Origin of the sequence: Mesorhizobium sp. BR115XR7A (assembly GCF_020165315.1) — a bacterium.
Lineage (GTDB): Bacteria > Pseudomonadota > Alphaproteobacteria > Rhizobiales > Rhizobiaceae > Mesorhizobium > Mesorhizobium australicum.
This window is the reverse complement of record NZ_JAIUHW010000007.1, coordinates 57,672-171,883: the sequence shown is the minus strand read 5'-3', so window position 1 is coordinate 171,883 and position 114,212 is coordinate 57,672. Positions and strand designations below refer to the sequence as shown.

103 protein-coding genes, 1 tRNA gene, 1 pseudogene and 1 riboswitch (2 of these 106 cut by a window edge) are annotated in these 114,212 nt (G+C 63.1%); of the genes and pseudogenes, 63 read left to right on the top strand and 42 right to left on the bottom strand.

All coding sequences use genetic code 11. From position 1 onward, the window contains the following. The 11 genes and pseudogenes from rimI to trmB form a co-directional block, all read left to right on the top strand. On the top strand, positions 1-339 hold the 3' portion of the coding sequence (gene rimI / locus LB557_RS16885) for a ribosomal protein S18-alanine N-acetyltransferase (RefSeq protein ID WP_015314021.1). It extends 156 nt beyond the left edge of the window; the window shows 339 of its 495 coding nt (coding positions 157-495); the start codon falls outside the window, past its left edge; it ends in the stop codon at positions 337-339. A 121-nt stretch (positions 340-460) separates the two neighbouring features. Beyond that, positions 461-1,261, top strand: coding sequence for a lysophospholipid acyltransferase family protein (locus tag LB557_RS16880; protein ID WP_015314020.1), 801 nt, complete (start codon positions 461-463; stop codon positions 1,259-1,261). A 62-nt stretch (positions 1,262-1,323) separates the two neighbouring features. Further along, entirely contained in the window at positions 1,324-2,745 is a 1,422-nt protein-coding gene (miaB, locus tag LB557_RS16875; RefSeq protein ID WP_224641411.1) for a tRNA (N6-isopentenyl adenosine(37)-C2)-methylthiotransferase MiaB, read from the top strand. An 83-nt stretch (positions 2,746-2,828) separates the two neighbouring features. After that, positions 2,829-3,821 carry a PhoH family protein gene (locus LB557_RS16870; protein WP_031241013.1) on the top strand — a complete coding sequence of 331 codons (993 nt, stop codon included), beginning with the start codon at positions 2,829-2,831 and terminating at the stop codon, positions 3,819-3,821. Between the two features lie 18 nt (positions 3,822-3,839). Continuing rightward, positions 3,840-4,346: an rRNA maturation RNase YbeY gene (ybeY, locus tag LB557_RS16865; RefSeq protein WP_224641412.1), complete on the top strand. Its 507-nt coding sequence runs from the start codon at positions 3,840-3,842 to the stop codon at positions 4,344-4,346. Between the two features lie 28 nt (positions 4,347-4,374). After that, positions 4,375-5,469 carry a hemolysin family protein gene (locus LB557_RS16860; protein WP_140722958.1) on the top strand — a complete coding sequence of 365 codons (1,095 nt, stop codon included), beginning with the start codon at positions 4,375-4,377 and terminating at the stop codon, positions 5,467-5,469. Positions 5,470-5,483: 14 nt separating this feature from the next. Continuing rightward, positions 5,484-5,953 (top strand): annotated as a pseudogene (locus LB557_RS16855) (VOC family protein). Between the two features lie 86 nt (positions 5,954-6,039). Next, positions 6,040-7,632 carry an apolipoprotein N-acyltransferase gene (gene lnt / locus LB557_RS16850; RefSeq protein ID WP_224641415.1) on the top strand — a complete coding sequence of 531 codons (1,593 nt, stop codon included), beginning with the start codon at positions 6,040-6,042 and terminating at the stop codon, positions 7,630-7,632. Positions 7,633-7,770: 138 nt separating this feature from the next. Further along, positions 7,771-8,190, top strand: a complete 420-nt coding sequence (locus tag LB557_RS16845; protein WP_127279029.1) for a helix-turn-helix domain-containing protein — start codon at positions 7,771-7,773, stop codon at positions 8,188-8,190. 168 nt (positions 8,191-8,358) lie between these two features. Then, positions 8,359-9,624 carry a methionine adenosyltransferase gene (gene metK, locus LB557_RS16840; protein WP_140660644.1) on the top strand — a complete coding sequence of 422 codons (1,266 nt, stop codon included), beginning with the start codon at positions 8,359-8,361 and terminating at the stop codon, positions 9,622-9,624. A gap of 27 nt (positions 9,625-9,651) precedes the next feature. Next, a complete protein-coding gene (gene trmB / locus LB557_RS16835; protein WP_224641418.1) occupies positions 9,652-10,353 on the top strand; it encodes a tRNA (guanine(46)-N(7))-methyltransferase TrmB in 702 nt (233 codons plus the stop codon). A gap of 52 nt (positions 10,354-10,405) precedes the next feature. Here the strand turns inward: trmB and LB557_RS16830 are convergent, their stop codons facing one another. Next, entirely contained in the window at positions 10,406-10,570 is a 165-nt protein-coding gene (locus LB557_RS16830) for a hypothetical protein (RefSeq protein ID WP_015314010.1), read from the bottom strand. 285 nt (positions 10,571-10,855) lie between these two features. Between LB557_RS16830 and rimP the strand changes: the two genes are divergently transcribed. The 10 genes from rimP to LB557_RS16780 all read left to right on the top strand — a co-directional run bounded on the left by rimP (position 10,856) and on the right by LB557_RS16780 (position 23,045). Further along, positions 10,856-11,503 carry a ribosome maturation factor RimP gene (gene rimP, locus LB557_RS16825; RefSeq protein WP_140614778.1) on the top strand — a complete coding sequence of 216 codons (648 nt, stop codon included), beginning with the start codon at positions 10,856-10,858 and terminating at the stop codon, positions 11,501-11,503. Positions 11,504-11,552: 49 nt separating this feature from the next. Continuing rightward, positions 11,553-13,148, top strand: a complete 1,596-nt coding sequence (nusA, locus tag LB557_RS16820; RefSeq protein WP_015314008.1) for a transcription termination factor NusA — start codon at positions 11,553-11,555, stop codon at positions 13,146-13,148. A 38-nt stretch (positions 13,149-13,186) separates the two neighbouring features. Beyond that, positions 13,187-13,837 carry an RNA-binding protein gene (locus LB557_RS16815; RefSeq protein ID WP_140614777.1) on the top strand — a complete coding sequence of 217 codons (651 nt, stop codon included), beginning with the start codon at positions 13,187-13,189 and terminating at the stop codon, positions 13,835-13,837. Then, entirely contained in the window at positions 13,834-16,410 is a 2,577-nt protein-coding gene (infB, locus tag LB557_RS16810; protein ID WP_015314006.1) for a translation initiation factor IF-2, read from the top strand. The genes LB557_RS16815 and infB overlap by 4 nt, the downstream gene beginning before the upstream one ends. 139 nt (positions 16,411-16,549) lie before the next feature. Further along, the gene (gene rbfA, locus LB557_RS16805; protein WP_015314005.1) at positions 16,550-16,960 is read left to right on the top strand and encodes a 30S ribosome-binding factor RbfA; all 411 of its coding nucleotides are present in this window, start codon (positions 16,550-16,552) and stop codon (positions 16,958-16,960) included. Continuing rightward, positions 16,960-17,940, top strand: coding sequence for a tRNA pseudouridine(55) synthase TruB (truB, locus tag LB557_RS16800; RefSeq protein WP_015314004.1), 981 nt, complete (start codon positions 16,960-16,962; stop codon positions 17,938-17,940). The genes rbfA and truB overlap by 1 nt, the downstream gene beginning before the upstream one ends. A 52-nt stretch (positions 17,941-17,992) precedes the next feature. Next, positions 17,993-19,087, top strand: a complete 1,095-nt coding sequence (gene corA, locus LB557_RS16795; RefSeq protein WP_140787140.1) for a magnesium/cobalt transporter CorA — start codon at positions 17,993-17,995, stop codon at positions 19,085-19,087. Positions 19,088-19,268: 181 nt separating this feature from the next. Then, on the top strand, positions 19,269-19,538 hold the full coding sequence (gene rpsO / locus LB557_RS16790; RefSeq protein ID WP_015314002.1) for a 30S ribosomal protein S15: 270 nt from the start codon (positions 19,269-19,271) through the stop codon (positions 19,536-19,538). 279 nt (positions 19,539-19,817) lie between these two features. Continuing rightward, positions 19,818-21,965 carry a polyribonucleotide nucleotidyltransferase gene (pnp, locus tag LB557_RS16785; RefSeq protein ID WP_015314001.1) on the top strand — a complete coding sequence of 716 codons (2,148 nt, stop codon included), beginning with the start codon at positions 19,818-19,820 and terminating at the stop codon, positions 21,963-21,965. 69 nt (positions 21,966-22,034) lie between these two features. Further along, a complete protein-coding gene (locus tag LB557_RS16780) occupies positions 22,035-23,045 on the top strand; it encodes a class I SAM-dependent methyltransferase (protein ID WP_224641420.1) in 1,011 nt (336 codons plus the stop codon). Between the two features lie 116 nt (positions 23,046-23,161). Here LB557_RS16780 and LB557_RS16775 read toward each other — a convergent pair whose 3' ends face one another. From LB557_RS16775 to fabA, 4 genes are all read right to left on the bottom strand, one after another. Continuing rightward, positions 23,162-24,706 (bottom strand): putative bifunctional diguanylate cyclase/phosphodiesterase, encoded by a 1,545-nt coding sequence (locus LB557_RS16775; protein WP_224641422.1) that lies wholly within the window; start codon positions 24,704-24,706, stop codon positions 23,162-23,164. Positions 24,707-24,835: 129 nt separating this feature from the next. Then, the gene (gene fabI, locus LB557_RS16770; RefSeq protein ID WP_224641425.1) at positions 24,836-25,648 is read right to left on the bottom strand and encodes an enoyl-ACP reductase FabI; all 813 of its coding nucleotides are present in this window, start codon (positions 25,646-25,648) and stop codon (positions 24,836-24,838) included. Between the two features lie 31 nt (positions 25,649-25,679). Beyond that, a complete protein-coding gene (fabB, locus tag LB557_RS16765) occupies positions 25,680-26,900 on the bottom strand; it encodes a beta-ketoacyl-ACP synthase I (RefSeq protein ID WP_015313997.1) in 1,221 nt (406 codons plus the stop codon). Positions 26,901-26,949: 49 nt separating this feature from the next. Further along, a complete protein-coding gene (gene fabA, locus LB557_RS16760; RefSeq protein ID WP_015313996.1) occupies positions 26,950-27,468 on the bottom strand; it encodes a 3-hydroxyacyl-[acyl-carrier-protein] dehydratase FabA in 519 nt (172 codons plus the stop codon). Positions 27,469-27,710: 242 nt separating this feature from the next. Between fabA and irrA the strand changes: the two genes are divergently transcribed. Both irrA and LB557_RS16750 read left to right on the top strand, forming a co-directional pair. Then, positions 27,711-28,142: an iron response transcriptional regulator IrrA gene (gene irrA / locus LB557_RS16755; protein ID WP_015313995.1), complete on the top strand. Its 432-nt coding sequence runs from the start codon at positions 27,711-27,713 to the stop codon at positions 28,140-28,142. A 64-nt stretch (positions 28,143-28,206) separates the two neighbouring features. Beyond that, on the top strand, positions 28,207-28,587 hold the full coding sequence (locus LB557_RS16750; RefSeq protein WP_224641427.1) for a DUF4260 domain-containing protein: 381 nt from the start codon (positions 28,207-28,209) through the stop codon (positions 28,585-28,587). On the opposite strand, the gene LB557_RS16745 is transcribed toward LB557_RS16750, so the two are convergent. Continuing rightward, positions 28,577-29,137 (bottom strand): SH3 domain-containing protein, encoded by a 561-nt coding sequence (locus tag LB557_RS16745; protein ID WP_015313993.1) that lies wholly within the window; start codon positions 29,135-29,137, stop codon positions 28,577-28,579. The genes LB557_RS16750 and LB557_RS16745 overlap by 11 nt on opposite strands. A 148-nt stretch (positions 29,138-29,285) precedes the next feature. Here LB557_RS16745 and LB557_RS16740 point away from each other — a divergent pair, with 148 nt between their 5' ends. Next, positions 29,286-30,287 (top strand): 2-hydroxyacid dehydrogenase, encoded by a 1,002-nt coding sequence (locus LB557_RS16740; protein WP_140660652.1) that lies wholly within the window; start codon positions 29,286-29,288, stop codon positions 30,285-30,287. A gap of 35 nt (positions 30,288-30,322) precedes the next feature. On the opposite strand, the gene LB557_RS16735 is transcribed toward LB557_RS16740, so the two are convergent. From LB557_RS16735 to LB557_RS16695, 9 genes are all read right to left on the bottom strand, one after another. Beyond that, positions 30,323-30,808: a GNAT family N-acetyltransferase gene (locus LB557_RS16735; RefSeq protein ID WP_224641429.1), complete on the bottom strand. Its 486-nt coding sequence runs from the start codon at positions 30,806-30,808 to the stop codon at positions 30,323-30,325. 2 nt (positions 30,809-30,810) lie between these two features. Beyond that, the gene (locus tag LB557_RS16730) at positions 30,811-31,563 is read right to left on the bottom strand and encodes a molybdopterin-synthase adenylyltransferase MoeB (RefSeq protein ID WP_015313990.1); all 753 of its coding nucleotides are present in this window, start codon (positions 31,561-31,563) and stop codon (positions 30,811-30,813) included. 31 nt (positions 31,564-31,594) lie between these two features. After that, positions 31,595-32,734 (bottom strand): DNA replication/repair protein RecF, encoded by a 1,140-nt coding sequence (recF, locus tag LB557_RS16725; RefSeq protein ID WP_015313989.1) that lies wholly within the window; start codon positions 32,732-32,734, stop codon positions 31,595-31,597. Between the two features lie 65 nt (positions 32,735-32,799). Next, the gene (dnaN, locus tag LB557_RS16720) at positions 32,800-33,918 is read right to left on the bottom strand and encodes a DNA polymerase III subunit beta (protein WP_015313988.1); all 1,119 of its coding nucleotides are present in this window, start codon (positions 33,916-33,918) and stop codon (positions 32,800-32,802) included. Between the two features lie 201 nt (positions 33,919-34,119). After that, positions 34,120-35,664 (bottom strand): chromosomal replication initiator protein DnaA, encoded by a 1,545-nt coding sequence (gene dnaA / locus LB557_RS16715; RefSeq protein WP_015313987.1) that lies wholly within the window; start codon positions 35,662-35,664, stop codon positions 34,120-34,122. A gap of 854 nt (positions 35,665-36,518) precedes the next feature. After that, positions 36,519-36,785 (bottom strand): 30S ribosomal protein S20, encoded by a 267-nt coding sequence (rpsT, locus tag LB557_RS16710; protein ID WP_015319343.1) that lies wholly within the window; start codon positions 36,783-36,785, stop codon positions 36,519-36,521. Positions 36,786-36,964: 179 nt separating this feature from the next. Continuing rightward, positions 36,965-37,738 carry an enoyl-CoA hydratase gene (locus LB557_RS16705; protein WP_015319342.1) on the bottom strand — a complete coding sequence of 258 codons (774 nt, stop codon included), beginning with the start codon at positions 37,736-37,738 and terminating at the stop codon, positions 36,965-36,967. 33 nt (positions 37,739-37,771) lie between these two features. Continuing rightward, on the bottom strand, positions 37,772-38,662 hold the full coding sequence (mutM, locus tag LB557_RS16700) for a bifunctional DNA-formamidopyrimidine glycosylase/DNA-(apurinic or apyrimidinic site) lyase (RefSeq protein WP_224641431.1): 891 nt from the start codon (positions 38,660-38,662) through the stop codon (positions 37,772-37,774). Beyond that, positions 38,655-39,896, bottom strand: a complete 1,242-nt coding sequence (locus LB557_RS16695) for a phosphopentomutase (protein ID WP_140660656.1) — start codon at positions 39,894-39,896, stop codon at positions 38,655-38,657. Before LB557_RS16695 ends, mutM begins: the two co-directional genes overlap by 8 nt. Positions 39,897-40,031: 135 nt before the next feature. Here LB557_RS16695 and LB557_RS16690 point away from each other — a divergent pair, with 135 nt between their 5' ends. Further along, positions 40,032-40,952 carry a phosphate/phosphite/phosphonate ABC transporter substrate-binding protein gene (locus tag LB557_RS16690; protein WP_140660657.1) on the top strand — a complete coding sequence of 307 codons (921 nt, stop codon included), beginning with the start codon at positions 40,032-40,034 and terminating at the stop codon, positions 40,950-40,952. Between the two features lie 5 nt (positions 40,953-40,957). Here the strand turns inward: LB557_RS16690 and LB557_RS16685 are convergent, their stop codons facing one another. The 3 genes from LB557_RS16685 to LB557_RS16675 all read right to left on the bottom strand — a co-directional run bounded on the left by LB557_RS16685 (position 40,958) and on the right by LB557_RS16675 (position 42,779). After that, positions 40,958-41,599: a TadE/TadG family type IV pilus assembly protein gene (locus LB557_RS16685; protein WP_015319338.1), complete on the bottom strand. Its 642-nt coding sequence runs from the start codon at positions 41,597-41,599 to the stop codon at positions 40,958-40,960. A gap of 40 nt (positions 41,600-41,639) precedes the next feature. Then, positions 41,640-42,221, bottom strand: coding sequence for a TadE/TadG family type IV pilus assembly protein (locus LB557_RS16680; RefSeq protein WP_015319337.1), 582 nt, complete (start codon positions 42,219-42,221; stop codon positions 41,640-41,642). Positions 42,222-42,359: 138 nt separating this feature from the next. After that, positions 42,360-42,779: a pilus assembly protein N-terminal domain-containing protein gene (locus tag LB557_RS16675; RefSeq protein ID WP_140660658.1), complete on the bottom strand. Its 420-nt coding sequence runs from the start codon at positions 42,777-42,779 to the stop codon at positions 42,360-42,362. 358 nt (positions 42,780-43,137) lie between these two features. Between LB557_RS16675 and LB557_RS16670 the strand changes: the two genes are divergently transcribed. The 9 genes from LB557_RS16670 (at position 43,138) to LB557_RS16630 (ending at position 52,224) form a co-directional block, all read left to right on the top strand. Next, on the top strand, positions 43,138-43,314 hold the full coding sequence (locus LB557_RS16670; RefSeq protein WP_140614764.1) for a Flp family type IVb pilin: 177 nt from the start codon (positions 43,138-43,140) through the stop codon (positions 43,312-43,314). A gap of 188 nt (positions 43,315-43,502) precedes the next feature. Next, positions 43,503-44,021: a prepilin peptidase gene (locus tag LB557_RS16665; RefSeq protein WP_015319334.1), complete on the top strand. Its 519-nt coding sequence runs from the start codon at positions 43,503-43,505 to the stop codon at positions 44,019-44,021. A gap of 211 nt (positions 44,022-44,232) precedes the next feature. Beyond that, positions 44,233-45,042 (top strand): Flp pilus assembly protein CpaB, encoded by an 810-nt coding sequence (gene cpaB, locus LB557_RS16660; protein WP_140614762.1) that lies wholly within the window; start codon positions 44,233-44,235, stop codon positions 45,040-45,042. After that, a complete protein-coding gene (locus LB557_RS16655) occupies positions 45,039-46,565 on the top strand; it encodes a type II and III secretion system protein family protein (protein ID WP_140660659.1) in 1,527 nt (508 codons plus the stop codon). The genes cpaB and LB557_RS16655 overlap by 4 nt, the downstream gene beginning before the upstream one ends. Positions 46,566-46,579: 14 nt before the next feature. Beyond that, on the top strand, positions 46,580-47,308 hold the full coding sequence (locus LB557_RS16650) for a CpaD family pilus assembly protein (protein WP_224641436.1): 729 nt from the start codon (positions 46,580-46,582) through the stop codon (positions 47,306-47,308). Positions 47,309-47,336: 28 nt separating this feature from the next. Further along, positions 47,337-48,620 carry a CpaE family protein gene (locus LB557_RS16645; RefSeq protein ID WP_224641438.1) on the top strand — a complete coding sequence of 428 codons (1,284 nt, stop codon included), beginning with the start codon at positions 47,337-47,339 and terminating at the stop codon, positions 48,618-48,620. Between the two features lie 23 nt (positions 48,621-48,643). Then, positions 48,644-50,155, top strand: coding sequence for a CpaF family protein (locus LB557_RS16640; protein ID WP_015319329.1), 1,512 nt, complete (start codon positions 48,644-48,646; stop codon positions 50,153-50,155). 29 nt (positions 50,156-50,184) lie between these two features. Then, positions 50,185-51,198, top strand: coding sequence for a type II secretion system F family protein (locus LB557_RS16635; protein WP_015319328.1), 1,014 nt, complete (start codon positions 50,185-50,187; stop codon positions 51,196-51,198). Between the two features lie 9 nt (positions 51,199-51,207). Next, entirely contained in the window at positions 51,208-52,224 is a 1,017-nt protein-coding gene (locus LB557_RS16630; RefSeq protein WP_015319327.1) for a type II secretion system F family protein, read from the top strand. 88 nt (positions 52,225-52,312) lie between these two features. Here the strand turns inward: LB557_RS16630 and LB557_RS16625 are convergent, their stop codons facing one another. Beyond that, positions 52,313-53,143: a tetratricopeptide repeat protein gene (locus LB557_RS16625; RefSeq protein WP_224713082.1), complete on the bottom strand. Its 831-nt coding sequence runs from the start codon at positions 53,141-53,143 to the stop codon at positions 52,313-52,315. A gap of 126 nt (positions 53,144-53,269) precedes the next feature. Here LB557_RS16625 and LB557_RS16620 point away from each other — a divergent pair, with 126 nt between their 5' ends. The 5 genes from LB557_RS16620 (at position 53,270) to pdeM (ending at position 59,262) form a co-directional block, all read left to right on the top strand. Further along, complete coding sequence (locus LB557_RS16620) at positions 53,270-54,634, top strand: leucyl aminopeptidase family protein (protein WP_224643227.1); 1,365 nt, start codon at positions 53,270-53,272, stop codon at positions 54,632-54,634. A gap of 69 nt (positions 54,635-54,703) precedes the next feature. Continuing rightward, entirely contained in the window at positions 54,704-55,054 is a 351-nt protein-coding gene (locus LB557_RS16615; protein WP_015319324.1) for a MarR family winged helix-turn-helix transcriptional regulator, read from the top strand. A 30-nt stretch (positions 55,055-55,084) separates the two neighbouring features. Continuing rightward, the gene (locus tag LB557_RS16610) at positions 55,085-55,945 is read left to right on the top strand and encodes an NlpC/P60 family protein (RefSeq protein WP_224643228.1); all 861 of its coding nucleotides are present in this window, start codon (positions 55,085-55,087) and stop codon (positions 55,943-55,945) included. A 68-nt stretch (positions 55,946-56,013) separates the two neighbouring features. Next, a complete protein-coding gene (locus tag LB557_RS16605) occupies positions 56,014-58,542 on the top strand; it encodes a ligase-associated DNA damage response DEXH box helicase (protein WP_224643229.1) in 2,529 nt (842 codons plus the stop codon). 3 nt (positions 58,543-58,545) lie between these two features. Then, positions 58,546-59,262: a ligase-associated DNA damage response endonuclease PdeM gene (gene pdeM / locus LB557_RS16600; protein ID WP_015319321.1), complete on the top strand. Its 717-nt coding sequence runs from the start codon at positions 58,546-58,548 to the stop codon at positions 59,260-59,262. Positions 59,263-59,265: 3 nt separating this feature from the next. On the opposite strand, the gene LB557_RS16595 is transcribed toward pdeM, so the two are convergent. From LB557_RS16595 to LB557_RS16585, 3 genes are read right to left on the bottom strand one after another with little or no spacing between them, the layout of a single operon-like run. Then, on the bottom strand, positions 59,266-60,201 hold the full coding sequence (locus tag LB557_RS16595) for a dimethyl sulfoxide reductase anchor subunit family protein (protein ID WP_015319320.1): 936 nt from the start codon (positions 60,199-60,201) through the stop codon (positions 59,266-59,268). A gap of 6 nt (positions 60,202-60,207) precedes the next feature. Beyond that, complete coding sequence (locus LB557_RS16590) at positions 60,208-60,942, bottom strand: 4Fe-4S dicluster domain-containing protein (protein ID WP_224643230.1); 735 nt, start codon at positions 60,940-60,942, stop codon at positions 60,208-60,210. Further along, positions 60,939-63,869, bottom strand: a complete 2,931-nt coding sequence (locus LB557_RS16585) for a molybdopterin oxidoreductase family protein (RefSeq protein WP_224643231.1) — start codon at positions 63,867-63,869, stop codon at positions 60,939-60,941. Before LB557_RS16585 ends, LB557_RS16590 begins: the two co-directional genes overlap by 4 nt. Before the next feature lie 278 nt (positions 63,870-64,147). On the opposite strand from LB557_RS16585, the gene LB557_RS16580 reads away from it, so the two are divergent. Continuing rightward, complete coding sequence (locus tag LB557_RS16580) at positions 64,148-65,050, top strand: LysR family transcriptional regulator (RefSeq protein ID WP_224643232.1); 903 nt, start codon at positions 64,148-64,150, stop codon at positions 65,048-65,050. Positions 65,051-65,052: 2 nt separating this feature from the next. Here the strand turns inward: LB557_RS16580 and LB557_RS16575 are convergent, their stop codons facing one another. The 4 genes from LB557_RS16575 to LB557_RS16560 all read right to left on the bottom strand — a co-directional run bounded on the left by LB557_RS16575 (position 65,053) and on the right by LB557_RS16560 (position 72,449). Continuing rightward, the gene (locus LB557_RS16575; RefSeq protein WP_140660670.1) at positions 65,053-66,309 is read right to left on the bottom strand and encodes an Hsp70 family protein; all 1,257 of its coding nucleotides are present in this window, start codon (positions 66,307-66,309) and stop codon (positions 65,053-65,055) included. Between the two features lie 171 nt (positions 66,310-66,480). After that, entirely contained in the window at positions 66,481-67,269 is a 789-nt protein-coding gene (locus LB557_RS16570; RefSeq protein WP_140614750.1) for a TIGR02186 family protein, read from the bottom strand. Continuing rightward, positions 67,269-68,192, bottom strand: a complete 924-nt coding sequence (locus LB557_RS16565; protein ID WP_015319313.1) for a sulfite exporter TauE/SafE family protein — start codon at positions 68,190-68,192, stop codon at positions 67,269-67,271. Before LB557_RS16565 ends, LB557_RS16570 begins: the two co-directional genes overlap by 1 nt. 192 nt (positions 68,193-68,384) lie before the next feature. Beyond that, positions 68,385-72,449, bottom strand: coding sequence for a peptidoglycan-binding protein (locus LB557_RS16560; protein ID WP_224643233.1), 4,065 nt, complete (start codon positions 72,447-72,449; stop codon positions 68,385-68,387). Positions 72,450-72,901: 452 nt separating this feature from the next. Between LB557_RS16560 and LB557_RS16555 the strand changes: the two genes are divergently transcribed. From LB557_RS16555 to LB557_RS16515, 9 genes are all read left to right on the top strand, one after another. Further along, positions 72,902-73,363: a MerR family transcriptional regulator gene (locus tag LB557_RS16555; protein ID WP_015319311.1), complete on the top strand. Its 462-nt coding sequence runs from the start codon at positions 72,902-72,904 to the stop codon at positions 73,361-73,363. Positions 73,364-73,628: 265 nt separating this feature from the next. Beyond that, positions 73,629-75,419 (top strand): acyl-CoA dehydrogenase, encoded by a 1,791-nt coding sequence (locus tag LB557_RS16550; protein WP_224643234.1) that lies wholly within the window; start codon positions 73,629-73,631, stop codon positions 75,417-75,419. Between the two features lie 46 nt (positions 75,420-75,465). Continuing rightward, a complete protein-coding gene (locus LB557_RS16545) occupies positions 75,466-76,638 on the top strand; it encodes an acyl-CoA dehydrogenase family protein (protein ID WP_140614747.1) in 1,173 nt (390 codons plus the stop codon). Positions 76,639-76,672: 34 nt separating this feature from the next. Beyond that, positions 76,673-77,881, top strand: a complete 1,209-nt coding sequence (locus LB557_RS16540; RefSeq protein WP_224643235.1) for an acetyl-CoA C-acetyltransferase — start codon at positions 76,673-76,675, stop codon at positions 77,879-77,881. Positions 77,882-77,894: 13 nt separating this feature from the next. After that, positions 77,895-80,114 carry a 3-hydroxyacyl-CoA dehydrogenase NAD-binding domain-containing protein gene (locus LB557_RS16535; protein WP_224643236.1) on the top strand — a complete coding sequence of 740 codons (2,220 nt, stop codon included), beginning with the start codon at positions 77,895-77,897 and terminating at the stop codon, positions 80,112-80,114. A 28-nt stretch (positions 80,115-80,142) separates the two neighbouring features. Continuing rightward, positions 80,143-80,328, top strand: coding sequence for a hypothetical protein (locus LB557_RS16530; RefSeq protein WP_224643237.1), 186 nt, complete (start codon positions 80,143-80,145; stop codon positions 80,326-80,328). 143 nt (positions 80,329-80,471) lie between these two features. Continuing rightward, on the top strand, positions 80,472-80,777 hold the full coding sequence (locus tag LB557_RS16525) for a hypothetical protein (protein ID WP_015319306.1): 306 nt from the start codon (positions 80,472-80,474) through the stop codon (positions 80,775-80,777). A 138-nt stretch (positions 80,778-80,915) separates the two neighbouring features. Continuing rightward, positions 80,916-81,551: a helix-turn-helix transcriptional regulator gene (locus tag LB557_RS16520; protein ID WP_015319305.1), complete on the top strand. Its 636-nt coding sequence runs from the start codon at positions 80,916-80,918 to the stop codon at positions 81,549-81,551. Positions 81,552-81,560: 9 nt separating this feature from the next. Then, entirely contained in the window at positions 81,561-82,415 is an 855-nt protein-coding gene (locus LB557_RS16515; RefSeq protein ID WP_348641967.1) for a thermonuclease family protein, read from the top strand. Here the strand turns inward: LB557_RS16515 and LB557_RS16510 are convergent. After that, positions 82,381-84,027: a lysine--tRNA ligase gene (locus tag LB557_RS16510; protein WP_015319303.1), complete on the bottom strand. Its 1,647-nt coding sequence runs from the start codon at positions 84,025-84,027 to the stop codon at positions 82,381-82,383. The genes LB557_RS16515 and LB557_RS16510 overlap by 35 nt on opposite strands. Before the next feature lie 156 nt (positions 84,028-84,183). On the opposite strand from LB557_RS16510, the gene LB557_RS16505 reads away from it, so the two are divergent. Then, entirely contained in the window at positions 84,184-84,597 is a 414-nt protein-coding gene (locus tag LB557_RS16505) for a tellurite resistance TerB family protein (RefSeq protein ID WP_015319302.1), read from the top strand. Between the two features lie 39 nt (positions 84,598-84,636). Here LB557_RS16505 and LB557_RS16500 read toward each other — a convergent pair whose 3' ends face one another. Further along, a complete protein-coding gene (locus LB557_RS16500; RefSeq protein ID WP_224643238.1) occupies positions 84,637-85,488 on the bottom strand; it encodes a transporter substrate-binding domain-containing protein in 852 nt (283 codons plus the stop codon). 257 nt (positions 85,489-85,745) lie between these two features. Between LB557_RS16500 and LB557_RS16495 the strand changes: the two genes are divergently transcribed. The 3 genes from LB557_RS16495 (at position 85,746) to LB557_RS16485 (ending at position 87,960) form a co-directional block, all read left to right on the top strand. After that, complete coding sequence (locus LB557_RS16495) at positions 85,746-86,477, top strand: helix-turn-helix transcriptional regulator (protein ID WP_041163567.1); 732 nt, start codon at positions 85,746-85,748, stop codon at positions 86,475-86,477. 98 nt (positions 86,478-86,575) lie between these two features. Then, positions 86,576-87,214: an acyl-homoserine-lactone synthase gene (locus LB557_RS16490; RefSeq protein WP_015319299.1), complete on the top strand. Its 639-nt coding sequence runs from the start codon at positions 86,576-86,578 to the stop codon at positions 87,212-87,214. Beyond that, positions 87,211-87,960: an enoyl-CoA hydratase-related protein gene (locus LB557_RS16485; RefSeq protein WP_140787177.1), complete on the top strand. Its 750-nt coding sequence runs from the start codon at positions 87,211-87,213 to the stop codon at positions 87,958-87,960. Before LB557_RS16490 ends, LB557_RS16485 begins: the two co-directional genes overlap by 4 nt. A gap of 73 nt (positions 87,961-88,033) precedes the next feature. On the opposite strand, the gene ppk2 is transcribed toward LB557_RS16485, so the two are convergent. Next, positions 88,034-88,942 (bottom strand): polyphosphate kinase 2, encoded by a 909-nt coding sequence (gene ppk2, locus LB557_RS16480; protein WP_140878245.1) that lies wholly within the window; start codon positions 88,940-88,942, stop codon positions 88,034-88,036. Between the two features lie 156 nt (positions 88,943-89,098). Here ppk2 and LB557_RS16475 point away from each other — a divergent pair, with 156 nt between their 5' ends. From LB557_RS16475 to LB557_RS16465, 3 genes are all read left to right on the top strand, one after another. Then, positions 89,099-90,364, top strand: a complete 1,266-nt coding sequence (locus LB557_RS16475) for an ATP-binding protein (RefSeq protein WP_224643239.1) — start codon at positions 89,099-89,101, stop codon at positions 90,362-90,364. A gap of 114 nt (positions 90,365-90,478) precedes the next feature. Then, positions 90,479-91,204, top strand: coding sequence for a phosphate signaling complex protein PhoU (phoU, locus tag LB557_RS16470; protein ID WP_015319295.1), 726 nt, complete (start codon positions 90,479-90,481; stop codon positions 91,202-91,204). Between the two features lie 97 nt (positions 91,205-91,301). Next, positions 91,302-92,309 (top strand): magnesium and cobalt transport protein CorA, encoded by a 1,008-nt coding sequence (locus LB557_RS16465; RefSeq protein ID WP_224643240.1) that lies wholly within the window; start codon positions 91,302-91,304, stop codon positions 92,307-92,309. 71 nt (positions 92,310-92,380) lie between these two features. On the opposite strand, the gene LB557_RS16460 is transcribed toward LB557_RS16465, so the two are convergent. After that, complete coding sequence (locus tag LB557_RS16460) at positions 92,381-92,899, bottom strand: GcrA family cell cycle regulator (RefSeq protein WP_140614743.1); 519 nt, start codon at positions 92,897-92,899, stop codon at positions 92,381-92,383. A gap of 356 nt (positions 92,900-93,255) precedes the next feature. Between LB557_RS16460 and LB557_RS16455 the strand changes: the two genes are divergently transcribed. The 3 genes from LB557_RS16455 (at position 93,256) to LB557_RS16445 (ending at position 96,545) form a co-directional block, all read left to right on the top strand. Then, positions 93,256-94,455, top strand: coding sequence for an aspartate aminotransferase family protein (locus LB557_RS16455; protein WP_224643241.1), 1,200 nt, complete (start codon positions 93,256-93,258; stop codon positions 94,453-94,455). Between the two features lie 16 nt (positions 94,456-94,471). Then, on the top strand, positions 94,472-95,383 hold the full coding sequence (gene argF, locus LB557_RS16450) for an ornithine carbamoyltransferase (protein WP_140660683.1): 912 nt from the start codon (positions 94,472-94,474) through the stop codon (positions 95,381-95,383). Positions 95,384-95,513: 130 nt separating this feature from the next. Next, on the top strand, positions 95,514-96,545 hold the full coding sequence (locus LB557_RS16445) for an Hsp33 family molecular chaperone (protein ID WP_140660684.1): 1,032 nt from the start codon (positions 95,514-95,516) through the stop codon (positions 96,543-96,545). Positions 96,546-96,619: 74 nt separating this feature from the next. Here LB557_RS16445 and apaG read toward each other — a convergent pair whose 3' ends face one another. Then, the gene (gene apaG / locus LB557_RS16440; protein WP_023772981.1) at positions 96,620-97,012 is read right to left on the bottom strand and encodes a Co2+/Mg2+ efflux protein ApaG; all 393 of its coding nucleotides are present in this window, start codon (positions 97,010-97,012) and stop codon (positions 96,620-96,622) included. 219 nt (positions 97,013-97,231) lie between these two features. Between apaG and LB557_RS16435 the strand changes: the two genes are divergently transcribed. Next, positions 97,232-98,383 carry a ceramide glucosyltransferase gene (locus LB557_RS16435; protein ID WP_224643242.1) on the top strand — a complete coding sequence of 384 codons (1,152 nt, stop codon included), beginning with the start codon at positions 97,232-97,234 and terminating at the stop codon, positions 98,381-98,383. 30 nt (positions 98,384-98,413) lie between these two features. Here the strand turns inward: LB557_RS16435 and LB557_RS16430 are convergent, their stop codons facing one another. Next, complete coding sequence (locus LB557_RS16430; RefSeq protein ID WP_140878236.1) at positions 98,414-99,604, bottom strand: O-succinylhomoserine sulfhydrylase; 1,191 nt, start codon at positions 99,602-99,604, stop codon at positions 98,414-98,416. A gap of 56 nt (positions 99,605-99,660) precedes the next feature. Next, positions 99,661-99,738, bottom strand: a riboswitch (SAM riboswitch). Between the two features lie 159 nt (positions 99,739-99,897). Between LB557_RS16430 and LB557_RS16425 the strand changes: the two genes are divergently transcribed. Then, positions 99,898-100,992, top strand: coding sequence for a 2'-deoxycytidine 5'-triphosphate deaminase (locus LB557_RS16425; RefSeq protein WP_140713983.1), 1,095 nt, complete (start codon positions 99,898-99,900; stop codon positions 100,990-100,992). 147 nt (positions 100,993-101,139) lie between these two features. Here LB557_RS16425 and araD1 read toward each other — a convergent pair whose 3' ends face one another. From araD1 to chvE, 4 genes are all read right to left on the bottom strand, one after another. Beyond that, a complete protein-coding gene (araD1, locus tag LB557_RS16420; protein ID WP_015319285.1) occupies positions 101,140-102,132 on the bottom strand; it encodes an AraD1 family protein in 993 nt (330 codons plus the stop codon). Between the two features lie 203 nt (positions 102,133-102,335). Beyond that, on the bottom strand, positions 102,336-103,628 hold the full coding sequence (mmsB, locus tag LB557_RS16415; protein WP_015319284.1) for a multiple monosaccharide ABC transporter permease: 1,293 nt from the start codon (positions 103,626-103,628) through the stop codon (positions 102,336-102,338). After that, positions 103,625-105,157 (bottom strand): multiple monosaccharide ABC transporter ATP-binding protein, encoded by a 1,533-nt coding sequence (mmsA, locus tag LB557_RS16410; RefSeq protein ID WP_140660687.1) that lies wholly within the window; start codon positions 105,155-105,157, stop codon positions 103,625-103,627. The genes mmsB and mmsA overlap by 4 nt, the downstream gene beginning before the upstream one ends. 162 nt (positions 105,158-105,319) lie before the next feature. Continuing rightward, a complete protein-coding gene (gene chvE, locus LB557_RS16405; RefSeq protein ID WP_015319282.1) occupies positions 105,320-106,390 on the bottom strand; it encodes a multiple monosaccharide ABC transporter substrate-binding protein in 1,071 nt (356 codons plus the stop codon). A gap of 291 nt (positions 106,391-106,681) precedes the next feature. On the opposite strand from chvE, the gene LB557_RS16400 reads away from it, so the two are divergent. Beyond that, complete coding sequence (locus LB557_RS16400; RefSeq protein WP_140722844.1) at positions 106,682-107,671, top strand: LysR family transcriptional regulator; 990 nt, start codon at positions 106,682-106,684, stop codon at positions 107,669-107,671. A gap of 85 nt (positions 107,672-107,756) precedes the next feature. On the opposite strand, the gene LB557_RS16395 is transcribed toward LB557_RS16400, so the two are convergent. Next, positions 107,757-108,023, bottom strand: a complete 267-nt coding sequence (locus LB557_RS16395; protein ID WP_181171003.1) for a hypothetical protein — start codon at positions 108,021-108,023, stop codon at positions 107,757-107,759. A gap of 363 nt (positions 108,024-108,386) precedes the next feature. On the opposite strand from LB557_RS16395, the gene LB557_RS16390 reads away from it, so the two are divergent. Next, positions 108,387-109,148, top strand: a complete 762-nt coding sequence (locus LB557_RS16390; RefSeq protein WP_015319279.1) for a Stf0 family sulfotransferase — start codon at positions 108,387-108,389, stop codon at positions 109,146-109,148. Between the two features lie 66 nt (positions 109,149-109,214). Here the strand turns inward: LB557_RS16390 and LB557_RS16385 are convergent. The 5 genes from LB557_RS16385 to LB557_RS16365 all read right to left on the bottom strand — a co-directional run. Continuing rightward, positions 109,215-109,288, bottom strand: a tRNA-Gly gene (locus tag LB557_RS16385). A 52-nt stretch (positions 109,289-109,340) separates the two neighbouring features. Then, positions 109,341-111,272 (bottom strand): acyltransferase family protein, encoded by a 1,932-nt coding sequence (locus tag LB557_RS16380; protein ID WP_015319258.1) that lies wholly within the window; start codon positions 111,270-111,272, stop codon positions 109,341-109,343. A gap of 206 nt (positions 111,273-111,478) precedes the next feature. Next, complete coding sequence (locus LB557_RS16375; protein WP_224642755.1) at positions 111,479-112,969, bottom strand: hypothetical protein; 1,491 nt, start codon at positions 112,967-112,969, stop codon at positions 111,479-111,481. Next, on the bottom strand, positions 112,966-113,424 hold the full coding sequence (locus LB557_RS16370) for a GtrA family protein (protein WP_224642756.1): 459 nt from the start codon (positions 113,422-113,424) through the stop codon (positions 112,966-112,968). Before LB557_RS16370 ends, LB557_RS16375 begins: the two co-directional genes overlap by 4 nt. 31 nt (positions 113,425-113,455) lie before the next feature. After that, positions 113,456-114,212, bottom strand: the 3' portion of a protein-coding gene (locus LB557_RS16365) for a glycosyltransferase family 2 protein (protein ID WP_210241762.1). The gene runs 272 nt beyond the window's last position; 757 of the gene's 1,029 nt are visible here — the last part of the coding sequence; its start codon lies off the right edge, out of view; its stop codon occupies positions 113,456-113,458.

Genomic DNA, 114,212 nt, shown 5'->3' with positions numbered 1-114,212 from the left:
TTCGGTTATGCCGCGCGCGAAACCGGGCAGGGCGCCAAGCCGCCTGTCGGCTTCGTCCTCGCCCGGCTGGCCGCGGGCGAGGGTGAAATCCTGACCGTCGCGGTGGCACGGTCGCATCGTCGCCAGGGCCTGGGCTGGCAGTTGATGGACGCAGTGCTGCGCGAATTGCATTCGCAGCGCGCCGAAGCCTTGTTCCTCGAGGTCGATGAGACCAATGCCGCGGCGATCGCTCTCTATCGTCGGTTGGGTTTTCGGGAAGTCGGCAAGCGTCCGGATTACTACAAGTCGCCCGATCGGGGGCCGACTGGGGCGCTTGTCATGCGCCGCGATCTTCGCTAGCCAGGGACCGCATGATCCCGAAAATCGAATCCGATTTCGGAGAGGATCATGCGCCAGAATTAAGGTGTTACAGCGTCCTTTGCGCGTCCAAGAGGACGCGCGGCGCTGTAATGGTAGGGCGATGATCAAGAAAATCAGGATTTTCCTGGCGCTGGGCCTCGTCGTCGCTGGGTCGCTGGTTTTCGTGCCGCTGCAGATCCTGTCGATGAAGACCGGTTGGTGGCCGGAAACCTTCATCCTCAAAATCTGGCACCGGCTGATCATCCGGGCGCTCGGCATGCGTATCCATGTCAGGGGGGCACTGTCCGACAAACGCCCCTTGCTGGTTGCCTCGAACCACATCTCCTGGACCGACATCATGGTGCTGGGCTCCTTTGCCGATGTGAAATTCATCGCCCGAGCCGACATGGAAGGCTGGCCGCTGATCGGCATGCTGTCAAAACTGCAGCGCACTGTTTTCATCGAGCGCGAACGCAAGCGTTCGTCTGGCGATCAGGCCAGCGAGATCGCCAGACGCATGGCCAAGGGCGATGCCATGGTGCTGTTCGCCGAGGGCTCGACCGGTGACGGCAATGTCGTCCTGCCCTTCAAAAGCACCCTGTTCGGCGCCGCCTCGATGGCCATTTCCGAAGGCGCGGCCGAGCAGGTCTTCATCCAGCCCGTTGCGATCGCCTATACGCGCCTGCACGGCGTACCGCTCGGCCGCCGCCACCGCCCGATCGCAGCCTGGATCGGCGATGAGGACCTGATGCCGCATCTCAAGGTGCTGATGGCCGAGGGCGCGCTCGACGTCGAGGTGCATTTCGGCGAACCGATCGCCTTTGCCAAGGGTTCCAACCGCAAGGAAACGGCCAAGCTGATGGAAGGCCGGGTGCGCGAGATGATGCAGGCGGCCCTCACCGATCCGCTCCCGAGCCGCTGAACCCAGCGGCCCAAGGCAGAATCGTCTGTTTTTTGTCACGGAAAGGCGTTAGAAGCCGCCGGATGGACTTGAACACGATTGAGAGCGACGACATCGGCACTGTGGCCGGACAGCCGGCGGCGAACGCCACGGCAGCCAAGAAGGTCTTCGTCAAGACCTATGGCTGCCAGATGAACGTCTATGATTCACAGCGCATGACCGACGCACTGGTCGCTGACGGCTATACGGCGACCGATGCCATCGGCGAGGCCGATCTGGTGCTGCTCAACACCTGCCATATCAGGGAAAAAGCCGCCGAAAAGGTCTATTCCGAACTTGGCCGCATCCGCGACATGAAGGCCGAGCGGGCCAGCGCTGGCCGCGAGATGCTGATCGGTGTTGCCGGCTGCGTGGCGCAAGCCGAGGGCGCCGAGATCATCCGGCGTTCGCCGGCCGTCGACCTGGTCATCGGTCCGCAGACCTATCACCGTCTGCCCGACGTGCTGGCGCGTGTTCGCGGCGGCGAAAAGATCGTCGAAACCGAGTACGCCATCGAGGACAAGTTCGAGCATCTGCCGCAGCCCAAGCGTGCCGAGGTGATCAAGCGCGGCGTCACCGCCTTCCTCACCGTCCAGGAAGGCTGCGACAAGTTCTGCACCTTCTGCGTCGTGCCCTATACGAGAGGCTCGGAAGTGTCGCGGCCGGTGGCGCAGATCGTCGCCGAGGCCGAGCGCTTGGCCGAGGCCGGGGTGCGCGAGGTGACGCTGCTCGGCCAGAACGTCAACGCGTGGCATGGCCAGGGCGAGACCAAAGGGGGCAAGACCGCGGAATGGGGTCTTGGCCGTCTGCTGTTCCGGCTGGCCGAAATCCCCGGCCTGGCGCGGCTGCGCTACACCACCAGCCATCCGCGCGACATGGACGACGAATTGATCGCCGCACACCGCGACTTGGCCGCCCTGATGCCTTATCTGCACCTGCCGGTGCAATCCGGGTCGGATCGCATTCTGAAGGCGATGAACCGCAGGCATACGGCCAAGGACTATCTGGCGCTGCTCGACCGCATCCGCGCCGCCCGCCCCGATATCGCGCTGTCGGGCGATTTCATCGTTGGTTTCCCCGGTGAGACGGAGGCCGATTTCGAGGCGACCATGGATCTGGTGCGCCAGGTGAACTATGCCTCGGCCTTCTCGTTCAAATATTCGCCGCGTCCCGGTACGCCCGGCGCCGAGATGTCCGACCACGTGCCGGAAGCGGTCAAGGACGACCGCTTGCAGCGCCTGCAGGCACTGCTGTTGAAACAACAGCAGGATTTCGGCTTGAGTTTGATCGGCAGCACCATAGATACGCTGATCGAGAAGCCCGGTCGTCAGGCCGGCCAGAAGGTCGGCCGCTCGCCTTGGCTGCAGCCAGTTATTGTTGATGAAAACGCCGGCGAAATCGGTGACATTATCAAGGTGCGAATCACGAAGACGGGCTACAACAGCCTGTTCGCCGAATTGGCCTGATGGTCTCGGCAGATGAGGAGAGACGGTTGAGCGCAGCGGAGCTGAAGAATCTGCCCCCGGTACCGGCATCCGGGGCTTCTGACATGGCGCACATCGTTTTGACTTTCGACAACAACAAGCTTGCCAGCGCCCTTTACGGCCAGTTCGACGAAAACCTGGCCCGGCTTGAGCAGAAGCTCGGCGTCGACATACGCTCGCGCGGCAACCAGCTGACCATCAAGGGATCCGCTTCGGCCGCCGAACAGGCGCGCCGCGCCTTGGACAATCTCTACGGCATCCTGCAGAAGGGCGTCGATATCAGCCAGTCCGATGTCGACGGGGCCGTGCGCATGGCTATCGCCGCCGACGACCAGCTCACGCTGCCGACATTGGAGCGCAAGGGCAAGGTCTCCGCCGCCCAGATCGCCACCCGCAAGAAGACCATCTATGCCCGCTCCCTGAACCAGGACGCCTATATGCGCGCGCTGGAGCGGTCGGAACTGGTGTTCGGCATCGGTCCGGCCGGCACCGGCAAGACCTATCTGGCGGTGGCGCATGCGGCGATGCTTCTCGAACGCGGCATGGTCGAGCGCATCATTTTATCGCGACCGGCTGTCGAGGCCGGCGAACGGCTGGGCTTCCTGCCGGGCGACATGAAGGAGAAGGTCGATCCCTATCTGCGGCCGCTCTATGACGCGCTCTACGACATGATGCCGGCCGACAAGGTCGAGCGCGCCATTGCCGCCGAAGTAATCGAAATCGCGCCGCTCGCCTTCATGCGCGGCCGCACGCTGGCGCACGCCGCCGTCATTCTCGACGAGGCTCAGAACACCACGCCGATGCAGATGAAGATGTTTCTCACCCGTCTCGGCGAGAACTCGCGCATGATCGTCACTGGCGATCCGACACAGATCGACCTTCCTCCGAGCACCAAGTCGGGCCTGGTCGAAGCCTTGCGTGTCCTCGACGGTGTGGCAGGCGCGGTAACCGTGCGCTTCAACGATGTCGACGTCGTCCGCCATCCGCTGGTGGCGGAAATCGTCAGGGCCTATGACCGCGACGCCAAGCTGGCTCGTGGCCTCGGTGCCGAGAATTGATCTTGACGACGCGGCCTCATGGCTGAGGACAACACATCCGGCGGCGGGAGCCTTCCGGTTCCCGTCGAGATCGATATATCGGTTGAAGCGGGCGACTGGCCCGATGAAGCAAGCCTGACGCGGCTGGTCGATCGCGCGGTTGACGCAGCCTTTGCCGAGACCGGTGCGACGGGTCATTCCGAACTCAGCATTGTTTTTTCCGACGACGCCCATGTCCGTACCTTGAATGCCGGCTGGCGCGGCAAGGACAAGCCTACCAATGTCTTGTCTTTCCCGGCTTTTCCGCCGGCAAAAGGCGGCCCGCTGCCGCCGATGCTCGGCGACATCGTGCTTGCCGCCGAGACGGTGGCGCGCGAGGCGGCACTAGAAGACAAGCCGCTGGAGAACCATATCTGCCATCTCGTCATCCATGGCCTGCTGCATCTCATGGGCCATGATCACGAGGCCGACGCGGAGGCCGAGGAGATGGAAGCCATCGAGCGCGCCGCGCTGGCAAGGCTTGCCATTCCCGATCCCTACGCGTAACTAAAAAAGACCAATTGACCGGACGACGATGAACGACAAACCAGAGACTGCCGCCCGCCCCGATGTCGGCAGTGCGATCAAGGCTTCCGATACGTCGGAAGAGGGATCAGGTCCGAGTACCGTCACCCCTGGTGTTGCCAACACCGGCAGCGCGGCCATCGAGCCGTCGCCTGCCGGCCCCTCCCTGTTCAACCGCGTGCTGGGCCTGTTCCGGCAACGCAACGGCACCAGCCTGCGCGAAGAGATCGCCGGCGCGCTCGCCGAGACGACGAGCGATGTCGAATCCTTCTCGCCTGGCGAGCGCGCCATGCTCAACAACATCCTGCGCCTGCGCGAGGTGCGCGTCGAGGACGTCATGGTGCCGCGCGCCGATATCGAGGCGGTCGAGATCGCCACGTCGCTCGGTGACTTGCTTGGCATGTTCGAACAATCCGGCCATTCCCGCATGCCGGTCTATTCCGAGACGCTCGACGACCCGCGCGGCATGGTCCATATCCGCGACGTGCTGGCCCATATCACCAAGCTGGCGCGCGTCAGGAAGGGCCGTGCAACCCGCAAAACGCCTGTCGCCACGGTTCTCGATCTCGCCCAGGTCGACCTCGCGCGCACCATCGGAGAGCTCAACCTGATCCGGCAGGTCCTGTTCGTGCCGCCGTCGATGCTTGCGTCCGACTTGATGGGCCGCATGCAGACTACGCGCACGCAGATGGCCCTGGTCATCGATGAATATGGCGGCACGGACGGCCTCGTCTCGCTCGAGGACATCGTCGAGATGGTGGTTGGCGACATCGAGGACGAGCACGACGACGACGAGCCGATGATCACCCAGACCGGCGACGGCGTGTTTATCGTCGACGGCAAGGCCGAGATCGACGAGGTCGCCAAGATGATCGGCGAGGATTTCGCCGCCGGTGAACATGGTGAGTATGTCGACACCATTGGCGGCATGATCTTCAACACGCTCGGCCGCGTGCCGGCGCGCGGCGAGGTGGTGCAGGCCATTCCCGGCTTCGAATTCCATGTGCTGGACGCCGATCCGCGCCGCGTCAAGCGCGTTCGCATCGTGCAGAGCCAGAAGGGCGAACGCCGCCGGCGGGCCACGGCGCGCACCGAACAGGCCTGAAAGCCTGCTGTCGCATGACGATCGAAGATCCGTTCAAGCACTCGGTCCTCGGCTCCGGTGTGTTTTACAAAGATCCACGCTCTGCCCTGGATTGGCTTGAAACAGCCTTTGGCTTCGAGCGCAGCATGGTGGTCAGCAATGCCGAGGGAAAGCTGGTCCACGCCGAAATGCGGTTCGGCGATTGCTACCTCATTGTCGATTCTGAATGGGCCGATCATGTCGCGAGCCCGCGTCGGTCCAGGGCAAGAACACGCAATCGGTCTATGTCAGGTTGAAAGACGGCCTGGATGCGCATTGCGAGCAGGCCCGCGCGGCCGGTGCTGCAATAATCCACGAGCCGGCCGACCAGTTCTACGGCGAACGCCAGTATCGGGCGCGCGATCCCGAGGGCCATGTCTGGACGTTCACGCAACCGATGGGTTCTGTTTCTCGTGAAGAGGCCGAGCGGTTGGGTGGCCTGCGCATCGAAGGCTGGCACCGGTAGAGAGCGGCCGGTAACCACGCCGGCGTTTGGAGCGCGCGGCGCGGCCTGATAAATCTTAGCTCCTGATTCGCGCGACGGAAATACGCATGGAGCGCCTTGCCGGCCGGATAATTCTGCTTTGGGGTTGGCGGCGTTCGCTTGTGGCGTTTTTCGCTGGGGCGCTGACGGTTCTGGGCCAGGCGCCTTACGATTTCTTTGCCGCCTGTTTCATTTCGTTTCCGCTGCTGGTCTGGCTGCTCGATGGCGCGACCGGCGAAGCCTCGGGCAGCCTGTTGCGGCGCCTGCGGCCGGCTTTCGCCGTCGGCTGGTGGTTCGGCTTCGGTTATTTCCTCGCCGGCCTTTGGTGGATCGGCTCGGCGCTGCTGGTCGAGGCCGACGACTTTGCCTGGGCGCTGCCGTTCGCGGTGGTCGGCATTCCCTTCGCGCTCGCATTTTTCTACGGCTTCGCAACGGTGGTCGCGCGGCTCCTGTGGAGCAGCGATATCGGCCGTATCGCTGCCCTTGCCTTCGGTTTTGCGCTGGCGGAGTGGCTGCGCGGCTTCCTGTTCACCGGTTTCCCCTGGAACGCCATCGGCTACGCGGCGATGCCGGTGCCGCTTTTGATGCAGAGCGTCTCGATGACCGGCATGATCGGCATGAACGCGCTCGCGGTTTTCCTTTTCGCGCTGCCGGCGCTGCTGGCGGCGCGTCGGCATCTTCGGCTGGGCGCCGCGCTGTTTGTCGTGCTCGCCGCCGCCCATGTCGGCTTTGGCTATGTCAGGCTCAACGCCCCCGAAAAGCCGGCGACGCGCAGTCTCGATGTCCGCATCGTCCAGCCGGCCGTGGATCTGTCGGAAAAATGGGATGCCTCGGTGCGCGACCGCATCTTCGCCACCTTGCTGGGCCTCTCCGCAAAGGCACCGGACCCAGGTCACGAAAAACCGCAATTGATTCTCTGGCCGGAAACCTCGGTACCGTTCCTTTTCACGGAGCGCCCTGACGCCTTGACGGCGCTGGGCGACATGCTGGGCGACGGCCAGATGCTGATCGCCGGCGTCGTGCGTGAGGAGGGCGGCTCGGCGGCCAGCGCCGACAGCCGCTACTACAACTCCGTGGTGGCGATCAACGACAAGGGCGAGATCGCCGACGCCGTGGACAAGGTCCATCTGGTGCCGTTCGGCGAGTACCTGCCTTTCGCCGACCTGCTCGCTCGTTTCGGCATCGAACAGCTCGTCGCCGGGCCGCTGACGTTCACGGCCGGCAACGAGCGTCATGCCATCACGCTTCCGGGCGGCATTCGTGCCCTGCCATTTATCTGTTATGAGGTGATCTTTCCCGATCTGGTGGCAGTTGACGCTACGTCAGCGCAGCTTATTGTGAACGTTACCAACGATGCATGGTTCGGCGACACGCCGGGACCGTATCAGCATTTCAGACAGGCCCAGATTCGCGCGGTGGAGAATGGATTGCCCTTGTTGCGTGCTGCCAACAACGGCATCTCGGCCGTGGTCGACGCCCGTGGCCGCGTCATCGACGCCCTTGCGATCGACGCGCGCGGAGCCATCGATGTGAAGGTGCCTGTTTCCGCACAGACGGTCATTTCGTCCAGCCAGCGGCGCATTAACGGAATGCTGATCATGTTGCTGTTTGCGCTTGTAGGGGGGCTGTTGAACGTAAGGCAAAAGCTACGGGTGAATTGACAGCTGGCACATTAGAAACTCATACTGTACCGCCTGAAAATTTCTCGAAGCTGGTGGATCGTTCTGTTGGGGCAGTCGCCTCCGGCTTTCTTTGGGCAGGAAAAAATCACAAAGCCGAAAAAATTCGGCGAGGAAAAAATGACAGAAGAAAACAAGAAGAAACCCAATCCCATCGATATTCACGTGGGAAGCCGGGTCCGGCTTCGCCGCAATATGCTCGGAATGAGCCAGGAAAAGCTGGGCGAGAATCTCGGCATCACGTTCCAACAAATCCAGAAATATGAAAAGGGCACCAATCGCGTCGGTGCCAGCCGCCTGCAGGCGATTGCCTCCATACTCGGCGTCCCCGTCGCCTTCTTTTTCGAGGATGCGCCAGGCCAGGAATTGACTGCCAACCGCGGCTTTGCCGAGGATAGTTCGATGGCTTTCGCTGTTGAGTTCTGCGGCAGTCCCGAAGGACTTCAGCTCAACCGGGCCTTTGTCAAGATCGCCGACGTCAAGGTGCGCCGCAGGATCATTGACCTGGTGAAATCGCTCGCCGAGGACGATCTCGACTGATCCGCAATGCGCTTTGCACCGGCGGCATGCGCCGCCGGTGGCACAAGATATCGCCTCCGACATTCAGGCCAGAGCCGCGGCAGCGCTTGACGAGCAGCGCTTTGCCCCGCTAACACGTGGCGCGCCAAAATCGGCAGCCTGCCGATCGTTTTTCAAGAGGGGACACCCGTGACGCGGCAGAACTACTTCTTTACCTCGGAATCCGTAGCCGAGGGCCATCCCGACAAAGTCTGTGACCGCATCTCCGACGAAATCGTCGATCTGGTCTATCGTGAAGCCAAGAAGACCGGCATGGACCCATGGAAAGTCCGTGTCGCCTGCGAGACGCTCGCGACCACCAACCGGGTCGTCATCGCCGGTGAAGTGCGCGTTCCCGAGACGTTGTTGAAGAAGGACAAGGCCGGCAACATCCTCAAGGATGCCGCGGGCCACCCCGTCGTCAACCCGGCGAAGTTCAAATCCGTCGCCCGCAAGGCGATCCGTGAGATCGGCTACGAGCAGGCCGGCTTTCACTGGAAGACGGCCAAGATCGAGGTCCTGCTGCATGGCCAGTCGCCTGATATCGGCCAGGGCGTCGACAATGCCGCCGACCGTCAGGGCGAGGAAGGTGCCGGCGACCAGGGCATCATGTTCGGCTATGCCTGCCGCGAGACGCCGGACCTGATGCCGGCGCCGATCTACTACAGCCACAAGATTCTCGAACTGCTGGCAGCGGCCCGCCACGAAAACAACGGTGAGGCCGGCAAGCTCGGGCCGGACGCGAAAAGCCAGGTCACCGTGCGCTATGTCGACGGCAAGGCCGCCGAGGCGACGCAGATCGTGCTGTCGACCCAGCATCTGGATTCAAGCTGGGATTCCAAGAAGGTCCGCAAGGTCGTGGAACCTTATATCCGCGAGGCATTGGGCGACCTCAAGATCGCTGACGATTGCATGTGGTACATCAACCCGACCGGCAAGTTCGTCATCGGCGGTCCGGATGGCGATGCAGGCCTGACCGGCCGCAAGATCATCGTCGACACCTATGGCGGCGCAGCCCCCCATGGCGGCGGCGCCTTTTCCGGCAAAGATACCACCAAGGTCGACCGGTCGGCTGCCTATGCGGCGCGCTACCTAGCCAAGAATGTCGTGGCGGCGAAGCTCGCCGAGCGCTGCACCATCCAGCTTTCCTACGCCATCGGTGTCGCCCAGCCGCTATCGGTCTATGTCGACCTGCACGGCACCGGCAAGGTCGACGAGGCAAAGCTCGAGGACGCGCTGCGCAGCGTGATGGACCTGTCGCCGTCAGGCATCCGCCGTCATCTCGACCTCAACAAGCCGATCTACGCCAAGACGTCGTCTTACGGCCATTTCGGCCGCAAGGCTGGCCGTGACGGGTCTTTCTCCTGGGAAAGGACCGATCTGGCCAAGGCGCTCAAGGATGCTGTCGCGGCCTGAGGGCGGCGGCAGGACTGGCGCCAGTCGATGAGTGACGCGGACAGGCCAAGCCGCACGACCGAAGCCTTCTTCGGTCGCCGGCGCGGCAAGCCCGTGCGCCCGCTGCAGGCCGCGGCGCTGGAAAGCGGGCTTGGCAAATACCGGCTCGATCTGACGGCCGAGGCACCGCCAGACCTGCGCGTCCTGTTTGCAGCAGAGGTTTCGGCGGTTCGGCTCGAGATCGGCTTTGGCGGCGGTGAACATCTCCTGCATCGCGCCATCGAGGCGCCCGCGACAGGCTTCATAGGCGTCGAGCCCTTCGTCAACGGCATGGCCAAGATGATGATGGCCGTGCGGGCAGCGCCGCTGGCCAATCTCAGGGTCTACGACGACGACGCCACCCAGTTGCTTGACTGGTTGCCGCCGGCCTCGCTCGACGGCATCGATCTTCTCTATCCCGATCCCTGGCCAAAGAAAAAACACTGGAAGCGGCGTTTCGTCAGTCCGGTCAATCTCGATCGTTTCGCACGCGTCCTGAAACCCGGCTCGAAATTCCGCTTTGCGTCCGACATCGACACTTATGTGAACTGGACCTTGCTGCATTGCCGGGCGCATGGCGCTTTCGCATGGCAGGCTGCGGAAGCGGCGGACTGGCATCGCTCCTATGAGGGCTGGCCCGGCACGCGCTATGAGGCAAAGGCCATTCGCGAGGGGCGCCGGCCGGCCTATCTGACTTTCGTCAGGACCTAGGTCCGCCCAACCGGCAACCTGCCGGGAGGACGGGGTCGAATGCCTGTTGGAGTCAGAAACGACCGATCCTGTTGAATACGGCCGGATCCATGCCGAGATTGCGCAGGTCGTCGGCTCTGGGCTTGCGCCCGGCTTCCACGGCGCGAGACGCGGCAACGGCGCTGCCGAATGTGGTGAACAGATCGCCCAAGGCGGAGAATATCCTGCGGTTGCTCATGGTCTTGTCCTTTCGCGCGCCAGCGCGCCAATTCAATTCGTTTGATGGCTAATAAATAAGAGCGCGCCGCCGGCTCTCACAGGCGGATTGCCGCATGGCGGCCATGCGCCTGGAACAACCCTGAACCCACAGGCTTTCGTCCGGCCGGGACTGCGGACTTGAAACACGAACCGTGTTCGTTTATATCAGCCTCAAATTCTTGGTCGGTATGACGAAGAGTGGGTCCACCCGGTCCCGCTCTTTTTTATTACCTGCCGATAGGTTCGAGACCAACGATAGGCAACGATGACTGGAACGGCAAACGAAGGTGACGATCGCATCATCCGCGAAAGCGGCATCGATGCGCGCATTGCGCTGATCGTCCAGCCGGTGCTGCGCGGCATCGGCTTTCGCCTCGTGCGCGTGCATCTGTCCGGCCAGAACGGGCTGACGCTGCAGATCATGGCCGAGCGTGAGGACGGCACCATGACCGTCGAGGATTGCGAAGAGGTCAGCCGCGCGGTGTCGCCGGCGCTCGACGTCGACGATCCGATCGAAAAGGCCTATCACCTCGAAGTCTCTTCGCCCGGCATCGATCGGCCTCTGGTGCGTAAATCGGATTTCGTGACCTGGACCGGTCATCTGGTGAAGATGGAAACATCGGTCGTCGTCGCCGACCGCAAGCGCTTCAAGGGCAAGATCGCCGAAGCCGGTGAGAACGACGTGCTGATCGAGCGCGACAAGGCGGCCTATGGCGAGGAGCCGACAGTGCGCGTGCCCTACGATGCCATTGCCGATGTCAGGCTGATCCTGACCGACGACCTCATTCGCGAAGCGTTGTCCAAGGACAACAGGGAGCGCAAGGAAGCCAAGAGACGCCGCGGTGAACCGGACGACGATGTGTCCGAGGGTACGGAACCGGACGCCACGGAAGAACACGAACAGGAAATTTGATTGAGCTGCCGGGCGCAAAGGTCCGGCGAACAGGCTCGGGAGAAAGAACATGGTTGTAAGCGCCAACAGACTTGAACTGCTGCAGATTGCCGACGCGGTCGCGCGTGAGAAGTCGATCGACAAGTCGATCGTCATCGCCGCCATGGCCGATGCGATCCAGAAGGCGGCACGTTCGCGTTATGGCCAGGAGACCAACATTCGCGCCGACATCAACCCGAACACCGGCGAGATGAAGCTGCAGCGGCTGATGGAAGTGGTCGAGAAGGTCGACGATTACGCCACCCAGATCGCCATTTCCTCGGCGCGTGAGCGCAATCCCGACGCCCAGCTTGGCGATTTCATCGCCGAACTGCTGCCGCCGATGGACTTCGGCCGCATCGCCGCCCAGTCTGCCAAGCAGGTCATCGTGCAGAAGGTGCGCGAGGCCGAGCGTGACCGTCAATACGACGAATACAAGGACCGTATCGGCGAGATCGTCAACGGCACCGTCAAGCGCGTCGAGTATGGCAACGTCATCGTCGATCTCGGCCGTGGCGAGGCGATCATCCGCCGCGACGAGCTGATCCCGCGCGAAAACTACAAATATGGCGATCGCGTGCGTGCCTATGTCTACGACGTGCGGCGCGAGCAGCGCGGCCCGCAGATATTCCTGTCGCGCACCCATCCGCAGTTCATGGCCAAACTCTTCACCATGGAAGTGCCGGAGATCTATGACGGCATCATCGAGATCAAGTCGGTCGCCCGCGACCCGGGCTCGCGCGCCAAGATCGCCGTCATTTCGCGTGACAGCTCGATCGATCCGGTCGGCGCCTGCGTCGGTATGCGCGGCAGCCGCGTCCAGGCCGTCGTCGGCGAATTGCAGGGCGAGAAGATCGACATAATTCCGTGGTCGCCTTCGGCGGCCTCCTTCATCGTCAATGCGCTGCAGCCGGCGGAAGTCGCCAAGGTCGTGCTCGACGAGGATGCGGAGCGTATCGAAGTGGTGGTTCCCGACGATCAGCTGTCGCTGGCCATCGGCCGCCGCGGCCAGAACGTGCGCCTTGCCTCGCAGCTCACCGGCTGGGACATCGACATCCTGACCGAGGCCGAGGAATCCGAGCGCCGCCAGAAGGAATTCGTCGAGCGCTCGGCGCTGTTCATGGAAGCCCTCGATGTCGACGAGATGGTCGGCCAGGTGCTGGCCTCGGAAGGCTTCACCAGCGTCGAGGAAGTCGCCTATGTTGATGCCGGCGAGATCGCCTCGATCGACGGCTTCGATGAGGATACAGCCTCGGAAATCCAGACCCGCGCCCGCGAATATCTGGAGAAGATCGAGGCCGAGCACGACGAGAAGCGCAAGGCGCTGGGCGTTTCGGATGATCTGCGCGAACTCCCCGGCGTCACCACCGCCATGATGGTGACGCTCGGCGAGGATGGCGTGAAGACGATCGAGGATTTCGCCGGCTATGCCGCCGACGACCTCACCGGCTGGAAGGAACGCAAGGACGGCGAGACCAAGGTCTATCCCGGCGTGCTGGCCAATCACGGCGTTTCGCGCGCCGATGCCGAGCAGATGGTTCTGGCCGCTCGCCTCAAGGCCGGCTGGATCACCGAAGACGAGCTTGCGGCCGAAGAAGAAACGGCCGACGAAGCCGTTGGTGCGTGAGGTGAAACCGCATCGCACACAACCCGCCCTTGGACGAGATGAACGATCGCACCTGCATCGTCACCCGCAAACAGGCCGAACCGGATGAACTGATCCGGTTCGTCGTCGGCCCGGATTCGGCCGTCGTTCCCGATCTCAAGAGAAATCTGCCCGGCCGTGGTTGCTGGGTGAGTGCGGACCGCCTACATATCGAGAAGGCGGCGGCCAAGAACCTTTTTGCCCGCGCCTTCAAGGCACAGGTGGTCGTGCCGCCCGATCTCGGCGGCATGGTTGACGGGCTGCTTTCCAGATACGCTCTCGGTATGCTGGGTCTTGCCCGCAAGGCAGGCTCGATTTCGCTAGGCGCTACCAAGGTCGAGAGCGCGGTGCGCGGCGGACTGGCGCTTTTCGTGCTCCACGCGACCGAAGCGTCCGAGGATGGCGTGCGCAAGATCAGCCAGGCGCGGCGGGCGACCGTCCATATCGGCGGCCCCTCCATCCTTGCCTACAAACTTTTCTCCGAGGCCGAGTTGAGCTTGGCATTGGGGGGTACAAATGTGATACATGCTGCCGTCCTCGCGGGAGACGCGGGTAAGGCGGTCCAGAAGCGCATGGTTGCGCTCGACCGATATCGGGGCGGTACCCCGGACGATCTTGCAATGCTTGCGGCCGTTGCTGACGAAGATGATGCCGCAGAGGATATGGAATGAGCGATACGAAATCGGGCGACGACAAGACGTTGAGTGTTACACCGAAGAAGACCTTGACGCTGAAGCGCCCCGGCATGGAACAGGGCACCGTGCGCCAGAACTTCTCGCACGGCCGTACCAAGTCGGTCGTGGTCGAGACCAAGAAGCGCAAGTTCTCGCTGCCCGGCGACAAGCCGGAGCCGGCCGCGGCTCCGCCTGCGCCCGTCTTCACGCCGAAGCCGGCGGTCGTGGCGGCGCCTGTCGTCCAGGAAGCGCCCAAGGCGCCACCCCCGCCGCCGGCTCCGGTCGAGCGCAGCGGCATGGTGCTGAACGAATTGTCGCGCAGCGAGATGGAAGCGCGCCGCAGGGCGCTCGAGGGCTCGAAGGTCCGCGAGGTCGAAGACCGTCAGCGGGCCGCCGAGGACGCCAAGCGCCGCGCCGAGGACGAAGAGCGCCGCAAGCGCGAACGTGAGGATTCGGCGCGCCGCCAGGCCGAGGAAGAGGCACGGTTGCAGACCGAGGCCGAATCGCGCCGCCGCGCCGAGGAAGAGGCGCGCCGCCGCGCACCGCAAGCCGCCGAGTTGGCGACCGCCGACGAGGAGGAAGAGGTCAAGCCGAAGCGGGCGACCGCCGGCGCACCGGTGCGCCGCCTGGTCACGCCCGAAGTGGCGCGCCCGGCAAAGCCCACCAAGAGCGAGGAAGACCGCCGCCGTGGCAAGCTGACACTGAACTCCGCGCTGTCCGACGAGGATGCCCGGGCTCGTTCGCTGTCGTCGATGCGTCGCCGCCAGGAAAAATTCAAGCGCGCGATGCACAACGAGCCGCGCGAGAAGGTCATGCGCGAAGTGATCCTGCCCGAGACCATCACCATCCAGGAACTGGCGCAGCGCATGTCGGAGCGTGCTGTCGACCTGGTCAAGTATTTCATGAAGCAGGGCCAGATCCTGAAGCCAGGCGACGTCATCGACGCCGACACGGCCGAACTGGTCGCCACCGAATTCGGTCATACGGTCCGCCGCGTTGCCGAGTCCGACATCGAGGAAGGCCTGTTCAACATCGCCGACAATGCCGAGGACCTGGTGTCGCGTCCGCCGGTCGTGACCATCATGGGCCACGTCGACCACGGCAAGACCTCGCTGCTCGATGCGATCCGCAATGCCAATGTCGTTTCCGGCGAGGCCGGCGGCATCACCCAGCATATCGGCGCCTATCAGGTCGAGAAGAACGGTCAGAAGATCACCTTCATCGACACGCCCGGCCACGCCGCTTTCACGGCGATGCGCGCCCGTGGCGCCCAGGCGACCGACATCGCCATCCTGGTGGTCGCGGCCGACGACAGCGTCATGCCGCAGACGATCGAATCGATCAGCCACGCCAAGGCGGCCGGCGTTCCGATCATCGTGGCGATCAACAAGATCGACAAGCATGACGCCGATCCGCAGAAGGTGCGTTCCGAACTGTTGCGCCATGAGGTCTTCGTCGAATCCATGGGCGGTGAAGTGCTGGACGTCGAAGTGTCGGCGACCAAGGGCACCAATCTCGACAAGCTGCTCGAGGCGATCCTGCTGCAGGCCGAAATCCTCGACCTCAAGGCCAACCCCGACCGTACCGCCGAGGGCGTCGTCATCGAGGCGCAGCTCGATAAGGGCCGTGGTCCCGTCGCCACCGTTCTGGTGCAGACCGGCACCTTGATGCCGGGCGACATCCTCGTCGCCGGCAATGAGTGGGGCCGCGTGCGCGCTCTGGTCAACGATCGCGGCGAGCAGATCAAGGAAGCACCGCCGGCGATGCCGGTCGAGGTGCTCGGCCTTCAGGGAACGCCGCAGGCCGGCGACCGCTTCGCCGTGGTCAACAACGAGGCCCGTGCCCGCGAGATCACCGAATATCGCCAGCGTCTGGCGCGCGAGAAGGCGGTGGCCAGGCATGCCGGCCAGCGCGGCTCGCTCGAACAGATGATGTCGCAGTTGCAGACGAGCGGGCTGAAGGAATTCCCGCTGGTCATCAAGGGCGACGTGCAGGGTTCGATCGAGGCGATCAATGCCGCGCTCGACAAGCTTGGGACCGACGAGGTTCGTGCGCGCATCGTTCATTCCGGCGCCGGCGCCATCACCGAAAGCGACGTCTCGCTGGCGGAAACGTCTGGCGCGGCGATCATCGGCTTCAACGTTCGCGCCAATGTGCAGGCACGTGCCGCGGCCGCGGCCGCGGGCATCGAGATCCGCTATTATTCGATCATCTACAACCTCGTGGATGACGTGAAGGCGGCTCTGTCGGGCCTGCTCTCGCCGGAGCGTCGCGAGACCTTCATCGGCAATGCCGAGATCCTCGAGATCTTCGACATCACCAAGGTCGGCAAGATCGCCGGCTGCCGTGTCACCGAAGGCAAGGTCGAGCGTGGTGCGGGCGTACGCCTGATCCGCGATAACGTCGTCATCCACGAAGGCACGCTGAAGACCCTGAAGCGCTTCAAGGACGAAGTTTCGGAAGTCCCGGGCGGCCAGGAATGCGGCATGGCCTTCCAGAACTACGAGGACATGCGCGTCGGCGACGTCATCGAGTGCTTCCGCGTCGAGATGGTGACCCGCACACTCTGAGGTCGAGTGACTTGTCGATATCGGGCGGTGGTCGAAAGACCGCCGCCCCAAGCCTGTTGACCGTAAGCCTGTTGAGAATAATCATTTGAGACATGCGGCACTGTCCCATCCCGCGCCTCACGCTTCAGGATCGAGAAAAATGCCCCGTTCCACCACATCAAGCCCATCCCAGCGCATGTTGCGCGTCGGTGAACAGGTGCGCCATGCGCTCTCGGAAACCCTGCAGCGCGGGGACATCATCGACCCGTTGATTGAAAATACCGTCGTTTCGGTGTCGGAAGTGCGGATGTCGCCGGATCTCAAGATCGCCACAGCCTTCGTTTCTCCGCTCGGCGCAAAGGATACCGACGCCGTGATCGAAGCGCTGAACAAGCATGCCAAGTTCGTGCGCGGCCGCGTCTCCGGCGCGCTCCGGCAGATGAAGTACATGCCGGAGTTCCGTTTCCGGCTGGATACGTCCTTCGACAATTTCGCCAGGATCAACGACCTGCTGAAGTCACCCGAAGTGGCACGCGACCTGGATAGCGACGACAACAAGGAAGAAGAATAATGGGGCGTCGCGGCAAGAAGAAGGGCCGGCCGGTCTCCGGCTGGGTGGTGCTGGACAAGCCGGTCGGTATGGGCTCGACCGAGGCCGTCTCCAAGATCAAATGGCTGTTCCAGGCCGAAAAGGCCGGCCATGCCGGCACGCTCGACCCTCTTGCCTCCGGCATGCTGCCGATCGCGCTCGGCGAGGCCACCAAGACCGTGCCCTACGTGCAGGACGGCGCCAAGATTTACCGTTTCACCGTTGCCTGGGGACAGGAGCGGTCGACCGATGACCTCGAAGGTCCGGTGACGAAAGAGGCCGATCAGCGTCCATCGGAAGCCGATATCCGGGTGTTGCTGCCGAAATACACCGGCGTCATCATGCAGACGCCACCGCAATTTTCCGCGATCAAGATTGCGGGTGAACGCGCCTACGACCTCGCCCGCGAAGGCGAGACGGTCGACATACCGCCGCGCGAGATCGAGATCGGCCGGCTCGACATTGTCGAGCACAAGCCGGACCAGACGATTTTCGAGGTCGAATGCGGCAAGGGCACTTATGTGCGTTCGCTGGCCCGCGACATGGGCCGCGACCTCGGCTGCTTCGGCCATATCAGCGAACTGCGCCGGGTCGAGGTCGAGCCGTTTACGCCAGAGGACTTCGTCACCATCGCCGAACTCGAGGCCGCGCGCTTCGGCGCGCAAGGTGACGATAAACCGGATCCGGAGGCAGATGCCGCGGACGCAGTGGAGATGCCTATCGATTTCGGCGCCATCGACGGGCTTCTCGTCGACACCTCGGCGGCGCTCGACTGCCTGCCGCAGATCGCGATCAGCGACGATGCCGCGACCAAGATCCGCCTCGGCAATCCGGTCATCATTCGTGGCCGTGACGCGCCGGTGGAGGCGGAAGAAGCCTGTGCGACGGCGCGCGGCAAGCTCGTCGCCATCGGCGCTATCGAGCAAGGCATGTTCAAGCCCAAGCGGGTCTTTGCCGGGTGACCGGTCTGATCGCGATGGCGGTATAGGACAAGCAGGTTCGACGGGTGGGGGCATGGCAAAGGCCGAGGTGGTGAAAAAACGGGCGCCGGTGAAGACGAGGCGGCCTCCGGTTGGCGCCTCGCCCGGCACGCTGATCGCCGATCCGGCGGCGCGGCGCTCCGAACTGCGGCTGACCTTGATCTCGCCGCAGAAGTTCAAGACCATCGAGAACGCCAGCATCGACGATGTCGAGGCCAGTTGCCGGAAATGGCCCGTCATCTGGCTCGACTGCACCGGCCTTGCCAACATCCAATTGATCGAGGAGATCGGCCGCATCTTCAGCCTGCATCCGCTGGCGCTGGAGGACGTCGTCAACACCGGCCAGCGGCCGAAAGTCGACTTCTTCGAGGATCACGCCTTCGTCGTCATGCGCATGATCGACGATGTCACGTCGCATCGCTACGAGCAGATCGCTCTCTTCCTCGGCGAGAACTTCGTCGTCACCTTCCAGGAGCGCGAAGGCGATCCGTTCGATCCGGTGCGCAAGCGGATCGAGAGTTCGGCCCCCAACCGGTTGCGCACGCGCGGCGCCGACTATCTCGCCTATGCGCTGATCGACGCCATCGTCGACAGCTATTTTCCGCCGATCGAGGCTGCCGGCGACCTGGTCGACAGCATTGAGGACCAGATGCTGCATTCGACGCACAAGCACCAGATGCGGCAGCTGCACGAATTGCGGCGCGATGCCAATGTTTTGAAAGGCGTGCTGTGGCCCATGCGCGATGCGCTGGCAACGCTGATCCGCAACGACGTGGCCTATGTCACAGCCGAGACCAAGGTCTTCCTCAACGATACGCTCGACCATTCGCTCAGGCTGATCGAGCTGGTCGAGACCCAGCGCGACATGCTGACCGGCCTGATCGAAATGCATCTGTCGCTGAGCCAGGCCCGCACCAACGATGTCATCTCCTATCTCACCATCGTTTCGGTCATCTTCATGCCGCTCACCTTCCTGGTCGGCATCTGGGGCATGAACTTCGACCCCGCCAGCTCGCCATGGAATATGCCGGAGCTGAAGGCGTACTACGGCTATCCCTTGTCTCTGCTGTTCATGGCTGCCGTCGCTGTCGGGCTGATTGCATTCTTCAAATGGAAGAAATGGCTTTGACCGGGTTTAAACCTGTCATTTGAGCCTCAAAAGCCGGCTTGTGAATTGGGCTGGTGTTTTTCTGGGAATTGCACTATATGCGCCGCAGCATAGCGCCTTGACGCTTTGCATGCACGGCCCCTGCTGGACGACATCCCGGCTGCGGGCGACCCGTTTCCTCAAACAGATAAGGAAAAACACGATGTCGATTACTGCCGAGCGCAAACAGGAATTGATGGGTGAATTCGCAACCGCCAAGGGCGATACCGGGTCTCCGGAAGTCCAGGTGGCCATCCTTTCCGAGCGCATCAAGAACCTGACCGACCATTTCAAGGACCACAAGAAGGATAACCATTCCCGCCGTGGTCTGCTCGCTCTCGTGTCCCAGCGCCGCAGCCTGCTTGATTATCTCAAGCGCAAGGACGACTCGCGCTATCAGACACTGATCGAGAAGCTCGGTCTGCGCCGTTGACGAATTGACCGGCGGGCTTTCTTCGGAGAGCCCGCCGGTCGCGCATTCTGCCAGTCGCATAGGCTGGCCAGACCCGGTTTCGAGCGTGCAAAGGGCCGTTCGAAACCGCCCATGGACGGTCATGGGGCAGGATTGCAGGACGCTCGCGCGCGCTTGTCGCGCCTAAATCACCCGAGCTTCCCGTTGTCTTGCCCGTGGCTGCCCGAGAAAGGAAGCCAGGCAAAGGGCATCCGCGCACCGTGAAACGGCGCGGCCCTTTCCGCTTATTAAGGACAAGACATGTTCAATCACCACAAAGTGGAAATCGAATGGGGCGGTCGTCCGCTCATCCTGGAGACCGGCAAGATCGCGCGCCAGGCCGACGGCGCGGTGCTCGCCACCTACGGCGAGACCAAGGTTCTCGCCACCGTCGTTTCGATGAAGGAGCCCAAGCCCGGTCTCGACTTCTTTCCGCTGACCGTCAATTACCAGGAAAAGACCTATGCCGCCGGCAAAATCCCGGGCGGCTATTTCAAGCGCGAAGGCCGTCCGAGCGAGAAGGAAACGCTGGTTTCCCGTCTCATCGACCGCCCGATCCGCCCGCTCTTCGCCGCCGGCTACAAGAACGACACGCAGATCGTCGTCACCGTCGTCCAGCACGATCTCGAAAATGACCCGGACATCCTGTCGATCGTCGCCACCTCGGCGGCCCTGACCCTGTCGGGCGTTCCCTTCATGGGCCCGATCGGCGGCGCGCGCGTCGGCTACATCAATGGCGAATATGTGCTGAACCCGCATGTCGACGAGATGCAGGAGTCCAAGCTCGACCTCATCGTCGCCGGCACCACTGATGCCGTGCTGATGGTCGAGTCGGAAGCCAAGGAACTCGGCGAAGAGCTGATGCTCGGCGCTGTCATGTTCGGCCACAAGGGTTTCCAGCCGGTCATCGACGCCATCATCAAGCTGGCGGAAGTTGCCGCCAAGGAGCCGCGCGACTTCACCGCGCCGGATTATTCGGCGCTTGAGGCCGAGATGCTGAAGATCGTCGGCGACGAGCTCAGCAATGCCTACAAGAACGTCGACAAGCAGAAGCGCTACGCCGCCGTCGACGCCGTCAAGGCGAAGGTCAAGGCCGCGTTTGCCCCGGCTGAAGGCGAGGACGCAAAGTACACCTCCGAACAGATCGGCTCGGTATTCAAGGAATTGCAGGCGAAGGTCGTTCGCTGGAACATCCTCGACACTGGCGCGCGCATCGATGGCCGCGATTTGAGCACGGTTCGCAAGATCGTCTCCGAAGTCGGCGTCCTGCCGCGCACCCATGGTTCGGCGCTGTTCACCCGCGGCGAGACCCAGGCGCTGGTGGTTGCCACGCTCGGCACCGGCGAGGATGAGCAGTACGTCGATTCCTTGACCGGCATGTACAAGGAGAAGTTCCTCCTTCACTACAACTTCCCTCCCTACTCCGTCGGTGAGACGGGCCGCATGGGTTCGCCGGGCCGCCGCGAAATCGGCCATGGCAAGCTCGCCTGGCGCGCCATCCGTCCGATGCTGCCCTCCGCCGACCAGTTCCCCTACACGCTGCGCGTCGTCTCGGAGATCACCGAGTCCAACGGCTCGTCCTCGATGGCTACCGTCTGCGGCACCTCGCTGGCGCTGATGGATGCCGGCGTGCCGCTGGCCAAGCCGGTGGCCGGTATCGCCATGGGCCTGATCAAGGAAGGCGAGCGCTTCGCCGTGCTCTCCGACATCTTGGGCGACGAGGATCACCTCGGCGACATGGACTTCAAGGTTGCCGGCACCGAAGGCGGCATCACCTCGCTGCAGATGGACATCAAGATCGACGGCATCACCGAGGAGATCATGAAGATCGCCCTTGGCCAGGCCAAGGACGGTCGCCTGCATATCCTCGGCGAGATGTCCCATGCCCTGACCGGCGCCCGCCCTGAACTCGGCGAGTTCGCGCCGCGCATCGAGGTCATGCACATCCCGACCGATAAGATCCGCGACGTCATCGGTTCGGGCGGCAAGGTCATCCGCGAGATCGTCGAGAAGACCGGCGCCAAGATCAACATCGAGGACGACGGCACGGTCAAGATCGCTTCGTCGAACGCCAAGGAGATCGAGGCGGCGAAGAAGTGGATCCACACCATCGTCGCCGAGCCGGAAGTCGGCGAGATCTACGAAGGCACGGTCGTCAAGACCGCCGACTTCGGCGCCTTCGTCAACTTCTTCGGTCCGCGTGACGGCCTCGTCCACATCTCGCAGCTTGCCAACGACCGGGTCGCCAAGACCTCGGACGTCGTCAAGGAAGGCGACAAGGTCTGGGTCAAGCTGATGGGCTTCGACGAGCGCGGCAAGGTCCGCCTGTCGATGAAGGTCGTCGACCAGGCCACCGGCAAGGAAATCGCCCGCGACAAGAAGACCGAAGGCGAAGAAAACGCCGCCTGAGGCCTCTGACGGAAAAATCGAAGCGGGCGCGGCTTATGTCGCGCCCGTTTTTGTTTATGGAGCACGGCCATGTCCGCTGAAGCGTTGAAGACGCTTTTTCATCCATTCGAGGCCGAGGCTCTTTCCCCGCCGGGCAGGGACGAGCGCATTCTCTTCCTTGGCGCCGAACCCGGCCTGCGCTTGCCACAGGGCTTCGAGGCTACGCTGCATCTCGTACAGGGCTTTCGCCCGTATTTCCGCGCTTTGCAGGCGGCTGGCTTCACGGTCACGCCGCGATCGGCCGGTGAGGATTTTGATGCCGTGCTTGTGCTCGCCGGCCGCCATCGCGGCGAAAACGAACTGCGCATCGCCGAGGCTCTCGAGCGGGTGGCGGAGGGCGGATTGATCGTCATTGCCGGTGGCAAGGAGGATGGCATCGCAAGCCTGCGTAAGCGCGTCGGCGATCTTGTTCTCCTTGATAGCCACATGCCAAAATATCACGGCATTGCCTTCTGGCTGCGTCGTCCGGTTGATGTGCAAGCCGCCGCCGCGCTTCGCGCCGCCAATCCCGCCTTGCTTGTTGAGGACCGGTTCCGCACCGCACCCGGCATGTTCTCCTTCGACCGCGTCGATGCCGGTTCGAAACTGCTGGTCGACAATCTGCCCGGTGATTTGCGTGGCACCGCGGCCGATTTCTGCGCCGGCTGGGGCTATGTGGCGGCCGAGATGGCTGCCCGCTGTCCGGGCTTGTCGGCCCTCGATCTTTACGAAGCCGATTTCGATGCGCTGGAGGCCGCCAGGGGCAACCTTGCCAACACCGTGGCGCAGGGCTTCTTCTGGACGGATCTGCTGGCCGAGCCTGTCGAGCGCCGCTACGACGTCATCGCAATGAACCCACCCTTCCACCGCAGCCGTGCGGCCGAGCCCGAGATCGGCGTCGGCATGATCCGCGCCGCGGCCAAGGCCTTGAAGCCCGGTGGGCGCCTGTTCGTGGTCGCCAACCGCCAGCTTCCCTACGAGCCGGTGCTGTCGGCCGCCTTTGCCAGCCACGCCGAGCTTGCCCGCGACGGCATGTTCAAGGTGTTTGTCGCACGGCGCTGACGCGATGCATTTAATGCGTGTCGCCCGGAAGTGTCATCGGTTCGGGGACAACGCCATCCATAAATCGGAAGCTTACAGCAGGTCGGGCGAATCCTATTGCCGCGACATGTTGTAGGTCAGTGTAGATTGGCGACGCGCCGGACTTCGTCGGTGGCGTGCCTGTCACCAGCGCTGAATTTGAGCGGCGCCGGCCGGCCGAACAGATAGCCCTGCACCACTTCGCAACCAGCTGCCCGCAGTAGTGTCGCCTGGTTCTCGGTCTCGACGCCCTCGGCAATGATGCTGACGCCAAGCGCCCGGGAAAGCCCGACAATGGTCGACACGACCGCGCCGGAGCTCGCATCGGTATCGATGCGGCTGACGAAGGAGCGGTCGATCTTCAGCTTGCCGAATGAGAAGTCGATCAGATAGCTGAGGTTGGAATAGCCGGTGCCGAAATCATCGACAGCGACCGAGATCCCCATCTCGGCGAGTTCTTTCAGGATGGCGGCCGCGCGGTCGCGGTCCTGCATCATCGCCGTCTCGGTGACTTCCAGTTCCAGCCGTGACGGCTTGATGCCGGTGCTCCGCATCGTGTCGCGCACAAGCCCGACGAAATCCTTGGTCATGAACTGGACCGGCGAGATGTTGACGGCGACGAAACAGTCGTCCGGCAGATGGCGGGCATCGCTGCAGGCCTTGCGCAGCACCCATTCGCCGATCGGATTGATCATGCCGGTCTCTTCGGCGATCTGGATAAACTCCATCGGAGGGATCATGCCGCGTTCGGGATGCTGCCACCGGATCAACGCCTCGTAGCCGACGATGCGGCCGGTCGGAAGGTCGAGCTGCGGCTGATAATGCAGGTCGAAATCGCCGCGCTCGAACGCATTGTGCAGTTCGGACTCGACCCATTGGCGATGGTCGGCCACCCGCCCCATATCGCTGTTGAAGACCGACCAGTTGCCAACCCCGCTGGCACGCGCATTCTGCAGCGCCAGGTTGGAACGGCGCAGGATGAGGACCGGATCGATCCCATCCTTGGGCATCGCCACGATGCCCACCGACAGGCTCACCGATTGCTGGTGGGTGCTGAGTTCATACGGCTCCATCATCTCGTCGATGAGCCTCTCGACCATGCTTTCCAGGGTCCCCTGGATCTGGTGATCGGGAAGCAGCACCGCGAACTCGCCGGCCCCGATCCGCCCGATCAGTACGCGCGCCGGCACGCAGTCGCGCAGCCGCTTGGTGAAGGCGCGGATCAGTTCGTCACCGTGAGTGTAGCCGATTGCATCGTTGATCTGCTTGAACCGGTCGATGTCGATGTCGATCAGGAACATCGGTTCCCCGGTGCGGCTTGTCGCGCATGCCGCCTCGGCGATCTTGCCGACCATCGCCGGGCGGGCCAGCAGTCCGGTCAGCTTGTCGAAATGGGTTTCGTTGAAGACGAAATCCGCTGATTCATCGACACCAGCAAAGAAGGACATTGCCGCCACCGATGCGGCCAGCGCACAAAGCGCGGCCATGATCGACACCATCATATCAGCCGAAATGCCGGCAAATCCGTCGCCGAGACCGTGCTTCAGCCCCCAGATTCCGATGACGAAACTGCCTATGCCCGAACTTGCTATCGTGAGCAGTCGGAACACGGGTGTTCGCTTCGGGTTGATGGCGGCAGGCATGAAAAGGTCCCCAGATGGGAAGCTTTATAGCGGAAACCTTCTTAAAATGAGTTTCCGCGAATGAATCCAATTTTACTGGAGAGGATTATTTTCTTTACTGGCAAAAGACCCGCGTGACCGGGGCCGCCGTCAGTCGCGGCCGCCATCCGTCTGCTTCAACTCGTCGAGGGTCGGCATCGACACGATATGGTAGCCGGAATCGACATAGTGGATTTCGCCTGTGACGCCGGAAGCAAGGTCGGACAGGAGATACAGCGCGGAGCCGCCGACCTCGTCGATCGTCACCGTCCGGCGCAGCGGCGAGTTTCGTTGCTGGTAGGAGAACATGTGGCGGGCATCCGAAATGCCGGCGCCGGCCAGTGTACGCACCGGACCGGCCGAGATGCCGTTGACCCGGATGCCGCGCGGACCGTAGTCGTTGGCGAGGTAGCGCACGCTGGCCTCCAGGCCGGCCTTGGCGACGCCCATGACATTATAGTTCGGCATGACGCGGACCGAGCCGGCATAGGTCAGCGTGATCATCGAGCCGCCGGCGGTCATCAGGGGCGCGGCATTGCGCGCCACCTCGGTGAAGGAATAGCAGGAGATCACCATGGTGCGGACGAAATTGTCCCGGCTGGTATCGGCATAGAGGCCTTTCAACTCGTTCTTGTCGGAAAAGCCGATGGCATGGACGACGAAGTCCAGTCCGCCCCACGCCTTGCCAAGCGTCTCGAACGTGGCGGCGACCGAAGCGCTGTCCTCGACGTCGCAGGGAACGACCAGCGAAGCGCCGAGCTTGTCGGCGAGCGGCTTGACCCGGCGGCCAAAAGCCTCGCCCTGGTAGGTGAAGGCCAGTTCCGCCCGCTGTTCGGACAATTTCCTGGCAATGCCCCAGGCGATCGAATGATCGTTGGCAACACCCATGACAAGCCCGCGCTTGCCCTTCATCAGTCCGTCCATGGCCGCCAATCCTTATATGAAAAACTTGGCCTTATGCGGAGTAGCGCTGGAAAACGAGCGTCGCGTTGGTGCCGCCGAAACCGAAGGAGTTCGACAGAACGGTGTCGATCCCTGCGTTGTCGATGCGCTTGCGTACGATCGGCATGCCCTCGAATTCCGGATCGAGCGTCTCGATATGGGCGCTTTCGCCGATGAAGCCGCCTTGCATCATCAGGATCGAATAGATGGATTCCTGCACGCCCGCCGCGCCCAGAGAATGGCCGGTCAGCGACTTCGTCGACGTGATGAACGGCATCTTCTCGCCGAACACTTCACGGATTGCGCCCATTTCCTTGGAATCGCCGACCGGCGTCGAGGTGCCGTGCGTGTTGATGTAGTCGACCGGCGTGGAAACCGTCGCCAGCGCCTGGCGCATGCAGCGGACCGCGCCTTCGCCCGAGGGCGCAACCATGTCGAAACCGTCCGAAGTGGCTCCGTAGCCGACGATCTCGGCATAGATCTTGGCGCCGCGCGCCTTGGCGTGCTCCAGCTCTTCCAGCACCAGCACGCCGGCGCCGCCGGCTATGACGAAGCCGTCGCGATTGGCGTCATAGGCGCGCGATGCGGTCGAGGCCCTGTCGTTGAACTTCGACGACATGGCGCCCATGGCGTCGAACAAGTCCGACATCGTCCAGTCAAGATCCTCGTGGCCGCCGGCAAAGACCATGTCCTGCTTGCCCCACTGGATCAGCTCGTAGCCATTGCCGATGCAATGCGCCGAGGTCGAGCAGGCCGAGGAGATCGAATAGTTGACGCCATGGATCTTGAACCATGTGGCCAAGGTTGCCGAGGCCGTCGACGACATCGCCTTCGGCACCGCGAAGGGACCGATGCGCTTGGGGCTGCCGTTCTTGAGCGTGGTTTCGGCCGCCTCGACGATGGTGCGCGTGGAGGGGCCGCCCGAACCCATGACGATGCCGGTGCGCTCGTTGGTGATGTCGCTCTCGTCGAGGCCGGCATCCGCGATCGCCTGGTCCATGGCGACGTGATTCCACGCCGCGCCCTGGCTCAGGAATCGCATCGCGCGGCGGTCGATCATCGCCGAAGGATCGAGCGTCGGCGCGCCCCAGACCTGGCACCGGAAGCCATGTTCGGCAAAGGAGTCGGAAAAGCTGATGCCGGATCTGGCGTCATGCAGCGAGGTCTGCACCTCGTTGGCATTGTTGCCGATCGACGACACGATGCCGAGGCCTGTGACTACGACACGTCTCATTCGCAACTCCTTCCAGGGATGCTGGCCAATGCGCGGGCCAGGGCTGCGGTCAAGCGACCGCCGACTGCTTGGACAGACCGACCTTCAGGTCCGTCGCCGCATATATGGGCTCGCCATCCGCCTTCATCCAGCCATCGGCGATGCCGAGCACCAGCCGGCCGCGCATCACACGCTTGAAATCAACGCCGTACTCGACCTTCTTGACCGATGGCGTGACCATGCCCTTGAACTTGACCTCTCCGGTCGACAGCGCCATTCCCTTGCCGGGTTCACCAAGCCAGCCGAGATAGAAGCCGGTCAATTGCCACAGGGCGTCAAGGCCCAGACAGCCCGGCATGATCGGATTGCCGATGAAATGGCAGGCAAAGAACCACAGGTCGGGATTGATATCGAATTCCGCGCGAATGAAACCCTTGTCGAAGGCGCCGCCGGTCTCGCTGACCTCGGTGATACGGTCGAACATCAGCATCGGCGGGTAGGGCAACTGGGCATTGCCCTCTCCGAACAGCTCGCCACGAGCGCAGGCCAGCAATTCTTCGTAGTCGTAGCTGGATTTCGAACCCGCCATCAATTTCGTCCCCATATCGTCCGGGCGGTAGCGCGCCCTTGTCGTTGGTGTCCTAACACAATCTGTTTCAGGCCGGAAACCGGCGTTTGCGCTTAACCCGCCAGTCTGCCCGGGTCAATGCGCGCTATTGATCGCATTCGGGCGACAGAATATATGTCAACAGGGGTCCGGTTCCGGCAGACATTCATTTTTTTGCCATTCTGGGCGTGTCTTGAAGCGGGACTGCGAGCTTGGAAGACCAGATGGACCGGGGCTGCCGGAAGGAAAATGTCGCTGTGGACAAGCGGGTACGTGAAGCCGGCCTGAGGCCGACCCGTCAGCGCATTGCGCTGGCCGACCTGCTTTTCGCCAAGGGCGACCGCCATTTGTCGGCTGAGGAACTGCATGAGGAGGCGCAGGCCGCCGGCGTGCCGGTATCGCTGGCCACCGTCTACAACGCGCTTCACCAGTTTACCCAGGCGGGGCTGCTGCGCATTCTCGCCGTCGAAGGTTCCAAGACCTACTTCGACACCAACACCTCCGACCACCACCATTTCTACATCGAAGGCGAAAACAGGATTTTCGACATCGCCAACGGCCCGGTAACCGTCACCAATCTGCCGGAGCCGCCCGAAGGCATGGAGATCGCCAATGTCGATATCGTGGTGAGGCTTCGTCCCAAGCGTCCGGAATGATCGGTCTGGCCCGAACAATCGGTCTGGCCCGAATAATCGGTCCGGCCCGAATAATCGGTCTGGGATGAAATTCCTTGATTGGATAGTCCGGCTCGAATGGGCCGTCGCGGCGGCTACCGCGATCGTCTTCTATGGCGCGACAGGCGTTTCCTGGTGGCTCTTCGCGTTGCTCATCCTGGCGCCGGACCTGTCGATGCTGGGTTATCTCGGCGGCCCACGCGTTGGCGCCATTGCCTACAACGCCTTGCACATTCTGATCGTACCGGTGCTTCTGTTGCTTGCCGGGCACCTCGCCGGCAGTGCGGTCGGCAACGCCGTCGCACTGATCTGGATCGCGCATATCGCGATCGACCGCGCGCTGGGCTACGGCTTGAAGCTGTCAACAGGATTTCAGGATACCCATCTCGGCCGTATCGGGCGCAAAAGCGAGACGTTCAGTCCTTGACCCGCTCGCCCGGATAAGCGCCCCAGACGACCGACTGGGCAAGCCAGCCGGTGTGGCCGTCGAACGTCATCTCGCACCACTGGCCGTCGCAGGCTTTGATCGTGCCCATGACGCCGGGTTCTACGATCGCCACCACTCTGGCATCCTTTTCGGGGCTCTTGAGAAGGTTGATCTGGCCGCCCTTGCCGCGCTGCCAGGGAGCGACGATTGCGGTACGTCGGCCCGAAAGCAGCGACTGGTTGATCCATCCTTCCGAGCCGTCGGCGTCGCGCACGCGCCGCCACGTATCGAATTCCTGGATGATTTCCATGGGCAGGCCAGCCTTCATGTACATCCAGTCGACCGAATAGTTGGCGCCGGGGCCGACACGCGAGTTGACGCGGCCGGATTTCAGGCTGACGAATCGCGGCAGCGGCAGGCCGCTCGGTCCGAGCGTGATGGCGCTCTGGGCGGGAGCGGCCGCGCTTTGCGCGCCGGCAAGCGGAGAATAGAGAAGAGCGCCGAGAAATGCTGCGCTGAGGGCCAGGCGAAGCGACGCGAAACCAGACACTTTCGTTCCTTTCGGCACCGGCCCGATGGCTGCGGCACCCCTTTTTCTTTGTCTTCGGCGGCACCGCTTGTTACATGGGTAAATCGGCTACCGCGACCGGCTTTCAGTTTCGCCTGTCTTGGTTAAAGAGGTCTCAACGAGGGAAACAATGGTAGGCAAAAAGAAGCCTCTCGTGGTCATCACGCGAAAGCTGCCCGACCCGGTCGAGACCCGCATGCGCGAGCTGTTCGACGCAAGGCTGAACGTCGAGGACAGGCCGATGACGCAGCCGGAACTGGTCGCCGCGGTCAAGGAAGCCGACGTGCTGGTGCCGACCGTGACCGACCAGATCGACGCCGCACTGATTGCCCAGGCCGGCGACAATCTCAAGCTGATCGCCAATTTCGGCAACGGCGTCGACAAGATCGACGTGGCGGCGGCGGCCAAGAGGGGCATCACCGTCACCAACACGCCCAACGTGCTCACCGAAGATACCGCCGACATGACCATGGCGTTGATGCTGGCGGTGCCGCGCCGGCTGGCGGAAGGCGCCAGTGTGCTCACGGGCGACAAGAAATGGGCCGGCTGGTCGCCGACCTGGATGCTTGGCCGGCGCATCTGGGGCAAGCGGCTCGGCATTGTCGGCATGGGCCGCATCGGCACCGCCGTTGCCAGGCGAGCCAAGGCTTTCGGCCTGTCCATTCACTATCACAACCGGCATCGTGTGCTGCCGGCGGTCGAGGATGGGCTGGAGGCGACCTATTGGGAAAGTCTCGACCAGATGCTGGCCCGCATGGACATCATCTCGGTGAATTGTCCCTCGACACCCGCTACCTTTCATCTTCTGTCGGCGCGGCGGCTCGCGTTGCTGCAGCCCACCGCCTATATCGTCAACACTGCCCGCGGCGACATTATCGACGAAGAAGCGCTGGTCAAGCTGATCCAAGACGGCAAGATCGCCGGCGCCGGCCTGGACGTTTACGAGCACGAACCGGCCCTGAACGGCAAGCTCTTGAAGCTGGCCGCCAGGAACAAGGTCGTGCTTCTGCCGCATATGGGCTCGGCCACGCTCGAGGGCCGCATCGACATGGGCGAGAAGGTCATCATCAATATCCGCGCCTTCGTCGATGGCCATCGCCCGCCGGACCGCGTGCTGCCGCTCAGGACCTGAAAACCTTCCAGGCGCCGGCTCTCATAAACCGAAGCTTACGAAATGGTCTTGCGCATGGTGATGGACGTCGGCCTGTCATAGCCCTCATGCGCCGTCCGTTCGGTTTCGCGAAAGCCGAGCCGGGCAAAGGCGGCATGATTTGCGGCCAGTTCGATCCTCGTCTCCAGTTCGATGTCGGCCTTGCCGAGGCTGCGGGCCAGATCTTCGGCCGCTTGCATCAGCCGCCGGCCAATGCCTTGCCCCTGCCGGTCCGGGGCGACGGCGAGCTTGCCGACATAAAGACCCTCGGCCTTTTCGAGAGCAAAAACGCAGCCCACGATCCTGTCGCCGTCGAGCGCCAGAAAGCCTGTCTCCCGCAAGGCTTTGGCGCGCAGTGCTTCGACTGTGAGCAGGTGAGCCGACGACGGCGGGTCGATGATGCCGTCCATGAAGGCGAAGGCATGCATGATCAGGGCAAGCACATCACCCCAGCGGCCGAAATCGGCGGGGATTTGCGTGATCGAAACAGGGGGTTGTTCCAAGATCAGCGTCTTTTGTAGCGGATGGTCTCGAAGCGGGCGGCGAGCGCATCGTAAAGCAGCAGCCGGCCGATCAGCGGCTCGCCTATGCCGGTGACCAGTTTGATCGCCTCCATTGCCTGCAGGGTGCCGACGACGCCGGTCAGCGCGCCGAGCACTCCGGCCTCCGCACAGGACGGCACCAGGCCCGGCGGCGGGGCTTCGGGAAACAGATCCCGATAGCTCGGGTTCGGCTTGCCGTCCCTGCCGTCCTCGAAAGGCTTCAACACGGTGACCGAGCCATCGAAACGTCCGACGGCCGCATGCACCAGCGGCTTCCCTTCGCTGGCGCAGGCATCGGCAACCACATAACGCGTCTCGAAATTGTCGGACCCGTCGACGACGATATCGTACTTGGCGACGAGGGCAGGGGCGTTTTCCGCGGTGAGCCGGAATGTGTGCGTTTCGACCGATATGTTGGGATTGATGCGGGCGATCGCAGCGCCGGCGCTCTGGGTTTTCAGCATGCCGACCGTATCGGTGCCGTGAATGACCTGCCGTTGTAGGTTGGAGAGCGAAACAGTGTCGTCGTCGACAATGCCGAGCGTGCCGACACCGGCCGCGGCGAGATATTCAAGCACCGGCGCCCCGAGCCCGCCAGCGCCGATCACCAGCACCCGCGCCTGCTTGAGCTTCTGCTGGCCAGCGCCGCCGACCTCGGGCAGCACGATGTGGCGGGCATAGCGTTCGATCTCGTCGGCGGTGAGGGCGGTAGTCATGTCAGGACCATATAGCGGCCGAAAAATCTTGTCAGGGGTCTTCGGTTGGCCCAACCGTGCCATGGTCGACCGTCAGGAACTGAGCGCGGCCATGCAGGCTGGAAAACAGCGCCGCATCGGTACCCGTCATGAAAGCCTGGCAGTTCAGGTCTTCCAGGATCGAGAACAGTGCCGCGCGCCGGCCGCCATCGAGGTGCGCCGCGATCTCGTCGAGCAGCAGGATCGGCGTCAGGCCGGACATTTCGCCGGTCAGCCGGGCATGCGACAGCACGATGCCGACCAGCAACGCCTTCTGTTCTCCGGTCGAGCAGAGTTCGGCCGGCATTGCCTTGGGCCGGTGCCGGACCATGAGGTCCGAGCGGTGCGGGCCCTCGAGGGTACGTCCGGCGGCGCGGTCGCGGTCGCGGCCATCGGCAAGCGCCCGTCGGAACCGCTCCTCGACATCGACCGCCGGTGCACCGGCAATCTCGGCCTCCAACTCACCCGAAAGGCCGATATCGGCCCGCGGAAACGGTCCGGTGTCGGGCAGCCTGTCGATCATGGCCACCAGCAGGCGCACCAACTCGGCGCGCGCGGCCGCTATCGCCACGCCGGTCTCGGCCATCTGCGTCTCTATCGCCTCGAACCAGCTGGCATCCCGCGAGCCTTCCGTCAGCAAGCGGTTACGGCCTCGCATCGCCTTCTCGTAATCGAGTGCGCGCTGGCCATGGCCGGGATCGATCGCTAGCACCAGCCGGTCGAGAAAGCGCCGGCGATCCGCGGCCGGCCCGGTGAACAGCGAATCCATCGCCGGCGTCAGCCACACGACCCGCAGCCATTCCAGCATGTCCTCGGCCCGCGCCGCGGCTCCATTTATACGCACCCGCCTGCCGCTCTCCGCGGTGTCGCCCCCGGAAATGCCTGTACCGATCTCGACCTCGCCTTCAGGTCCGTCGAGCCGTGCATGCAGGGCAAAACCGCCATCGCCACCCTCACGGGCCACATCCCCGTAGGCTGCGCGGCGCAAGCCGCGTCCCGGTGTCAAAAAGGAGATCGCTTCGAGGAGATTGGTCTTACCGGCACCATTGTCGCCGGAAAAGACCACGGCGCCCGGCGCGACATCTATCGCAAGGGTCGCATAGTTGCGAAAATTGGTAAGCGTGAGCTTACTTATGTGGGTTTGTGCCGGCAACCGCTATCCGCCTGTAGAAGTCGCCGCAACCAAGGCCGGTCGTATCGCCAGCGACGCCGCGCCGGCTATACCCGCATCGGCATCAGCACGTAAAGCGCGGTCTCATCGGCCATGTCGTGGATCAGCGTCGGCGAACCGGCATCGGCCAACATGAATTTGGCCTCCGTGCCGGTCAATTGCGCGGCGACATCGAGCAGGTATTTGGCGTTGAAGCCGATCTCGATCGGGTCGGCCGAATAGTCGGCCGCCAGTTCTTCCGTGGCGCTGCCTGAATCCGGATTGTTGACCGCAAGCGTCACCTGGCCTTCGCTGATCGAGAGCTTCACCGCGCGGCCGCGTTCGGAAGAGATGGTCGAGACCCGGTCGACCGCGGCGGCGAAGCTTTGGCGGTCGAGGATCAGCTTCTTGTCGTTGCCGGTCGGAATGACCCGCTGATAGTCCGGGAAGGTGCCGTCGATCAGCTTCGAGGTGAGGACGACGCTGCCGATGGTGAAGCGGATTTTGGTGTCGGACAGTTCGGTGGTCACGGCGACATCCGGATCGTCGACCAGTTTCTGCAGCTCGCTCACTGTTTTGCGCGGAATGATGATGCCCGGCATGCCCTCGGAGCCGGCCGGCGCGTCAATCTCGGCGCGCGCCAGCCGATGGCCGTCGGTTGCCACCGAGCGCAGCTTCAGCTTGCCGCCGACTTCATGCGTGTGCAGGTAGATGCCGTTGAGATAGTAGCGCGTCTCCTCGGTGGAGATGGCGAACTGCGTCTTCTCGATCAGGCCCTTCAGCGCCACCGCATCGAGGCGGAAGATGTGCGAGAAGGATCCGGCCGAAAGCTCGGGAAAGTCGGATTGCGGCAGGCACTGCAGGCGGAAGCTCGAGCGGCCCGACGTCACCGTCATGGCGTTGCCGTCCTCATCCGTCTTCAGCATTACCTCGGCGCCGTCGGAGAGCTTGCGCACGATGTCATAGAGCAGGTGCGCGGGGACCGTCGTCGCGCCGCCGCGCTCGACCTTGGCGGGCGTCGCTTCCGTCACCTCCAGGTCGAGGTCGGTGGCTTTCATTTCGAGGCTGGCGCCGTCCGCGCTGAGAAGCACGTTCGACAGGATCGGTATGGTGTTGCGCCGTTCGACCACGCGGTGCACGTGGTTGAGCGACTTCAGGAGATTTGACCGTTCCAGGATAACACGCATGACGAAAACAGGCTCGCTTGAATGAATGAACGGGTCTCCGGCTGCCGGCGCCCCGCGAAAGCTCTGAACAGGCTTCAGAATCTACGCAAACTGACAGGAAAAAACCAGTGAACGCAAGCCCGCGCCACCGGTTCGGGCCGGTTGCGCGGGCTTTCTGGGGATAAAGCTGGCCAACCCCGCAAGCGGGCGCTTTCCAGCCGGTCAGGCCTGGTCGTTGATCAGCCTTCTCAGCAATTCCAGTTCCTGCGCCAGCGTGTTGTCATTGCCGGAAAGGTCCTCGATCTTGCGCACGGCGTGCAGCACCGTCGTGTGATCGCGGCCACCGAAGCGCCGTCCGATTTCCGGCAGCGAGCGCGGCGTCATCACCTTCGACAGATACATGGCGACCTGTCGCGGCTTGACGATGGTGCGCGTGCGCCGATTGGACAGCAATTCCGTCTTCGAGACGTTGTAGTGACGCGCCACGATGCGCTGAATGTCCTCGATGCGGACCCGCTTCGGCTCGCCCGTGCGATAGATGTGGCCGAGGATCTCGTCGATGCGGTCGATGGTGATCTGCGGCTCGAACGACTGGCGAAACAGGAGCTGGTTGAAGGCGCCCTCCAGTTCACGTCCGCTGCCGGTCACGGTGCGGGCAACGTGGTTGAGGATCTCTTCGGAAATGCCCAGCGATGCATCGTCGATCCTGGCCGTGGCCAGACGCAGTTTGAGCATGCCGAGCCGCATGGCGAAATCGGGCGCCGACATTTCGAGCGCGACGCCGCCATTGAGACGCGAACGGACCCGCGGTTCGAGCGATTCCAGCTCCGACGGTGGCCGGTCGGCGGCAACGACGACCTGCTTGGCGCTGTCGAGCAGCATGTTGATCAGATGACAGAATTCATGCTGGATCGATTTGCCCTGCAGGAATTGCATGTCATCGATGATCAAGAGATCGATGTCGCGCAACTGCTCCTTGAGCGTCAGTGCGTTGTTGTCGCGGATCGCCGTGGCGAAGCGCCACATGAAATACTCCGCGGTGAGGTAGACGACGCGTGACTTCGGGTTCTGCTTCAGCGATTCCGCCGCGATGGCCTGCAGCAGGTGCGTCTTGCCGAGCCCGACGGTGGCATGCAGGAAAAGCGGGTTGAAGCGTACCGCGCTCGACTGCGATTCCGCCACGGCCTTGGCGGCGGCGAAGGCAACGCGGTTCGACGGTCCCTCGATGAAGGAGCCGAACGTGTAACGCGGATCAAGCGGTGATCCCAGGACATTGTGGCGGAACTCGCTCTCGACCGGCACGCCCGGACGCGGCATCGGAGACCGCTCCACCCTACTTGGACTGACGGTGCCGGCGGCCAGCGCCGTCTGCGTCTGCCGCGTCATCTTGCGGGCCGGCGCCAATTCCGGTTCGGGCTGGCCGCGCCCCTGACGGGTTGCGGTGCGCACGACGATTTCGATCTTGAGAAGCTCGGGATCCTCGTGCTTCCACAGCTCTGAAATGAGATCATGATAGTGGCCGTTGATCCACGAGCGCAGGAATGCGGTGGGCACGGAGATGCGGACAATGCCCTTGGACGCTTCCGCGACCTTCATGCGCCCAAACCAGCTGGAATAGACTTCGGTTCCCAGGCGCGCCTTCAACTGGGCCTTGACCCGGTCGAACTTCTGTTCCGCGTCGCTGGAGACCGCCATCTCGTTTGCTCCGATCAAAGTTCCAGGAAATGGGAGGTCGCCCGTAAGCTCCCTTTCGATGCCGCTCTGCATGATCGAGTTCCTTGCCTTTCTGTACCTGTTTTTCGCTGGGGATGCGCCTCCTGCATCCTTTTCCGGCGACCGTGTCTTCGCTACGATGGCCATTGCCGCCGCCGGCAATGAACGTCGCCCACTATCCGACGGGAACCGGTGCCGGCCCATGGAAGCCAGTCCGCGTTGGGTATGTCAGGGCAATACAACACCGTCCGGCGAAAGAGCGCCGGCGCGCCGTCCTACCTGCCATGTCTAGTTACGCCAGTCCCCTACCGTATCGAAAAAGAGCAAACCATACCCGTTCGCGGACTTGATCCACGTCGCAAATCCCGCCAATTTAAGCTGGCCGCGTAAGGCTGGGTTAGGGCCAGAGGCCCGTCCCGTTCGATAGATCGACATTACCGAAATCGCTGTGGATAGGGCAAGGCCACGTCTAACGGATTTTTAAGGAATCTGGTTACCTCGGGCAGGTTGGAGCGCCATGCCGCAGCGGCATATTTTGACAAAGCCATTGGGATTCAAACCCTTTTCCGAGGAATATGAAAAAGCCGGGCCGGCGCGAAATTTTCTGAAATAATTCACTTGACAGCCAGTTGTCCTCCCGTCTCTTCGGCGCGTTGTGGACAAGCTGTGGATGACTGCCGCTAACCGATTGAAAAAAAATAGCTATTTGTGCGGAGCGTAGTTTTTTCAGTCGGCGCTTTTCAAGCGTGCCGGTCATCGGCGGGCATGTATGTGCCGGCAAATCATTTCGCACTCGGGAATCTGCACTTGGGGCTGTCTGCGGCTATTCTTTTTAAGTACTTGCCGGCAAACGAAAAAACCCGGCGCGATCGGCCGGGTTCGAAGAAGATCGTCCTGAAAAGGCGATGTCAGGCCGACAGCACCTTGAGGCGCTGGGCGAGGCGCGACACCTTGCGGGACGCTGTGTTCTTGTGCATCACGCCCTTGGTTGCGGCGCGCATCAATTCCGGCTCGGCTGCCTTGAAGGCGGCCTGTGCGGCGGCCTTGTCGCCGGAGGCGAGTGCCTCTTCGACCTGGCGCACGTAGGTGCGGACGCGCGAGCGGCGGTTCTTGTTGATCGCTGCGCGGCGGGCGATCTTGCGCGTTGCCTTTTTGGCCGAGGATGTGTTGGCCATGATGCCTCTCTTCTGATCTGGTCGGCGCACGCGGCGTGCCGCAGGGCGCAAAAAACAAACGGGCAGCCACGGGGCCGCCTCGGTTGGTGCGGCTTATAGTTCAGCTTTTCCGGCGCGTCAACGCCGACGGGCGTTCTTTTTGCCGATGCCACGGGTTTCGGACGCTGGCCCGCCACGCCCTACCGGTTGGTGAAATTCGGCTTCCGCTTTTCGGCGAACGCCGCCATCCCTTCCTTCTGGTCTTCGAGCGCGAAAAGCGAGTGGAACAGGCGGCGTTCGAAGCGCAATCCCTCGGCAAGCGTCGTCTCATAGGCCCGGTTCACCGCTTCCTTGGCCATCATCACCGATGGCAGCGAGAAATCCGCGATTTTGGCCGCCGCCTTGACGGCCTCTTCGACCAGCTCGGCGGCCGGAACGACCCGCGACACCAGGCCCGAACGTTCGGCCTCGGCGGCATCCATCATTCGTCCCGTCAGGCACATGTCCATTGCTTTCGATTTGCCGACGAACCGGGTCAGGCGTTGCGACCCGCCCATGCCGGGAATGACACCGAGCGTGATCTCGGGCTGGCCGAATTTGGCCGTATCGGCGGCAATGATGAAGTCGCACATCATGGCGAGTTCGCAGCCGCCTCCCAGGGCATAGCCGGCCACCGCCGCGATGATCGGCTTTCGTGCCCGCGTGAACTCTTCCCAGCCAACGAAGAAGTCCTGGCTGTAGGCATCCGCGTAGGAGATCGCCTGCATTTCCTTGATGTCGGCACCGGCGGCGAAGGCCTTGTCGGAACCGGTAACAACCACGGCGCCGATGCCAGGATCGGCGCAGAAACCGTTCACGGCCGAGACGAGTTCAGCAAGGATCCGGGAATTCAACGCATTGAGCGCTTTTGGCCGGTTCAGCGTGATCAGCCCGACCTTGCCACGCGTCTCGGTGATGATCGTCTCATAGTCCATGGGCTGCTTCTCCTTGCTCGACGGCGGTCTAGCTTACCTCTGACAGGTTCGGCAATAGAAGGTCGAGCGTCCGCTCTGCACGATACGTTGGACATGGCCGCTGCAGCCGGGCTTGGGGCAAGGCTCACCCTCGCGGTCGTACACGGCGAAGGAATGCTGGAAATAACCCAGCGACCCATCGGTGCGCACATAGTCGCGCAGTGAAGACCCGCCGGCCGCGATGGCGTCCGCGACGACCGAACGGATTGCCTCGGCGAGGCCTTCGCTTTGTTCCCTGGCCTTCTTGCCTGGCTTGGCGATGGTGCCTGCCTCGCGCAGGGGTGACAGCCCTGCGCGCCAGAGCGCCTCCGAGACGTATATATTGCCTAAGCCGGCGATCAGCCTCTGGTCGAGAAGCGCTGCCTTGAGCGGCGCTCTGCGGCCTTTCAGCAGCGAGGCAAGCAGACCGCCGTCCAGCGCATTGCCGGTGGGCTCGACACCCAGTCCGCCCAGCATCGGATGCGTCTCCGGCGGCTCTTCCGCAAACAGCATGAAACCGAAGCGGCGCGGGTCGTTGAAGATCACCCGGGAGCGCGCGCCGGCCGCGGAAACGACATGGAACACGACATGATCGTGCGCCGCGCTCTTCGAACGCTCATGATGGAACACGCCCGTTGTCTCGTCGTCGTCGCCGGTCTCGATGCGAAAGGAGCCCGACATGCCGAGGTGGCAGATCAGAACCGGACCACCTTGCATATGCATGGTCAGATATTTGGCGCGCCGGCCAAGCGCCGTGACCGTCCTGCCCGTCAGCCGCTCCGAGAACCGTTCGGGAAAGGGGAAGCGCAGATCGGGTCGTCTCATCTCGACCTTGGCCAGATGGGCACCTTCCAGGACCGGCTGCAGGCCGCGCCGGACCGTTTCGACTTCGGGCAATTCAGGCATGGCCGCCAATCGTGGCGTGGAAGGACGTGCCGTTACGGCCGCGCGCCAGCCGCAGATGTTCGGCAACCGTCTCGCCGATATCGGCGAATGTCGCCCTCAGCCCTATGTCGCCGCCTTTGAGGCCGGGTCCAGTGCCGATGACCGGAATGCGTTCGCGCGTATGATCGGTGCCGCGCCAGGTCGGATCGTTGCCGTGGTCGGCGGTCAGGATGAGAAGGTCGCCCTGCTTCAGCTTCGCAAACGCCTCCGGCAGACGCCGGTCGAAGGCCTCGAGTGCGGCGGCATAACCGGCGACGTCGCGGCGATGGCCGAATTCGGTGTCGAAATCGACGAAATTGGCGAACACGAGGTCACCGTCGCCGGCCTCGTCCATGGCGCCCAGCGCCTGGTCGAACATGGCCATGTTGCCCGCCGCCTTGCGCACCTGCGAAATCCCGCGATGGGCGAAGATGTCGCCGATCTTGCCAACGGCGATGACGCGGCTGCCGCGCGCCGTCAGCCGGTCGAGCAATGTCGCTTCGGGTGGCGGCACGGCGTAGTCCTGGCGGTTGTAGGTTCGCTCGAAGGTGGCTGATGTCTCGCCGACGAAGGGGCGCGCGATTACCCGTCCGATCCTCAGCGGGTCAACCAGCCGGCGAACCACCTGGCACAATTCATAAAGCCGCTCCAGGCCGAAATGGACCTCATGCGCGGCGATCTGCAGGACGGAATCGACCGATGTGTAGCAGATCGGCTTGCCCGTGCGGATGTGTTCCTCGCCGAACCGCTCGATGATCTCGGTGCCTGGCGCATGGCAATTGCCGAGGATGCCTGAAACCTTGCCCTCGCGGATGATCGCCTCAGTCAGGTCGGCCGGAAAGGCGGGAACCGTATCCGGGAAATAACCCCAGTCGAAGCGTACTGGCAGGCCTGCGATCTCCCAGTGGCCGGAAGGCGTGTCCTTGCCGCTCGAAATCTCCTGCGCCGCGCCATGGAAGGCATTGGCGAGCAGGTCCGTCCCGAAATGAGCAAAACCCAGTCCTGTCGCCGTCTCGGCCGCCTTGCCAAGTCCCAGCGATGCCATGTGGGGGACGAACAGTGGTCCCTGACGAAGCCCGTCGCGATCGGCGCGCCCTTCCGCGCAAGCTTCGGCGATGTGCGCCAGCGTGTTTGCACCGGCGTCGCCATAGCGTTCTGCGTCGGCCGCGCCGCCGATGCCGAAGGAATCCAGGACAAAGAGGAATGCACGCGCCATCGGGTCATTTGTTGCCAGTGTGGACCTCAAGACATAGGGTTCCATAGCGGCCTTGGCAATTCGGAAGGCGCAAAGATCAGGTGTCGCGACCAGTTGGGCGCCCATGGACGAAACAAGAGGCAAGGCGGTCCTGTCATGAAGGCTGCGCTCAAGACATGGACTGCCCTCATGGCTGTGAACGGTGCGTTCTGTTGTGGACCGGCGTGGGCAGACTGGCGCGACGATATCGGCACATTTCGCATCGGTATCGTCGCCGAACCCGGCGCCGGCAATACCGTTCCGGGGCTGGCCGTGCTGACGCAAGCCTTTACCAATGCGCTCGGCATGAAGGTGGAATTCGTCGTTGCCCGCGATTACGCGGCACTGATCGAGGCACAGGCCAATGCGCGGATCGAATACGCCATCTATTCGGCGACCGCCTACGCCACGGCGCTGCAACGCTGCGAATGCGTCGAGCCGCTCGTAGCTCCGGTCGATTCAGACGGTGCGGCCGGCATCCGCTCGGTACTGCTGACCAGGGACGGCGAATTGCCCGGCCTGGCTGACATGGAGACCCGCCGGATCGCCATGCCGCCGCCGGACAGCGTCGGCGGTTCGCTTTTGCCGCTGGCGGGCTTGGCCGCCGAACACGTCAGGATCGCCGAAGACGCACCATTCCTTGTCCATGCCCCGTCGGCGTCGGCGGCTGAAACCATGCTCGTCGACGGCGAGGCCGACGCCATGTTCGGCTGGGTGAAGGCAGCGGCCGACGGTCAGCCGCGACTGCCTGGGGGCACGCAGGCAAGGCTCGAATCGTCGGGCCTTTCGGCCTCGGCCCTTCAGGTCGTGTGGACGTCGGGTCTGCTGAGATACGGTCCCCATGCGGTGCGCGGCGACCTCGATCCGGAAGCCAAGCGTCGGCTGACCGTGTTCCTCACCAACCTCAAATCGACGACGCCGGATGTCTACGACCTTCTGGAGCCGAAGCATGCTGGCGGCTTCATGCCCGTGGCTCCCAAGGACTATGCGGCGGCGGAGGCCATCGTGCGGATGGTATCGGTCGATGGGCGGCAATAAGTCTTTCAGCAATCGCTGCAAGGGATCGTGACGCTTCTGCGGGGACGCAGATAATAGGTTTCGCCCATCGTCATGCCTTTGGCGAGCGTCTCGACAAACCCGAGCTTCTGTTGGCTGTCGGTCGTCCAGCTGATGATCGGCTTATAGGCCAGGGTGCTGTCGACGCGGACGAGGAAGGTTCCGGGGACCCTGAGGCTTGCCGGAACCGTGGTGGCGGTGCCGGCGGTGGCTCCGACGCCGTTCACACCGTTGACCACCTTGCGCGACCACACCACCAGGACCTGCGGCGTGGCATCGGTGGTGACCTGTATGGCCGTGATGGTGATGTCCGGCACGGAGCGGTTATAGGGTTGAAGGGTCAAGGTGCCGATCTTCATGATGGCATCGAGGTCCACTTTGGCGATGGTCGGCTGTTGTGTGACGAGATCGGCGACCATGCTGCCGACACGGCTGACCTTCTTGCTCGTCTCGATGGCCTGCGAAGCCTCCATGGTCATGAAATACATGACCAGCAGGATAGGCGCGATAAGCGCGAACTCGACCGCCGCGACGCCACGACGATTGGACCAGAACCGGATTGATTTGCCCCAGAGCATTGATTTGCCCCAGGGCCCAGCAATTCCCTGATGTGCCCCCGCACGCATCATATTCACTGCCTTTTTTCTTGTTGTTGCTTCGGTGATTGTCTCAATTGTCGAACGGCTCGTTCTGCCAGGTCACCGAAGCGAAATGCAGCGTTTTGTTGCCGCCCATCGACTGCGCCATCAGGTTGGTCATGATGGGCCATTTGTAGAAAACCCGCAGCATGTTCCTTGACTCCGCCGCACCCGCCGTGACGGTAAAGGGCACATCGGCGCCGCTATTCGTCAGCTGGATGTTACCGCCCTGAATCCTGAAGCCGGCCTGGGCCGCGTCGGCGAAAGCCGTGTACTGGCGAAGATCGACGCTCAACTGATTGGGGCAATCCTGCGAAACGATGATTTCCAGCTTGCCGCAGATCATGTTCTTCAAATTGTCTCCGGCGACGTCGGCGGCCCTCAACTGGCCGGTGCGCAGCCGGCGCGCGACATCGTCTGTAATGTTGGCCATCACCTCCTGGCTGGCAAACGAGATGCAGCTTTCGAGGATGGCGAAGACGAGAAGCGCGAACGGCATCGCAAGCAGCGCGAACTCGAGCGCCGTGGCGCCGCGCCGGTCGCGCACGAAGCGCTGGAAAGGCCTGGCGCGCTCGATCTTGCGTTGATCTGTCGAGCCGATTTCCTTGCTCATGCGATGTTCCTGCCATCCTGGACGGTGCTGACAGGTGTATTAGTGCAAACCAATTGAGGTCCGGTTTGAATGATCGTTAAACTCGGCGCAGGCGCTTTAACCAGGCAGTAACCTGGGCGCTGGCACGGCCCGCATGGCTTATTTGCTGACGCTCATCTCGGCTTCGGACGATTTCTCCGCGTCGCTCTTGTAGGAGCTTTCGCAATAGGGCGTGCACGACATGGTCTGGACCTCCGCGCGCCGGTAAATGCGAACCGACGAGGCCGCCTGGCGGACCACGGTAACCTGTGCGTCGACGATCGGGCTGCCCTCTGGGTCGAGAACGACGAGATTGGTGACACCGAAACCCTTGCCGGTGAGCACGATCGTCGAGGCATCCTGGACGGAGGCGTCGGCGATTGCCGGGTTGCCCACGACGATCGTATCGGCGGGGCGCGACAATTTCACGATCTTGGCCTGGTTCATGGTGACCTCGATCCCGGCGCCGGCCCTGGCGGGCGCGGTCAAGCTGGCGGCAAGAAGCACGGCAATCAGAATTGAGGATCTCGGCACGGCCATCACGGCGCTCCACGCAAGCGGACTGTTCAACAGAACATGAACGAGATTGGTGAACCAACGGTTAAGTTGACTTGTTGCGCCCGGATACGGCGGTCGGCATGGCCGAGCGCACCATCGGACTCGTGCAGGCGTCGCAAGCCTGCCCAAGCCCTTGCCGTTTGCGACGTCGACCTGCAAAACAGAACATTAGCCAGCGCTTAGTGTGGAGTTAACCACGCAACATGTTCTAGCCGGGAAAGGAATCGGTAAGGCTGTTTATTAAGCCGATCGAAAGAGCTTCTCCCTAGATTTGCAGCATCCGATCAACCATCACAGAAGTTGACGGAAGTGCTGTAACACGTGGAGTAGGAGCTCTCGAATGTCTAATCTCATCGCACGTTTCGTGAAAGACGAATCCGGCGCGACCGCCATCGAATATGGTCTGATCGCCGCTCTCATCGCGCTCGCCATCATCACCGGCGCAGGCGCGCTCGGCAATGCCATCAACGCCAAGTTCACGACCATCGGTACAACGCTGAACAGCAGCGGCAGCTGATCTGCTTATTTGCTGATCACCTGGATTGCATTCTGGACAGGGGCCGCCACATTGCGGCCCCTGTTTGTCTGTGACCGGTCCAGAGTGCTGCCGACAACGACCGTCTTTTCATGCGGACCTCATCAATCGTTAATCGAACCGACCTAGATTGAGTATCCTGGAAATCCGCACAATAGGCATAAGCGCCGATGCTTGAAGCCCTGATCTTCGTCGTCTTCCCGTTCTGCATGCTGTTTGCCGCGATCTCCGACATGCTGTCGATGACGATCGCCAATCGCGTGCCGGTGCTGCTTGTCGTCGTCTTCGCGCTGGTGGCGCCGCTGACGGGCATGGACTGGGCAGCCTATGGCGGACATTTCGCCGCCGGCGCCATCGTCCTTGCCGTGACGTTCGGCCTGTTCGCCTTGGGTGGCATGGGCGGCGGCGACGCCAAACTGCTGGCCGCCACGGCCGTGTGGATGGGGCTCAACGTGCATCTCGTCGAATATCTGGTCGTCTCGACATTCATCGGCGGCCTTCTGACAATCGCCATCCTGCTTTACCGGAAGTCGACGCTGGCGGTTTTCACCGGCCGCAATCCATTCCTGCGTCATTTCGCCGAAGAGTCGGCCGGTGTTCCCTACGGGATCGCGCTCGGCCTGGGCGGACTGCTGACCTTTCCCGATTCCCCCATGATGGTATGGGCGCTGGCAAGGCTGGCGAACTGAATTCATCAATTTTTTCGTCGGCTGACATGCCTTGCAAGCCGTCTTGCGGAGCGGCGGCCCAGCATTTCCGCGCATCTCGGCGCGATCCATCCAATTTATGTAAACCTTAAATTAATCACGATCGTAAGCATTGCATTAACCTTGTTTTGACGATTGCCGCTGCAAAGTCCGGCTTGGCTAGGTGGTTTGCCAAGGGCGAGGGTTCGGACAGATGCCAGCATCCCGATTGATTATTCTGAGCGTGGCGGTGGCCGCGGCGGGCGGTGCTGGCTATGTCGCGAAAAACATGGTCGCTCCGCCGCCTCAGATCGTCGTCGATTCTGGCCCCCAGGCCCCGGCGGTATCCCTGCAGGACGTGCTCGTGCTTTCGGGTGATGTCGCGATGGGCAACGCGCTCCAGAACAGCATCGCCTGGCAATCCTGGCCCGCTGACGGCATCAACGCGAATTTCATCACCAAGGCCACTGCTCCCGACGCCCTGGAGAAGCTGAAAGGGTCGATTGCCCGTGTGCCGATGTATGCGGGCGAGCCCGTGCGGCGCTCCAAGCTGATCGGCGAGGGGCAAAGCTTCATGTCGTCCATCCTGCCTTCCGGCATGCGGGCGGTCGCCACGACCATATCGGCCGACACCTCGGCCGGCGGCTTCATCCTTCCAAACGATTTCGTCGACGTCATCATGACCCGCAGGGCCGATGCCAACACTGGGGCCGGCTTCAGCACCGAGACCATCCTGAAGAATATCCGCGTCCTGGCAATCGATCAGACCATCCAGGAAGACGAGGAAGGCAAGAAGACCAGGGTAGGCCAGACCGCCACGCTGGAGCTGACACCCAAACAGGCGGAGATCATCACCGTTGCCCAGCAGATGGCGGATCGCCTGACGCTGGCGCTGCGGGCGATCACGGACACCCAGGAAAAGAATGTGGACGAGGCCGACTATCTCGTTTCCGGCAATGGTCGCAGGGGAACGGTGAGGCTGATCAAGTCGGGCGAAGTCTCCGAGGTAGGGGCAAGGAAATGAGGCTAAGCGCTAAACTGCCGGCAATCGCAGCCATGGCATTCGGCCTGCTGCTGGTCGGAGCGAATGTGCAGGGCGTCGAGGCGAAGAGCACGCAGGTGTCGGCCACGACAGCCACCCAGCGCGTCAAGCTGGGCCTCAACAAGTCGGTGGTCATAGACCTGCCGAGCGATGCCTATGACATTCTGGTCGCCAATCCCTCTGTTGCCGACGCCGTGACCCGTACCGCAAGGCGTATCTATCTCTTTGGCAAGTCGGTCGGCGAAACCAACATCTTCGTCTTTGGACCGAACGGCGAACAGATCGCCAGCCTGGATCTTGCCATCGAACGCGACGTCGCCGGCCTGGAAGACTATATCAAGCGCTTCCTTCCGACATCGACCGTGAAGGTGGAACTGCTGAACGACAACGTCATCCTGACCGGCACCGTCGACACGCCGCTGGACGCCAAACGAGCGGTCGACTTGGCGACGATCTTCGTCTCGGGCGGTGAGGCGACGACGGGCCAGTATTCGCAGACCGCCGCCGGCGGCTCGGCCCAGAGCGGTGTCGACATCAACAACCCGGACCAGGAGCGCCGTGTCTCCAAGATCGTCAATCTCTTGCAGATCATCGGTGACGACCAGGTCACGCTGAAGGTGACCGTCGCCGAAGTCAGTCGCTCCGTGATGAAGCAACTCGGTGTCAACATGCTCAGCAGCGGTAGCTCGAACGGCATCAGCTACGGGGCCTTGAGTTCGCCCAATTACGGACTTGGCAAGCCACTTTCGCAGAATTCATACTTCAGGCTCGGCGACGGCCTCGGCAATGGAATTCAGGCCTACGTCAACGCGATGGAGCAAAGCGGCGTCATGAAGACGCTTGCCGAACCGACCCTCACGGCGGTTTCTGGCGAGAAGGCGACGTTCAAGGTCGGTGGGGAATTCAATCTCATCACCGGACGCACCAACAATGTTTCGAGCGACAACCAGACCGGCCAAGTTACGTACACCAATGACAAGCTCGAATATGGCATTGGGCTTGAGTTCCAGCCCGTAGTGCTGTCGGCCGGGCGCATCAGCCTGAAGGTCAGGACCTCCGTATCGGAGCCGACCGCGGAAGGTGCCACTACGCTCGAAGGGGCAGGCGCCTTGCCTGGAATGACCATACTGTCGATTCGCAAACGCCTGGCAGACACCACCGTTGAGCTACCCTCCGGCGGCTCCATGATGATCGCCGGCCTGGTGCGCGACGATGTCCGTCAGGCAGTCTCCGGTCTGCCAGGTCTCGCCAAGATTCCCGTGCTCGGCACACTCTTCCGCAGCAAGGACTTCGTCCGCAACGAAAGCGAGCTCGTCATCATCATCACGCCCTACCTGGCGCGGCCAGTGGCACGCAATGATCTCGCCAAGCCGGACGACAATTTCAACCCTCCGAGCGATGGCGCCGGGATGTTCCTTGGGCGTGTCAATCGCGTCTACGGCACCATGCAGACCGACAGGCCCAACGGTCGCTATCACGGCGTCGTCGGCTTTATCTACAAGTGAACGGGAAAGCGGACATGTCTCAGTCAGCATTGAAGGCAAGGATCTCTGCGATGCGCTCCGGCCGTTCTTGGACAGGCCTGCGGGTCCTTCCGATCCTCGCGGCAGCGTTGACGGCTCTCCTGGCCGGTTGCGCCCACCGCGACAGCGTTACCGTCGGCGCCATCCCCGACGACTATCGCACCAATCATCCGATCGTCATCGCGGAGAAGAACCAGAAGATCGATCTTCCCGTCGGCGCCGGCGACCGTGGCATGACCGGCTCGCAGCGCGACACGCTTCTGGGTTTCCTCGACGGCTATGATAAGTCTGCCGCTCCGACATTGACGATCCAGGTTCCAAGCGGATCGGCCAACGAAGTCGCCGCGACGGCGGCTGGCCGCGATTTCGCCCGGCTCGCGGTCGCCGCCGGTATCAAGCGCGACCGGATCGTCGTGGTCTCCTATCAGGCTGGATCGAGCGAGGCCTCAGCCCCGGTTCGCGTTTCCTACATCGCGGTGAGGGCACAGACCGACAAATGCGGGCGTTGGCCCGATGACCTGGTGGAAACGTCGGAAAACAAGCACTACGCCGATTTCGGCTGCTCCTATCAGAACAATCTTGCCGCTCAGATGGCCAATCCAAATGATCTTCTCGGGCCGCGCAAGCAGACCACCATCGATGCGGAACGGCGTGGTCAGGTCATAGATGACTATCGGAAAGTTCCGTTGGCAGTGCCTCCGGTCAGCCAAGAAGTCGATTACTGATGACTGCAAAGTCTAGGGGCAACCAACCATGAGCAGCCTTGCCTATGACGCCACCGTCGAGGGCGCCGATATCTCGCCGCAGGACGTCGCCGCGATGCAGGCGTTGCGGCCGGTTCCGCGCATTTCGATCCAGGCATTCTGCGAGACCGAGGGCGTTGCCAATCCGGTCCAGCGCGCCGGCGAGGACCGTCGCATGACCAAGGCGCATCTCAAGGTCCATATGGGCGGCGTCGCCACCGCAATCGAATTCTACCAGTCGGCGCCGACGCCCAACCTGATCCTGCTGGAATCGCGCAGCGAACCCAAGCAATTGCTGGAGCAGCTCGCCCAGCTTTCGGAATACTGCGATCCATCCTCGAAAGTGGTGGTGATCGGTCACTACAATGATGTCGGTCTTTATCGCGAACTCATCCGTTCCGGCATCTCCGAATATGTCATCGCGCCGGTGTCGATGGCCGACATCGTCAGCGTCGTGTCGTCGATCTTCGTCGATCCGGATGCCGAACCGCTCGGCCGCACGGTCGCCTTCGTCGGCGCCAAGGGTGGCGTCGGCTCTTCCACGATCGCCCACAACGTCGCCTGGGCAATGTCCTCGCTGTTCAAATCCGAGGTCGTTGTCGCCGACCTCGATCTCGCCTTCGGCACCGCCAACATCAATTTCGACCAGGATCCGGCCCAGGGCATCGCCGAGGCGGTGTTCTCGCCCGAGCGCATCGACGAAGTTTATCTCGACCGGCTGTTGACCCAATGCGCCGAGCACCTGTCGCTGCTTGCGGCGCCCTCGACGCTGGAACGCGTCTACGACTTCGATCCCGATGCCTTCGCGCAACTTGTCGATACCGCGCAGCGCAGCGTGCCGCTGCTTGTGCTCGATGTTCCTCATGTCTGGACGGGATGGGCCAAGAACACGCTGGTCAAGGCTGACGAGATCGTGATCACGGCGACTCCGGAACTGGCCAATCTGCGCAACACCAAGAACCTGGTCGACATGTTGAAGCGGCTTCGTCCGAACGACCCGCCGCCGAAATTGATCATCAACCAGACCGGCGTGCCCAAGCGGCCCGAGATCTCGGCATCCGATTTCGCCGAACCGCTCGGCCTGACACCAATGTCGGTCATCGGCTTTGATCCCCTGCTGTTCGGCAACGCCGCAAACAACGGGCGCATGCTGGGCGAGATGGATGCCAAGAACCCGGTTGTGGCCACGATCAACGAGATTGCCCATGTGCTGACGGGCCGTAGCGAAATCCGGGCGAAGAAGAAAGCTGGCCTGGGCAGTCTGCTCGGCAAGCTCTCGCGCAACAAGAAGTGACGCAATGGGGTCGGTAGTCGGTCATGTTCGGTAAAAGAGGCAACGACGACGGCAACCGGTTCACGCCGGAATTCCGCCAGCCGGCATCGGCACCGGCTACGATTGCGCCGGCCGCCGCGGGTCCGGCCGACACCGCGGTGCTTGCCCGGCCCGCGGCCACGCCTCAGCCGAGCGCACCGGTCGCGCCGCCGGCCAGGCGCGCGGTCGAAGCGCCACCCATGGCGCCCGAACCGAGGAGGGGCCGCGAAAAGAGCGAAACCTACTATGACACCAAGAGCCAGGTGTTCTCGGCTCTCATCGATACGATCGACCTGTCGCAACTCGCCAAGCTCGATCCCGAAAGCGCGCGCGAGGAAATCCGCGACATCGTCAACGACATCATCGCGATCAAGAACTTCGCGATGTCGATCGCCGAGCAGGAAGAACTGCTCGAGGACATCTGCAATGATGTGCTTGGCTATGGGCCGCTCGAGCCGTTGCTGGCGCGCGACGACATCGCCGACATCATGGTCAACGGGTCCAAGAACGTCTACATCGAAGTGAACGGCAAGGTCGAGCAGACCGGCATTCGGTTTCGCGATAACCAGCAGCTTCTCAATATCTGCCAGCGCATCGTCAGCCAGGTCGGCCGCCGCGTCGACGAATCCAGCCCGATCTGCGACGCTCGTCTTCCCGACGGGTCGCGCGTCAACGTCATTGCGCCGCCGTTGGCTATCGATGGCACCGCGCTCACCATCCGCAAATTCAAGAAGGACAAGCTGACGCTCGATCAGCTGGTCAAGTTCGGCGCCATCTCTCCGCAAGGGGCCGAAGTTCTCAAGATCATCGGCCGTGTCCGCTGCAACATCGTCATCTCGGGCGGCACCGGCTCCGGCAAGACGACATTGCTCAACTGCCTGACCAACTACATCGACCGCGACGAGCGCGTCATCACCTGTGAGGACTCGGCCGAACTGCAGCTGCAGCAGCCGCATGTCGTGCGCCTGGAAACGCGTCCACCCAATCTCGAGGGCGAGGGCGAGGTGACGATGCGCGACCTGGTCAAGAATTGCCTGCGCATGCGGCCTGAACGCATCATCGTCGGCGAAGTGCGCGGACCCGAGGTCTTCGACCTTCTTCAGGCGATGAACACGGGCCATGACGGCTCGATGGGCACGATCCACTCCAACAGCCCGCGCGAATGCCTGAACCGTATCGAATCCATGATCGCCATGGGCGGCTATTCGCTGCCGCAGAAAACCGTGCGCGAAATCGTCGTCGGCTCCATCGACGTCATCATCCAGGCGGCACGCCTGCGCGACGGATCGCGCCGCATCACCCATATCACCGAAGTGATCGGGATGGAGGGCGACGTCGTCATCACCCAGGATATCGTCCTCTACAACATCAAGGGCGAGGACGCCAACGGCAGGCTGCTGGGAGAACACGTCTCGACCGGCATCGGCCGCCCGCATTTCTGGGAACGCGCGCGCTACTACGGCGAAGAGCAGCGCCTCGCAATAGCGCTCGAGGCCATGGAGAAACGTGCTGACTGACGCACTCACAGGCGTGAAGGTTCTGGTCGATGTTTGGAATTGACGGCACCGTACTGGCGTTTGTCGTACTCGCCGGCTTCAGCGCCGGCGCGGTCGCCTATGTATTTCTGTTCAACCAGATCAGCAACGAGAAACAGGCCGGCAGGCGGCTGGAAACGATCAAGGCCGCCGAGACGGACCGTTCCGTCGTCAAGGCCACCCGCGACCGGGCGGCCGACGCCGCCAAGCGCCGCAAATCGGTGCAGGATTCACTGAAGGATCTCGACGAAAAGCAGAAATCCAAGGACATCGCCGTCAAGAAGCCGCCGCTGAAAGCGCAGCTTCGCCAGGCTGGGATGAAGGTGTCGATCGAACGTTTCTATATCTATTCGGCCATCTGCGGTCTCGCGCTGACGGTGGTCGCGTTCGTGGCCGGTGCGCCGATGATTGTCTTGCCCGGTGTGCTGCTCGCCGGAGCGCTTGGCCTGCCGCGTTGGTTCGTTTCTTTTCGTCGTAGCCGGCGCGTCAAGTCATTCCTCAACGAATTTCCAAACGCGCTCGACGTCATCGTGCGGGCGGTCAAGTCCGGCCTGCCGCTGAACGATGCCATACGCCTGATCGCCAACGAATCCCCTGAACCGGTCAAGACCGAGTTTCGCCGCATCGTCGATTCGCAGCAGATGGGCCTGTCGATCCCCGACGCCACCTTGCGCATGCCCGAAACCATGCCATGCACCGAGGCGAGCTTCTTCGGCATCGTCATCCAGATCCAGTCGCAAGCCGGTGGCAATCTCTCCGAAGCGCTAGGCAATCTTTCGCGCGTCTTGCGCGACCGCAAGAAGATGAAGGCCAAGGTCGCGGCCCTGTCGATGGAGGCGAAAGCATCCGCCGCCATCATCGGCGCCTTGCCTTTCATCGTTGCCTTTCTCGTCTATCTCTCCAGTCCCAACTACCTGATGCCGCTGTTCACGACCAGCGTCGGCCATCTGATCCTCGGTGTTTCCGGCATCTGGATGTCGATCGGCATCTTCGTGATGCGCAAGATGATGAATTTTGAAGTCTAGGGCCGTGGCATGACCGAACAAGTCATCAAATCACTGACGGATCCCAGCCTCCTGATTGCGATGCTGGTCGCTGTCGCCGTGTTCGCAACCGTTTTTACGCTGCTGCCGGCCCTTGGCGGAAACCAGCTCAAGGCGCGCATGAAGTCGGTCGCGCTGGAGCGTGACGAGCTTCGCGCCAAGCAGCGCGCGCGGCTTGCGAACGAGGCCGATCGCCGCCGCAAGGGCCTGCGCGAGCAGCAGTCGGTCGGTATGCGCAACATTGTCGACCGGCTCGATCTGCGCCGTGCGTTGGCCGACGAGTCCACCTTGCAAAAGCTGAAGGTCGCCGGCTTTCGCGGGCAAAATCCGCTAACGCGATTTCTGTTCTTCCGTCTGGTGCTTCCTTTTGTCGGTTTCGCGCTGGGTCTGTTCTATATTTTCGTGCTCGGAGGGTTGCCCGACAAGCCATTGGTGATCCGGCTTTTCGTCTGCATCCTCGTTGCCTATGGCGGCTTCTATGCGCCGGTCCTCTACGTCAACAACCGCGCGACCAAGCGCAAGCAGTCGATCCAGCTGGCGTGGCCGGATGCGCTCGACCTGATGCTGATCTGCGTGGAATCCGGCATGTCGGTGGAAGCCGGCCTGCGCAAGGTCGCCGACGAGATCGGCGCGCAATCGGTGGCCCTGGCGGAAGAATTCATCCTGACCAACGCCGAGCTCTCCTACCTGCAGGAACGTAAGCAGGCTTACGAGAATCTTGCGAGCCGTACCGGCTTAGAATCGGTCAGGTCCGTGTCACAGGCGCTCGTCCAGGCCGAGCGCTACGGCACGCCAGTGGCGCTCGCACTGCGTGTGCTTGCCGCGGAGAGCCGCGACATGCGCATGAACGCAGCCGAGAAGAAGGCCGCCGCGCTGCCGCCCAAGCTCACCGTGCCGATGATCCTGTTCTTCCTGCCGGTGCTGTTCGCCATCATCCTGGGTCCTGCCGGCATCCAGGTCAGCCAGCGCGGCATCTTCGGCCAGTCGCAAAGCAACGGCACCCAGTAGGCGCATCCGCACAATCCAAACGAAAGAGCCGCGCGGAAAATGCCACGCGGCTCTTTCGTTTGGCGCGATCGGGCGCCGCGCGCGACGATCAGTTGGTGGCGGTTTTCGCCGTTTTCGCCTTGTCCTGATCCTTGAGCTGGCTCCAGGCGTTCTGCTGGGCCAGCATCTGCCGGAGATAGGCGACGTTGGCCTGTGCCTGTTCGGGGGAAAGTTCTTGCGAGGCGATCTTCTCGGCTTCGTCGAAGCGACCTTGCAGCCCGACAACGAGCGCCAGGTTCTGACGCACCCGGCTGTCGGCATTCGGCTGCTGGGCGGCAGAGCGCATATAGGTCTCGGCGGTGCGCAGATCCCCTTCCAGCACATAGGACATGCCGAGATTGGAAAGGATCGATGGCTCGTTCGGCTTGAGTTCAAGCGCCTTGCGGTAGAGTTGGCGCGCTTCGTCCTTCTGGCCGACCTGATCGAGGATGGCCGCCTCCGCCGACACCAGCCTCCAGTCGGGGTATTCCGGCGTTTGTGCGCGGCGCACGGCGTCGAGCGCTGCCTCGAGCTGGCCATTGGCGGCCAATGCCTTGCCATAGGCGGCGAGAACTTCGCGGTCCTTGGGGTAGGCGATCGCCAGCTTGCGCATCACGGCAAGCGACTGGTTCGCATCGCCGTCCATCTGCAGCGCCGCCGCGAAGTTGGTCGCTATCCGCTTGTCGTTGGGGTTCCTCGCGTAGGATTGGCCAAGTGCGGCCGTGGCGTTGTGCAATTCTCCCGCCGACATCGTTTCCAGCGGCTTGCCGCTGGTGCGTCCGATCGAGCCTGTGGTGAGTTTGTCGGTCGCGCAACCGGCAACGCCCGCCGCGAGCGCTAGCATGAATGCCGTGGTAATGAGCCGTTTTCCCCGGATGTCTATCGTGCGGTTGGTCGGCATCGGCACCTGGGCCTCCATTCATGCGTGGCCATTGCGTGGCCATCTTCCCTCCAGCAGAAATATTCTGTTAACCCTAACGGAGGGTTAAGACGCGCCGACTCGCAAACTCGGCAGGAGAAACATCTGATGTCCGTTGAACTGGTCGAGAGCAAGCCGAAGAACCCGCTGCCAATCCATCTGGTCGCCAGGGACGGGCTGGAGGCAGCCGTTCTGTCGCCGTCTATTGTCGCATGGGCCAAGGCAAACGGCTTTTCCGGCGAGGCTGGCAGGACGCTGGTCCTGCCAGGCGAGAACGGAGCGCTTGGCGGCGCCATGTTCGGCCTCGGTGAGGGCGAGGGCGCGCTTGCCGTCGGTGCGCTGGCGAAAACCTTGCCGGAGGGCGATTGGCATTTTGCCTCCAGGCCCGCGGAGCCGGAACTGGCGGCTCTTGCAATCGTGCTCGGCGGTTATGTCTTTGCCCGCTACGGCAGGAAACCGGGCAAGGCGCTGCGCTTCGAGCTGCCGGCCGGCGTCGATGCGCAGCGCGTTCGCCGCGTCGTCGATGGTGTTTTCCTGACGCGCGACCTGGTCAACACACCGACCAACGATATGGGGCCGGACGATCTGGAGAAGGCGGTGCGGATCCTGGCTGGGGCTCACAAGGCCGAAGTCTCGGTCATCAAGGGCGACGACCTGCTCGCACAGAACTTCCCGATGATCCATGCCGTCGGCCGCGCTTCGTCCGATGCCCCGCGTCTGATCGACATGACCTGGGGGCGGCAGGGCGCGCCGAAGGTGACGCTGGTCGGCAAGGGCGTCTGCTTCGACACGGGCGGGCTCGACATCAAGCCGTCATCGGGCATGCTGTTGATGAAGAAGGACATGGGTGGCGCCGCCAATGTGCTGGGCCTGGCCTCGATGATCATGGCCGCCGGGCTCAATGTGCGGCTGCGCGTGCTGATCCCCGCGGTCGAGAATTCGATCGCCAGCAACGCTTTCCGCCCGGGCGACGTGCTGGCGAGCCGCAAGGGCATCACGGTCGAGATCGGCAACACGGACGCCGAAGGTAGGCTGGTGCTGGGGGACGCGCTGGCGCTGGCCGACGACGAGGAGCCGCAGCTTCTCATCGACATGGCGACGCTGACCGGCGCCGCCCGCGTCGCGCTTGGCCCCGACCTGCCGCCCTTCTACACCGATGACGAGGCGCTTGCCTCGGAGCTGGCGGCGGCGGCGCTGGCGGTCGAGGATCCGCTGTGGCGCATGCCGCTATGGCGGCCTTACGACGCGAAACTGTCGTCGAAGATAGCCGACATCAACAACGTCACATCAGATGGTTTCGCCGGTTCGATCACCGCGGCGCTGTTCCTCAGGCGCTTCGTCGAGAAGACGGCAAGCTGGGCGCATTTCGACATCTTCGCCTGGAACCCCGCCGATCGCCCCCACGGTCCGGCCGGTGGCGAGGCGCAGGGCATCCGGGCGCTGGAGCGGATCATCTCGACGCGCTATGGCTGATTGCCGCAGGCAGAGTCGGCGATCGAGAACTGAAACGGAACCGAAACAATTTGCCGTCATGCTGGCGCGATGTCGATTGCGATGCGCCCGAGCCAAGCCCTGCGACTGTGGCAGCAAGTAATGCTGTCGCAGGTGCGCGAGGACGCGCCTGATCTCACCATGCGCCAGACGGCGATCCTGTTCACCATCTACCTCGATCCGCCGCCGCACACCGTGCGCGGGCTTGCCGCCCGCCTCAACGTCACCAAGCCGGTCATCACGCGCGCGCTCGACACGATGGGCGCGCTGAAACTGGTGTCGCGCCATCGCGACGAGCTCGACAAGCGCAACGTCCTGATCAAGCGCACCGTCGAAGGCGCGCTCTTTGTCGAGCGCTTCGGAGATGGTATCATCGCCAAAGCCCACGAGCTGCCGATCTGAACAAGTGCTCTGTCTAGCTGGATTGCTGATTTGACCGCCCACGACGCCCGCCTGCACGCTTTCCGCTCCGACCTTGCCGATTCGCGTCTGATAGGCGAGGTCACGGCGGAGCGTTTCGTCGCCGGCCGGCCGGCGCGGATTTCCGCATCCGTTGCCGAAGTGCGCAAGGCGCCACGCCCGGATGCCGGGATCAACACGCAGTTCCTGTTCGGCGACGATGTCCTTGTCTTCGAGGAGAGAGAAGGCTGGGCCTGGGTCCAGGCCGAGCGCGACGGCTATGTCGGCTATGTCGCCGCTGCCATGCTGGGCGGGCGCGACCATGCGTCCACTCACATCGTGTCGGTACCACGCACCTTCCTCTATCCAGGTCCCGATCTGCGCTTCCCGGTCGCGGGACAGCTGTCGATGGGATCAACGGTGATGGTGACGGGCGCCGCCGAGACGCGCGGCACGCCCTACGCAGTGTTGTCTTCCGGCGAGGCGATCATCGCAGGCCATCTGCGGCCAATCCGCGAAGCTGCTTCTGACTATGTTTCGGTGGCCGAGATGTTTCTCGGCACGCCCTATCTATGGGGCGGTGTTTCCGGCTTCGGCATCGATTGCTCCGGCCTGGTGCAACTGGCCATGCGCATGGCCGGCAAAAATGTGCTGCGCGATTCCGACATGCAGGCCGCCTCGATCGGCGAGCCGCTCGATGCGGGCCCTGATTTTTCGGGGCTGCGACGTGGTGATCTGGTGTTCTGGAAAGGTCACGTCGCCATCATGACCGACGCCGAAACCATGATCCACGCCAACGGCCACACCATGCTTGTGTCGCGCGAAGGGCTGAAGGAAGCCATTGCCCGCATCGGCTATCTCTATGGCGGGCCTACAGGGGTTCGGCGCCCGTAAGGCTTTTTCGATCCCCTTTTGTTCCGAATCTGCTTGGCGATTGACTGTCGCCGCGCTACCTCTGGCGCGTGACAGTTGAGCCCCGCCTCGCCGACCAGAATGCCGCAGTCGTCCTGCCCGAGCCATTCCTGAAATGGTTCGGCGAGAAAGGCTGGTCGCCGCGCGCGCATCAGATAGAGCTCCTGGCGAAGGCCCAGGCCGGGCAATCGGTGCTGCTGATCGCGCCGACCGGCGCCGGCAAGACGCTGGCCGGCTTCCTGCCGTCGCTGACCGAACTGGCCGTCAGGCCAAGGCGAAAACCAGGCCAGGCGCGGCGCGGCATCCACACGCTGTACATCTCGCCGCTTAAGGCACTGGCCGTCGACATCGAGCGCAATCTCGGCAAGCCGGTCGAGGAGATCGGCCTGCCCGTCACCATCGAAACGCGCACCGGCGACACCCCCGCCCACAAGCGCCAGCGCCAGAAGCTGGTGCCGCCGGACATTCTTTTGACGACGCCCGAGCAGCTTGCGCTGCTGATCGCGGCTTCCGACGCCAGGCGTTTCTTCGAGGATCTGCGCTATGTCGTGCTCGACGAATTGCATTCGCTGGTGACGTCGAAACGCGGCCATCTTTTGGCGCTTGGACTGGCGCGGCTGCGCAGCTTTGTCCCAAGCCTGCAGACGATCGGCCTGTCGGCGACGGTGGCCGAGCCGGACGAATTGCGGCGCTGGCTGGTCAGCCAGAACCCACCGGGTGACATGGCGGAATTGATCACTGTGACGGGTGGTGCCAAGCCCGAAATCTCGATCCTCGATTCCGAGGAGCGCGTGCCGTGGGCGGGGCATTCGGCGCGCTATGCCACGCCGGAGATCTACCGCGAGATCAAGCGCCACAAGACGACCTTGCTGTTCGTCAACACACGCAGCCAGGCGGAGCTGCTGTTCCAGGAGTTGTGGCGCGTCAACGAGGACACGTTGCCGATCGCCCTGCATCATGGCTCGCTCGACGTCGCCCAGCGCCGGCGCGTCGAGAAGGCAATGGGCGAGAACGCGCTACGCGCCATCGTCGCCACATCGACGCTCGATCTCGGCATCGACTGGGGCGATGTCGATCTGGTCGTGCATGTCGGTGCTCCGAAGGGCGCCAGCCGGTTGGCACAGCGCATCGGCCGTGCCAATCACCGCATGGATGAGCCGTCCAAGGCGATTTTGATCCCCGCCAACCGTTTCGAGGTGCTGGAGTGCCGGGCCGCACTCGACGCCAATTATCTCGGCGCGCAGGATACGCCGCCACTGGTCAATGGCGGGCTCGACGTGCTGGCCCAGCATGTGCTCGGCTGCGCCTGCGGCGCACCGTTCCGCGCCGATGACCTATACGCGGAGGTACGAGCGGCGGCACCCTATGCCGACCTCGATCGGCCGACCTTCGACCGTGTCATCGATTTCGTCGCCACCGGTGGCTATGCACTAAAGAATTATGAGCGTTACGCCCGCATCCGCCTTAACAAGGACGGGCTGTGGCGCGTCTCCAATCTGCGCGTCGCCCAGCAATACAGGCTCAATGTCGGCACCATCATCGAGGTGCCCGCCCTCAACGTGCGTTACGTCAAGGCCGGCAGCAAAGGCGCGGCGTCGCACGGTGGCCGCGTGCTCGGCAAGATCGAGGAGGCCTTCCTCGAAACGTTGACGCATGGCGATACTTTCATGTTCGCCGGCAAGGTGCTGCGTTTCGAGGGCATCCGCGAGAATGAGTGCTTCGTGTCGAACGCGCCCGGCAGCGACGCCAAGGTGCCATATTATGGCGGCGGCAAGTTCCCGCTCTCGACCTACCTCGCAGAGCAGGTCCGCATCATGCTGGACGATCCGCAGCGCTGGAAGAAGCTGCCGGAGCAGGTGGCCGACTGGCTGCGGTTCCAGTCGGACAAATCCATGCTGCCCAAGCGCGACGATTTGCTGATCGAGACCTTTCCGCGTGGCAATCGCCATTATCTGGTCGCCTATCCCTTTGAGGGCAGGCTGGCGCACCAGACGCTTGGCATGCTGCTCACCCGTCGCCTCGACAGGGCGGGCGTCAGGCCGCTCGGCTTTGTCGCCACTGATTATGCCTTGGCCATATGGTCGCTGGGCGACATGGGCGCGATGTTCAAAGCCAGGAAACCTTCACTGAGCGCGCTGTTCGACCAGGACATGCTGGGCGACGATCTCGAAGCCTGGCTGGCCGACAGCTGGCTTCTCAAGCGCACTTTCCGCAATTGCGCGCTGATCTCGGGCCTGATCGAAAAACGCCACCCCGGCCAAGAGAAGAGCGGCCGGCAGGTCACCGTGTCGACCGACCTGATCTACGACGTGCTGCGCAGCCATGAGCCGGACCACATCCTGCTTCAGGCGACGCGTGCCGATGCGGCGACCGGCCTGCTCGATGTCAGCAGACTTGCGGACATGCTCTCGCGCATCCAGGGTCGAATCATGCATAAGGCGCTCGAACAGATATCGCCGCTTGCCGTGCCGATCATGCTCGAGATCGGCAAGATGCCGGTGAACGGCGAGGCCGATGAAACGCTGCTGATGGATGCGGCGACGCTGGTCGAAGAGGCCATGGGGCCTGGGAATGGCTGAGGAATGAGTTTTTCGCTGGCGCGCGCATCGCTGATCGCCGAGGCCGATCTCGTCGGCATCGCGGGCGAGCGCGCGGTCTGCGATCCGCGCGGTGTGCTGTATTTCCCCGAGCTCAAGCTGCTGACGGTATCGGACCTGCATCTGGAGAAGGGGTCGTCCCTGGCAAGGCGCGGCACGCTCATCCCGCCCTACGATACTGGCGCGACCCTGCTCAGGCTGCAGGCGGTCATATCGGACTACCAGCCGTCGATCGTCATCAGCCTGGGTGACTCCTTCCACGACGGTGGCGGCGCAGCGCGCATGCATTCGAGCTTTCGCGAACGGCTGGAAGCGCAGATGGCAGGCCGTGACTGGTTCTGGGTCGCCGGCAATCACGACCCCGAAGCGCCGGCGGATCTGCCTGGCGAGACCGTGCGGGAACTGGCCATAGGCTCGCTGCTGTTCAGGCATGAGCCATCGAAGGTGAGGGTCGAGGGCGAAATATCTGGTCATCTGCACCCCTGCGCGCGCATTGTGCAACAAGGCCGCTCGGTGCGCAGGCGCTGCTTTGCCGGCGATGGCGGCCGCATGATCATGCCGGCTTTCGGCGCCTATACCGGTTCGCTCAACGTGCTCGACCGCGCCTATGCCGGGCTGTTTCGCCTGGAGTCGCTGATGGCCTACATGCTCGGCACCGAGCGCATCTTCGCCATCTCGCACTCGATGCTGCGGCCAGGCTGAGATCTATCGCCCATAATAGAGCATGACCGTGTGCTTCGCTTCGGCGAAGAACAGCCAGCGTTCGACCAGCATGCCGGCAAACTGGGCGATCGCGGCCAGCGCCGATAGCGCCGCCGCGAGCGGCCACGGCAAGGCGAAGGCGGCAAGCAGCAACAGGATCGGCAAACCGAAGGCCAGCGCCTGCGTGATCCGGCGCAGCTTTGCGCTGTGCTTGCGCGCGATGCGAAAACCCATTTCCTTGAGCAGGTAGTTTTCTTCCGTATGCGGCCACTCCAGCGACTGCACCGTGCCACCGGTCAGCCCCGTCGCGGTGTTGGCATTGGTCGGGATTTCAAGCCGGTCGTTGTGGCGCCAGGTCGCCAGCTTCCAGCCCCAGCCAAGCAAAGTGAGCAGCGCGGAAGCCGCCAGAAGCATTTTCGAGCCGAGAGAAAATGCTTGCAGCACAGCGTTCAGAAGCACGCTGCCGCTCATCGCCGAGTAGATGAGATAGCCGGGCAAGGTGTAGGGGCTGTGCCAGTGGGCGATGGGTTTCAGCGAGGCATAGATCATGCCTGTCATGCAGACCGTGGCTATGGCGCCGACGGCGGCCAGGACGCCGGCGGCCGCCACCCAGCCATCGAGGCGGCTAAGGAAGACCCAGCCTACGCCGAACACGCCTGCGGGAATGAAGGTGGCGACCGAGGCAACGCCTTCGCGCGACAGCCATGAACTGCGCCATTGCGAGAACGCCCGCCAGGCACGTTCGGGCCTGCCGAGATGGCCGGTCGATGACAACAGGCCGGCGGCGATCAGGCCGAGCGCCAGCCCCATGCCGACGAAGCCCGGCCAGAAATCGGGCGCGACGAAGCCGAGCGGGCCGAGCACGCCGAGCAGCGCGAGCAGCCCATAGCCGGCACCCGTGGCGGTGGTGAAGAAGACGACCGAAAAAGCTGGATGCATGGATGGTCAGCTCGAAAGCATGCGGTCGACCCAGCCAAGGAAACCGCCCTCGGCCCGTAGCGGCTCCAGCGCGGGAGCGGTCACCGATGCGGCGCGTTGCGTGTGAGCGCGCGGCGGCAGGTATTTGTTGGTCGGGCGATAGCCGAGTTCAGGCATCAGGTCGACACCGCCGCGCTCCGCCACCAGTTGCGAAACGGGGGATTGGGGATCGCCGAGGTCGCCGAAATGCCGGGCGCTGGTCGGGCAGGCGGCGACGCAGGCCGGCACGCGGTCCCCCTCGGCCAGATTGTCGTTATAGATGCGGTCGACGCAGAGCGTGCATTTCTTCATCACCCCGACATCGCCATCGAATTCGCGCGCGCCGTAGGGGCAGGCCCAGCTGCACAATTTGCAGCCGATGCACTTGTCCTCGTCGATCAGCACGATGCCGTCCGAGGCGCGCTTGTAGGAGGCGCCGGTCGGGCAGACGGTGACGCAGGCCGGCGTCTCGCAATGCAGGCAGGAGCGCGGGAAGTTGACCGTGCGCCCACCCATCTCGGTAATGTGCTCGTAACTGTGCACGCGGTTGAACCAGACCCCGTCGACATGGCCGCCATAGGGGTCGATGTCGGTCAGCGGCGCCATGTGGCCGCCGGTGTTCCATTCCTTGCAGGCGGTGACGCAGGCCTGGCAGCCGACACAGGTGTCGAGGTCGATGACGAGGCCAAGCTTCTTGCCGCCTGGATTTGGAAGACAGGTCATTCGGCCGCCTCTCTTGCCTGCCGAAACCCGGCGCCGAAAGTGAGCTTGTCGGGCGAGGGTTCGAAATGCGGCGGCTGTTGAAAACGCTCGAATTGCGGTTCGGTGAGGCCGGCCTCCTCCGCCGCGCATTTGACGATGCGCACGCGCAGATCGAACCACGCCGCCTGGCCCGTGACCGGATCGGAATTCGAATAACGCTTGCCCTGCGCGTCGGCCAAGGTCTGGTCTCCAATGATGTGGTTGAGCAGGAAGCCGCGATTGCTTTCGGCGGCATCGTCTTTCAGCCCCCAACTGCCGCGTCGCTTGCCGATCGCGTTCCAGGTCCACACCGTGCTTTCGTTGACCCCTTCGACCAGCTTGATCTGCCCCTTGACCCTGCCGTTGATGCTCTCGACCCACACCCAGTCGTCGTCGCCAAGGCCGAGCCCGGCGGCGGTTTGCTGATGCACGAACAGCCGGTTCTGGCTGGTGATCTGCCGCAACCACGCATTTTGCGAACCCCAGGAATGGTACATGTGCATGGGCCGCTGCGTCAGCGCGTGCAGCGGGTATTCTTCCTGGTCGACGGACGCTTCCTCGAACGGCATGTACCAGAACGGCAGCGGGTCCATGTAGGTCTCGACGCGCTTGCGTTCGCTTTCGGGCGGCACCACCCGGCCATGACCACGCGCGGCCAGCCGAAAACGCTGCATCGGTTCGGAATAGAGCTGGAAGACGATCGGCTCGGCCTTGGGGATGAAGCCCAGTTGCACCGCGAAGTCGAGATAGGAGCGGTTGGCCATCTTGTAGTAGCGCTGGTCCTCGGTGAAATCGTGGTGCCAGAACCCGCCATTGTCGATGTAGCGTTGCAACTGGTTGGGATTGACGTCGCCCTTGCCGATCGAGTTTTCGTCCTTGCCGCGCCAGCCTGCGAGCGGGCCGATGCCGGGCGTGCGTTCATGATTGACGATGTAGTCGGCATAGTCGCGGTACTTCGGCGAGCTTTCGTCATCGACGAAGCCGGGCAGGCCAAGCCGCGCGCCGAGGTCGATCAGCACCGACTGGAAGGGCCTGACGTCGCGGTCGGGCTCGACGACCGGATGGCGAATGGCGTCGCCCGGCCCGTCGGCATGGCTGATCGGCCGGTCGAGCAGGCTGATGCAGTCATGACGCTCTAGATAGGTGGTGTCGGGCAGGACCAGGTCCGCGAACGGCACGGTCTCGGAGTAGTAGGCATCGGAATAGATGATGAAAGGGATCTTGTAGTTGCCCGCTTCGTCATGGTCGGTGAGCATGGCCATGGTCTCGACGGTGTTCATCGAGGAATTCCAGGCCATGTTCGACATGTACATCATCAGCGTGTCGATCGGGTAGGGATCGCCGGCCCAGGCGTTGCGGATGACTGTGTGCATCAGCCCATGCGCCGCAAGCGGCGAATCCCAGGAATAGGCCTTGTCGATGCGCAGCGGCGTACCCGCTTCGTCGACCAGCAGATCGTCGGGTCCACAGACGAAACCGAGCGGCATGCCGTCGAGCGGCGTCATCGGCCTGACATCCTTGCCGCAGGGCTTCGGGCCGGGCGGCGCCGACCTGGGATAGGGCGGCTTGAAGCGGAAGCCGCCCGGCACATCCACCGTGCCCAGCAGAACCTGCAGCAGGTGGATGGCGCGACAGGTGTGAAAGCCGTTGGAATGGGCCGAGATGCCGCGCATGGCATGCATCGAAACCGGCCGTCCCTTTATCGTCTGATGCCGGCGCCCGGCCCAATCGGTCCATGCCACCGGCAGTTCGATCGCCTGCTCGAAGGCGACATGGGCCAGTTCGGCGGCGATCCGGCGGATCGTTCCGGCGGAGATGCCGCAACGCTCCGCGACCGCATCGGGAGAATAGCTGACGTCCATGTAGCGGTCCGCGATCAGCTGGAACACGGGAAGGCACCTGCGCCCGTCGACTGTGAAGCTGCCGGTCAGTGCCGGTTTGGCATTTGAATCGACTGCGTTGACGGAGGTCGTCGCCACTCTGTCCCATGCCAGCGGATTGCCGTCGCTGTCGCGCATGAACAGCCCGTCATCGGCCGCGCCCGGCTCCTGGATAACCAGGACATGCGCGTTGGTGTAGCGGAGCAGATAATCGAGATCGACGCGGCCGGCTTTCAAGAGTTCGTGGATCAGCGCGAACACGAACAGGCCGTCCGTGCCGGGCCGGATGCCGATCCAGTCGTCGGCGATCGCATTGTAGCCGGTCCGGCATGGATTGATCGACACCACCTTGGCGCCGCGCGCCTTGAGCTTGCCCAGTCCGATCTTGATCGGATTGGAATCATGGTCCTCGGCAACGCCGAACAGCATGAAGTATTTCGTGTTGTCCCAATCGGGCTCGCCGAACTCCCAGAACGAGCCGCCGATCGTGTAGAGCCCGCCCGCCGCCATGTTCACCGAACAGAAGCCGCCATGGGCGGCGAAGTTCGGCGTGCCGAACTGGCTCGCCCACCAGCCCGTCAAGGACTGCGACTGGTCGCGTCCGGTAAAGAAGGCGAGTTTTTTAGGATCGGTCCGGCGGATATTCGACAGCCGCTCGGTGGCGATCGAGAAGGCTTCCTCCCACTCGATCTCGCGGAACTGACCCGAGCCGCGCGGCCCGGTGCGCAGCAATGGCTTCTTCAGCCTGGCCGGGCTGTAGTGCTGCATGATGCCGGAGCTGCCCTTGCCGCAGATCACGCCGCGATTGACCGGATGATCCTTGTTGCCGTTGATGTAGCGGACCTTGCCGTCTTTGATGTGCACGTCGATGCCGCAGCGGCAGGCGCACATGTAGCAGGTCGTCTTGGCGATGCTGTCGGAAACATCAGGCGAGGTGTCGACACCGTCGCCTTCATCGGGCGCCCGCGTGTCGGCAAGCGGGCGTTGCGAGGGGGCTGAATTGGCGCCGCGCGGCGGTCCTTGCATCATGATCCCGTGGTGCTCGCGCGGTCAGCGGATTTGGCTCGCGTCTTCGGCCCGGGGCCGCGCATATAATGTTCTTCGGGATGGTAGCGGTCGCCGGCCAGCCGTCGCCTTATACCGCGGCTCCAATGCGCAAGCAGGGATCTGAACCGCCCGATCATTTTGCTCTTTGCGACCTGCAGGCTAATTTTTTCTAAATTCCGCAGGAAAAGTAGAATAAAGCTATCGATCCGTCTAATCAGTTGTTCTTGTAAATTCGATCGATATTGGTTCTTAATACAGGCATGACCCTGGATCAGTTGCGCATTTTCGTCGCCGTCGCAGAGCGCGGCCACATGACAAAGGCGGCGGAGCTCCTGGGCATTTCCCAGTCGGCCGCGTCGGCGGCCATTCGCGCTCTGGAAGAGCAGCATGGTGTCCATCTGTTCAACCGCGTCGGCCGCAACATCGAGCTGGCCCAGACCGGCCATCGGTTCCTCCCGGAGGCCAAGGCCGTGCTGGAGCGGGCCGCAGCCGCGCGCAATGTCCTGGAACATGTTTCGCAGACGGTCGCCGGCAGCCTCTCCATCGCTGCCAGCCTGACCATCGCCAGCTACTGGCTGCCGCGCCGGCTGGCCTCTTTCCACGAGGCCTATCCGGCCGTCAGGCTGAGCGTCACCATCGGCAACACAAGGCAGGTCGAGGCCAGCGTGCTGGATGGAACCGCCGATCTCGGCCTGGTCGAAGGGCGCACCGAGTCCGACTTGTTGCGCCGCGTCAAGGTCGATACCGACCGGCTGATGCTGGTCGTTGCCAGCTCCCATCCGGAGATCGCCGAAACCGCGCCGGGCCGCCCCGACATCACCGGCCTGCGCTGGATCATCCGCGAGGGCGGCTCCGGCACGCGCGAGGTGCTGGAGGATCTGGCGCGCCGCGAGGGGATTTCGCTTGCCGACCTCAGGATATTCCTGGTGTTGCCCAGCAACGAGGCGGTTCGCCAAGCTGTCGAGGCGGGTGCCGGCGCGACCATCATTTCGGAGCTGGTCGTCGGGCGCGCGGTCGCAGAGGGGAGCCTGAGAGCCGTGCCGATCGAATTGCCGAAGCGCGACTTCGCCATGATCACCCACCGCGACCGTCAGGCAAGCCTGGCCCAGATGGCGCTGAAGGCGCACCTGGCCGCGGAGGCGAACCGGTCCACGTTGGGGTAGGTTCAGCCGAATTTCCGCTGCGCATCGAGCGCCAGGCCGAGCCCGACCGATCCGAACATGTCGCCTTCTATGACGGAAGCCCGCGGCACCAGCGACAGGATTTCCCTCCTTGCCAGCGGGATCGCCGTCGATCCGCCGGTCAGGAACACCGCGGTGATGTCGGAGGGCTTGACCCCGGCGTCGCGGATGGTCTGCGCCACCGTTTCGGTAACCCGCTCGATGTCCCGAGCGATCGTGGCCTCCAGCCCGTCGCGCGTGATCCCGGCGGCGAACGCCGCGCCCGGCAGCTTCACCGCCACGTCCGCCGATGACATGTCGGTCAGCTCTATCTTGGCTTTCTCGACCAGCGCCGCCAGCGCGTGCCCGTAGCGGTGCTCGACGATATGGATGAAGCGGTCGACCAGGTCGGCGCGCGCGGCCTCGTAGCGGATCTGGCGCAGATGCGTCATCGCCTTGGCGGTGTAGACCAGATTGATGCGCTGCCATGTGGCGAGATCGATGAAGTAGCTGGCCGGCAGATTGCGCTTGCCGTCCTTGGTCGCGGAGAGGTAGCCGAGCTGCGGCATGACATGGGCGATGCTCAGCAGCCGGTCGAAATCAGTGCCGCCGATATGGATGCCGCGGCTGGCCAGGATGTCGTCCTTGCGATCGGTCGATCGCGCGCGCTCCGGCGAGACCCGCACGATGGAGAAGTCGGACGTGCCGCCGCCCATGTCGATGATCAGCGCCAGTTCCTCACGTGTCACCTTCTGCTCGTAATCGAGCGCCGCCGCGATCGGTTCGAACTGGAAAGCGATGTGCTTGAAGCCCTGGGCACGGGCAGCCTTCTCGAGTTCGCCTTGCGCCTCCGCGTCGGCTTGCGCGTCGTCATCGACGAACTGCACCGGGCGGCCGAGCACCACGCTCTCCACCACGCCGCCGGCGTCCTCTTCCAGCCGCGTCCTCAGATGACCGATGAACAGGCCGATAATGTCGATGAAGCCGATCTGGCGTGCCTTGATCCGCGTCTTCTCGTGGGCGAGCGAACTGCCGAGCACGCTCTTCAACGAGCGCATCAGGCGGCCTTCGATGCTGTCGGTATAGTCGCCGATAGCGCGGCGGCCAAAATAGGTATGGCCGTCCTCGAAATTGAAGAACACGGCACTTGGCAAAGTGGGCTGCCCGCCCTCCAGCGGGACCAGCCGCGCCTTGCCGTTCCGGATGACGCCCACCGTGGAATTGGACGTGCCGAAGTCGATGCCGCCGAATGCCTGATGCATCGCAGCCTCCTGTCATTGTTTCATGGCGGCAAAACAGCGGCGACGCGTCGCCGCTGTCATCGGGATGCCGGACCGCTCCTGGCGAATGGTATGTGCGTGTTTGCCCCTGGGCTGGGAGGCGGCGGTTTATCGCATGGCGGCGAAAAGGGGAACCCCTCTTTTCCCGCGGCATCAATCCTTGCGGAACACCAGCCGGCCGAGCCAGCCAGTCACCATCGCCAACGATACGGCGAACACGCCGTAGAGGAACGAATAGTCGTGGGCGACGCGGAAGATCGATTGTTCGAAGCCCGATTTGCGGATTTCGAGCTGCGCCGAACTCTCCTTGACGAATAGGCCGCTCTTGAACAGGAATGCGCGCGCCTTGTGCGTGCCGACCGAGACATCAGGCGCCAGCCTGACGGTAGCGCGAAACAGGTTCTGCGACAGGAATTGCACGCCGCCGACATTCTCGCTGTAGAGGCCGGCGGCGGCCTTGCGTTCGCGCAGTGCGGCCGTGAATTCCTCGATCGTCGCCGGGCTGTCTCCGGCTTCGGCGGGCTGCATATAGAGGTTGGAGGCGCCGAGCGACAGCTGCTTGTAGCTGTTGGGTTCGGTGATGTCCTGCAGCGGCCGCGTCGTCGCGACCGAATAGGACACCGGCACGTTCTCGAAGGTCTCGGAATCCAAATTGACCCAGACGCCCAGCACCCGGTCCTTGCGGCGCACGACCACCGGTTTCGGCGGCCCTTCGAGCACGACGATGACGTCGTAACGGCCCTGGCGTGCGACCAGCGGGTCGGGATTTTCCAGCGAACCGAAGATGGTCAGGTCGGCGCCGGAAAAACCGGCGGTGATCGACACCGCGTCGGTGGAAAGGCCGATCTGGATGCCTTCCGTCAGCGGCGTCTGCGCCTTCGCCGGCGCGGCGGCGATCAGGGACAGGAGAGCGACGGCTGCGAGCGCTTTCAGGCCATTCATCAGTTGAGGCCCAGGCCGGACAGCGAATAAAGGTTGGGCGGCGTGACGAACAGATCGGTGGCAAGCCGGATCGCCACCGCCAGCACCAGCAGCGCCAGGAGCGCCCTCAATTGCTCGCCGCGCAGCCGCTGGCCGGCCTTGGCGCCATATTGCGCCCCAGCCACGCCGCCGGCCATTAACAGGAATGCCAGCATCACATCGACGGTCTGGTTTGTGGTGGCGTGAACCAGCGTCGTATAGGCGGAGGTGAAGATGATCTGGAACAGCGAGGTGCCGATGACGACATTGGTCGGCACTTTCAAGAGATAGATCAGCGCCGGCACCATGATGAAGCCGCCGCCGACACCCATGATCGACGACAGGAAGCCGATGCCGGCGCCAAGCCCGAGCACCGGAATGACGCTGACGAACAGTTTCGACGCGCGGAAGCGCATCTTCAGCGGCAGGCGGTGGATCCAGTTGTGCTGGCCGGATTTCTTCAGCACCGGTGCCGCGCCGCTGCGCGTGGCGCGCAGGGCGTTGATGCTCTCGACCAGCATCAGCCCGCCGACGGTGCCGAGCAGCACGACGTAGAGCAGCGAGATGAACAGGTCGAGCTGGCCGAGCCTGCGCAGGAAGCCGAACACATAGATGCCGCCGGTTGAGCCGACGACGCCGCCGGCCAGAAGCACGCTGCCGAGCTTGAAGTCGAGCGTCCCTCGCTTCATGTGCGACAACACGCCGGAGACGGAAGAAGCAATGACCTGGTTGGCGCCGGTGGCGACCGCGATCGCCGGCGGGATGTTGTAGAAGATCAAGAGCGGCGTGATCAGGAAGCCGCCGCCCACCCCGAACATGCCCGACAGGAAGCCCACCGCGGCGCCCATGGCCAGCAGCACGAAGACGTTGACGGAAATTTCCGCGATCGGGAGATAGATGCCCACCCGTCTGTCTCGATCAGTTTGCCTGTCGGCGAATAAAGCCGCTGCGGGCACTATCGCATCGAAAAGCCAATTTTCTCTTGCGCCGACGCGGCAGCGGGACCAAACCCCGTCACCGCGCCGAAACAAAAAACAACTCAATCAGTTAACAGGCAAATGTAAGGCAAGGGCGTCGTGGAAACGACGCTTCTGCCGTTATTTGCGCGCCAGCAATGCCTTGACCAGCTTCTCGTCGACCGCGCCCGTCGCTGGCAGCTTGTTGTCGGTCTGGAAAGCGATGATCGCGTTCTTGGTCTTCCCGCCCATCACGCCGTCGGCGCCCCCGGCGTCATAGCCGTTCTTGTTGAGGATGAGCTGGATGTTCTTGACCGCCTTCTTCATGTCGATGCCGGCCGTCGTCTGCGGCGTGCCTTCCTGCCAGGATTCGGGAATGTCCACCGAATTGGCCGCCGCGTTGAGCGGCTTGGCCTTCCACAATTCGGTCGCCGCGCGCGCGCGCTCGAGCTGCTCGGGCCGCAGCGCGTTGGCGATCTCGTCGCGCTTGGCCGCGGCATCCTTGTCGCCGGTCTTGGCGACGAGCGCGAACCATTTGTAGGATTCCTCCAGGTTCTGCTTCATGCCGACGCCCTTGGCGGCGAGGATGCCAAGATTGAACTGGCTGTCCTTGACGCCGAGGTCGGCGGCCGCCTGGAACCAATGCGCGGCCGATTCATTGTCGGTTGCGCCGTCGGCGGCCATGGCGAACAGCACCGCCAGATTGTGCATGGCGCTGGCGTTGCCCTGCGCGGCGGCGAGTTGGTACCAGGTCTTCGACTTCTTGATGTCGCGCGCGACGCCGATGCCCTTCTCGTAGAAATTGCCGATGCGGTATTCAGCCGGCGCGAAGCCGAGTTCCGCCGATTTCTCGTACCATTTGGCGGCAGCCGGCATGTCTTCCTTGACGCCGCGCGACTCGGCGTAGCGCGAGCCGACCTCGAACAGCGCCTTGGCGTCGCCACCGGCGGCGGCGTCACGCAAGGCGACCGGGCCGGCATCGGCCGGAATGTCGAACTTGATCGCGGCTGTCGCCGCCGGCTTGTCCATGGGCGCAACGGCGCCAGTCGTGTCGTTGGTCGTCGCCTCGGTCGCCACTGGCGCGGCAGGGGCCGCTTGGAGATCGGCATCCGTCGCCTGCGTAGCGCCGGCGGCTGGTGCCGGATCCGTCATGGCTGGGGCAGCGGTCATCGGAGCAACCGGCGCGGCCGAAGCCATCGCGTCGGGGGCGCTCGGGCCGGAAGCCATGGCCGACGTGACCGGCGAAGCGGGCTCGGCCGTGGGCGCTGTGTCCGGCATCGCGTCCGTATCAGACGGCATGGCCACGACGGTCCGCGCCGCCATATCGTCCTTGCTGGCGGGCGCGGATTGTTCGGCCTGCCTGGCCGGACGGGCCGGCGCGCTGTTCATCGTCGTCGGCTGAACTTCGGTCTTCGGCTGGCTGGCGGTATCGAGAGATGCCGTCCGAACCGGCTGCGGGGCGACGATCGGGGATGCGTCGTTGCTTGCCACCTGGGCGGGATCCGAAAGGAACGCCTTGCCGAGCTGCAGGCCGGCAAGCGCCAGCATGATCGCTGCCGCCGCCATCAGGATCGGCTTGCGCCGCGCCTTGAGCAGGTCGCCTATCCTGAGCGCCTTGACCGGGCCTTTCATCGTCGACTGGCGCTTCAGGGCGTCGGCCTCGGCCGCGGCCGCCTGCGCCGCGCGCCGGGCGGCGGCGATGAAATCCGATTTCGCCGCGTCGCTGTCGCCGAGCTTTGCCGGTTGTCCGCGCTCGTCGCGCACGCGCTTCATGATGGCATTGAGGTCAGGCGCGCCGGAGCCCGGCTCCAGCGGGCGGTTGGCGACCTTCGGGTCGAGCGGCTCGTCGAGATCGACACTCGGGATGTCGGCGCTCGGCGCCGAGCCGGCCAGCGGCGGAACATCCGCCGCTTTCTTGCCCTTGAAGGCCCGCGCCAGACCGCCGAACATCGACTTGCGGCCTGCCGGCTGGTCCTTTCCGGCGGTGGTGTCGGAACCGAGTGCGGCCATCGCGGCGGCGGCGGCGGCTTCCGCCGGCGAGCGCGTGCCCGGCCGGGGAGACAAGCCCGTTCCAACGTGCAGTGCGGGCTCGCCGGGCTCGGTGCGCACTATGGCCGCGGCACGCGCGTCCAGATCGGCCATGTCGCCAGTCAGCGGCAGCTCGTCCATGGTCATGGATGGTGCGTTCACGGCCATCTTGGGCCGCTGCAAGCCACGCCAGCCACTGGGTTCGATCGAGGCCGCGTCCAGGAGCTCGCTTACCGCCTCGGACGGGTCGCTGGTTTCCAGCGAGCCCAGCCTGTCGACGATCTTGAGCAGTGTGTCGTGAATGGCCTCGAAGGTCCGCGAATTGCGCTCGTCGGAACGCCGCGTCAGCGTCTCCAGGGTCTTCAGATCCTGGGCGAGGCCGGATACCGCGGCCGTATTGGTGCTCGTTCCGGCCAGCGAGCGCACCGCGTTCTCGGCCGCCTCACGTGCCGCGCCGAGGATGGAATCGCGGGTCCCGGCCAGCGCTTTTTCGATTTCGTCGAGGCGTGGGCTGATGTCCTCGAAGTCCGGCAGCGGCGTGCTGGGCTTGGAAAGATGCGCCGACAGGCCGGCGACCTGCGCCTCCAGGCTGCGGATCAGCGCCGGATCGATGCCGGCCACCTGGGCCGCCGAAGCGTCCAGCCGGCTTGAAATATCTTCGAGCCGGCTTTCCAGGCCCCGGATCGCCGCCTCGCCGGCGGGATCGGGAGCGCGTGTCTCCATGCGCTTGGCCAGTGCGGTGAAGCGAGCGTCGATGGCGTCCATGATGCCGGCACTGTCGACCTGCGGCATGCTGCGCTGGTCCAGCCGGTCGGCAACCTCGTCCAGCCGGCGCTCGAGATCGCGAAACAGCATGTTGCCCTGCTCGATGGCGTCGCCCTGGCGCCGCTCCATCATGCCCGACAGCACGTCGAAGCGCTGCTCCAGCCCGTGGAAGATGTAGTCGGCGTCGGGCATGGCCGGCGCCTGATCGATCTTGTCGGCGATCAGCGCGATCTGCTTGGCGAGCCGTTCCATCGCCTGCTCGGGCAGGTTGGCGCGGCCGGCGAGGTCGTCGACCCGGCTCGACAGCGTGTTCAGCCGGTCGATCACGACATTCGCGGGACGGTCCTGCGCCACTTCCTCGATCTGCTGGGCGAGCGAGTCGATCCGCTTCTCGATGCGCTCGAAGGCTTCGTGGTCGACTGAATTCGCCTGTGCGGCGACTGTCGAGGCGACGATGGCGCGGGAAATCTCGTCCAGCCGCTCGTCGATCATGGCCAGCGTGCCGCCGCCGCGATTGTCCTGCTGGCTGGCGAAATGGTCGACCGCCCCGGCCAGCGTGCGGACCTTCTCCTCCAGCGAACGCAGGGACAGCGATTCCGGCAGGTTGTTGACGGCGTTGCTGATTTGCTCCAGCCGGTCGGTCAAGGCGGCAAGGGCGGGGTCGTCGGAGCGTTTGCGCTGGTCGGCGTCGACGCGGTCCTCGAAGGCCGTCCAGCGGCGGTCGAACTCGTCCCAGCGGCGGTCGACCTTCTGCACGCTCTCCTCGCGCGCCAGCGTGTCGAGCGCGGCTTTGACCTGTTCGAGTTCCAGTCGCAGCAGGTTGACGCTCCTGTCGTCGCTCTTCTCCGACAGCGATTTAATGGCGCCGGAGAGCCGCTCGAATTCCACGCCGAGTTCAGCGCTGCCCTTGCCCGAGGTCCCGGACTTGGCGTTCGACTGGAAGGCGCGGTCGATGTCCTTGCGCAGCGCGTCGAATTCGCGCTGCAGCCCTGAAGTCACCTGGTGGCGCAGTTCCTCGCGCATGCCGCGCAGTTCGCCGGCGATCTTGCCGACCATGGCGACGCTGTCTTCCTGGCCGCGCACGCGGTCGATGTCTCGCGCGATCGCCTGATAATTCTGGTCGAAGGGTGCAGGGGAGGGCGCCGGGTTGTGCGCACGCGGTGCCGGCTGCGGATCCTCATACCAGCGCTGCTGGGCCGTCGGCTGCGCAGCGGGATAGCGCGGGTCGGAGGCGGGGTAACGCGGTTCGGCGCCATATTGGCGAGGAGCGGGTCGTGCCGTCGCGTCCTCGCGCGTCTGCCCCAGGCGCTGTTCCAGCGTCTCCAGGGAGCGGTTCAGCTGCTCGAGCGTGGTCTGCGGCTTGCGCTGCCTGCCAGCATTGAGTGTATCGAGGTAGGACCGCTTGCTGTTCATCGGTGCGTCCGTCTTTCAGATTGGCCGGCTTGCGGCCAGCTCCCCAAGTCCCTGCCGGAACGAGGCGACCGCGCTTCGATGCCACGGTGGAAGACAAGCTTCCCGGGTTTCCCCGCGCTCCGAAAAACCGTGAAAATTCGATACAGGATAACCACGGGTAGCCGACACGCGCACATTTCGCCCAACGTGGTAAACAACGCGTTAACCAAGCTTAAGAAGTTGCAAGGAAGTTGGCTGACGTGACTTCCGGTGCGGCATAAAGCACCGTTCTCAGAACGCCCTTGCGTCATGAGGCGGCTACCGGTATAGAATTGACGTAAACGTAAATGGCGTATCAACTGCGCTGTTTGCGATTTGTTTGTCGAAACCACGGCCGGAAGCACGCCCCCGCTTCCAGTCAGGCGACGCATGGTCCGGGACCGCGACGCCACCAGACGGGGAAGCCAGTGACCATGAAGCTTATCTCGGCCGGCGAGACCGCGGCCAATACCAATAATGCAACCGTTGAAGCCGGCGAGGATCTCTCCCGCATCGGCGAGATGGCCAAGAAGTACGGCGTGACGCTGCGCACGCTGCGTTTCTATGAAGACAAGGGCCTGCTCAACCCCCAGCGCGACGGTTCGACCCGTCTCTATACGCGCCGCGACAAGGCGAGGCTGAAGCTGATCCTGCTCGGCCGCAAGGTTGGGTTCTCGCTGCGCGACGTCAAGCAGATGATGGACCTCTACGATCCGACCGGTTCCAACACCAAGCAGTTGCGGCTGGCGCTGGATAAGTCGGAAAAGCAGCTCGCTCGCCTGCAGAAGCAGCGGGCGCTGATCGACGACGCCATCAATGAACTCGGCGGCTCGATGTCGGCGGTGCGTCAGATGCTGGCCGAGCGTTCGGCGCCGCAAGCGAGCGTCGCGAGCTAAGCCGCCCTCCGATACTGTCGGACCCTTCACCACAAAGCCGCGTGGCCATGCCGCGCGGCTTTTCGCTGTCTGGCCTGCCTGCTTCGCGCTGGCTTGCGCATTGCCGTGACGCTTGGCCGATTGCGCCCGTGGTGGCGGAAATCTTGCCGCAGCGCAAATATTGACGTTTACGCAAACGTCAATATTTGCTATTGCGGCTTCGACATTGGCCCGCTTGCCGCGCACGGCTTGATTTCGGGGTCAATCCGCATGGTGGAGGAAAAGCATGCCGATCTACAGGGCCCCGGTCCAGGACACGCTGTTCGTGCTCAACGAGGTGCTCGGCTATCAGCGCTATTCGAACCTTCCGGGATTCGCCGACGCAACGCCTGACGTGCTGGAGGCAATTCTCGCCGAAGGGGCCAAGCTCGCCGAGAACGTCATGCATCCGCTCAACCGTGTCGGCGACATGGAGGGCTGCGTGCGCCATGACGACGGCTCGGTGACCACGCCCAGGGGCTTCAAGGAAGCCTTCGACCAGTATCGCGAAGGCGGCTGGATGGGCCTGGCGGCGCCCGTCGAGTTCGGCGGCCAGGGCCTGCCCTATGCCGTGCATACGGCGGTGGCTGAATACATGGTGTCGGCCAACATGTCGCTGATGATGTATCCGGGCCTGACCCAGGGCGCGATCGCCGCCATCATCACCCACGGCACCGACGAGCAGAAGGCGACCTGGCTGCCCAGGATGGTCGAGGGCAGCTGGACCGGCACCATGAACCTGACGGAGCCGCATTGCGGCACCGATCTTGGCCTGCTGCGCACCAAGGCGGTGCCGAACGGCGATGGCACCTACAAGATTTCAGGCCAGAAAATCTTCATCTCGGCCGGCGAGCACGACATGTCGGACAACATCGTCCATCTGGTGCTGGCCCGCATCGAAGGCGCGCCGGAGGGCGTCAAGGGCATTTCGCTGTTCATCGTGCCCAAGCTGAAGCTCGACGCATCGGGCAATCCGGGGACGAGAAACACCGTCTCCTGCGGCTCGATCGAGGAGAAGATGGGCATCCACGGCAACTCGACCTGCGTCATGAATTATGACGAGGCCGAAGGCACGCTGCTGGGCGAGGCCAATGGCGGCCTGAAGGCAATGTTCACGATGATGAACGAGGCCCGCCTCGGCGTCGGCCTGCAGGGCCTGTCGCTGTCGGAGATCGCCTACCAGAATGCCGCCGCCTATGCCAAGGACCGGTTGCAGGGCCGCTCGCTGTCAGGCCCGAAGGCGCCGGACAAGAAGGCCGACCCGATCATCGTTCATCCCGACATCCGCCGCTCGCTGATGACCATGAAGGCTTTCAACGAGGCCGGCCGCGCGCTGGCGCTGTGGACCGCGATCAAGTCCGATATCGCGCACCGCTCCGCCGACGACAAGGATCGCCAGGCGGCCGACGATTACACCGGCCTGATGACGCCGGTGGTCAAGGGCGTGCTGACCGACAAGGGCTTCGACCACGCCGTCATGGCTCAGCAGGTGTTCGGCGGTCACGGCTACATCGAAGAACATGGCATGAGCCAGTTCGTGCGCGATGCCCGCATCGCCATGATCTATGAAGGCGCCAACGGCATTCAAGCGCTCGACCTCGTCGGCCGCAAACTCGGCTTGAACGGCGGCCGCGCCATCCAGGCTTTCTTCAAGGAGGTCGGCGAGTTCTGCGAGGAAAACCGCGCCGACGAGAAGATGGCGCCGTTCACCAAGGGGTTGAAGAAAGGCCTCAACGATTTGCAGGCGGCGACCATGTGGCTGCTGCAGAATGGCATGGCCAAGCCCGATAATGCCGGTGCGGCCTCGACTGACTACATGCATCTCTTCGGCCTCGTCGCGCTGGGCTACATGTGGGCGCAGATGGCCAAGGCGGCACAGGGCAAGACTGATGCCAACGGCTCCCAGTCTTTCTACGATAACAAGGTGGTGACGGCGCGCTTCTTCATGGAGCGGATCATGCCGGAGACCTCGGCGCACCTCGCCCGTATTTCGAGTGGTGCCGATACGCTGATGGCCCTGCCGGCGGAAGCGTTCTAAACTCCGTCTCGCTAGCCTTTCTGTCTGTCGATACGCGGAGGAAATCGTGGCGACAAATCCCGCCGAAGTGCTCTCTTTGCCGAAACCAGCCTGGGCGGCCGACGAGGTCGGCATGCTCTACGACATGGCGACCCGCTTCATGTCGGAGGAGATCGCGCCGCGCTACGACGAGTTCGAGAAGAACGAGATGGTCGACCGCGAAAGCTGGTTGAAGGCTGGTTCCGCCGGCCTGCTCTGCGCGTCCATGCCGGAGGAATATGGCGGCTCCGGCGGCACCTTCGCGCATGAGAGCGCGATCATCGAGGCGATCGGCCATGTCGGCGTCGACGGTTTCGGCATCGGCCTGCACAATTCGATCGTCGCCCCCTACATCCTCCATTACGGCTCGGAAGAGCAGAAGAAGAAATGGTTGCCCAGGCTCGCCACCGGCGAACTGATCGGCGCCATTGCCATGACCGAGCCCGGCGCCGGTTCCGACCTGCAGGGTGTCAAGACCCGTGCCGAGAAGGACGGCAACCAGTACAAGATCAACGGCTCCAAAACCTTCATCACCAACGGCCAGCTGGCGAACTTCATCATCGTCGTCACCAAGACCGATCCGGAGAAGGGCGCCAAGGGCACATCGCTGATGGTCATCGAGACCGACGAGGTCGAGGGGTTCGAACGCGGCCGCAACCTCGACAAGATCGGGCTGAAGGCCAACGACACGTCGGAGTTGTTCTTCAACGACGTGCGTGTACCGACCTCCAATCTGCTCGGCCATGAAGAGGGACAGGGCTTCGTCCAGCTGATGCAGCAATTGCCTCAGGAGCGGCTGCAGATCGGCACCGGGGCGATCGCCATGATCGAGCGGGCGCTGGCGCTGACCATCGACTACGTCAAGGAGCGCAAGGCCTTCGGCAAGGCGATCATCGATTTCCAGAACACACAGTTCAAACTGGCGGAGCTGAAGACCGAGGCCACCATCGGCCGCGTCTTCTACAATGACTGCGTCACCCGCCACATCAATGGCGGCCTCGATCCGGTGACCGCTTCGATGGCCAAGTACTGGCTCTCCGACCTCCAGGGCAAAGTCGTCGACGAATGCCTTCAATTGCATGGCGGCTATGGCTACATGAATGAATATCCGATCGCCCGCATGTTCCGCGACGCTCGCGTCCAGCGCATCTATGGCGGCACCAACGAGATCATGAAATTGCTGATCGGACGCTCGCTCTGAGCAGCTTTTCAGCGAACCCCAGGGAGCATGAAAAATGACCGAAGCTTATGTCTATGACGCCGTGCGCACGCCGCGCGGCAAGGGCAAGAAGGACGGATCGCTGCACGAAGTGCCGGCGGTACGGCTCGCCGCCAGGACGCTCGAGGCCCTGCGCGATCGCAACGGGCTGGACACTGCAAACGTCGACGACATCATCTTCGGCTGCGTCGACCCGGTCGGCGAGGCGGGTTCCGTCATTCCACGCGCCGCCGCCTTCGAGGCCGGCTACGATACCAAGGCACCCGGCATGCAGATCTCGCGCTTCTGCGCCTCCGGCTTGGACGCCATCAATTTCGGCGCCGCCAAGATCGCGCAAGGCGCCGATGAAATCGTCATCGCCGGCGGCGTCGAATCCATGTCGCGCGTCGGCATGGGCATGTCCGGTGGCGCCTGGTTCATGGATCCTTCGGTCGGCCTGCCCGGCTGGTTCGTGCCGCAAGGCATTTCGGCCGACCTGATCGCCACCAAATACGGTTTCTCGCGCGACGACGTCGACGCCTACGCGGTCGAGAGCCAGAAGCGCGCCGCAAGATCCTGGGCCGATGGCCGCTTCAAGAACTCGGTTATCCCGATCAAGGACCAGAATGGTCTCACCATTCTCGATCATGACGAGCATATGCGGCCGTCGACCGACATGCAGTCGCTCGCCTCGCTCAACCCGTCCTTCGTCATGCCCGGTGAAATGGGCGGCTTCGACGCGGTGGCGGTGCAGAAGCATCCGGAGGTCGAGGAGGTCAACCACGTCCACCACGCCGGCAACTCGTCCGGCATCGTCGATGGCGCGGCGGCCGTGCTGCTCGGCTCGAAGAAGGCCGGCAAGGCGATGGGCCTGAAGCCGCGCGCGCGCATCCGCACCTTCGCCAACATCGGCTCCGAGCCGGTGCTGATGCTGACCGGTCCGGTCGATGTCACCGAGAAGCTGCTGAAGCGCGCCAAGATGAAGCTGTCCGACATCGACCTGTTCGAGCTCAACGAGGCTTTTGCCTCGGTGGTGCTGCGCTACATGCAGGCTTTCGAAATTCCGCACGACAAGATCAACGTCAATGGCGGCGCCATCGCCATGGGTCATCCGCTCGGTGCCACCGGCGCGATGATCCTCGGCACCGTGCTGGACGAACTCGAGCGGCGTGACTTGACCACCGCGCTGGTCACACTGTGCATCGGCGCCGGCATGGGCACTGCAACCATCATCGAACGCGTCTGACGGGGAGAGAACGATGAGCTACACCAATTTCACCCTCGACATCGACGCCGATGGCATCGCCTTGGTCACCTGGAACAGCCCGGACCGCTCGATGAACGTCTTCACCGAAGAGGTGATGCGCGAGTTGAACGACATCGTGGACAAGGTGGCCAGCGACGCCGCCATCAAGGGCGCGGTGATCACCTCCGGCAAGGACACCTTCTCCGGCGGTGCCGACATCACCTTGCTGCAGAAGATGCTGACCACCTTCGCCACCGACAAGGTCAAGGATGTCGAAAAGGCGACCAAGGCGCTGTTCGACAACGCCGGCATCATGACCGGCCTGTTCCGCAAGCTGGAAACCTGCGGCAAGCCATGGGTCTCGGCGATCAACGGCACCTGCATGGGCGGCGCCTTCGAAATGTCGCTCGCCTGCCATGGCCGCGTCGCGGCCGACTCCGACAAGGTCAGGATGGCACTCCCCGAGGTGAAGATCGGCATCTTCCCCGGTGCCGGCGGCACCCAGCGTGTGCCGCGGCTGACCGACCAGCAGCAGGCGCTGCAAATGCTGACCTCCGGCCAGATCCTGTCGCCGCAGAAGGCGAAGGCGATGGGCCTGATCCATGAGATCGCCGAACCGGCCAAGCTGGTCGAGATCGGCAAGGCGATGATCAGGAACGGCCTCAAGCCGGTGGCGCCGTGGGACGAGAAAGGTTTCAAGCTGCCCGGCGGCCCGATCTACTCGGCGGCCGGTGCCAATCTGTGGCCGCCGGCCATCGCCATCCTGCGCCGCGAGACCCATGGCAATTATCCGGCCGCCGCGGCGATCCTGAAATGCGTCTATGAGGGCCTCCTGGTGCCCTTCGACACGGCGCTCAGGATCGAGCAGCGCTATTTCACCGAGATCATGCAGACCAAGGAAGCGGCAGCGATGATCCGCTCGCTGTTCGTGTCGCTGCAGGAACTGAACAAGGGCGCACGCCGCCCGGCCGGCGTGCCCGACACCAAGTTCAAGAAGATCGGCATCCTCGGCGCCGGTTTCATGGGCGCGGGCATCGCCTATGTCACGGCCAAGGCCGGCATTCCGGTGGTGCTGCTCGACCGGGACATGGAGGCGGCCGCAAAGGGCAAGGCGCATTCCGACGGCCTGATCTCGGATCAGGTCAAGAAGGGCCGTGCCAAGCCCGAGGACAAGGACAAGCTCTTGTCTCTGATCACGCCGACGGCAGACTATGCCGACCTCGCCGGCTGCGATCTCGTCGTTGAAGCCGTGTTCGAGGATTCCGCCGTCAAGAAGGCCGCCACCGAACAGGCGGAAGCCGTGTTGAAATCGTCGGCGATCTTCGCCTCGAACACCTCGACCATTCCGATCACCGGCCTCGCCAGGAATTCGGCGCGGCCGAAGAATTTCATCGGCATCCACTTCTTCTCGCCGGTCGACAAGATGATGCTGGTCGAGATCATCCTTGGCAAGAAAACCGGCGACAAGGCCTTGGCCACCGCGATCGACTTCGTGCGGGCCATCAAGAAGACGCCGATCGTCGTCAACGACACGCGCGGCTTCTACGTCAATCGCTGCGTGCTGCGTTACATGTCGGAAGCCTACAAGATGCTGATCGAAGGCGTGCCCGCGCCGATGATCGAGAATGCGGCCAAGGCCGCCGGCATGCCGGTCGGTCCCTTGGCGCTGACCGATGAGACGGCCATCGACCTTGCCCAGAAGATCATGAAGCAGACCATCAGGGATCTCGGCGAAAAGGCCGTCGACCCCAGGCAGATGGCGCTGATCAACACCATGGTCGACGATCACGGCCGCTTCGGCCGCAAGAACGGCAAGGGTTTTTACGACTATCCGGCCAAGCCGGCCAAGAAGAAGCTGTGGCCCGGCCTCAAGGACCTCTATCCGCAGCTCGCGGCCGAGAAGGTCGACTATGAGGAGCTGCAGCAGCGCCTGCTGGTCACCATCGCGCTCGAAGCGGCGCGCGTGATGGAAGAGGGCATCGTCACCGATCCACGCGAGGCCGATGTCGGCTCGATCCTGGCCTTCGGCTTTGCGCCCTACACCGGCGGCGCGCTGTCCTACATCGACGGCATCGGCGCCAAACAATTCGTCAAGATCGCCAAGGCGCTGCAGAAGAAGTATGGGGCCGAGTTCAAGGCGCCCAAGCTGCTCCTCGACATGGCCGAGAAAGGTGAGACCTTCTACGAACGCTTCGACCCCTATGCCAAGGGCGATGTGAAGCAGGCAGCCTGACAGAGCGTCATGTTATGTCTGGGCCCGCATGCTGGCCACGGCGCGAAGCCGTGGCCCCTACATGATGGGCGGTGAAGGCCGGCTGGCCTTTCGCTGCCTGCCGACCGACTATGACCGCAAGGCGCGCCGCTTCCTCGACATTGACGCGGTTGTCGCCGCACTTGGCCGTGCGGTGAACCGCGGCCACCGACCGAGGCAGAACGCATTTTCATGACATCGCACCAGGGACCGCGCGGCCTGGCCAGATCGTCCGGCTGATCAACCCGTTGGCAAGCAGGATTCGATCGACTTTCCCAAACCAGGCGCGGATGATATATTAGGTATCGCTAACATAATGTTGGCGGAGGAGTAATCATCATGCGTATGATGCTGAGAGTTTCCATCCCAGCCGAGGAAGGCAATAAGGCGATCAAGGACGGCAGCATGGGCAAGATCATCGAGCAAACCCTGTCCGATCTCAAGCCGGAGGCTGCCTATTTTACCGCGGACGGTGGTTGGCGGACGGCCTACCTTTTCCTGGAGGTAAAGGACAGTTCGGACATGCCCTATGTCGCCGAGCGGTTCTTCTTCGCCTTCAATGCCACCGTCGAGCTCATCCCGGTGATGAACGTCGACGAGCTCCAGAAGGGCCTGCCGAGGGCGATGGCGGCATTGGCCGGATAGCCGGCTTCGGCCATGACACTGTGCCGTGGTTGCGGCACACAGCTTTGTTCGTGATCCGCCAGCCCGCTGGTGGACAACTCAGCCGTTGCGCGTTAGACAGGAAGAGGCATTTTTTCCTGTTTCGAAGGAGAGCACGTCATGCTCTCGCACGACCGAGTCTGGGCTGCCATCGATGCTCTTGCCGAGCGCTATTCGCTTTCGGCTTCGGGTCTGGCAAGGCGCGCGGGACTTGATTCAACCGCCTTCAACAAATCCAAACGCTTGTCCTCGGACGGTCGGCCGCGCTGGCCTTCGACCGAATCGCTGGCCAAGATCATCGAGGCGACGGGCGCTTCGCTGGACGAATTCACCGGGCTGATCGAAGGCCGTGGCGCATCGCCCGCCAGCCGGCGCGCGGTGCCGTTGCTCGGCTTCGCCCAGGCCGGCGCCGGCGGCTTCTTCGACGATGCCGGCTTTCCGGCGGGGCAGGGCTGGGATCTCGTCGAATTGCCGGCGCAATCGACCGAAAGTTCCTATGCGCTGCAGGTGCAGGGCGATTCCATGCTGCCGCTCTACCGCAATGGCGACGTCCTCATCGTCGAGCCGGGTGCGGCCACCCGCAAGGGCGACCGCGTCGTCGTCAAGACCACATCGGGCGAGGTGATGGCCAAGGTGCTCGAGCGCCAGACAGTCAAGTCGATCGCGCTGGTCTCGCTCAATCCAGAGCATCCGGACCGCGACATCCCCATGCTCGAGGTCGAGTGGGTGGCGCGGATCGTCTGGGCAAGCCAATAGGTGCAACGGGTGCGACTTCCTCATCTTGTCCTGGCGGTTCTGATGATCCCGGCGATGGCGGCGCTGGTCGTTGCCGGCGGACGCACGCTGAAAGGCAGCGAAAGCACTGTTGCGGTGGATCAGATCGATCCCGGCGCCGACACTACCGCTGAGGCAGATAGGGATGCGACGCCCGAGGAACCGTCCACCTCAGCAATTCGTGCACCGGCGCAGCCACCAAATCCGGCGGTGCATTCGCGGGCGATCGACCCGGACGTGGTCGCGCCGCCGGAACTGCCCACCGGCGAACTCGAGCGGGTCGAGCCGCGTGCGCCGTTGAGCAAGCTGGCGCTCGCCGTGCCGCCCAAGCCTAAAATGCCCGACGACTGGAACGGCACGAAACTGTTCCAGCCGGTAGCTCCGGCCGCCGGCCTGATCGAGGCGAAGGGGTATTCGGTCGCGATTTCCGGCATCGATGTCGTCAGTCAGGACGAGACCTGCACCACCGACGGGAAATCCTGGCCGTGCGGCATCCGCGCGCGCACGGCATTCCGCGCCTTCCTGCGCGGCCGCGCCGTGGTTTGCACGGTGCCGCCGGAAGGCGGACGCGACCGGATCGCGGCGGAGTGCCGGATCGGCAAGCAGGATGTCGGTCAATGGCTGGTCGAAAACGGCTGGGCCCGTGCCGCCAAGGGCGGACCCTATGTCGAGGCCGGTGACAAGGCACAAGGCGCGAAGAAAGGCATTTTCGGGCCGGCGCCGAACCTTGCCGGCATCTCGGCGGTGCCGGCCGCACCTGCCCCGGCGCCTCAGGCGCCGGGCTCGATCCTGGAGGAGGACGGCGGCGTCCTCAAGCCAGCTGACCAGCCAGCGCCTTCTGAATGAGCGAGCGGGTCTCGGCGACGCCGTAGAGGGCGGCGAATGATCCAAAGCGTGGACCACGCTCCTGGCCGATCAGCACCTGGTAGATCATCTGGAAGAAGGCGCCTGAGACACCCGGGCCACCTTCAGGACTTTGCTTGGAATGATCCTGATAGCGTTCGATCTTGCGCGCCACGTTGAGCGAAGCGTTCTGGATCGCTTCGCCGCTGGCGCCCGCCGGCAAGTCGCCAAGTGCCTTTTCGAGAGCCACCAGCGCTTCCCGCTCGACCTCGTCGGCCGGGCGAAAGGTTTTCGTCGGCTTCACGAAATCGTCGAAGTAGCGGATCGCGTAGCCCGTCAGTCGGTCCAGCTCGGGATGGGTCGCCGGAGTCACACCCGCGACGTGACGCGAGATGAAGCCCCACAGCACCTCCTTGTTCTGCGCATTGGAGGCGCTGACAAGGTTGAGCAGCAGCGAGAACGGCACCGGCATGTCGATGGCGGGCGGGTTGCCGTCATGCATATGCCAGACCGGGTTGCCCAGCCGCTCCTTCCACTCCTGGCGGGGATAGGCGGCGAGGAAGGTGTAATATTCGTCCACGGCCCGCGGGATGACGTCGAAATAGAGTTTCTTGGCCTGCCGCGGCCGCTGGTACATGTAGAGCCCGAGGCTCTCGGTCGGTGCATAGGTCAGCCATTCGTCGATGGTCAGGCCGTTGCCTTTCGACTTCGAGATCTTCTGGCCATTCTCATCGAGGAACAGTTCGTAGACGAAATGCTCCGGCGCCCGCCCGCCCAGTATGTTGCAGATGCGGTCGTAAACCACTGCATTGGTCTGATGATCCTTGCCGAACATCTCGAAATCGACGCCGAGTGCCGCCCAGCGCATGCCGAAATCCGGCTTCCACTGCAGCTTCACGCGGCCGCCGGTGACCGGCAGCGTGGTTTCGGTGCCATCATCGTCGAAGGTGATGGTACCGGCCTTGGCGTCGACATGCTTCATGGGAACGTAAAGCACGCGCCCACTCTTTGGCGAGATCGGCAGGAAGGGGCTGTAGGTCGCCTGCCGCTCAGGTCCGAGCGTCGGCAGCATGACCGCCATAATCTGGTCATAGCGTTCGGCGGCGCGCAACAGCATCGCATCGAAGCGGCCTGACTTGTAGTATTGCGTCGCGCTGGCGAATTCGTAATCGAAGCCGAACGTGTCGAGGAAGCGGCAGAGCATCGCATTGTTATGGTCGGCGAAGCTTGCATAGTCGCCGCCGAAGGGGTTGGGCACCGATGACAGCGGCTTGTGCAGATATGGCTCGAGCGCAGCGCGGTCCGGCACGCTGTCGGGTATCTTGCGCATGCCGTCCATGTCGTCGGAAAAGCACAGCAGCTTGGTCGCGACCTTGTCCTGCGTCAGCACGCGAAACGCATGGCGCACCATCGAGGTGCGCGCCACTTCGCCGAACGTGCCGATATGCGGCAGGCCCGACGGTCCATAGCCGGTCTCGAACAGGATCGTTTCGGGGAAATCGGCGCCCTTGTAGCGTTCGATGATCTTTTTGGCTTCCTCGAACGGCCATGCCTTGCTCTCGGCTGCGGCCGTCAGCAGTTCGGGATTGAGATCGATGATGTTTGATCCCGCCATGTCACAGTTTTCCAGATTGTATCCCGGCAATAGCCGCAAGTGCATTTTCAACCGGTCTCTAGGCGTGCGTGGCCGGAGCGTCAACGCGTCGGGCGCTTTTTCCTTGCGGCCTCAGGCTCCCCTTCCTACCTTCGGAGCCCGTTCAAGGAGCAAAGAATGCTGTCGCCCACCCCGCACGAAGCCCTGATCTATCTGATGGTCATCACTTCGGCCTCCGACCGGGACATGACCGATGTCGAACTGGCCAGGATCGGTGAGGTTGTTCGCTCGTGGCCGGTGTTCGAGGATTTCAAGCAGGACCGGTTGGTTGCCGTGGCCCAGGCCTGCCAGAAGATGCTGCATGAGAAGGGTGGGCTCGAAGGTGTCCTGACCCAGGTCTCGGAGGCGCTGCCGGAGCGGTTGCGCGACACCGCCTATGCCGCGGCCTTCGAAGTGGCCGCCGTCGATCTGGAGATGCGGCTGGAGGAAGTGCGGGTGCTGCAGTTGATCCGTCGTCAGCTCGATCTCGACACGCTGACCGTGGCGGCCATCGGTCGTGCGGCCAAGGCGCGGCTGCGAACTCTGACCTGACGAGGTTACGGCCGGATCAGAAAAGCTGACCGGACCTGATCAGAAGAAACTGACCGGGAAATAGCGCAGGTAGAATTCGGCAAAGGTGCCTTTCATCGAAATCTCTTGCAAAGCGTAGTCGAGGGCCGCGGCCAGCGCCGGATTGTCCGCGCGCGTGGCGATGGCCATGCCGGTGCCCAGATATTCGGGCGCCAGGTAGGGGCCGCCGGCAAAGCGGCAACAGCCGGCGGCATCGGAGCCGCCGAGCCAGAAGGCGAAGCGCATGCCATCGCCGAAGGCCGCGTCGATCTTGCCGGCCTTGAGATCGCCATAGAGGGCTTCCGGCTTGTCGAAGGGGACGACCTGGACCGTGCCGAAATAGTCGCGCAGCATGCGTTCATGGGCCGAGCCCGATATCACGCCGACGCGCTTGCCGTGCAATTTGTCGAAGAGCGGTTCCGCCAGCGCCTTGTTCTTCGCGGTGATGAAGCGCGCCGGGAACTGCAGGTAGGCGCGCGAGAAGGCGTATGTCTGGCGCGACTGTGGCGTTGGGGCAATGCCGGCGATAACAGCTTCACCTTCGCCCCTCTCAAGCGCGCCTTGAAGCTCCGCCCAAGGCAAGGCCTGGATCTGGCATTTGTCGACGATGCCGAGTTCCGCGCAGATGGCGCGCGCCAGGTCGATGTGGAAACCGGACAGCTTCCCCGCGCCGTCGAGGAAATTGAAGGGGGGAAAATCCGTGGTCGTCAGGAACCGCAGCCGCGGCAGCGCCGCAAGGTCGGGCTTCGGAAGCCGCTCCTTGGCATCCCACAACACCGGCACCTGCGGCTCGGCCGCGCCCGCGCCGGAAACCCATGACAATGCGGCGATGAGCGCCGCTGCCAGGACATGGGACCTCCATTGGAACGCCACGATAAAACTCCCGCACCCGTGCTCGTGCCGGTTTTGGTACGAAAACGATACAGGCACAATGCTTTTTGATTTCAACGCTTCGATTTCAGGATATGGTTCGGTCGGTTTGCAAACAGCGGTGGCTGCCCTGGTGGGAATACCAGGGTCGAGAACCACAACCGGAAGCGGGCGCTTTGCAATCCGTGGTCGGTGGCGAAGTGCCGGGAAGGCGCGGACCATGGACTTAATGCATGAGGCAACATGGGGTTGATGTTGCGATGAGTCAGTTCGATCGAACGCTGGAATACATAGATCAACTGCAGCACGCCGCAACGGCGGCCGCGGTCTGCGAGAAACTGTTGGGCGTAACGTCGGAGTTCGGTCTGACCGCGCTGATGGCCGGAACCGTTCCGCAGCCGGGCACACCGACGGGCCAGCAGAAGCAGCATGTGCTGCTCTGCGACTGGCCGGTCGAATGGCTCGAGCGCTACGTGACGCGCAACTATGTCGATCACGATCCCGTCGTCAGTCACATGAAACAGCTGCAAGCGCCGTTCCAGTGGCGGGAAGCCGCCCAGGGCATCCGCATCGACAAGAGCAGCGGCGAAGTGATGGGCGACGCCGGCGCCTTCAAGTTGCGCGACGGGCTGGCCTTTCCGTTGATCACGCTCGACGGCGAAATCGTCATGGTGTCGCTGGGGGGCGAGGCCGTGGAACTGTCGGCGGCCGAGTTCGGCCTGGTCTCCCTGGTCTCGACCTATGCCGTCGGCCGCGCCATGCAACTCCACACCATGGCGACCACGACGATCGATCACATCGAGCTGACGCCGCGCGAACGCGAATGCCTGCAATGGGCTGCCGTCGGCAAGTCCGAATGGGAGATTTCCCAAATCCTCGGCATCTCCGAGCACACCTCGGAGAAACATCTTCTTAACGCCAAAAGCAAACTCGGTGCCGTCAACCGGGTCCAGGCAGTCGCCGAGGCGATAAGGCGCGGCTACATTAGCTAGGTCGGCCGTGCAGGCCTAGAACTTCTTGCCTACGTGATCACGCAATTTTCGCATCGAAGCACGGCCGTATCTTCCCCTGAACCACAGGAGACTACGGAATGCTTTTTTGTCTTACGACCAAGGAATTGATGGAACGTCCCGACCTTTGGGAGGCCGTCCATCGGCTGCGCTACCGGATATTCGTCGAGGAGATGGGATGGGAGGACCTTCGGCGCCCCGACGGATTTGAAGTCGACCAGTTCGATCATGACGAGGCGGTGCATCAGATCGTCATCAGGGGCAATGAAGTCGCGGGCTATCAGAGGATGTTGCCGACCACACGGCCGCATTTGTTGACCGAGGTGTTGACCGATCTCTCCGAAGGAACGCCGCCGGCGGGTCCCAACATCTGGGAGTTGACCCGCTACGCGGTGGCTCCGGGTTTTCGCGATGGCCGGCGCGGCGTCTCGACCGTCGGCACGGAATTGATAGCCGGTTTCGTCGAGTGGGGTCTGAAGCGCGGCGTCGACAAGGTGATCATCGAGTTCGAGCCGATGTGGGTGCTGCGCGCATTGCAACTGCACTTCCTGGCGACGCCGCTCGGTTATCAGCGCACCTATGGCAACCAGCAGGTCGTGGCGACGCTGCTCACCTTCAACGAGCACACGCTGGACGTGGTGCGTTCGCGCCGCAATCATCATGCACCCGTCCTGGCCAGGGGATATCCCGACATGTTCGGTCAAAGGAGGGCGTCATGAGCGCGCACCCGCAACCCGAACTGCGCAACCACACACTGATCGTCACCGTGTCGTCGAACGACGGCCGGCCGGTGCTCGACCGGAGGGCCTATGAGAGCCTTGCCAGGACGTTCCATGAAGCCGCCGAGAATGACGAGGTGCGGGTTGTCGTGCTGCGCGGCCTGGCCGGCTGCTTCTGCCTTGGTGGTGACTTTTCCGAATTCCTGGATGCCGCCAAGCACCAGAAGCTGATCGCCGCCGTCACCGACATGTTCCGCATGCTGGCGACGTTTCCAAAGCCGATCCTGGCCTGTGTCGACGGCGATGCCGTCGGCGTCGGCTGCACCATCCTGTTCCATTGCGACATGGTGATCGCATCTGAAAAAAGCACCTTCCGGGTGCCGTTCGTCGATTTCGGCCTGGTGCCGGACGCGGCAACCAGCATCCTGGCGCCGCAGAAACTCGGCTATGCCGGTGCTTTCCGCTTCTTCTGTCTCGGCGACACGCTTGGTGCCGAAGACGCCAGGGCGCTCGGCCTCGTCGCCGAGATCGTCGCGGAAGGCAGCGTCGAGGAAGCGGCGCTTGGCCGGGCCAGGCAGCTCGCCAAAAAGCCCGTTGCCGCTTTGCTGCAGACACGGGGCCTGCTCAAGGGGAACACCGCCGCGCTTTGCGAGCGCATCGACGAGGAGATATCGCTGTTCCAGCAGGCGCTGCAGGACGACGCCACGTTGCGACGGTTGCAGCGGATCGCCAGGCTGGCGGCCTGAGTCGAAAGGCCGAGAGAAAGGACCTGCATCAACCGCGCCGCGCTGCCTTTCTGGCCGCGCGGCGCCAAAAGTGTCAGTCCTGCTTGCCCAGGAATGACGGCCCTTCGCCGATGATCTTCTTATCTTCCTTACCGATAGCGTCGAGATCGCGCCCCTCGTAGGGCAGCGACAGCAGGATGCGGCGCATCACCGCCAGCCGCGCGCGGCGCTTGTCGTTGGCCCGCACGATCATCCATGGCGCGAACTCCTTGTGGGTGCGCTCGAACATGGTGTCGCGCGCCTTGGTGTAATCGTCCCACTTGGTGATGCCCGCAATGTCGATCGGCGAGAACTTCCAGCTCTTCAGGGGGCTGTAGCGGCGATCGTGAAAGCGCTCGAGCTGCGTCTCCCGGCCGATGTTCAGCCAGAATTTGAAGAAATAGATGCCGTCATTGACGATCATGCGCTCGAAATGCGGCGTCTCGTCGAGAAACTTCTCGTGCTGTTCGGGGGTGCAAAAACCCATCACCGGCTCGACGCCGGCACGATTGTACCAGGAGCGGTCGAAGGTGACGAATTCGCCCGCTGTCGGGAAATGGTCGGCGTAGCGCTGGTAGTACCATTGCCCCAGTTCCGTCGGGGTTGGCTTGGTCAGCGCGACGTTGCGCGCCGTGCGTGGGTTAAGATACTGGCGCAGCACGAATATCGTGCCGCCCTTGCCGGCCGCGTCACGACCCTCGAACAGCGCCATCATCCGCTTGCCGGTCGCCTGCAGCCATGCCTGCGCCTTGACGAGCTCTATCTGCAATTTCTCGAGCGTCTCGTCATACTCCTCGCTCTTCATCTTCTTGTCGTAAGGATATCCGCCCGCGGTCAGCTTGTTCTCCTCGACCCAGTCCGGAAGCTCGGGATTCTCGATATCGAACTCCCGTTCCTTGCCGCCGATCCTGATTTTCAGCGGACCTGAGGTTGGAGTAACCGAATTGTCGTTGGCTTTTTTCATGCAGACGAACCCTTTTAAGTGTCTGGACTCATGCTATTGGGAGCCACTACAGCGCCGCGCCTCCGTTTGGACGCGCAAAGGAGGCTGTAGCACTTTTGATTTGCGGTCCAGCGGAAGTTTTCGCCGCCGTCTGACCGGTGGAGGCTGGGCGCGCGAATGACCGAGCTGGGCGCAGAACAGAAAAGCACCGGGCAAGCTGTGGCCGCTCGGCTGTGGCACAGCCGCTGGCTGCTCGCGGCCGGTGTCGTGGCGGTTCTGATCGCCTTTGGCTTCGCGGGCGTTTCTGCCTATGTGCTGGTCCCGGCGCTGCTCCTGCTGCCGGCGGCGGCAATATTGCCGGTCGCTGGTGCCCGCCATTCCGCGGGGAATGCCGCGACGATCGAGGCGATAGGCTTGCAGCGCCTGTCCGGCGAATATCTGGCGGCCGCCGTCGCCGACCCGCTGATCATCTTCGACCACGCCGCCACCATCGTCCACGCCAACGCCGCCGCCTTTGCCGCCTTTGGCGGCATCGCGCCCGGCATATCGCTGCCGCTGAAATTCCGGGCGCCGGAAATGCAGGCGCTGCTGGACAGTGTGCTGTCGGGCACTGTCGCCTCGGATGTCGTCGACTACACCGAGAAACTGCCTGTCGAACGGGCCTACCGGGTCAGCGCATCCTCGGTCGGGCATGGCACCGATCTTTATGTGCTGGTTTTCAAGGACCAGAGCGAGGCGCGGCGTATCGACCGCATGCGCGCCGACTTCATCGCCAATGCCAGTCACGAATTGCGCACCCCGCTGGCTTCGATCGCGGGCTTCATCGAAACGCTGCGCGGACCGGCCCGCAACGATCCGGCGGCGCGCGAGCAGTTCCTCCAGATCATGCAGAACCAGACCGGCCGCATGGCGCGCCTGATCGACGACCTCCTGTCGCTGTCGCGATTGGAGATGAAGCCCTATCTCAAGCCGGGAACCGAAGTCGATCTGCGCCAGACCGTCGACAGCGTCATCGATTCGCTCGGCCCGCTCGCCCGCGAAAACAATGTCGCCATCGAGCGCGATTTCGCCAAGGGGCCGCTCGATGTGCCGGGCGATCGCGACGAGCTGTTCCAGGTGTTCGAGAACCTTTTGGAAAATGCCTGCAAATACGGCCAGTCGGGCGGTCGTGTCGTGGTGTCGATCGCGCGCGGCGATGATGGTTCCGAACCCGGGATCGACGTCACCATCAGGGATTTTGGTCCCGGCATCCCCGAGGAGCACATACCGCGCATCACCGAGCGCTTCTATCGTATCGATGTCGAGACCAGCCGGACCCAGAAGGGCACGGGGCTTGGCCTGTCGATCGTCAAGCACATCCTGACACGTCACAACGCCAGGCTGACGATCAGGTCCGAGGTCGGCAAGGGCGCCGCCTTCTCGGTCCATTTGCCGGCGCACTGATACTGCCCTAGTTTTCCACGGGGCCGTTTCTTTTTTCTGTCATCCCGTTAGCGTATCAGCGGGGATTCGAGGAAACGACTCAAAGACAAGATCCCGTGGGAAGGCATTTCATCCATGCAGTCCGTTCACATTGTCAGCGCCTATGACGAGGAACTGAAATATCTTTCGAAGCGCATCGCCGCGATGGGTGGGCACGCCGAGCGCATGGTCGAGCAGGCGGTCGCCGCCCTGGTCAATGCCGATCCGGGGCTGGCTCAGAAGGTCATCCGAGACGACGCCGTCCTGGACGAGGGACAGCGTGAGATCGACGACAAGGCGATCATCATTATCGCCAGGCGTCAGCCTATGGCGACTGACCTGCGCGAGATCGTCGGCGCCATCCGCATTTCGGCCGACCTCGAGCGCGTCGGCGACCTCGGCAAGAACGTCGCCAAGCGGGTGGTTGCCGTTACCGACGGCCGGCAGCCGACCAGCCTGTTTCGCGGCCTGGAGGCTCTGGCCAATTTGGCGCTGACCCAGCTGAAGGAAGTCCTCGACGTCTATGCATCGCGCTCGGTCGACAAGATCGGCTTCGTGCGCGACCGTGACGACCAGATCGATGCCATGTACACGTCGCTGTTTCGCGAATTGCTGACCTACATGATGGAAGATCCGCGCAACATCACGCCCTGTACGCATCTGCTGTTCTGCGCCAAGAATATCGAGCGGATCGGCGATCACGCCACCAACATCGCCGAGACCATCTATTACATCGTCACCGGCGACCAGATGCCCGCCGACCGGCCGAAAGGCGACAAGACCGACAAGATCGGCCTGCCCGAGGCGCTGCCGGTGAAGTGAACGCACGTCCTCTCGAACGCTTGATCATATTGCGCTAGACTATCCGGAGATAAGCTTGCCGGTTCCCCAGGGAAGGCAACGCTTTCGGGAGGCTGCCATGGAATATGTCCGGGAGTTCAAGGCCTCGCCGCCGACATCGGGCATCATCGCATGCGGTGTCTATACCGCCGGGCGCCGCATCGCCGATATTCCGATCGAGGAAGCGGGCGAATGGGCCAAGAAGTCGGGACATGTCGTCTGGATCGGGCTGCTTGAGCCTGACCGCGAACTTCTGCTGCGCGTCAAGGCGCAGTTTCATCTCCATGAGCTGGCGATCGAGGATGCCGAGCATCCGCACCAGCGGCCAAAGATCGAGCAATATGGCGATGCGCTGTTCATCGTCGCCCGCACGGCGCAGCTGATCGACGGGCGCGTCACCTTCGGCGAGACACACCTGTTTGTCGGCTCAGGCTATATCGTCAGCGTCAGGCACGGTCCTTCGACATCCTATGCCGCCGTGCGGCAGCACTGGGAAAGCTGCCCGCACTCGCTGGCCAAGGGCGAGGATTTCGTCCTCTATGCCATTCTCGACTTCATCGTCGACAATTACATGCCCGTGCTCGAGCAGATCGAGGACGAGGTCGAGGCGATCGAGGACAAGGTCCTGCTGAAGCCGATGACCGGCCCCGACATCGAACGCCTTTACATGCTGCGCCGCGACCTCCTGCGCCTGCGCAACGCGGCATTGCCCCTGGTGGAAGTCTGTCGCCGGCTGACCAGCGCCGACCTGCCGCAGATCCATTCGGCCATGCACCCGCTGTTCCGCGACGTTACGGATCATATCCGTACCGTCCAGGAGAAGATCGACAGTCTGCGCGAGGTGCTGGCCTTTGCCTTCGAGGCCAGTCTTCTGGTCGGCCAAAGCCAGGAAACGGCGATCTCCAAGAAACTCGCTTCATGGGCGGCCATCCTGGCGGTGCCAACCGCATTCGCCGGCATCTACGGCATGAACTTCACCGACATGCCGGAGCTGAAGATGGAATATGGCTATCCGATGGTGCTGGCTACCATCGCGCTTATCTGCTGCTTCCTTTATTGGCGCTTCAGGAAGAACGGCTGGCTGTGAGGAAGTCGGTAGTCAGTAGTCAGTAGTCGGTAGTGGTTGGTGGGAGCGCTTGTTTCCTCACTACTCACCGCTTATCTATTCCGCCGCCGCTCCGCCGCCGGCTGGAACGCCACGCGGGCATGGTATTTACAGTAGGGACCGGTTTCAGCGGCTTCGTTGCCGCAGAAATTGAAGTCCTCCGAAAGTGGATCGCCGTTCGGCCATTTGCAGGTGCGCTCGGTCAGTTCGACGAGCTGCAGATGCCGTGAGATCGGCACTACGACGTTCTCGACCGGACGGATGTAGTGCCGCGCCACCGGTTCGGCGTCGAATTGCGTCTGAAGGGCCGTCGCGCCGATCGAAGTCGTGACGTGGCGTGCCGTGCTTGCGGCGCGCGCCACCGATTTCTGGACGGTCGATCCCTGCGTAGCCTTCTTCTGGCGCGCCGGCGTCGCTGTTGCGCGACCGCGACCCGACAGCTTCAGCCGGTGCACCTTGCCGATGACGGCATTGCGGCTGACCCCTCCAAGCTGCGCAGCAATCTGGCTTGCGCTCAGACCCTCCGACCACAGTTTTCTCAAGAGTTCTACCCGCTCGTCAGTCCAGTTCATGACCGCGCTCCTTATAAGCGTGCGGCAATCAGAATCCATTCCCGACCCAGCACCACTGCTGGGGCAGACACCACATATATCTGGTGATTAGGTCCGCCGCACGAAATCTAGTTATTTCTCGACTACAACTACTCTATGCGCTGACTCGGTGACAAGAGTCCCAAGTGCAACACGAATCGGTTTTTTCGGTTTTCCCCAACTTGCCCGGTCGCTCATGAGCCGGCGTTGCGTCGGGGAGCTTGCCGCGCGCCACTACGCGACGTTTTCGTTGACTTCATGGCCGAAAAACACGATAAGCCGCAGAAGGCCGCCGCTTTGGCGGCTTTTTTGATTTTCCGGTACCGGAGACGCATATAATGAGCGGTTCGGCGCTTTACGAGACCTTTGCTCGCGCACCCCTGGCCTTCGACCATGGGGAAGGCACTTGGCTGGTTACCGACAAGGGCGAGCGATATCTCGATTTCGCCGGCGGCATCGCGGTCAATTCGCTTGGCCATGGCCATCCGCACCTTGTCGCGGCCCTCACCGAGCAGGCGGCGAAACTCTGGCACGTCTCCAATCTCTATGAGATCCCGGGGCAGAGCAGACTTGGCGAGCGGCTGGCTGATGCCACCTTCGCCGACAAGGTGTTCTTCACCAATTCCGGCGCCGAGGCGCTGGAATGCGCGATCAAGACGGCGCGGCGCTACCACTTCGTCAAGGGACATCCCGAGCGCTTCCGCATCATCACCTTCGAAGGCGCCTTCCATGGCCGCACGCTGGCGACCATCGCGGCAGGCGGCCAGTACAAATATCTCGAGGGCTTCGGACCCAAGGTCGAAGGCTTCGACCAGGTTGGCTTCGACGACATCGACGCCGCCGAGAAGGCGATCACGCCCGAGACCGCCGCGATCCTGATCGAGCCGGTGCAAGGCGAGGGCGGTATCCGCCCGGTACCGACACAGTCGCTCAAGCGGCTGCGGCAGCTCTGCGAACAGCACGGCCTGTTGTTGATATACGACGAGGTCCAGTGCGGCATTGGCCGTACCGGCAAGCTGTTCGCGCATGAGTGGTCTGCGGTGACGCCCGACATCATGGCAATCGCCAAGGGCATTGGCGGCGGCTTCCCGATGGGCGCCTGCCTTGCCACCGACGAGGCGGCCGGCGGCATGACCGCCGGCGTGCACGGCACCACATTCGGCGGCAATCCGCTCGCAATGGCGGTCGGCAACGCCGTGCTCGACGTCGTTCTGGAAGACGGCTTCCTGGAGGATGTCCAGCGCAAGGCGCTGCTGATGAAGCAGGGGCTAGCCTCGACAGCCGACGAATTCCCCGAAATTGTAGAGGATATCAGGGGCACCGGGCTGATGCTCGGCCTCAAATGCGCGATGCCCAACGGCAAGGTGAACATGGCGCTGCGCGACCAGCATTTGCTGGCGGTTCCGGCCGGCGACAACGTCATTCGCCTGCTGCCACCGCTCACCGTCACCGACGCCGAGATTCACGAAGCGCTCAACCGCATCCGCGCCGGCGCCAAGGGCCTGTCGGAGGCGATCGCCTCCGCCGCCGCGAAGTAATCCGGAACCATTCCTGATGTCAGTTCGCCATTTCACCGATCTTTCCACCGTTTCCGAAGGCGATTTGCGCTTCATGCTGGATGATGCGGTGACGCGAAAGGCGCGTCTCAAGGCCGGCGAGCGGAGCAAGCCGCTCGAAGGCAAGGTGCTGGCCATGATCTTCGACAAGCCGTCGACGCGCACGCGCGTTTCTTTCGACGTCGGCATGCGCCAGCTCGGCGGCGAGACCATCATGCTGACCGGCACCGAGATGCAGCTCGGCCGCTCCGAGACAATCGCCGACACCGCCAAGGTGCTGTCGCGCTACGTCGATGCGATCATGATCCGCACCACTTCGCATGAGCGGCTGCTGGAGCTGACCGAGAATGCCACCGTTCCGGTGATCAACGGGCTGACCGACGACACCCACCCCTGCCAGCTGATGGCCGACATCATGACTTTCGAGGAGCATCGCGGTCCGGTGGCCGGCAAGACGATTGCCTGGACCGGCGACGGCAACAATGTGCTGCACTCGCTGCTCGAGGCCTCGGCACGGTTCCGCTTCAATCTCAACGTCGCCGTGCCCGAAGGCAGCGAACCGGCGCAGAAGCATGTCGACTGGTCCAAGGCGCATGGCGGCAAGCTGCATTTCACCCGCTCGCCCGAGGAAGCCGTCGACCAGGCCGACTGCATCGTCACCGATTGCTGGGTGTCGATGGGACAGGAACACCGTGCTCGCGGGCACAATGTCTTCTCGCCCTATCAGGTCAACGCGGCGCTGATGGCCAAGGCCAAGCCGGATGCATTGTTCATGCACTGCCTGCCGGCCCATCGCGGCGAGGAAGTGACCGACGAGGTCATCGACGGGCCGCATTCGGTGGTCTTCGACGAGGCCGAGAACCGGCTCCATGCCCAGAAGGCAGTGCTTGCCTGGTGCCTCGGTGCTTGAAGTGTCTTGGGGCTTGAAGTGTCTTGGGCGCCCGAAATGCCCAGGCGCTTGATCTGCGGCGGCGCGATGCCTATCTGCGCCGCATCACGCAAATCAAGCGCGTTTGGACGCATGTGCCCACCAGGGCCGCATGGCCGCGCCCTGGAGCTTTGTCATGTTGGAAAGCCATCAAGTGACTGAACATCACCCCAAACTCGGCGAGTTCGGCTACGCCGGCGACGATCACGTCGTTCCCTTCGAGGTCGGTCCGCTCGACGTGCGCGGCCGCACGGTCCAGCTTGGGCCGATGCTCGACGCCATCCTTGGCCGCCACGATTATCCCGAGCCGGTCGCCCGCCTGCTGGCGGAAGCCTGTGTGCTGACCGTTCTGCTCGGCACCTCGCTCAAATTCGAAGGCAAGTTCATCCTGCAGACCCGCACCGACGGGCCTGTCGACATGCTGGTCGCGGACTTCTCCACGCCCTCGGCACTGCGTGCCTATGCACGCTTCGATGCGGATCGGCTCGAAGCACTGGTCGCGGCAGGCGAGACGTCCCAGCAGACGCTGCTTGGCAGCGGCGTGCTGGCGCTGACCATCGACCAGGGCGCCCATACTCAGCGCTACCAAGGCATCGTCCAGCTCGACGGCGAAACGCTGGAAGACGCGGCGCGCACCTATTTCCGTCAGTCGGAACAGATCCCGACCGATATCAGGCTCTCGGTCGCCAAGCTGCTGACGCCCGGGATCGGCGGCGCGCGCGAGCAATGGCGCGCCGGCGGCATCCTGGCGCAGTTCCTGCCGCAATCGCCCGAGCGCATGCGCATTCCGGACCTGCCGGGTGGGGACGGCGATCCGCGCGAGGAAGTCCACGATCCGGCCGATAATTCCTGGCAGGAACTCCTGGCCTTGCTCGGCACCATCGAGCCGACCGAATTGATCGACCCGACCATCGGCGCCGAGCGGCTGCTGTATCGTCTGTTCCATGAGCATGGCGTGCGCGTCTTCGGCGGCGTTCCCGTGGCCGACCAGTGCTCATGCTCCCGCGACAAGATCCGTGGCATCCTCGAAGGCTTCTCCGCGCAGGAGATCAAGGACAGCACCGAGGATGGCGGCATCCATGTCGCCTGCGAATTCTGCTCGACGCAGTACGACTTCGATCCAGCCGAGTTTGCGGCTCAGTAAAGCCTTTCCTTCTCTCCGTTCCGCGGGGAGAAGGTGCCCGAAGGGCGGATGAGGGGCGGCGCGACCGTCGGCGCTCAGTTCACCGTGCGCCTTGTCCCCGGCAGATCGAGCGAGAAGGCCGGGATGGCGATGTCGAACGTCTCGCCGCGCTTGTTGCGCATCGTGTAGCGTCCGACCATGATCCCGGAGGGTGTCGAGAGCGGGCAGCCGGACGTGTACTGATAGCTGTCGCCGGGATTGAGTTCCGGCTGGTCGCCGACAACGCCCGGCCCGCGCACCTCCTCGACCCGGCCGGCACCATCGGTGATGTGCCAATAGCGCGACAGAAGCTGCACGAACTCGTCAGACTGGTTGTCGATCGTTATCTGATAGCCCCAGACGTAGCGGTTCTCCTGGGGATCTGAACGATCCTCCAGATAGAACGGCCTGACCTGCACTTCGATGTTGCGCGTCACGGCGCGGTACATGAGCGGCTCCAAAACAATCCGACGACTTTCGACGCTCGCGGTGAGCAGGTCAACGTGCGCGTCTTGTCGCGCCTGGGATTGAAACGCAGGTGCCGGCAAAGAATGTCATTTAAGTGACACACGACAATGGTGGTGTGCGCGAACCGGGCGACTCGGCCCTCTGTCGAACTGTTGAAAACGGCCGCGACGCGGGCCGACTTCCGGAGTGACCAGATCTCGATGGAACTCACTCTCATATCCGCCTCGCTTTCGACCGCACTCATCCTCTCGAACGCTGCCAGCATCCTGCTTGCCGCTTCACAGCTGAAACGGCGCACCACGATTGCCCCGCCGGCGGGCAGATCGCCGGCGGTGTCGATTGTCGTCCCGTCGCGCGGCGTCGAGCCATTCACACATGAGACGCTGGAACGCGCCTTCGCGCTCGACTGGCCGCGCTACGAACTGATCTTCTGCGTCGCCCATGCCGACGACCCGGTGGTGAAACTGATAAACAGGGCGATTGCCCGGTTTCCGCAGGTGCCGGCCCGGCTGTTGATCGGCGACGATCGTGTCAGTGCCAATCCAAAGCTCAACAATTGCGTCAAAGGCTGGGAAGCGGCGCGCCACGACTGGGTCATTCTTGCCGATTCCAACGTTCTGATGCCTCGGGACTATGTCGAGCACATGATGGCGGCGTGGCAGCACGGTACCGGCCTTGTCTGCTCGACGCCGATCGGCTCCAGGCCAGATGGTTTCTGGGCCGACGTCGAATGCGCCTTCCTCAACACATTGCAGGCCCGCTGGCAGTATGCCGGCGCGGCGCTCGGCCTCGGCTTCGCGCAGGGCAAGAGCATGCTGTGGAACAAGCCGATGCTGGACGCCAATGGCGGCATACGCGCGCTGGCCGCCGAGATCGCCGAGGACGCCGCCGCAACCAAGCTGGTGAATGGCCTCGGCCTGCGTGTCAACCTCGTTGCCGCCCCCTTCGAGCAGCCGCTCGGCCAGCGCACGTTTGGCGAAATCTGGTCGCGCCAGGCCCGCTGGGCGCGCCTGCGCCGCGTCACCTTCCCGCTGTTCTTCGCACCCGAGATCCTGACTGGTGCGGCAGTCCCGCTGGCTCTTGCGCTGATTGCCGCGGCGAGCGCCGGCGTCAGCCTCTGGGCAACCGCGATTGCCGTGCTGACGGCATTCTATCTTCCGGAATGCGCTCTGGCCCTGGCCAAGGGTTGGCACGTCTCGACGGGCATGATCGCGGCGACGGTCGCGCGGGACGTCATGCTCCCGGCCATCTGGGCGCGCGGCTGGCTCGACGGCGCCGTCGACTGGCGCGGCAACGCCATGACCATCCGGACCAAGACGGCGGAACTGGAGGAGACGCCGTCGAGCGCCTAATCGCTGCTGACGACGCTGCCTGGACCAAACCTATTTGGTGGCCTTCAAGGCTTGCGCGATATCTTCCAGCAGATCGTCCGTATCCTCCAGGCCGACCGACAGCCTGAGCGTACCGGGCCCGATGCCGAGTTCGGCGCGGGCCTCATCGCTGAGGTTCTTGTGGGTGGTCGTCGCCGGATGGGTGATCAGGCTCTTGGCATCGCCCAGATTGTTCGAGATCAGCACGATGTCGAGGGCGTTCTGCAGGGCGAAGGCCGCCGGCTTGCCGCCCTTGACGTCGAGGCAGATCAGCGTCGAGCCACCCGACATCTGCTTCTTGACGATATCGGCCTGCGGGTGGTCGGCGCGGCCGGGATAGATGACGCGGGCGATCTGCGGCTGCCCGGCCAGGAAGTCGGCGATCCTGCCGGCGCTCTCGGTCTGCTGGCGCACGCGCAGCGGCAAGGTTTCCAGGCCCTTCAGCAGCGTCCAGGCGTTGAACGGCGACAGGCTGGGACCGGTGTGGCGGAAATAGTCGTGCAGGTTCTCGTCAATCCACTTCTTGTCCGACAGGATGACGCCGCCCAGGCAGCGGCCCTGGCCGTCAATGTGCTTGGTGGCCGAGTAGACGACGATGTGCGCACCAAGCTGCAACGGCTTCTGTTGCAGCGGCGTGGCAAAAACATTGTCGACGACCAGCCGCGCGCCGATCGAATTAGCAAGCGAGGCGACGGCGGCGATGTCGACGACCTCGAGCGTCGGGTTGGTCGGACTTTCCAGGAAGAACAGCTTGGTGTTCGGCCTGACCGCCTTTTCCCAATTGGCGATCTCGGTGCCGTCGACCAAGGTCGCCTCGATGCCATAGCGCGGCGCCAGCGTCTCGACCACCCAGCGGCAGGAGCCGAACAGCGCGCGCGCGGCCACGATGTGGTCGCCGGCCTTGACGCTGCACAGAAGGGCAGCCGTCACCGCCGCCATGCCCGACGCCGTGGCGCGCGCGTCTTCGGCGCCTTCAAGCGCGCACATGCGCTTTTCGAACATGTCGACGGTCGGGTTGGCGTAGCGCGAATAGATGAAACCAGGCTCTTCGCCCTTGAAGCGGGCCTCGGCGGCCTGCGCCGTCTGATAGACATAACCCTGGGTCAGGTACATCGCCTCGGAGGTTTCGCCGAAGCCGGAACGCAGGGTTCCGCCATGCACGAGTGCCGTCTGAGGTTTCCAGTTGCGCTTCTTGGTGCTCATAGCTTTGTTCCAGACACAAAAAAACCGGCCGCGAAAGTCGCAACCGGTCCATACGGCCTTGCGGCCCGACGGTCCTTTAGCGACTTGTTTAACGTGGCTGCAAGCCGACCGGCCAAATCACCACGGGATAACGACCCTTTAGACCCGCGCCACGCTTGCGTCAATTGCCGGCTTCATTAAGACGTTTGTACCAAGGCAGGTTCCGCAGAAGTGCCCGGCGGTTTTGCGGCAAGAACCTGCAACAAACAAGAACCTGCAACGAATAGAGACCAGTCTTGGGGCGGAGCCAGACTTTGCGGCAGACAGGCATTCTTCCCGATCAGGACATTTCGGCGCTGTTCCGGTCCGGCGCGCTGAAGTCGCCGCGTGCGCTCGATGCCGACCAGATCCAGCCGGCGAGCCTTGATCTCAGATTGGGCGAAAAGGCCTGGCGGGTTCGCGCCTCGTTCCTGCCCGGTCCCAACCACAAGGTGTCGGAAAAGCTCGATCGGCTGCAACTGCACGAGATCAGTCTGACCGAAGGCGCGGTCCTCGAAACCGGCTGCGTCTATATTGTGCCGCTGCTCGAAAGTCTGGCCCTGCCGGCTGACATTTCGGCCTCGGCCAATCCGAAGAGCTCGACCGGGCGGCTCGACATCTTCACCCGCGTCATGACCGATCGGGGCCATGAGTTCGATAAGATCGCCGCCGGCTACAACGGTCCGCTCTATCTCGAGGTCAGCCCGCGCACCTTTCCGATCATCGCGCGCACGGGTTCGCGCCTGTCTCAAATCCGCTTTCGCACCGGCAACGCGCTGCTTTCGGAAGCCGAGTTGCATGAGCTGCATCGTGCCGAGATGCTGGTCGCCACGGAGCCGCCGAACATTTCCGGCGGCGGCATCGCGCTGTCGATCGACCTCAATGGCGACAAGGATGGGCTGGTCGGCTATCGCGGCAAGCACCACACCGGCCTCGTCGATGTCGACAAGCGCGCCGCGCAGGATGTCCTCGACTTCTGGGAGCCGATCCACAAGAGCCGCGCCGGCGAACTGGTGCTCGATCCCGACGAGTTCTACATCCTCGTCAGCCAGGAGGCGGTGCATGTGCCGCCGCTCTACGCCGCCGAGATGACGCCGTTCGATCCGCTGGTCGGCGAGTTTCGCGTCCACTATGCCGGCTTTTTCGATCCGGGTTTCGGCCATTCGGCGGCCGGCGGCACCGGCAGCCGGGCGGTGCTCGAAGTGCGCAGCCACGAAGTGCCGTTCATCCTCGACCACGGCCAGATCGTCGGCCGGCTGGTCTACGAGCATATGCTGAAGCGACCGCAGGCGCTCTACGGCACCGATCTCGGCTCGAACTACCAGGCGCAGGGCCTGAAGCTGTCGAAGCATTTCCGCGCCGTGCGCTAAAGTCGAAGCTGCCGACCTCGCTCTTGTGGGAGAGATGCCCGGCAGGGACGAAGGCGTGACTGAAACCTATTGCTAGATCGGCGGGACAGCGCCCCGCTCTGGCTTGCCAGCCATTCCCCACGAGAGGGGAATCACGCGCTCATGGCTTCAAAGCGCCTTCACCGACACCTTCACCGGCTTCTCGATCTCGAGCGGGTTGCGCAGCGGCAGTCCGAAATCCCCGGCCTCGATCTCGAACACGTCGCCGGCTTCCGTCTTGATGCCGTCGGCGAAGGATAGCGTCGCGGTGCCGAACATATGCACATGCACGTCGCCAGGCTGGCGGAAGGCCGAATATTTGAAGTGGTGGTGTTCGAGATTGGCGATGGTGTGGGACATGTTCGTTTCACCCGACAGGAAGGGCTTTTCCCACAATGCCTTGCCGTCGCGCAGGATACGCGACGTGCCGCGGATGTCCGAAGGCAGGTCTCCGATCAGGATCTCCGGACCGAAGGACGCATTGCGCAGCTTGGAGTGGGCGAGGAAGAGATAGTTCACGCGCTCGGTCACATGGTCCGAGAATTCGTTCGACAAGGTGAAGCCGACGCGGAACGGCGCCCCGTCATCGCCGATGACATAGATCCCGGCGACCTCGGGTTCCTCGCCGGCATCCTTGGCAAAGGCCGGCGACATGAGCGCCGCGCCAGGCGCGACCGCCATGGTGCCGTTGCCCTTGTAGAACCATTCCGGCTGCACGCCGACCTGGCCTTTCGCGGGCTTGCCGCCTTCCAGTCCCATGCGGAACATCTTCATGGAATCGGTGAGTTGCTCCTCGCCGTCGGTGCTGAGCTTCTTGTGCATGGAATCGCGCGTCGCGGCCGACCCCAGATGCGTCAGCCCGGTGCCGGTCAAGTGCAGATGCGCCGGGTCGGGGTGGTTGATCGGCGACAGCAGGCGCCCCCGCTTGTAGGCGGCGTCGAGATCGATCGTCTCGCCAAGCCCCTTGCGTTCGATCAGGGCGGCCAGGCCGACGCCGGTGCGGGCAGCCTCCATCGCCAGCGAATAGACGCTGCGCGCCCCGTTGATGATCCGGGTCTTCCCGCCGCTGCGGGCAACGACACGGATCGTCTCGGCGTCGTCGAGAATCTGCGAGATCAGCATGATCAGTCCTCTCTCATTTATCTGTATCCGGCTGCCGATGGGCAAATCCTAACCGGCGCGGCGCGGAAACGCGCCACGGTTGAAACGCTTCGTCCGGATTGCGTTCGCGAGCCTGGTCCTTCCCCGGACTTCTTGGTGCCGACGGGCTGCCGGCAGCCTCGCGATCTAGAACCCGTATGCCTCCTAGTCCTCGCCCCCGGCCCTCAAGCCTTGTTCTTGTTGTAGACGTCGAAGATGACGGCCCCGAGCAGCACCAGGCCCTTGACCACCTGCTGCCAGTCGACATTGACGCCCATGATGGACATGCCGTTGTTCATCACGCCCATGATGAAGCCGCCGACCACCGCGCCGATGACCTGGCCGACGCCGCCCATCGCCGAGGCGCCGCCGATGAAGACGGCCGCGATCACGTCGAGCTCGCTGCCGAGGCCCGCGGCCGGCACGGCCTGGCCGAGACGTGCGGCGATGATCAGCCCGCCGAGCGCCGACAGAACGCCCATATTGACGAACACCCAGAGCGTCAGCCTTTCGGTGTTGATGCCCGACAGTTGCGCCGCCTTGGCGTTGCCTCCCATGGCGTAGATGCGGCGGCCGATGGTCATGCGCTTGGTGACGAAGACGAACAGCGAGATCAGCACGCCCATCACCAGGAGCACGATCGGCAGGCCCCGATATGTCGCGAACTGGAAGACCAGGAAGAGCGCCAGCGCGCTGCCGACCAGGGTCTTGATGACGAACAGGGTGAAAGGCTCGGCCTCATAACCGTGGAGTTCGCGCTTGCGTCGCGTCCTGAAGCCGAAATAGGCGTAGGCGAGCACCGCGATCAGGCCCAGCACGACTGTCGTCATGTGAAGCGTCAGGCCACTGCCCAAAACGGTCTTGCCGGCCGCGTTCACCGTCGGCGGGATCAGGGTCAGCGGGCCGATCACATCGGGGATGAAACCGGAACTCAGCGCCTTGAAACTGTCGGGAAGCGGGCCGACCGAGGAGCCGCCGCCAAGCAGCGCCTGGCAGATGCCGCGGAAGATCAGCATGCCGGCGAGCGTCACGATGAAGCTTGGTATGCGGTGATAGGCGATCCAGTACCCTTGCGCGCCACCGATCAACCCGCCGACGATGAGGCAGACGATCGAGACAACGAGCGGATTGCTGAATATGCCGAGCGGCCAGATGACCATCATCATGGCGGCAAGCGCGCCGATGAAGCCGGCGACCGATCCTACGCTGAGATCGATATAGCCGGCGACGATGACCAGCAGCATGCCGAGCGCCATCACGATGATGAACGAGTTCTGCTGCACCAGGTTGCTGAGGTTGACCGGTTTGAACAGCGTTCCCGACGTCGTGTACTGGAAGAACAGCATGATGACGATCAGCGCGATGATCAGGCCGTATTCGCGCAGGTTCGTCGTCAGCGCCGAGACGGCGACGCGAGGACCCTGCTTGACGTCCTCGGCGGTGCCGCTTTGGGGTGCGGGAGCGCTGTCTGTGCTCATGATGCTTTTCCTTCTCCGCGAACAATGGCGCGCATGATTTTTTCCTGGCTGGCGTCGCTTGCCGCCATTTCGCCGACGATGCGCCCTTCGTTCATGACATAGATTCTGTCGGTGATGCCGAGCAATTCCGGCATTTCAGACGAGATGACGATGATTGCTTTGCCCTCGGCGGCGAGGCGAGCGATGATTGTATAGATTTCGTACTTGGCGCCGACGTCGATGCCGCGCGTCGGCTCATCGAGGATCAGAACTTCCGGGTCGGCGAACAGCCATTTCGAAAGCACCACCTTCTGCTGGTTGCCGCCCGACAGATTGCCGGTCAGCTGATAGACGCTGGAGGCACGGATATTGGTCTTCTTGCGATAGTCGTTGGCGACGCTCATTTCGCGCATATCGTCGATCACGCCGCCACTGGAAACGCCGCCGAGGTTGGCCAGCGTCACATTGTGCTTGATATGGTCGATGAGGTTCAGCCCGTAGGTCTTGCGGTCCTCGGTGACATAGGCGATGCCGTTCTGCACGGCCTTGCCCACTGTGGAAAGGTCCACGGGCTTGCCGTTGAGCAGCACCTCGCCGCTGATGCGCCGGCCATAGGAGCGGCCGAACAGGCTCATGGCGAATTCGGTGCGACCGGCGCCCATCAGTCCCGCTATGCCGACAACTTCGCCCTTGCGCACCTTGAGGTCGATGCTCTTGATCACTTGCCGTTCGGCATGGATCGGGTGGTAGACGGACCAGTCCTTGACCTCGAAAATGACGTCGCCGATGCTAGGTTCGCGCGGCGGGTAGCGATCGTCGAGGGATCGGCCGACCATCGAGGTGATGATGCGGTCCTCGCTGATGTCCTTCCTCGGCAATGTCTCGATCGTGCGCCCGTCGCGGATCACCGTCACCTTGTCGGCGACGCGGTTCACCTCGTTGAGCTTGTGGGAGATCAGAATCGAGGTCATGCCCTGCCGCTTGAACTCGAGCAATAGATCGAGCAGCGCCTGGCTGTCCTTCTCGCTGAGCGATGCTGTCGGCTCGTCGAGGATCAGCAGCTTCACTTCCTTGCTGAGCGCCTTGGCGATCTCGACCAGCTGCTGCTTGCCGACGCCGATATGGGTGATCAGCGTCTTGGGGTCTTCCTTGAGCCCGACTTTCTTCAAAAGCTCGGCCGTGCGCGCCTCGTTGGCGTCCCAGTCGATGACGCCGTATCTGGCTTGCTCGTTGCCGAGGAAAATGTTTTCGGCGATCGACAGCATCGGCACCAGCGCGAGCTCCTGGTGGATGATGACGATGCCCTTGTGTTCGCTGTCATGAATGCCTTTGAACTGGCATTCCTGGCCCTGAAAGATGATCTGGCCATCATAGGTGCCGGAGGGATAGACGCCCGAAAGCACCTTCATCAGTGTCGATTTTCCGGCGCCGTTCTCGCCGACCACGGCATGGATTTCGCCTTCCTCGACGTGGAGGTTGACGTTCGACAGCGCCTTCACGCCGGGGAACGTCTTGGTGATGTCGCGCATCTCCAAAATCGTCGAGGTCATCAGGGCAAGCTCCTCCTAGACTTTCTTTCTTAGGCGATTCCTGACGGAAAACCGCTGCGCAATTTCCGGGAATGGCTCTAGGCCGGCAGAGACAATACCGGGGCCGCTTGTGAACGAAAAGGGGCCCTGCGTCGCGCAGGACCCCTGCCTTTGTAACCGGGATTACTTCAGGTCTTCGGCCTTGATGTAGCCGGAGTCGACGACCAGGGCCTGGTAGTTCGACTTGTCGACCTCATGCGGCGTCAGCAGGATCGAGGGAACCACCTTGACGTCGTTGTTGTAGGTCTTTTCGTCGAGGCCTTCCGGCTTGCCGCCGGAGAGCACCTTGTCGACCAGCTGCACCGTGGCCTTGGCCAGTTCGCGGGTGTCCTTGAACACGGTCGAGTACTGCTCGCCCGAGATGATCAGCTTGACCGAGGCGGTCTCAGCGTCCTGACCGGTCACGATCGGCCAGGGCTGTGCGTCGGTGCCGTAACCGACAGCGCGCAGCGAGGCGGTGATGCCGCGCGACAGGCCGTCATAGGGCGACAGAACGCCATCGACGCGGCTGCCGTCCGAGTAGTTGGCCGACAGAAGGTTGTCCATGCGCGCCTGGGCGGTAGCGGCGAGCCAGCGCAGCGTGCCGACCTTGTCCATGCCGGTCTGGCCGGACTTGATCTTGATCGAGCCGTCGTCGATCAGCGGCTGCAGGACGGAGATCGCGCCATTGTAGAAGAAGAAGGCGTTGTTGTCGTCGGGCGAGCCGCCGAACAGTTCGACGTTCCACGGCTTGGTGTTCGGGAAACGCTCCTTGAGGCCCTTGACCAGGGAATTTGCCTGGATCACGCCGACGCCGAAATTGTCGAAGGTGGTGTAATAGTCGACATTCTTGGTCTTCTTGATCAGGCGGTCATAAGCGACGACGACGACGCCCGCGTCGTTGGCCTTCTGCAGCGCATCCGACAGCGTGGTGCCGTCGATCGAGGCGATGATCAGCGCCTTCGGACCCTTGGTGATTTCGTTTTCCAGCTGGCTGAGCTGGTTGGGGATGTCGTCCTGCGCGTATTGCAGGTCGACAGTGTAGCCGAGCGCCTCGAGCTGGGATTTGACGGCGTCGCCGTCATTGATCCAGCGTTGCGAGGTCTTGGTCGGCATCAGCACGCCGACAAGACCCTTGTCGGCCGCGTGCGCCTGATAGGTCATGGCAGCGATGCCAAGGGCCGCCACGGCGGCCAGCGTCTTGATAATCTTCACATTACTCTCCCTGGTTGATGGACGCGACACCTCGGGGCTTCGCGGGCCGCGCAGCCAGACAGGAGCGCAAACGCGCCGCTGTCGGCATTATCGATCTCCGGTATCCTCCCAATCGGCTCCGCGACGCAGTTTCAATCGATACGATTTTGATCGCTACCGACCCTTGCGTCCCGGAACGCGCGAAGGGTGGGTCCCTTTGCCATAACTGTCAAATGCGATCTTTGGTGGTTGCTATACCGAAACCGGTATGATCTAGCATCCGGAAAGCAATCGGCGAGAAAGCTGGAGATCATGGCGGCATTGCGCGATCCGGATGCGATTCCAGTAAGTTACGAGAAGCTCCCGGGAGACGGTGAGACACTCCTGCGCAGTGGTTTGAGCTTGCGCCACATGCGCATGATCGCCGCCCTCGACGATCACGGACGGGTGAGCGCCGCGGCCCAGGTCATGAACATCTCCCAGCCGGCCGCTTCGCGCATGATCGCCGAGATGGAGGCGGTGCTCGACGTGAAGCTGTGCGAACGGCTGCCGCGCGGAGTGACCCTCACTCCCTATGGCCAGGCGCTTGCCAGGCGGGCCCGCTCGATCCTGCTCGAGATGCGCGAAGCCGACCGCGAGATTGCCGAGCTCAAGGCCGGCAAGGGCGGTTCGGTGTTCCTCGGCGCCGTGACCGCGCCGGCGATCGAATTGGCAGTGCCGGCGATCCGTGAAATCCGCCGCATCTATCCGCGCATCGAGATCACCATGCAGGTCGAGACGTCGAACGTGCTCGCCCGCGAGCTGATCGGCTCGCGCCACGACTTCATCATCGCCCGCATTCCCGACGACCTCAATCCACGACTGTTCGAATCCCGTGTGATCGGCGTCGAGAAGGCCTGCCTGATCGTGCGCCGCGGCCACCCGCTCGCCGGAGGCAATGTGGTGCGGCTGGAAGACACCGCTGCCTATGACTGGGTGTTCCAGTCGGGCGGTTCGCCCTTGCGTCAAGCGATGGAGAGCAACTTCCTGAACCGCAACATCGCGCTGCCGGACCGGATCTTGAACACCAGTTCGCTGCTGCTCACGCTGGTCATGGTCGCGCAATCCGATGCCATCGCGCCGGTCTCGGTGCAGGTGGCGAAGTTCATCCAGAACCCGGACGGGCTTGCCGGCGCCATCGATGTCGTCCAAACCGAATTCGACATCGAGGTCAGGCCTTACAGCCTGATCACCGTCAGGAATCGCGTACTGTCGCCGGCTGCCAAAATGCTGCATGATTTCATCCTGCGCGAAGTGGGGTGATGGAACGAGAACCGCTGCCGCGCGTTCAAACCGTTCGGCATGCGCGCTGGAGCCCGTTGCGGGCGAGGAAACGAGGTGTCGACGATTAACAACTCGGGAGGTTTTTATGGAACGTCGGTTGTTTCTTACTGGAATGCTTGGCCTCGCGGGGGCAGCGGCGTTTGCGAGCGTGGCCGGACCCGGCCGCGCGGTAGCCGGTGTTCCCCAGGGAAACGGAATTCTCGATGAACTGGACAAGCCGGATCCGGCTGTCTTCGAAGGGGATGAAGCGGTCGAGGTAGAGCAGGTCTCGCATCGCGACTGGCATTTTCGCCGCCATCATGGCCACGATGGCTACTGGCGTCGTCGCCACGGGCGTCGCCGCGGCTGGAGACGAGTTTGCCGCAGCTACTGGCGCCATGGCCGCCGCCGTACCCGCTGCTGGCGCGAGCGCGTCTGGCTCCGCGTATGGCTGTAATCTCTTCTTGCTGACGCTAAGCCGGCCACCGCAGGTGGCCGGCACCTGTGTTCAGGCTCTTCAAGTCCGGCGTTGATTACCCAACTGTAACGTGTTTGGGACTCGCACTTTTGCCTAGCTGCCGCCGAATCGGCGGAACCATATGAGCCTTTGTCCGTTGAAGCCTGTTTAAAGCGGAGCTTTGACCATGCCGAGGGACCACCAAGAAGAACGGCATTCTGCAATCAAGATCATGCGTGCCGCGGAGAAGCGGCACGCATGAAGGGCGTCGCCATACTGACCGAAGCCCGCAGCGGCTCCGAATGGCTTGGCAGTCTCACGAACAGCACGGGATTGTTGGGCAAGTCGGCCGAGTGGCTCGACACGGCCAATCTGGGGTGCAAGCCGAAATCCTTCGATGACCTGATGTCCGCCGTGATCGATCGCGGCGGAACCGCAAACGGCACGTTCGCCGTGAAACTGTTTCCGCGGCATCTTCACTGGTCGCAGGCCAGATATGGAGTTGACTTCCTCGCTGAATGCAGCCGGCGCCATGCCATGGGCTTGGTCCTGCTGGAGCGGCGGGACCGCCTTCGCCAGGCGATTTCCTATTGCCGGGCAAAGGCGTCGGGGCATTGGAAAAGCACGATGGACGGCGCCGATCTGGTTCCGCGATACGACTTCGCCGGCATCTGCCAGGCCTATTTCCTGATCGAGCAGAGCTATGCTTTCTGGGAAGCTTACCTGCGGCTGGCCGATCTGGCATACGATCACTTTTTTTATGAGGATCTGTTGGACGATCCTCGGCCGTACGTCGCGTCGGTGGCCCGGCAGTTGTCGGTTGAAATGCCGGACGGAGGGTTCGAGACGAATTTACGCCTGCAGCGGGACGATCTCACCGAAGATTGGGCGGAGCGGTTCCGCAACGACGTCAAATCGGAAGACCTCCTGGCGCATCTGCCCAGGAAGGTGGCGCCGCGGAACATCAACAACCTCGCCCGGTTCCTCCTCAAGAAGCAGATGCTAACCGGACAAGCCTAGGCGAATCCCGATAGTGCTGCCAATCGGACAGGGGCCGGGCTAGGCAATCGGCTTTTCGCATCAGACTGGAGCGGGTAGCGGGAATCGAACCCGCGCGTTCAGCTTGGGAAGCTGACAGGCTACCATTACATCATACCCGCGCTGCAGCCTCGTTATCATGACGGCATGGCCTCGGGCAATCGCAAACCGGTCTCACAAGGCGGGCTTCGCCAGCTCACCGGTGACGGTCGGCGTTGGTTCCCTGGCCTTTGCGACTTCGCCGCCGGCGGCGAAGCTCGGCCAGTATTTCGAGATGGCCAGCGTCGCGCCGGCGGAAGAGAAATGGCCATAGTCGAAATAGAGAAACTGCTTGCTGCCGGCATCCGCATAGGAGCAACCGGTTGCGTCGCATAGATAGGTGAGCGGGTCGATGAAGGTCGCGCCGTTGGCGAAGAGTTGCACCTGCTTGTTGATGTCGGGATCCATGGCCATCGGCCAGGATGTATTTGCGGCGCCCTCGTGTTTCGCAAAGAAAGCGATCTTCTGGACGTCGGCGATGAACTCCGGAGACTGGCCGATGACATAGACCTTGACACCCATGTCGCGCAGCCGGTCGATCGTCGTCTGCAGGCCGTCGAAGCCCCTGGCCTGGTAGTCGGTCCATCGACCGCTCAGGATCACCGCATGGATATTGGCATCACGGATGATCGACAGCGCCCGTTCGTTGAAGCGGGTGCAGGCCGGCCGGGCATAGGAAAAATAGCTCAGGTTGGGTGGGCAGCCGGCATAGGTATATTGGACGACGTTGGCCTGGATTTTCTGCGCGTTGGCTTCCAGGCCCGATACGTAGTGAGCCGCGAAGGAATCGCCCCACAGCAGCACATTGGTGGCAAAGCCGTGCGTGCGCGTGCAGCCGGCAAGGTTCCAATCCTCGATCCGGCTCGCACCCTCATTGAAGCAGACACCGTTGCGCCAGTCGCCCACCAGGATCCGTTGCGTCGAGAAATCCGGGAACCGCTGCGGAAAGCCCTTGCCCAGCACACCGGCCAGACCGCCGACGCACAGCAGGGCGATCGCCGTCGCCGAAAAGGCGAAGATCGGCAGCGGGGCGGTGAAGGCCCGCTTCCGTCGGAAAGGCTGCTCGACATATTTCCACGAGAAGGTCGCCAGGGCGACGCTGGCCACCGTCATCGCGACGATCATCGGCACCGAGATGGCCTTCAGCGAGAGGTAGTGGACGAAGGAGTTGATCGGCCAGTGAACAAGGTAGAGCGAATAGGAGATGAGGCCGATCCAGACCATCGGGGCGAACTGAAGCACACGCGTGGCGAGGGGCACGGGTCGGTTCGCATGGTTCTGGCCCGCATAGATCAGCAGGGCCGTTCCGACGCAGGGAAACAGGGCGTTATAGCCCGGAAACGGGTCGCTCTCCGAGATCGTCAGGAAGCCGAAGCCGAGCAGTGCAAAGCCGGCCAGGCCGATCAGTTCCGTCGCCGGCCGGCTGGCAAGTGGCGGCGGCCTTTTCAGCATCAGCATGGCGCCCAGCGCCAGTTCCCAGATGCGTGTCGGCAGCAGGTAGAAGCCGGCGGTCGGCGCCAGCGTGGTCGCCATCACCGCCAGGGCAAAACTGCCGATGGTGATGGGCAGAAGTATCGTCAGCCAGCGCTTCGAGGCATAGCGGTAGATCAGATAAACCAGGATCGGCGCGAAGATGTAGTACTGTTCCTCGACCGAAAGCGACCATGTGTGGAGCAGCGGCCGCAGTTCGGCGTCGATCGAAAAATAGTTCGTCGTCTTCCAGAAATAGATGTTCGACCAGAAGGTCGAGGCAGCGATCACGCTGAGGCTGAATTCGTGCAGGTCCGACGGCAGGAGGATGAACCATGCCGCGATGCTTGCAAGCAGGATGACGAAGGTCAGCGCCGGCAGGATGCGCCGTGCGCGGCGCCAGTAGAAGCGGCCGATCGAAAACTGGCCGCGCTCGAGATCATCCAGCAAGCTGCCGCTGATCAGATAGCCCGATATGACAAAGAAAATATCGACGCCGGTGAATCCCCCTGGGATGGCGGACACGCCAAAATGAAAGAGCACCACGGGCAGCACGGCAACGGCCCGCAGGCCGTCGATGTCGCGCCTGTAGTTCATTCGGACAGTCCGCGGCTCGCGGCCCGCCGATCTCGTGCGAAGCATGCCACGCCGCTCATGCGGCGATGCCTTGGTTGTGCGAAAAATCGTGACGCGTGGGGTTCACAGGCTCTCCTCTGCGAAACGATTTTGCTGCACTGCAACATGAGTGTCAAGCCGGAACGCCATGCTTTGGACGCCGGCGAAGCCGGTTTGGAAGCACCCGATCAGGTTGCCGGCAGGTAGATCACGGCATAGTCATCGGCATAGGCCCGCTTCCAGCCCAACTCGGCGAAGAAGGGGATGCGGGTATCCGCGGCTGTAAGCAGTGCCCAGCCGATGGCGTATTTCTTCAACTGCGCCTCGAGCAGTGGTTTTCCGCCCGTCTGCCCCGTCGCCTCATCCGCTTTCGTGAACCCGCCCAGGAACAGCTGGTCCGTCCTGCCGTCGACATAGGTCTTGATGTCGTGGAAAATCAATGTGCCGCCGAAATTATAGGAATTCAGCACATTGCCTGCGAGGTAGTGATCCCTGGCGAACGCAAGGGCGCCGCTGGCTGATGTCTTTGGGCTCGGCGCGACCTGGTGGGCGTTGTTGAGCGCAAGCATCGCAACGACCAGCGACACCGCCGTCGCGCCGCGGAGCAGATGGAACCGGCTGGCGAAGAATTTTTCCAGTCCGTCGCGCTCTTCTTTCAGCCAGGCGCCTGCGGACAGGGCGGGATATTGGCGCGCGACCTCGACCGCGACCACCAGGGGAACAAGCAGGAAGAACAGATAGACGAACCGCAGATGCGAAAGGTAGACGTGCAAGGTGAAGACGATGAACAACGCCTTCGCCCAGCCGATCCGTAGCCTCGATGTCAGAAGCCCGAAAAAGGCCAGCAGTATCGCGGCTTCCTGGAGGACCTGTTCCTGGGCATTGAACGGCCGCCACTCCAGGATCAGAGGCACCGCCTCATTGCCATAGGCGACGGTGAGCGTGGCCAGGATGGCCTGCACGCCATAAGGGTGTATCAGGCTGACCAACGGACAGAGCAGGCCAAACGCCACCCACTTCGCCAAAAGTGCGGGTTTCGACAGGCCGGTGCGCGCCAGGAGATCGAGGCCGGCGAAGGCGGCGATGATGAAGCTCAGGGTGAACGTGGCATGCAGGTTCGCCCACAATACGACCAGACCGAGCAGCCAGAGCGGCGGCGCCTTCTCGTCCTGCGCGGCACGAAACAGCATCGTCGTCCAGACGACGATGATCGGCAAGGTAAAGACATGCGGGCGCGCCGTATAGATCGGGCTGATCAGGAAGGCCGCGACGAATGCCAGCGCTACGGCCAGGACCGGTTTCAGGTGCGCGCTGAGGAACCATCCCGACAGGAAGACCGCGAGACAGATCGTGCCGATGATCAGCGTGACGACGCCGTTCCAGCCACCCGCGCTGTAGGCAAGGGCCAGCAGAACCTGCCCCAGCCATTCCTTGGCAATCCACGGTTGGCCGGCGAAGGTGTAGGAATACGTGTCGACGGTCGGAAGCGTTCCGTTTGCCAGGAAATCCAGCCCCACTTTGACATGCCACCAGCTGTCGGGGTCCTGCAGGGTTGCGCTGGCAAAGGTTGCCAGAACCGTCGCCATGACACCCGCGCCGATCAGGCAGAATATCAGCCTGGCGCGCTGTGCGTCCTCGAGCGGCGAGAACACTGGAACGATTGCCTCGACCTTGTTCATGTCGCCGCTCCAGGGGACTTCATGTCGATCGCGACCAAGACAGCGTCTTTTGCCGCGCCGACGAAGACGAAACGGACCGAGCCGAGATAGAAGAGGACCGAGTAGAGGCAGTTTCCCGCCAGGTGGACAAACGGATTTTCGACGACGCCGGCGGACATGGCGGCGACCACTATCGTCAGGTTTGCGGTATAAGCCACAACGAAGGCAAGCGCATACCGCACGGCCGTGCCGGAGCGAAAACCACCCGCACGGCCGAAGGTCCAGCGGCGGCTGAGGAAGAAGCCGAGGACAAGGCCGCCGGCATAGCCAGTCATGTTGGCGGCGATGTCGCCAAGGCCCAGCTTCAGCCCAGCCAGGATAAGACAATAGCCCAGTGCTGTGTTGAGCAGCCCGACCGCGCCAAACCGCAGCATCCGCGAAAAGCCGGCCGGAACAGTCGACCATATCCTGCCCATGGCGTTCCCGTTACCCACGGTCGACCCTACCTCAACGACGCGCCGCCCGTTTCACTATTTCCTGGAGGCGGTGGACCGGCAGGTCCTGGTCCTCGGCCGCCGCCTGGCTTCGTGAAACGATCTCGTTGACGAAGTAAAGCGGTCGCCGCTTCGTCTCCATGTACATGCGGCCGAGATACTCGCCGAAAATGCCCAGCACCAGAAGCTGGACGCTGCCCAGGATAAGCATGATCGCGGCAAGGCTCGTCCAGCCCGGCAGAACATTGCCGATAGACCATTCGAACAGCGTATAGCCAAGCACGACCAGGCCGAGCAGGCCGAACATCATGCCCAGCAGCGAAGCGAAGCGCAAAGGCACGATCGAAAAGCTGGTCATAGCGTCGACCGCCAGAAGAACCATCTTCTTCAGCGGGTAGTGCGTTGCGCCGGCAAAGCGCCGCTGCCGTTCATAGGGAAAGGCGGCCTGCCTCAGCCCGATCCAGCTCACCATGCCGCGAATGAACCTGTAGCGTTCGGGCATCGCGATCAGATGGTCCAGCGCGCGCCGGCTCATCAGCCGGAAATCTCCGGAGTCCGGCGCGATCTCGACATCGACCATCCGGCCGAGCAGGCGGTAGAACATCGAGGCGGAGGCCAGCTTGAACCAGCTTTCGCCCTCCCGTTTTACCCTTTGGCCGTAGACCACGTCGAAGCCTTCATCCATTTTCGCCATCATTGCGCTCAATAGTTCGGGCGGATCCTGAAGGTCGGCGTCGAGGATGAGAATGCGTTGGCCGCGGCAGAATTCC

What these genes read in the sequence shown, in the direction of transcription:
- LB557_RS16880 (WP_015314020.1), top strand. Translation starts at nt 461, where the DNA reads ATGATCAAGAAAATCAGGATTTTCCTGGCGCTGGGCCTCGTCGTCGCT.
- miaB (WP_224641411.1), top strand. Translation starts at nt 1,324, where the DNA reads ATGGACTTGAACACGATTGAGAGCGACGACATCGGCACTGTGGCCGGA.
- LB557_RS16870 (WP_031241013.1), top strand. Translation starts at nt 2,829, where the DNA reads ATGGCGCACATCGTTTTGACTTTCGACAACAACAAGCTTGCCAGCGCC.
- ybeY (WP_224641412.1), top strand. Translation starts at nt 3,840, where the DNA reads ATGGCTGAGGACAACACATCCGGCGGCGGGAGCCTTCCGGTTCCCGTC.
- LB557_RS16860 (WP_140722958.1), top strand. Translation starts at nt 4,375, where the DNA reads ATGAACGACAAACCAGAGACTGCCGCCCGCCCCGATGTCGGCAGTGCG.
- lnt (WP_224641415.1), top strand. Translation starts at nt 6,040, where the DNA reads ATGGAGCGCCTTGCCGGCCGGATAATTCTGCTTTGGGGTTGGCGGCGT.
- LB557_RS16845 (WP_127279029.1), top strand. Translation starts at nt 7,771, where the DNA reads ATGACAGAAGAAAACAAGAAGAAACCCAATCCCATCGATATTCACGTG.
- trmB (WP_224641418.1), top strand. Translation starts at nt 9,652, where the DNA reads ATGAGTGACGCGGACAGGCCAAGCCGCACGACCGAAGCCTTCTTCGGT.
- LB557_RS16830 (WP_015314010.1), bottom strand. Translation starts at nt 10,570, where the DNA reads ATGAGCAACCGCAGGATATTCTCCGCCTTGGGCGATCTGTTCACCACA.
- rimP (WP_140614778.1), top strand. Translation starts at nt 10,856, where the DNA reads ATGACTGGAACGGCAAACGAAGGTGACGATCGCATCATCCGCGAAAGC.
- nusA (WP_015314008.1), top strand. Translation starts at nt 11,553, where the DNA reads ATGGTTGTAAGCGCCAACAGACTTGAACTGCTGCAGATTGCCGACGCG.
- LB557_RS16815 (WP_140614777.1), top strand. Translation starts at nt 13,187, where the DNA reads ATGAACGATCGCACCTGCATCGTCACCCGCAAACAGGCCGAACCGGAT.
- infB (WP_015314006.1), top strand. Translation starts at nt 13,834, where the DNA reads ATGAGCGATACGAAATCGGGCGACGACAAGACGTTGAGTGTTACACCG.
- rbfA (WP_015314005.1), top strand. Translation starts at nt 16,550, where the DNA reads ATGCCCCGTTCCACCACATCAAGCCCATCCCAGCGCATGTTGCGCGTC.
- truB (WP_015314004.1), top strand. Translation starts at nt 16,960, where the DNA reads ATGGGGCGTCGCGGCAAGAAGAAGGGCCGGCCGGTCTCCGGCTGGGTG.
- corA (WP_140787140.1), top strand. Translation starts at nt 17,993, where the DNA reads ATGGCAAAGGCCGAGGTGGTGAAAAAACGGGCGCCGGTGAAGACGAGG.
- rpsO (WP_015314002.1), top strand. Translation starts at nt 19,269, where the DNA reads ATGTCGATTACTGCCGAGCGCAAACAGGAATTGATGGGTGAATTCGCA.
- pnp (WP_015314001.1), top strand. Translation starts at nt 19,818, where the DNA reads ATGTTCAATCACCACAAAGTGGAAATCGAATGGGGCGGTCGTCCGCTC.
- LB557_RS16780 (WP_224641420.1), top strand. Translation starts at nt 22,035, where the DNA reads ATGTCCGCTGAAGCGTTGAAGACGCTTTTTCATCCATTCGAGGCCGAG.
- LB557_RS16775 (WP_224641422.1), bottom strand. Translation starts at nt 24,706, where the DNA reads ATGCCTGCCGCCATCAACCCGAAGCGAACACCCGTGTTCCGACTGCTC.
- fabI (WP_224641425.1), bottom strand. Translation starts at nt 25,648, where the DNA reads ATGGACGGACTGATGAAGGGCAAGCGCGGGCTTGTCATGGGTGTTGCC.
- fabB (WP_015313997.1), bottom strand. Translation starts at nt 26,900, where the DNA reads ATGAGACGTGTCGTAGTCACAGGCCTCGGCATCGTGTCGTCGATCGGC.
- fabA (WP_015313996.1), bottom strand. Translation starts at nt 27,468, where the DNA reads ATGGCGGGTTCGAAATCCAGCTACGACTACGAAGAATTGCTGGCCTGC.
- irrA (WP_015313995.1), top strand. Translation starts at nt 27,711, where the DNA reads ATGGACCGGGGCTGCCGGAAGGAAAATGTCGCTGTGGACAAGCGGGTA.
- LB557_RS16750 (WP_224641427.1), top strand. Translation starts at nt 28,207, where the DNA reads ATGAAATTCCTTGATTGGATAGTCCGGCTCGAATGGGCCGTCGCGGCG.
- LB557_RS16740 (WP_140660652.1), top strand. Translation starts at nt 29,286, where the DNA reads ATGGTAGGCAAAAAGAAGCCTCTCGTGGTCATCACGCGAAAGCTGCCC.
- LB557_RS16730 (WP_015313990.1), bottom strand. Translation starts at nt 31,563, where the DNA reads ATGACTACCGCCCTCACCGCCGACGAGATCGAACGCTATGCCCGCCAC.
- dnaN (WP_015313988.1), bottom strand. Translation starts at nt 33,918, where the DNA reads ATGCGTGTTATCCTGGAACGGTCAAATCTCCTGAAGTCGCTCAACCAC.
- dnaA (WP_015313987.1), bottom strand. Translation starts at nt 35,664, where the DNA reads ATGCAGAGCGGCATCGAAAGGGAGCTTACGGGCGACCTCCCATTTCCT.
- rpsT (WP_015319343.1), bottom strand. Translation starts at nt 36,785, where the DNA reads ATGGCCAACACATCCTCGGCCAAAAAGGCAACGCGCAAGATCGCCCGC.
- LB557_RS16705 (WP_015319342.1), bottom strand. Translation starts at nt 37,738, where the DNA reads ATGGACTATGAGACGATCATCACCGAGACGCGTGGCAAGGTCGGGCTG.
- mutM (WP_224641431.1), bottom strand. Translation starts at nt 38,662, where the DNA reads ATGCCTGAATTGCCCGAAGTCGAAACGGTCCGGCGCGGCCTGCAGCCG.
- LB557_RS16695 (WP_140660656.1), bottom strand. Translation starts at nt 39,896, where the DNA reads ATGGCGCGTGCATTCCTCTTTGTCCTGGATTCCTTCGGCATCGGCGGC.
- LB557_RS16690 (WP_140660657.1), top strand. Translation starts at nt 40,032, where the DNA reads ATGAAGGCTGCGCTCAAGACATGGACTGCCCTCATGGCTGTGAACGGT.
- LB557_RS16685 (WP_015319338.1), bottom strand. Translation starts at nt 41,599, where the DNA reads ATGATGCGTGCGGGGGCACATCAGGGAATTGCTGGGCCCTGGGGCAAA.
- LB557_RS16680 (WP_015319337.1), bottom strand. Translation starts at nt 42,221, where the DNA reads ATGAGCAAGGAAATCGGCTCGACAGATCAACGCAAGATCGAGCGCGCC.
- LB557_RS16675 (WP_140660658.1), bottom strand. Translation starts at nt 42,779, where the DNA reads ATGGCCGTGCCGAGATCCTCAATTCTGATTGCCGTGCTTCTTGCCGCC.
- LB557_RS16670 (WP_140614764.1), top strand. Translation starts at nt 43,138, where the DNA reads ATGTCTAATCTCATCGCACGTTTCGTGAAAGACGAATCCGGCGCGACC.
- LB557_RS16665 (WP_015319334.1), top strand. Translation starts at nt 43,503, where the DNA reads ATGCTTGAAGCCCTGATCTTCGTCGTCTTCCCGTTCTGCATGCTGTTT.
- cpaB (WP_140614762.1), top strand. Translation starts at nt 44,233, where the DNA reads ATGCCAGCATCCCGATTGATTATTCTGAGCGTGGCGGTGGCCGCGGCG.
- LB557_RS16655 (WP_140660659.1), top strand. Translation starts at nt 45,039, where the DNA reads ATGAGGCTAAGCGCTAAACTGCCGGCAATCGCAGCCATGGCATTCGGC.
- LB557_RS16650 (WP_224641436.1), top strand. Translation starts at nt 46,580, where the DNA reads ATGTCTCAGTCAGCATTGAAGGCAAGGATCTCTGCGATGCGCTCCGGC.
- LB557_RS16645 (WP_224641438.1), top strand. Translation starts at nt 47,337, where the DNA reads ATGAGCAGCCTTGCCTATGACGCCACCGTCGAGGGCGCCGATATCTCG.
- LB557_RS16640 (WP_015319329.1), top strand. Translation starts at nt 48,644, where the DNA reads ATGTTCGGTAAAAGAGGCAACGACGACGGCAACCGGTTCACGCCGGAA.
- LB557_RS16635 (WP_015319328.1), top strand. Translation starts at nt 50,185, where the DNA reads ATGTTTGGAATTGACGGCACCGTACTGGCGTTTGTCGTACTCGCCGGC.
- LB557_RS16630 (WP_015319327.1), top strand. Translation starts at nt 51,208, where the DNA reads ATGACCGAACAAGTCATCAAATCACTGACGGATCCCAGCCTCCTGATT.
- LB557_RS16625 (WP_224713082.1), bottom strand. Translation starts at nt 53,143, where the DNA reads ATGCCGACCAACCGCACGATAGACATCCGGGGAAAACGGCTCATTACC.
- LB557_RS16620 (WP_224643227.1), top strand. Translation starts at nt 53,270, where the DNA reads ATGTCCGTTGAACTGGTCGAGAGCAAGCCGAAGAACCCGCTGCCAATC.
- LB557_RS16615 (WP_015319324.1), top strand. Translation starts at nt 54,704, where the DNA reads ATGTCGATTGCGATGCGCCCGAGCCAAGCCCTGCGACTGTGGCAGCAA.
- pdeM (WP_015319321.1), top strand. Translation starts at nt 58,546, where the DNA reads ATGAGTTTTTCGCTGGCGCGCGCATCGCTGATCGCCGAGGCCGATCTC.
- LB557_RS16595 (WP_015319320.1), bottom strand. Translation starts at nt 60,201, where the DNA reads ATGCATCCAGCTTTTTCGGTCGTCTTCTTCACCACCGCCACGGGTGCC.
- LB557_RS16590 (WP_224643230.1), bottom strand. Translation starts at nt 60,942, where the DNA reads ATGACCTGTCTTCCAAATCCAGGCGGCAAGAAGCTTGGCCTCGTCATC.
- LB557_RS16585 (WP_224643231.1), bottom strand. Translation starts at nt 63,869, where the DNA reads ATGATGCAAGGACCGCCGCGCGGCGCCAATTCAGCCCCCTCGCAACGC.
- LB557_RS16580 (WP_224643232.1), top strand. Translation starts at nt 64,148, where the DNA reads ATGACCCTGGATCAGTTGCGCATTTTCGTCGCCGTCGCAGAGCGCGGC.
- LB557_RS16575 (WP_140660670.1), bottom strand. Translation starts at nt 66,309, where the DNA reads ATGCATCAGGCATTCGGCGGCATCGACTTCGGCACGTCCAATTCCACG.
- LB557_RS16570 (WP_140614750.1), bottom strand. Translation starts at nt 67,269, where the DNA reads ATGAATGGCCTGAAAGCGCTCGCAGCCGTCGCTCTCCTGTCCCTGATC.
- LB557_RS16560 (WP_224643233.1), bottom strand. Translation starts at nt 72,449, where the DNA reads ATGAACAGCAAGCGGTCCTACCTCGATACACTCAATGCTGGCAGGCAG.
- LB557_RS16555 (WP_015319311.1), top strand. Translation starts at nt 72,902, where the DNA reads ATGAAGCTTATCTCGGCCGGCGAGACCGCGGCCAATACCAATAATGCA.
- LB557_RS16550 (WP_224643234.1), top strand. Translation starts at nt 73,629, where the DNA reads ATGCCGATCTACAGGGCCCCGGTCCAGGACACGCTGTTCGTGCTCAAC.
- LB557_RS16540 (WP_224643235.1), top strand. Translation starts at nt 76,673, where the DNA reads ATGACCGAAGCTTATGTCTATGACGCCGTGCGCACGCCGCGCGGCAAG.
- LB557_RS16535 (WP_224643236.1), top strand. Translation starts at nt 77,895, where the DNA reads ATGAGCTACACCAATTTCACCCTCGACATCGACGCCGATGGCATCGCC.
- LB557_RS16530 (WP_224643237.1), top strand. Translation starts at nt 80,143, where the DNA reads ATGCTGGCCACGGCGCGAAGCCGTGGCCCCTACATGATGGGCGGTGAA.
- LB557_RS16525 (WP_015319306.1), top strand. Translation starts at nt 80,472, where the DNA reads ATGCGTATGATGCTGAGAGTTTCCATCCCAGCCGAGGAAGGCAATAAG.
- LB557_RS16520 (WP_015319305.1), top strand. Translation starts at nt 80,916, where the DNA reads ATGCTCTCGCACGACCGAGTCTGGGCTGCCATCGATGCTCTTGCCGAG.
- LB557_RS16510 (WP_015319303.1), bottom strand. Translation starts at nt 84,027, where the DNA reads ATGGCGGGATCAAACATCATCGATCTCAATCCCGAACTGCTGACGGCC.
- LB557_RS16505 (WP_015319302.1), top strand. Translation starts at nt 84,184, where the DNA reads ATGCTGTCGCCCACCCCGCACGAAGCCCTGATCTATCTGATGGTCATC.
- LB557_RS16495 (WP_041163567.1), top strand. Translation starts at nt 85,746, where the DNA reads ATGAGTCAGTTCGATCGAACGCTGGAATACATAGATCAACTGCAGCAC.
- LB557_RS16490 (WP_015319299.1), top strand. Translation starts at nt 86,576, where the DNA reads ATGCTTTTTTGTCTTACGACCAAGGAATTGATGGAACGTCCCGACCTT.
- LB557_RS16485 (WP_140787177.1), top strand. Translation starts at nt 87,211, where the DNA reads ATGAGCGCGCACCCGCAACCCGAACTGCGCAACCACACACTGATCGTC.
- ppk2 (WP_140878245.1), bottom strand. Translation starts at nt 88,942, where the DNA reads ATGAAAAAAGCCAACGACAATTCGGTTACTCCAACCTCAGGTCCGCTG.
- LB557_RS16475 (WP_224643239.1), top strand. Translation starts at nt 89,099, where the DNA reads ATGACCGAGCTGGGCGCAGAACAGAAAAGCACCGGGCAAGCTGTGGCC.
- phoU (WP_015319295.1), top strand. Translation starts at nt 90,479, where the DNA reads ATGCAGTCCGTTCACATTGTCAGCGCCTATGACGAGGAACTGAAATAT.
- LB557_RS16465 (WP_224643240.1), top strand. Translation starts at nt 91,302, where the DNA reads ATGGAATATGTCCGGGAGTTCAAGGCCTCGCCGCCGACATCGGGCATC.
- LB557_RS16460 (WP_140614743.1), bottom strand. Translation starts at nt 92,899, where the DNA reads ATGAACTGGACTGACGAGCGGGTAGAACTCTTGAGAAAACTGTGGTCG.
- LB557_RS16455 (WP_224643241.1), top strand. Translation starts at nt 93,256, where the DNA reads ATGAGCGGTTCGGCGCTTTACGAGACCTTTGCTCGCGCACCCCTGGCC.
- argF (WP_140660683.1), top strand. Translation starts at nt 94,472, where the DNA reads ATGTCAGTTCGCCATTTCACCGATCTTTCCACCGTTTCCGAAGGCGAT.
- LB557_RS16445 (WP_140660684.1), top strand. Translation starts at nt 95,514, where the DNA reads ATGGCCGCGCCCTGGAGCTTTGTCATGTTGGAAAGCCATCAAGTGACT.
- apaG (WP_023772981.1), bottom strand. Translation starts at nt 97,012, where the DNA reads ATGTACCGCGCCGTGACGCGCAACATCGAAGTGCAGGTCAGGCCGTTC.
- LB557_RS16435 (WP_224643242.1), top strand. Translation starts at nt 97,232, where the DNA reads ATGGAACTCACTCTCATATCCGCCTCGCTTTCGACCGCACTCATCCTC.
- LB557_RS16430 (WP_140878236.1), bottom strand. Translation starts at nt 99,604, where the DNA reads ATGAGCACCAAGAAGCGCAACTGGAAACCTCAGACGGCACTCGTGCAT.
- araD1 (WP_015319285.1), bottom strand. Translation starts at nt 102,132, where the DNA reads ATGCTGATCTCGCAGATTCTCGACGACGCCGAGACGATCCGTGTCGTT.
- mmsB (WP_015319284.1), bottom strand. Translation starts at nt 103,628, where the DNA reads ATGAGCACAGACAGCGCTCCCGCACCCCAAAGCGGCACCGCCGAGGAC.
- mmsA (WP_140660687.1), bottom strand. Translation starts at nt 105,157, where the DNA reads ATGACCTCGACGATTTTGGAGATGCGCGACATCACCAAGACGTTCCCC.
- LB557_RS16400 (WP_140722844.1), top strand. Translation starts at nt 106,682, where the DNA reads ATGGCGGCATTGCGCGATCCGGATGCGATTCCAGTAAGTTACGAGAAG.
- LB557_RS16390 (WP_015319279.1), top strand. Translation starts at nt 108,387, where the DNA reads ATGAAGGGCGTCGCCATACTGACCGAAGCCCGCAGCGGCTCCGAATGG.
- LB557_RS16380 (WP_015319258.1), bottom strand. Translation starts at nt 111,272, where the DNA reads ATGAACTACAGGCGCGACATCGACGGCCTGCGGGCCGTTGCCGTGCTG.
- LB557_RS16375 (WP_224642755.1), bottom strand. Translation starts at nt 112,969, where the DNA reads ATGAACAAGGTCGAGGCAATCGTTCCAGTGTTCTCGCCGCTCGAGGAC.
- LB557_RS16370 (WP_224642756.1), bottom strand. Translation starts at nt 113,424, where the DNA reads ATGGGCAGGATATGGTCGACTGTTCCGGCCGGCTTTTCGCGGATGCTG.